Origin of the sequence: Vibrio spartinae (genome assembly GCF_024347135.1) — a bacterium.
GTDB lineage: Bacteria > Pseudomonadota > Gammaproteobacteria > Enterobacterales > Vibrionaceae > Vibrio > Vibrio spartinae.
On sequence record NZ_AP024907.1, the window covers coordinates 1323403 to 1438745 of the forward strand.

Below are 115343 nucleotides of genomic sequence, written 5' to 3' on the forward strand. Positions count from 1 at the left end.
AAGTTCGGGTTCCATTCATAGAAATCGGCACTTCGAATCGGGCCGCCGCCGACATTCTTGTTTGGATTTGGAAGATAGGTTTCAACCAACGGACTGTAGTTGGCGGTGTTGGTCACGAAACCAGCAACACTATCCCAGCTTGCATTGGTACCTTTGATCACGTTGGAAATCAGTGTAATTGCCGGATCAAAGTTACTATCCCAGCCTAGCCAACCTGAGTGAGCCGCATCAATGTATGAATACACGTTTTTGATTGGCGCGAACTGATTCAGTGCGTAAGTGATCCCTTCACGATAGCCACCAGGGCCATTTGCTTCTGCACATTTTGGAATGTCCAGATTGGTGACGAGGTTTGGCAACGAGTCAATCTCGATAACCGCAGCAATGCGGATGCTCTGATATTTCGGATCGGCAAAGATTTCTGCAATTGGGTCGATAAACTCATTTTTATAGCGAACGATGTCGCCTCTAGAAATGAGCAACTCACCATTCGATGCCAGAGCTTTACAGTCACGGTTTGGTAAGTCATAGACCACAACAGTGAACAAGTTCGCGCCTTGTTCGAGAGCTTCATCTAAGTGTGCCCGCAGACCCATTTTGCTGTCTGTTCCTTCAATCGCACCGATGCGATCTAGCCAGACACCTGTGTTTTGGTCAGCGACTGCACTACCGCCCGGTTCTGCTGCTGCTTTGGCCGACCACTCAGGGTTGACATACCAAGTTGCATCACGGAATGGGTTGTCCACTCGTTCAACGGTTGGCGGGACATCATCATCGGTAACATTGACGGTTTTGACAATTTTGCTGGTATCCATGCCGTCGCTGACAATTAACGAGACGGTATATTTACCAGGATCGGCATACGTGTGTGATGTGCTGACACCTGAACCGGTTGCGCCATCACCGAAGTCCCAGATATAGGTGAGAACATCGTTATCCGCATCGGTTGACGCAGACGCATCAAAGTTAACCAGTAACGGCGCTTGTCCGGATGCCGGTGTCACAGTCATCGCTGCCACAGGTGGGGTATTACCTGATTCGGTCGTGACATTGATCACCACATTGGCCGTATCAACACCAGTGCCATCACTGACAGTCAGTTTCGCTGTGTACTCACCGGGTTCAGTGTAGGTATGCAGGACATCTTTGCCTGTACCGGTTTCACCATCACCGAAATCCCAGACGTAGGTTAATGCATCTCCGTCAGCATCGCTTGAGCCACTGGCACTGAAGCTGACTTCGAGTGGTGCAATACCGGAGACCGGTGTCGCATCAGCAACTGCGTCAGGTAAATTATTGGGTGGTGGAGTGTCGCCGCCAGTACAGGTTGAACCCATTAATTCAACATTCGCAGCACTGGTCGCGTTGCGGCTTCCCATGAAGTTAACCGCCAGACTTTGGCCTTGTTTAATGGTTCCGTTCCACTCTTTGTTCACAATGTAATAGGGGTTATTCCCTGAAAGTTCGCCACTCCAAGATTGTGTAATCGCCACGCCGGCTGGATATTTCATCCCGATTTGCCAGCCATTAATATCGGCACTCTCGTCATTCGTGATGGTGACAGCACCTTGAAATCCGCCATCCCATTCATTGGTTAATGAATACGAACAGGATGCAGCTTGTGCACCGACTGACGACAATGCCGCCCCCAGTGCAAACACCAGCGGTAACAACCGGAGTTGTTTCTGCCTTTTTCTCATTTCTAGCCTCCTACGGTTAGTTTTATGCATATTTTCTCAATCCTCCTGATTAAGCATTTCTTTTTAGATTACTGATTAAAATGTTATTTATAAGAGTAAAAAATCAACAAATACTTATACTATTTGGTTCTAGATGGCGTTCATTCTAGCGTCAAGAAATTGCGGTAAAATAATGTGAATTATTTTATTTATTGTGAGGTTATCCGCGAAATAAAGAGTGTTGAATAAGTAAATGGTCAGTGTTTTTTAGATGTGAAATTAAAATGAAATAAAATTTTAATTATCTGGTGGTTTGTTTTATCTGTTTGATTTTTATTGATTTATTTTTTATTGTTTTCTGTTATGTTTTTTGGTTTTGTTTATTTAAGGTCTTGTATTTTAATATGATATTTATAATTGGTAAATATTATAAGACAACGTACCCTATATTGATTTTTTATTTAATTACCAGAGAATATTTAGGGTGTGTTGTAAGTAAATATTATATGTAATTGGAATGGTGATCACTGATGGTTTTAATTTTTATGATCTGTCATTGTGACATTTTTAAATAAGAGGGGAGATATGGCAAAATATCATTTTATGCAACTATGTGAATATACGAGTAAGTCAGTTCATTGTATCTTTCAGTCGGGTGGGGCTCATCAAATGTTGGTGTTTGGTCGCGCTATCAATGAAGCACAACGATTTTCTCTGGGTTGGCGCTGCGTTTCATATTACACTGCTCCTCCAGAAACACGACCCGCAATCAAAGGCCATCCAGATGAAGAAAGTGCTGTTACTTGTTGATGTACAAAACGTGTATTACACCACCCGACAAGCTTATCAACGTCACCTGAATTACAACAAGTTATGGGCGAAATCGACTGAGAACAGGCAAGTGGTCAAGGCGATTGCCTATGCGATTGACCGCGGGGATCCGAAGCAACAGGAATTTCAGAATATCCTGAGAGCGATCGGTTTCGAGGTCAAACTGAAACCCTTTATTCAACGGGCTGATGGTTCAGCGAAAGGGGACTGGGATGTCGGGATTACCATCGATGCGATGGAGTATGCCGCGGATGTCGATATTGTCGTGCTGGTTTCCGGAGATGGTGATTTTGATGTATTGGTGAAAAAATTATCCGGCGACAAAGAGAAATGGGTTGAAGTGTATGGTGTCCCGGAGCTGACCTCAGTGACGTTGATGCAAGCGGCCAGTCAATATTTTCCGATTGACGCAGATCTGTTGATGTCATAAAACTCAGCGGATGATGCTTTCATTTATCGCTTGCTATCCGTGTCATCAGCCAGTGTGACAAGATAGTGTTCGATAGCTTGCGCCAGAAATGTCTGTTCTGACAGCGCGAACGTAAAGTAATCTTTGATCTTATCCTCTCGGAGGTGCCCTTCTGACATCGCCTGGTTTTCTATATCTGACATAATCTGACGGAGTCGCGCGGCACCAATTGAGCCATAGGACCCCTTCAATTTATGACTATGGTGGAGTATCTGTGCTGAATCTTGCTGCTCGATAGCCACAGCAAGCTGTGACATTGCCTCGGAGATAGTCTCTTTGGACATACGCAGCACTTTATTGAATAACGCTTGCTTTCCCCCCATTCGGCTGAGTGCTTGTTGTTTATCCCACCGAAGCTCGTGATGCCACGTCATTTCATTCGTCTGCTGAATGTCACTATTCTGCTGAATTTTATTATCCTGCTGACGCTCAGTCTCGAATGATGTGGTATGAGATGGTGGACGCGCTGGTGTCAATGTTGTTTCAGAGTGCGCTTCGGTTGCTACTGTCTCGGTGTTTTCTGCTGGCGTCAGTGTTGTGGAGGGGACGGGCTCCTCATGATGTTCGACGGTTTGTGCCGGTGGGTTGACGGAGCCCGACGTTGGCAAATCGGATACCGACGTGGGTAAATTAGATTGCGCATGCGGTCGCGTCCATTGCGTGACTTTCTGATGTAACAGCACTTGATCGAGTGGTTTGGTGATGTAGTCACTCATGCCGCTTTCCAGACATTTTTCTTTTTCACCGGAGAAGGCATTGGCCGTCATCGCAATGATCGGTGTTTTTTCATGGCCGATGTCCGAATGTTCAAATCGAATCTGCCGGGCACAATCATAGCCATTCATGATCGGCATCTGACAATCCATCAAAATACAGTGAAATGGGCGTCCTTCCTGAGTGGCTCGGGTCAGAATCTCAATGGCTGCTTGTCCATTGTTTGCCACGTCAAACTCAAAGTGAAGATCAGACAGATAACCTTTGGCAACCTCAACATTGATTTTATTATCTTCAACAATCAGAATTCTGATGCCGGCAAAAGATAAGTCCGCATCCGGTGCGTTCGGTGTCGTTGTCTCCTCAATCTCATGAGGAACGGCGTGATGATTGGTCAGTTCATTGGCAAGTGCTTCGGTCTGGCAATCCTTGGCGGGCATATCGATCGAGAAGTAGAAGCGACTGCCAATGCCTTGTCGGGATTCAAAACCAATATCACCATTCATCAATTCGCATAGTTTTTGACAAATCGATAAACCCAGTCCTGTTCCCCCGTATTTAACCGAGGTTGTCGCGTCTTCCTGAGTAAAGGGTTGGAAAAGCTTCCCTTGATTTTCGGGAGCAATGCCAATCCCCGTGTCGATAACTTCAATGAACAAGCGGACGACTTCGGGCTGTTCCGGTAGATTATGCGAAGATGCCCGAACCATAATCTCTCCTTCGTCAGTAAACTTGGTGGCATTGGTCAAAAGATTGTTGATGATCTGTTTTAGACGGTTCGGGTCGGTGGTGATTTGATTGTGTTGCAGATGATTGAGATCAAGCACCAACTCAAGGTTTTTTTCCTTAACCCGGATGGCTGCGGATTGCACCATATCTTCAAGAAGCTGACCCACATGAAATGACTGGTGAATGATTTCCAGTTTTTCCGACTCTATTTTCGATAGATCCAAAATGTCATTAATCAGCACGGACAGGGTACTGATACTCTGCTCTGCCATGTTCAGGTAACGTTGTTGATTGGTGCTTAAAGGATCGCGCTTCACCAGTGAGAGCGTGCCGATCATCCCATTCAGTGGGGTGCGCATCTCATGACTGATCACAGAAATGAAATTACTTTTGGCCTGACTGGCTTCCATCGCTTTTTGATGGGCGATTTCCAACTGTTGTGTATATTGGGTCAACTGTTCGGTGCGTTGTTGTACTTTTTCCTCCAGCTCGGTATTACTGGACTTAAGCTGCTGCGCGGCTTCTTCTTCAGGGGTGCGATCCTGAACCTGAATGGTGTAAGCATCGACTTTATTGTTCGAATCCATAACCGGGTTGATGGTAATTTCCAGATATTTGGTGTCACCGGTTTTTTTATAGAGCCATGAATCGGTGAATGTCGCTGAAATATTAGAGGTTCTGACGGAGATAAAAGCAGCCATTAGGTCTTGGTGATTAAGGGTGATGCACTGATCTAACGACTGGTTTAATACAATATATTCGGGGATATCAAACAGCGTCGTTGCGGCATGATTCCATGTTTTGATTTGACCATACTTGTTGACACCAATAATGGCATTCGGAGAACTGCCGACAATCGACTGGTAAGTTGAGTTGACTTTATTCAGCCGCAGGCTGGTGCTGTAGGTGCGATAGAAAATGATTAAGATGATGGTGAGAGCACCAACCGTTAATCCAACCAGTATCATCTGTTCTTGATGACGAGTGGCAATTTTCTGCTGGAGCTTACTTTTTTTGAATATGCCGTACAGATAGATGTGTTCATCAAAACTGGATCCGGAATAAACCCGCTGTCTGTCAACAATCAAAGTCTCTGGGGTCCGATTTTTGCGGATAGCCGAGAGTAAGCCGCTTTGACCAATATCGGATAACTGATACTCGCTTGCGAGGGTTGCTTCGGGATGAAGCTGCTTGCTGAATTGTAAATCTGGATCCGGATGATAAATAAAATGGCCGTCTGCATCGACCAGCCACATACTGTCAATGATCCCTTGGTTTTTAGTGAAGGTGGCCAGAATACTGCTTGCATCAATATTCATGATTAAAAAACCGAACCGTTCCCGATGACTAAAAAATATCGGGGTGATAATGCGTAAAGTCGGCTGGAGTGGATAGGCAATTTTTCCGTGTTCAATATTGAGATTGATTGGCGCAACATGGATTTCATTCGGCTGAAGCCGGGAAGCGGCAGAATAGTAGTCTTCTTGAGATTTATGTTGCAGAAAAGCCTCGGGGACTCTGACAACTTTGCCCCCGTCACGATCAACACGGAGGAACTCTTTTCCTTTATCGTTCACGGAAATAATCCGGAGTTGCTTAATATCCGGCTGGTTTTCGATCAGCGCTTGAAAAATGACTGCAAGTCGATTGAGCCATTGTGTTGTTGTGGTTGAATCTTTCGGATCAAGGCCATTATTTTCAAGCGCACGGGTGAGTCCTGAAATCGGGGGCGTATTGTGGAGAAATTTAACCAGTGCAATTTTACTGGCAATTGCCGCTTCGATTTTTTTAACTTCATAAATGGTATCGTCAACGAGTGCCGCTTTGGCTTCAGCCGCAATCTGCTTGGTGGCATAGGCGTTATATTTGACGATGATGACCCCTGCGAGTATCAGTACGGTGATAAATATGATGATGTAGGATGATTTTGCGACCATGAGCCAGCCTTCTCGTATTGTCTTATGCTTTCCTGTCGGATTAACCCCGAATCGAATTCACTGCATCGGATGATGGGGCTTTCAATTCGTAGCATGTTAATTCTGGCAAATGTTCATCCTAGTGATGACACGGTTTAACTTCTGTCAGGATGAAACAGTTTCTCCCCGCCTGTTTTGCATCGTAGAGGGCGTGGTCAGCCACTTCTATCGCCTCGTCGAGGTGTTGCGGGAGCTTCGCCCAGTCGAAAGTTGTAACACCGATACTGACGGTTACATGTCCGAGTGGGGCTGATTGGTGTTCAATATGCTGTCCGGAGATCGTGTTGAGCAGCACTACGGTTATTTTTTGTGCCCCTTCGCGGTCGGTATTCGGCAGTAGTGCCGTAAACTCTTCACCGCCATAGCGAAAAACTCGATCGGAAGTGCGTTTGATCGTGCTTTTCAGAATCTTTGCGACCTGTTGCAGGCACTTATCTCCCTGAAGATGACCATAATGGTCGTTGTACTGCTTGAAATGATCGATGTCGATCATCAGCAATGAAAGGGGATGTCCATTGCGCTGACAGACACCTTTGAGCATCGGATAGGTGTTATCTAACGCGCGGCGGTTGGAGAGCTGGGTCAGGCCATCCCGGGTTGAGAGGGTGGTCAGCAGTTCGGTGGTGAGCTTATACCGCATGTGCATTTTTACGCGGTGCTCTAAAGTGACAAAATTGAAAGGTTTGGTAATAAAGTCAGCACAGCCGGCTTCCCAGCAGCGAATTTGCGTATCGTCATTATCATGTGACGTGATGAAAAGAATCGGAATATGGGCCAGTGGCGGAGAGGATTTCATCTGTTGGCAGATCTCCCAACCGCTTATGCCTTCCATCATGATATCCAGCAGGATCAGGTCCGGTATGTTGTCATTGGCTCGTTTGACTGCTTCCCGGCCATCTTGCACCAGTTCTGTCTGAAATGTTTCTGACAGACAGGTATCGAGCAACTCAAGATTCATTGGGTCATCATCAATGATCAACACTCGGGCATTGTTGTAACGTTCTTCCAATTCATCAAGCACCGAACTTTCCTTCTATTTCCTTATAACGATGACCCGGCGTTTTCCATGCGAACTTATTTTTTGAAGTGTTCTTGATTTTAAAGTCTCACCAAAGTGTGACGTGATGGATTGATTCGGGGTCGGTGATCAATCCATTGGAGCGACAGGTATCACGTCATACCGATTCAATCAGGATATGAGTCCATTTTGGTATTATCACATTAACAATAGCACCAAAATTGATATTTGGGTCGGCGGGCGGGTCGCACGACCCTGACAGTGAACCTCCGCGGGCGCAGATAGCCGCGCGGAGTACCATTAATGGTGAATGGTGAATGGTGCAGGCGAGTTTAGTTCAGATAAGCTTTTAGTCCATCGACCAAACGTCTGACGGCTTCGGTCAGTTCTTCCGGGTTGGCATTGGTAAAATTCAATCGCAATGCCGCAGGCAATGGCGCGCCATCCGGATAAAATACCGGGCTTGGGACGACGGCCACACCTTGCTCCAACATGGTTTTTGCCAGCGCAAATGTGTCGCAATCCGGTAATGAAAGCCAGATGAACATGCCGCCGGCGATTGGTTTGAGGTGACAACGCTCTGGCAGTTGTTGACGCAGCGCTGTATACAGACAGTCATAACGTGACTGATATAAGCGACGAATCTGTTGAATATGTTGATCAAAATCGGGGTGTTGCAGTAGTCCAAGCAGCAGCGCTTGCATCGGCACACTGGAATGGAGATCCGCGCCCTGTTTGACTTTAATCAATGGCTCTAGATCACCGTGCTTTCCTGTCACCACACCGATTCTCAGCCCCGGAGAGGCAATTTTTGAAAATGAACGCAATACAATGGCGTGGTTCGGACAGAAATCAGAAACCATCGGCAGTGCTTCACCGCTGAAGCGTAGCTCGCGATAGGGCGCATCTTCAATGAAAACCACGTTGTATTGAGAGCAGAGTGCCGCAACTTGCTGGCGGACTGCCAGTGTCCAGCAGACGCCGGTCGGGTTGTGGAAATCTGGTACGGCATAGAAGGCTTTTGGCTTTTGTTGCTGGAAGCTCTGTTCAAGTAACCTGATGTCCGGACCATCTTCGGTTTGCGGCACAGTGACAATATTGGCCTGAACCAGATTGAAAACCTGCATGGCACCCAAATAACTGGGGGCTTCCATCACAATGGTGTCTTGGGGATTAAAGTAAGCTCTGGCAATCAGATCCAAGCCCTGTTGTGACCCGGTACAGATCATGGCAGCGTGGGTATCGGGTAATTGATACAAGTTGTGCAGGTAGTCGAGCAACGGTTCATAACCCGCAGTTGCGCCGTATTGAAAGACTTCTGGCATGTGCGCCAGTTGCTTGAGCATCGGTTGCATCAGGGCAATCGGAAACGTCTGCTCGTCTGGCAGGCCACCGGCCAGCGAGATCACATTTTTATTGGTGGCGGCACTGAGGATTTCCCGAATATAAGATGAACGGGTCTGTTGTAATGAATGCGCAATTTCCATGTCTGTTCCTGTTTGGTGTTTATTGTGTCGGGCTGTTTTCTGATGGAGTACAGCCTCTGGAAGGAAATAGTACAGGGGATTGCTTAAATGCAAATGTCCATTTATGCTTAACAATATGTCCATTTATGCGATTTCTCTGCCGTGAACCCCCATCATATCTCCCGCATCAATGATATTCTTTTTTATATTCACAAAGATATCAGTAGAGAGCTGTCAGCCAAGGCGCTCGCCGAGGTGGCCGCTTATTCTGAGCAGCATTTCCACCGAGTGTTTAAACGAACGGTTGGTGAGTCAATTCATCAATATATCCGGCGCACACGGATGGAATATGCAGCCAATCAACTGATGTTTGATCCGACATCTTCTGTGTCCGAAATTGCTAATAACTGTGGTTTCAGTTCGGCATCCTCGTTTAGTCGGGCGTTTAAGGCAACTTTTCATCTGTATCCCGGTCAGTGGCGACAGCATGATATGGAAGTCGCAGAAAAACCGTATCTCAAAGACCCTGAAATTGCGGCCGGATACCAGCGCGTCGCCACTTGCCCGCTCCAACCGGCGAAAATCCTCGATGTGCCGGGGCGCATGGCTGCTTACGTGCGACATACGGGATACAATCGTTCGATTCGCCATGCGTGGTTAGTGCTGCAAGCGTGGGCGGACAGCGAAGGGCGGGATTTTTCCACTCAGTTTGGGTTGCATCATTCGAATCCCGCTTGGGTCGCGCTGGACAAATGCCGTTACGTCGCCTGCCTTGAAATCGACCGGCCCTTGTCGTTTCGGGGGGTGGTCAATCAAATGATGATCCCCGGTGGTTTACATGCCGTGTTTCATTTACAGGGCGTCTATGGTGACCTGTTGCCATATATCAGCCTGATTATGGAACAGTGGTTACCGACTTCTGGGTTTAAGCTGCGTTCGACACCGGCTTACGTTCACTACCAGCAAAATCATTTTCTTCATCCTGAGGAACAGTTTGAGTTGGATTTTTATCTGCCGGTGAAGTTTTTTTAGATACATTGACCTCTCCGTCATTGCGTCATCGACGCTGAGGGCATTTCCCATTGTATAGGGGTAAGATGCCCTAATCTGTCAATGCTACCTTATTCATACGGTTCTGTGAGATCAAACGAATTAATATCAATGTAAAAGCAGTAGTGTCTACCAGCATCATACAGATAATGGTGGGTTAAACGGGCTGTGAGTCCTTTGACTCAAGCAATTCGTAATTTTTAAGGAATTCAAGCATTGGACATTCCACGGATTTTCAATATTACAGAAAGTGCACACCGCATCCACAATCCATTCACGCCTGACAAGTTCGCGACTCTCGGTGCTGCGTTACGGCTTGCACCGGAGGACCGCATTCTGGATCTCGGCAGTGGCTCGGGTGAGATGCTTTGTACCTGGGCCCGTGACTACGGTATTGTCGGCACCGGTATCGACATGAGCCCGTTGTTTACGACACAGGCAAAACAGCGAGCTGAAGCACTCGGCGTTGCCCATCAAATTAAGTTTATTCACAACGATGCCGCAGGTTACGTCTCTGACGAGCAAGTCGATGTCGCTGCTTGTGTCGGTGCCACATGGATTGGTGGCGGTGTCGCCGGAACCATCGAGCTTCTGGCAAAAAGTTTGCGACCTCGCGGTATCATTCTGATTGGTGAACCTTACTGGCGACAGGTGCCGCCAACGGAAGAGATAGCCAAAAAGTGTCTTGCTAACGCAATCTCCGACTTTCTCAGTCTGCCAGAGTTGCTCGCGTCGATTGGTCACCTCGGTTACGACGTGGTTGAGATGGTTCTCGCCAATCAAGATGGTTGGGACCGATACGAAGCGGCCAAGTGGCTCACAATGCGCCGCTGGCTTGAAGAAAACCCTAACGATGAGTTGGCTGAAGAGATCCGCGCCAAACTGAGTACAGAGCCTGTACGCCATGCCGCCTACACGCGGGAGTATTTGGGGTGGGGTGTGTTTGCGTTGATGCCACGGCTGACTTGAATGAAGTGAAGCATGGTCAGATATTTTTCTGCCCAGCCTCCGGCCCCCGAATTTTGACGCACAATTTAGTTTCTCGATTTCAGTAACATCGGTACTCAGTGCGCCAGTTACTCTTGCCAAGATGCAAGCGTAACCAGAAAATCTTCTTGTTTGGCTGAGTCAGGTGTTGTCCAGAACCGTCTTTTACGGGCGTCCTGCCCGGAAAAGCCTAACCATTCTTCCTTGAATGGTTTTCTTGGTTCGGTGGTTTGTTTGAGTTGAGTGAAACATGTTAAAAGCCGACTTGGTTGCTTTCGAAGATGGAAAGTAATCGCGCACCAAACCACTGCATCACAATTTTCACTGATTGTTAAAACGCTGCAATTTTGTACAAACCTTATCGATATCAAAAAATATCATGTGTATATCAATTTTTCTGGCGGTGGTAAGTGATACAGAACAATGACAGGATGTTATACGGCAGGATGCTGCCTAATAATTGTTAGTTGCTTAATCAGCTTCAGCTACTCAATTGGGAATTTTTGCTTTTGATGAAGAACTCGCATAATACGAATATTAGAATCATCGACAAAGTACGAAACGATCATTGATACTTCAGAAATGATAAGTAATCGACCTCGAATTCCATCACGTTGAACACCCATTAATGGTTGATCGTTAAGGTTTTCAACTTTAGCTTCAATAATGTCGTCGGTTCTTTCTGCGACATCAGGGTTAAAATCATATAGAAATTCAAAGATTTTTTCGCGGTCATTTAAAGATTCTTCTTCCCAGTAAATCATTACTGACCTCGATTACGAATTTTAGCTTTGCGTGCAGCCATGCGATTTTTGGCAGACTCATGGTCAACAAACACAGCACGGCCAGAATCAAATTTGTCAAATGCGAGATTAACTTGTTCAGTAAGCCAACCATCGTGGGATAATGCTTTACGTTGTTGTTCTGCTAGCTGTTCAGTGAGTTCGCGGCAAGCGTCACTAAGAGTTCGACCTTGGCTTTCAGCCATTTGTTGGGCTAAACGTTTTGTTTCTTCATCAACACGAAACTGAATTCTGGTATCCATGAGTAACTCCTGAATTTTTTGTGTGTACAAATGTTAGCACTGGTATTGGTGAAGGGCAATTAACAAATCGAAGCAATTGACAAAAATACCTGTCATGAATTTTGGTCCCCCATTCGCAAAGGCACATAACAAACGCGTCAATTGGGACTGGTTTTCCGCTGGCGCTACAAACCAACCCATTACGCGGGCGCTGACGGATCCCTTCATGATTTTTCAAGCCCTGAATCGCGGCGACGTGCAGAATGTCGAGCGTGAAGGACGATCGAGCCTGGACAGGCTGTTTACGGGGCTTGAGGACGTTAGCAGCGAGGAGCATGAAATGCGAATTTACTGAAAGAGGATAGATTGTTATCTTTACTGGCGACAAACAAATTAGACAGGAACAAAGATATGACTATCAACGAAAACGAAACTGCCGTCACTGTGGTTCTATGGGAAGCGAAGGCGAAACCAGGCCGCGAAGCGGATATGAAGGCTTTTATAGCCAATGCAGTTACTGCATCGCGCCATGACGCCGGCAACATCGACTATGAGGCACATGAAGTTGAGGGTGAACCTGGAGTGTTTATCATCTACGAGCGCTGGATCAGTCGCGCAGCGCTTGATGCTCATCTCGGCGCTCCCCGGATGCAATCATTGGTACCTCAACTTATGGACATGATGGACGGTTCTATTGAAGACGGCATACGTATCCTTCGTTCTTTCAGACCGGCTGAATGAGTTTAGGAATCAAAAAGGTCAGATGGGTTCTTCCCAGCCTTCGGCCCCCCGAATTTTGACGGACAATTACGTTTTGCGATTTCAGAGGCATTGGCACTCTGTGCGCCAGTTCATCTTTCAGAGATGAAAGACGAACCAGAAAATCTTTTTTGTTTGACGGCGTCGCACGTTGTCCAGAACCGACTTTTACGGACGTCCTGCCCGGAAAAGCCTAACCATTCATCCGTGAATGATTTTCTTGGTTGGGTGGTTGATTTGAATTGAGTGAAATCTAAAGAAAGTCGATTTGGTCGCTGCTCTCAGGGGGAAAAATCCCGGATGGATTTTTCAGGATTGCTTGAGCAGGATGCGAATCAATCCGACCCTGATAACGCGTACTGAACCTAAAAAGATGCTTTTGGTTCCTTTTGCATCATCAAAAGGAACTGGGGCGCTGTCGGAGATGTCATTGAAATCGGCAAAAATAATCGCGCACCAAACCGCTGCACCTCAATTTTTATATTCCCCAGCCATTGGCCCCAAATTTTGACGCACAATCTCGTTTTTCGGTTTCAGAGGCATTGGCACTCTGTGCGCCAGTTCATCTTTCAGAGATGAAAGACGAACCAGAAAATCTTTTTTGTTTGACGGCGTCGCACGTTGTCCAGAACCGACTTTTACGGACGTCCTGCCCGGAAAAGCCTAACCATTCTCCCGGAATGGTTTTCTTGGTTGGGTGGTTGATTTGAATTGAGTGAAATCTAAAGAAAGTCGATTTGGTCGCTGCTCTCAGGGGGAAAAATCAGGACGAACTTTTTATTTTTGTTTATAACCAAATGATTTTATTGAAATTAATTAAAATTTTGCTTATTAAAAAACCGATTTTATACACGCATTGCTACACGCAATTGTTTTGAATAATCATAGACTTACATGAACAACAATGAAGTACCTAATTTAAGGTTTGCTTGATTTTTAAACATATTGACTATCTTTGCAAGTCCTGATTTTGCAGGAAAAGGGCTGATACAAAAAGAGCCACAACATTATGCGGCTCTGAATGGCTTCCGTTTTAAATAACAGCTTTACTTATAGTTGGGCTTTATTTAGTAATGACTGACTAATTCAATGATTTTAGGATCAACACCTACGATTTTATGAATCAATTCACGAACGGAACAGCCATCATCTTTTTCATCAGGGTTAGCACCATATTCAAGCAATATTTTCACAACCTCATAAGGAATTGGCATTCGATCAAAAGCCATTCTCAACGCACTAATACCATCAGCATCTTGATGTTCGATCATCTTATCCGCACCGTTTTCCAACAAGAGCCGGATCCCCTCAACGTTGCGTTGGCGAACGGCATATATCAGTGGCGTATAGCCATAGCTATCAATTGCGTTGACATCCAGCCCTTGGTCAATCAGATATTGGATAGATACCGGTGGAGTTTTTCTAGTTACCGATTTGAATGCGTAATGTAAATATGTCCATTTATCATTAGCCGTGATTCGATGAATGTCCTTGCCGTTTGCAATTGATCTTTTCACAGTTTCAATGTCACCACGAACTATAGCTGAGTAAGGTTGATTATCTACATTATTCATTGTGATCTCCTGTCACTTAAAAAGTCTTTCATGTCTTCCAAAATATCCTCTAATTCATCACTGCCCGGTTTCTCATTGACATGACTAAGGTTGGTCTTGGCATCCTCAATCAGAAAATAGTCAGGGTGTGAATTCACAAAATCATTCAATTCTTCCTGAGTCATACTCATCTCATCAGCCGCTCTGAGTATCCGTCGGTTTTCCAAGCCTTTTTTATGTCCATAATGCCAGTCGGTTAAGACTTTGCCTTTTTTATCCGTGAAGTTACCATTTTCATCTCTTAAAGCCTCTGCTTCAATCTGCCGTTTGGTATCAGCCCTCAACGTTGTCCGGTCAAGGTTTGGTTTCGGGTACTTGCTCGCACCAAACTGACCATTCGGTTGACGGATTTGATGACTATAGACCACATACAGTGGTGGTAATCCGGTATCGGCCGGAAAGGTCAGAATATAGTCTTGTAAATCCGCATCAGCAATTGGCGTGATGTAGGTGTTATCAAATTCTTGGCCTTGCTCAGCCTCCGGATACACCCAGATATTGTAAGTTTTCAGGTCAGGAATCGGATTAACCAGAATCGGTTTACCGCCAAAATCGCCGCTCATCGGTATCCATTCAATAGTGACATCCGGCTCTAACGCAACGACAAATTTATCACCGACCCGAGTCACTTCACGCTTGGGAATATCTGCCCCATTGACGTGATAGCCGTAAATCCGATTATCAGCATTGAACCCTAAGCGGATATTGGTTTCAACCGTGGTTTTATCCATCAGGTCATTTTCATTGTACAGCGTGCCGTCACCAAACTGGCTGGGCAGAAATGCGGCCAGAATGCCAGCCCGACCGACAATTTTCATCGTCAGGTTCGGCAGCTCTGCCAGTGCTGCACCACCAATACGCGTTAAAAAAGCGTCTTCAGTCGCTGCCGTCCCAATCCCCTGACCAATCGCCAGCGTATAGGTAGCATACTCACCCAGAGAAGAGAGTTGCTCTCTTTGTGTACCGATATCACACGTTCCTCTCGGCACAAGGGCAGATTTGGCAAAACGTGAGGGTTTGAGCGGTGACTTGTTAAACGAGTCTTGCCATGATAACGGGGGCAGTTGAATATTATCTAATTCCTGTATTCGTTCCTGACGCTGTTTTGCCAGCCGCTCGGCTAAAGTGAGTTTCACAGGTTCACGTTCAACATAAGGCTCGGTATACACCGAGGCATTCACACTGCCGGAATAAGTCGAACCAATGCCGTGATTAACCAGCTCAACCCGTGCGGTATAGGCCTTGTATGCCAGCCAGTCGAGCTGAGGCTCAACCTCGGGATTGACTCGCCAGTATCGATTGCCCCATTCATCCCGATCCCGAATCAATAAGGGGATGGATGGTGTATCAGTGAGTAAGACTTGATGGCCGCTGCGTAGCTGTTCGAGAAAATCAGAACAGCGTATTCCGGCAGGCGTCACGGATTTGATATCCGATTCGTGCAGGGATGAAAAATCCCCTTCAACCTGAGCAAATTCATACCTCATTAGGTTGTAGATTTGAATGGTTTGATAGTTCATTTGACGTTGTGTCTGTATGAATTCAGTTCATATCGATATAGGAGAAGTATTGTACAACAGCGTCATAAAAGATGATCCATTATCAATAGAATCAGATGGTTAATATGGTTTACATTCCATAAATAGGGGGATTTACTGCCTTATTGATGAATAGTAATCACGTTGATGCTACTTCTCAGCTTTTGGTCGTTCATAGATCCCGTCAAAAGAGACCAGCTGAACTTCGATTACCCCACCAAAGTATTCAATTTTGACTCGTGGGTCATCTTGCTGTTTTAGCTGAGCGCTGAAGGTTTCATAAAGGGATGCAATAAACTCTCTGACAGGTTGATCAGCATCAAGCAGAGAGTGAGATGATTTATCTTGTTTCATAAGCCTACCAACATCGTGTGTAACAAATGAGCGATGACGCAATGCAACCGCTTCTGTTTATTCTTATTTATATGAATGATTTATATTTTGCTCTCCATTTCTAAAAGGAGAAACACAATGGAAATCAATCAAATTATTCTCAATGAAAATCTATTCAGATATGCTTTATATCGGAATGAACAATCTGATGAGTATGTGATACTTCTATTAGGTTCTTTGCAAGAGTATTTACACAGACTTTAATGTCAGATCATCCTGATATCCCAAGAAATAAAGCGATAGCAAAAGCTATAAAACAGAATATATCTAAATTTTCAGATGAAAGACGAAATATTTTTTGAGATATTGATAGAATTAATTTTAAAAAAATCATCAAAAATATAATACACATGCATTAATTAAATATAGAAAATAATCAGATAGTTAAGATATCAATTTTTATAGTTGTTTTTTCTTACCAAGGAATGCATACGATTCTAGTTTTTTAGCACATATCAAGTCAACTTAAAATTATACTCTTTTATTGATAATTGGGATATTAATTGAATCACTTCATGTTTTTGATGAAGGTTGAGCCGACGGAAGGCTTCTACAATCAGAATATCTCTATAATGCTGATATCGTCTCAGTTGGTGGAAGGCATAAAACTGCTTCATCTCACTTGTAAAATCAGCATGAGAGTTTGTATTAAAACCAAGGCGAACCCTAGCACCAATTGATATGGAGAACGGGACCGTTTTACGCTCATTTTCCAAGACATCGTACTGATATTTTGATAGCCCTAAGACTCTCGCCATGATGTTAGGTGATATACCATTTTCGAGTCGAAACCTCTTCATCATAATGGCGACAGAGCGATAATAATCAATCGCAAAAGCTTGTAAATCTAATACACTGGGTGGGAACAGTTGGTCATATTCTTTTTTACTGTAAAAATTATCTTTTACATTATTTTTGAAGATTAAAAAACTCTGTTTTGAATCGTTATCAAGTAACATATAGACCACGTCAAGAATGGAATTAAATTGTTTAGACGATAACCTACCAATATATATCAATGCTTTTATAGCACTATCATCCATTCCACGGAATTGCTCTTTTACCTTTAAGCCATAGTAAAAGCTGGTTGAAGGAACCATTGTGACCCATGAATAGGCAGCAACAAAATGAATTGGTCTCATTGATAAATAACTTTGTTGCATATATTTTTTCAAAGTTTCTCCGCTAAGTCCTCTAAATCGTTTTTGCAATTCATTAAAAGTAATTCCTTGTATTCTTTTTACATAAGACATTCCCATAGCAATATCAGAGTCTATATTTTTCAATGTCTCATTTAAGTGTGCGATTTCTTGATCAGATGCAATTACAATTTTGTTGTTCTTTTGATTAGCCATATACAAACTAGCCTAATAATGAATATCCCATTAATTACATAGGCACAGAGGTTATTAATTTTTTCAGATATGTCAATCTTGTTTGTGTGTCATTTTGCTCACAATATCTATGAATAATTAATTTTACATCATCTGTTCAATATATGTTTTCACTAATCGCTATTATTAATTAACACAAAATACACTTATTCACAGAACTCCAAGTTAAAAGAAGGTGCTAAGCCGGACTCTATCTGCCACGCAAAGACACGGGTGATGAATTCACGTCCGGCAGTTATCACCCCTTTTAAAGCCCTGACCAATTCGTTATCACAATATTGGCTGGTTTTCACCGCTCCGGTGGTTTGGTTAACAGCAAGCTTATAATAGGGCTTAAATACCTGTGCTTGGCGCTCACAGAATACACCGCCCATTTGCTGAAGATATCACCGGCCTGTGGTTAGAAGCCGCCGAGAAAGAGCTAGGCTCTCCGGTGCCGTCGCAAATTGCGGATCAGCTCAGAGGACAGAAGTTCGAAAGCTTTGACAAGTTCAGGGAAAGCTTTTGGTTGACAGTGAGTGAAGACGGAAATTTGTTATCGCAGTTTGCGTCAAAGAACCAACGATTAATCAAAAAAGGACGTTCACCTTTTGCTTTACCTCAAGAACATGTTGGTAAAAGAAGTCGATATGAAATTCATCATGTAGAAGAAATTCAGCATGGTGGTAAAGTCTATGATGTTGATAATATGAGAGTTATGACGCCTAAAAGTCATATAAATATTCATAGGAAATAACAAAATGAAATTAAAAGATAGCTTACAAGATTATACAGAAAATGAGTTTCTCATTACTTTGGAATGGTTCTGGGATGGTGAAGGTTCGGAAGAAGATGAATTTGTCTATCAGTTCAATCAGATCGTACGCCATCCAGAGAAAAGCGCTCTATTAACTCATCCAAAATCACACCAAGAAGATTCTCCCGAAGGTGTTATTCAAGAGTTGAAACGATGGTATGCCGAACAAGGATTACCATGCTTTAAGGATTGATTCAGTCTTTTTAATTTCCGGTCTTTGGCTCCTCAATTTGACGCACAATCTCGTTTTTCGGTTTCAGGGGGATTGGTGCTCTGTGCGCCAGTTCATCTTTCAGAGATGAAAGACGAACTAGGAAATCTTTTTTATTTGGCTGAGTTGCGGGTTGTCCAGAACCCGCTTTTACGGGCGTCCTGCCCGGAAAAGCCTAATCATTCTTCCTTGAATGGTTTTCTTGGTTTGTAGATTTATTTGAATTCAGTGAAACATTCTAAAAGGCAATTGGATCGATGGGCTCAGGGTAAAAATTCATGGATGAATTTTAAGCTATCCCTTAACAAAAAGACTGAGCAGGAGCGAATAAAAGCGACCCGGGCCGCGACCACGAACTAAAACGTTCTTTTGGGTACTTTTGGAACGCCAAAAGTATCTGGGGCGCGTGCATCAGATGTCGCAGAAATTAATAAACTCATTGCGCCTCAAACAACAGAGCCACAATGTTCATCTCCCCAGCCTCCGGCCCCAAATTTTGACGCACCATTGCGTTACTCAATTTCAGATGCATCGGTGTTCTGTGCGCCAGTTCATCTTTCAGAGATGAAAGACGAACCAGAAAATCTTTTTTTGTTTGACGGCGTCGCATATTGTCCAGAACCAGCTTTTACGGGCGTCCTGCCCGGAAAAGCCTAACCATTCATCCGTGAATGGTTTTCTTGGTTGAGTGGTTGATTTGAAGTTGGGCGCAACATTTTTAAAAGCCAATTCCCTGATGATCAAAACGCTGCAATTTTGTACAAAAACCTACCGGCATCAAAAAATATCACATTAGTGCCAATTCTTTCTGGCGATTTTCTGCAAGATCTCCAATGCTATATACAGTGTTTTGAGGCTCACTCGCGAACAAATGGGGCTTATCCGAGATGTGTCTAAGGGTGGGAACGTTAGTCAATCATTTGTGAGTGAGTTAGACAGCGTTGTGCTGTGGTTTCTGACGTAGTGATATTTTTTACTGGAATTTTGTCTGTATTTTCATGCGATTAGGACAGAAATTTCATCGAGTGTCAGTAAGTTATACAGAAGTATTCCTATAGAGTGGTTCTATAATAAACTGTTCGCATTTCAAGAATAGGAAAATTGCTGATTTTGACTCGCCAAAATCAAATGGAGACTTCGCAATGCATCCATTAGAACAACTTCTCAGAAAAAATGAATTGTGGTTAATGCGTCGTATCCGTGATTATGCCGTGGAAAGAGATTACAGCCGTTATACTTCGACTTTAGAAGAAGCTTGGAGGATTTCAATTGTTGGGTTGACAGACTCCATCATATCGGCACTTACTATTTCGGAAGATCCTTGGGAATTGTCCCCCGAAGATACCTACATTTCCGACCCCATTGCAGCTTTCGGAGTTCTTGAGGCTCAGAAGCATAGATCCCGCGGAGTTACGCTTGAGATGTTCCTGGGTTTGATGAAGTATTACCGACAAACATACCTTGATTTGCTCCGAAAGTCCTACCCTATAGGGCAGGTATCTAAAGAGGAACCTCTAAACGAAGTCAATAATGATAGAGAGAAGTATTCCCATTTTATTGAGCGGGTTTTTGATCGGATCGAAATAGCTTTTTGTGCCGAATGGGGCAGGAGCGATACAATGAACCGGGCTATTGGAGAACTGCAGGAAACCAACCGCCGGATCACCAATGAGAAGAACAAGTTTCTTACCATTTTCGAAAGTATGCCGACGGCAGTTTTTCTACTGGATGATAAAAGACGTATCGTTCATATGAATTTTTCTGGGGCACAGATGATCGATCCCACAGCTAAATCGGGTGGACACTATTATTCACATCCTGATGACAGAATACCTTTTCCATGGTTGGAAGATGAGTTGTCTCGTTTTTATGAGACAGGCGATGAAAAAGAATACGAGTATTTAATTGAATTGCCGGACAAGGATGAATGCCAGGTGTTGGCGCGTTTTCATCCCATGGAGGATATTAGTTTTAAGTACACAGGCAAAGTTGTCATTCTCCAAGATATTACTGAAAGAAAAAAAGCTGAAAAAGAATTAAAACAAACACAGACATATATAATTCATCAGGAGAAAATGGCGTCCATCGGGCAACTGGCAGCAGGTGTGGCGCACGAAATAAACAACCCGATGGGATTTATCATAAGCAACCTTTCCAGCCTCAGGAAATATATTGAGTGTCTGACTGAATTCATTACTGTGGAGGATCAGGCGATAGCCCTTGCGGACATTCCCAACGACTTCCAGTTGGCTGAAATCAGGGAAAAACTCAAGATCGATTATATATCGGAGGATGTAAAAGAGCTCATAGTTGAGAGTCTGGACGGCGCTGAACGAGTAAAGCACATTGTTCAGGAGTTAAAGACTTTTTCCAGGATAGATCAAGCCGATTACACATTAATCGATCTGAACGAGACAATAAAGACTACAATGAATATTGCTTGGAACGAGATCAAATATGTAGCCACTCTCGAACATGAGTTCGGAAATATCCCTAAAATTAACTGTTATCCACAGCAGTTGAACCAAGTTTTTCTTAATCTTCTGGTCAATGCGGCCCAAGCAATCAAGGACCAGGGAACAATCACGGTGCGCACTTGGTGTGATGAAAAAAATATTAATGTATCTATTACCGATACCGGTGGTGGAATTTTACCAAAAGATTTGGCCCGGATATTTGAACCTTTTTATACCACAAAGGATGTTGGTAAAGGAACGGGTCTTGGACTTTCTATCAGCTATGGCATTATTCAAAACCATGGTGGTGAAATTAGAGTTGAGAGTGAAATTGGCAAAGGTAGTACTTTCACGGTAACGCTTCCAATACATAAATGAACCGACTGTCCCTTTAGGGATAAAATTGAGGAAAGTGATTGCGCACCAAACCGCTGCACCTCAATTTTTATATTCCCCAGCCATTGGCCCCAAATTTTGACGCACCATTGCGTTACTCAATTTCAGAGGCATTGGCACTCTGTGCGACAGTTCATCTTTCAGAGATGAAAGACGAACCAGAAAATCTTTTTTTGTTTGACGGCGTCGCACGTTGTCCAGAACCGGCTTTTACGGGCGTCCTGCCCGGAAAAGCTTAACCATTCTTCCTTGAATGGTTTTCTTGGTTTGTAGATTTATTTGAATTCAGTGAAACATTCTAAAAGGCAATTGGATCGATGGGCTCAGGGTAAAAATTCATGGATGAATTTTAAGCTTTTCGTGAGCAGGAGCGAATAAAAGCGACCCGGGCAGCGACCACGAACTAAAACGTTCTTTTGGGTACTTTTGGAACGCCAAAAGTATCTGGGGCGCGTGCATCAGATGTCGCAGAAATTAATAAACTCATTGCGCCTCAAACAACAGAGCCACAATGTTCATCTCCCCAGCCATTGGCACCGAATTTTGACGCACAATTGCGTTACTCAATTTCAGAGGCTTCTGAGCTCTGTGCGCCAGTTCATCTTTCAGAGATGAAAGACGAACCAGAAAATCTTTTTTGTTTGGCTGAGTTGCGTGTTGTCCAGAACCGGCTTTTACGGGCGTCCTGCCCGGAAAAAGCCTAATCATTCTCCCGGAATGGTTTTCTTGGTTGAGTGGTTGATTTGACGTTGGGCGCAACATTTTTAAAAGCCAATCTCCTGATGATTAAAACGCTGCAATTTCGTACAAACCTTATTGATGTCAAAAATGTCATGTTTATGTCAATTTTTACTGGCGATTTTCAGTAACATATTCAATGCTATGTAGGGTGTTTTGATGATTATTCGCAAACGCATGGTAATGATACGAGATGTATATATGGTGGTGGGAATGTTAGTCAATCATTTGTGAGCAAATTAGATAGCGTTGTACTGTGATTTCTGATGTAATGACATTTTTTACTGGCATTTTGTCTGTATTTTCATGCGTTTAGGACAGAAGTTTCATTGAGTGTCAGTAAGTTATACAGAAGTATCCCTATAGAGTGGCTCTGTATAATAAACTGTTATAACACTTTCCGGAGTGTCAGCATGGAGGCAATAATATGGACATAAAAAGAGTACACAATGCACAATGTCATTGTGGTGCAGTTGAATTGGAACTAACGATGCCAAATGGACTAGAAGACCCTCGTCGTTGCTCTTGTTCTATGTGTAGGAAGCGCGGAGCAATTGCTGCATCAGTCTTGCTTGAAAACCTCAAAATTGTAAAAGGTGAAGATAACTTGACCCTTTATCAATTTAATACCATGACGGCGAAGCACTACTTTTGTAAAACTTGCGGCATATACACTCATCACCAAAGGCGCTCCAATCCACATCAATTCGCAATTAATGTTGCGTGTCTTGAAGGTGTTAATCCTTATGATTTGGAGCCAGTCAAAATTTACGATGGTATTCATCACCCAAAAGACAGCATTAACTTGTAAGCGCAAATGTTGAGGCGTGTTATAACAAGGCGTTTAAGGCAGATTCGCAACGCATGGCATTTTCGGTTTGCTTTGAATTTAGTGTTTACGGCACAATGATTTAGGTTAAGTGGAGGTGTCGCTCACTACTTAACGCGGCGTTATACCCTTCCAACCAAGGAACATATTAATGAATTCAAGTGAAGATAAAATCGTAGTTCCTTCAGTTCTTAAAGAGTTTGAAGATGACCTTAAAAAGCTACAACGTGAATATATCTCAGTTGAAGCTAAAGCATTAAATACCGGCCTTTCAGCCGACCCGTTGAATCTAACTAGAAGCAAGTTTCTTGGTTTTCCTTTTTATCCAATTGATTCTGAATACCCAATGGATAAGGCTGGTAACCCAATGGTTTTGCTAGCTCAAATAAATTTTTCAGAAACTCCTAGTCTAGAAGGCTTTCCATCTTCTGGCTTGTTACAGCTTTTCTTCCCTACCGATGACTGGTGGGATATGGATTCAGGAAAAATAATCTTCCATAAAGAGAGTGATCTTGAAAAAAGTGCGGTCACTGATTTTTCATTTATTAATGAGAAACTTTATGAAGAGCTACCGATCAATAGAATTCATGAGATGATATTCAAGAAGGCTATAGATACAGGCTGTAGTGAAGATTCACAATTCTCCTTTATGTTTGGTTCTAAAGATTATTGGGACTTCGAAGAAGGCTTAAATGATGCTGGTAAAGCGGAGTTTGATAACTACTTCTCTTCAACAGGGCATAAAATTGGAGGCTACGCTGATTTTACCCAGGGCGATCCTCGAGATTACAGTAAAGAACAAAGAAATGATGTTCAGTTGCTTCAAATAGACGTCGATGATTATATTATGTTTGGCGATAGCGGAATTGGACATATTTTCATTAACCCTGAAGATCTAAAAGCAGAAAAATTTGAGAATGCTTATTTTTACTGGGACTGCTGTTAACCTAAATTTTTGGCATAACCAGAGGCTATGCCGTCAATAATGAATTTTTACCCATATTAGCGTCCCATTTGCTTCCGTCTCTGAGCATCGAATTGAGGATAACAACCATTTTTCCGATGCAGGTAATGATTGCCACTTTCTTGGGTTTTCCAACAGCTAAAAGGCGCTGATAAGTAGCCTTAAAAACTGGATGGGTTGCAACGCAGACATCATTGCCATGTACAAAACGACACGTATTTGCGAGCCCCCTCCTTGGAGCATGCTCCTGCCTTTGTTTTGGACACTTCACCACCACTCACAAAAAGATTAAAGCAAGAAATCCGTCGCATTTTTCCCCGCAACACCGATAAAACTATGATAAACGGTGTTTTTTGTTGAACGCTTCTTTTATGCTAACGCCATTCATCCACCACCAACCCTATGCCGCGATTATGAAAACAGCACTTGACCATCTGCCCGAATATAAACAGCGTGAGCTGGCGACGATTTCAACTATTCTGCGCGACACGTTAGACGATTATCTGCAAGGTAAAGCGGGGAGTAAGAGTGAGTTCCGTATTCTGAAAATCATCCTGTTTGGCAGCCATGCGAAAGGGAATTGGGTCAAGGATCCGGTTAATGGTTATATTAGTGATTACGATATTCTGGTGATTGTGAATAAAGCAGCAATGGTTGAGGAAGATGTCGTCTGGCAACGCGCCAAAGAGCAGATTGACCGGAAAGTCACCTCTGCTCCGCTGGGTTTGATTGTGCATGATTTAAACGAAGTGAATAATCGACTGCAACAGGGGCATTATTTCTTTAAAGATATTCGCGAAGAAGGGATTGAGCTGTTTGCCGCCACACCGAAACAGCTGGTAGAGCCGGGGGATTTAACCGAGGCAGAAAAACGGGAAATCGCCCGTAAGCATTATGAGCAGTGGTTTGAGAGTGCTTCGGATTTTCTGGTGACTTATCAATTTGATAAAAATCGCGGCAAGTTGAAACAAGCAGCTTTTCTCCTTCATCAATCGACAGAACGGTTTCTTGCCGGAACGTTACTCGTCTGCACCAATTACCTACCCAAATCTCACGATATTGAAAAGCTGGGTAAACTTTGTTCACAAATCGCCCCTGATTTTGCGACGATTTTCCCGCTCGACAGCAAATTGCACCGTCGCAGTTTCCGCCGCCTACAACGGGCTTATATCGAAGCGCGTTACTCTGAACATTACGAAATCACTGAAGAAGAGCTGGCTTATCTCGAAGGGAGAGTGTTGCAGTTAAAAGCGGTCGTTGAACGGGTTTGTTTCGCGCGGATTGATTCTGCCTAACCATTCTCCTGTGAATGGTTTTCTTGGTTTAGTGGCTTATTTGAATTGAGAGAAACATTTTAAGAGCCGACTTGAACGATGCACTCAGGGTAAAAATTCATGGATGAATTTTAAGCTTTTCGTGAGCAGGAGCGAATAAAAGCGACCCGGGCAGCGACCACGAACTAAAACGTTCTTTTGGGTACTTTTGGAACGCCAAAAGTATCTGGGGCGCGTGCATCAGATGTCGCAGAAATTAATAAACTCATTGCGCCTCAAACAACAGAGCCACAATGTTCATCTCCCCAGCCTTCGGCCCCAAATTTTGACGCACAATCTCGTTTTTCGGTTTCAGAGGCTTCGGTGCTCTGTGCGCCAGTTCATCTTTCAGAGATGAAAGACGAACCAGAAAATCTTTTTTGTTTGGCTGAGTTGCGTGTTGTCCAGAACCGGCTTTTACGGGCGTCCTGCCCGGAAAAGCCTAACCATTCATCCGTGAATGGTTTTCTTGGTTGGGTGGTTTGTTTGAATTGGGTGAAACATAGCAAAAGCTGGATTGGTCACGAGACTCAGGGTGAAAAATCATGGAGGATTTTTCAATTATCCCCTAACAAAAAATCTTGAGCAGGATGCGAATCAATCCGACCCTGATTGCGTGTGCTGAACTTAAACTCAAGGCATTTTTGGGGACTTTTGCTGCTGGGCAAAAGTCTCTGGGGCGCTTTCGGAGATGCTAATGAAATCGAGGAAAGTGATTGCGTCCCAAACTCAGCATCATCCTTTTACGTTTCCAGCCATCGGCGTTGCAGTTTGACGCACAATGACGTTTTTCGGTTTCAGAGGCTTCGGTGCTCTGTGCGCCAGTTCATCTTTCAGAGATGAAAGACGAACCAGAAAATCTTTTTTGTTTGACGGCGTCGCACGTTGTCCAGAACCGGCTTTACGGGCGTCCTGCCCGGAAAAGTCTAACCATTCATCCGTGAATGGTTTTCTTGGTTGGGTGGTTTGTTTGAATTGGGTGAAACATAGCAAAAGCTGGATTGGTCACGAGACTCAGGGTGAAAAATCATGGAGGATTTTTCAATTATCCCCTAACAAAAAATCTTGAGCAGGATGCGAATCAATCCGACCCTGATAACGCGTACTGAACCCAAAAAAGATGCTTTTGGTTCCTTTTGACATCCATCAAAAGGAACTGGGGCGCATTCGACAATGCTAATGAAATCAATGAATGTGATTGCGTCCCAAACACCTGCATCATCATTCAGCCGCCACAACCGCTGAAGCGGCTGAGGGCTTAAGATAACTACCGACAATAAAGGCCACCAAACCGAGGATCAAAGTCGGCACAATCGGATGAATCCCGCTGAGATCAGGCTTGAAGAGCGCCAACGAAATATAACTGGCCAAGCCGACTATCATGCTGCTCAGCGCGCCTGTTGCCGATGCTTTCGACCAATATAACCCCAGCACTAACGGCCAGAGAAAGACAGCTTGCAAACCACCTAAAGCCATCAGATTCAGCCAGATAATCATATCTGGCGGGTGGGTGGCGGCCAAAAAGACCAGCAGCGCAAAAATCGCGGTCACCCAGACGGAAAGCCGGCTGAGTTTTCGCTCTCCCTGATCTTCGTTCAGCATCTGGGGATTAATATAGTTGAGATAAAGGTCTTTCAGCAGGGTTGCAGAAGCCTGAATCAGTTGTGAGTCAATCGTGGACATGATCGCAGCCATGGGGCCGGCGAGAAAAATCCCCGCAACCATCGGTGGCAACACTGTCATCATCAGTGTTGGCATGATGAGATCAGGGCTGGCAACTTCCGGTACAATTGCTCGGCCCAGCGCACCGGCCAGATGGGTGCCGAACATCAGTAACGCCATCATAATGGTACTGATGACAATGCCTTTATGTAATGAAGCGCTGTCTTTGTAAGACATACAGCGAATTGCTGCGTGAGGCAAGCCGATCACCCCGAAACAGACTAATACCCAGAAACTGAGAATAAATGGCTGATTGAGAAAATGGTCCGGCCCGTATGGGGTGACTAACGCCGGGTCAATGTGATGTAGCCGGGTGATTAATTCACCGATACCGTTGCCGGCATGGATCACACCCCAAAGCAAGACGAATGTCCCGATCAGCATCATGATGCCCTGAACGGTATCGGTCAGGACGACAGCCCGGAAGCCACCGATGGTGGTATATAACCCGACAGTACAGGCAAACAGAAACAGACCTTGGTGATAAGACAATCCGGTGACGGTCTGGAGTAATCGCGCTCCACCGACGAACTGAACCACCATGGTGCCGAAAAAGGCGAGCAGCAGCGTGAGTGAAGCAATGATAACCACGGTGCGACTCTGAAAACGGGCAAACAAAATGTCATTGAGAGTCACCGCATTGTGGCGTCTGGCTTCCATCGCAAACTTTTTCCCCAGCACACCTAAGGTCAGCCAAGTTGCGGGCAATTGAATCATCGCCAGTAATACCCAGCCCAGCCCCATTTTATAGGCAGCACCCGGCCCACCGATAAAACTGCTGGCACTGGCATACGTTGCTGCCAGTGTCATCGCGAGGACAAACCCGCCGAGGCTACGACTGCCGATAAAATATTCACTGAGAAACTGGCCCGGCCGATGATGCCGTCGGGTTAGCATGGCGAGTGCAAAGACTGCGGCAAGATAGATGAGTAAAGGGATAATCAGTTGACTATTCATGATCTTCGTTCTGTTGTGAGGTGTTGGTCTGAGATGAATTCAGTGTGTGAGGGGCGGGTTCCAAAACGTCTTCTTCTGTGGATAGAGAGAAATTACGGTAGACATATTTCACCATCAGGGCACACAAGAGTGTAAAGAGTACCGGGCCGACAACACAAGAAAGTAGAAACCATAACGGCATTCCCCAATAAAGCTCAGGTAATGCCTGAGATTCAGGCGCTGGAGAGAAGCCGTAAGCTGTGGCGTACCACCAGATAAAATATCCCAATGCCAGAGCAATTGCCCATAAGGCTTCCCGATGCGCCTGACGATGAGGGTTGGTCTGTTGATTCATCTGATATGATTCTCCCTGTTTCATATAACTCTGAAGAGGTCACTATTCCTGAAATGATATAATCAGTATTAATACCAATGGGTTAATTTGGCTGGTGATCATACCAGATAGAATGCATTTGAGGTAATTTGGGAATATTGTCTGCATGAAAGCGGTGAACCAAGACAATCGCTTAAATTTGGTCAGCAGCGGGAAGTGAGTATTTATCTTGCTGCACATTGAGTCAGCCAGAACCTTGCGTCCCTGTATCATCCGGAAGATGATTCTGCTCAAGCGATTCAGCCGGTCCATTACGGTGAATGGCTAAAATAGTGATCCATCGGTGATGTCCCGTGATTCATCATACGACTTGAAGGTGAGCTAAAAATTATACCAAAGCCATGTTGATTTGGTGTTCTGATAAGCTCGCCTGATAGTTTGGCTCTAATTGCTGATCAGTGATGACCCGATGGATAAAATGAGCCGGTCCGATTGGATGAGGATGAATTACACCGAATTTAGTACTATCAGTTAACACAATGTTTTCAGAACATTTTTGTAAGGCCGCATTGACGATATCGGTGCGCATCATGTCTCTACCGGTAAATCCTGTTTCCGGATGATAGCCGTCAACACCAATAAACAATTTACTGAAATGAACCTGTTGTAGATTCTGCCGGGTCAGCGGCCCCACCATACTTTCACTGCGTTTCTGGTATATGCCGCCAAGCAAGATGACTTCACATTCACTGTCCCGTAGCAGGTGGGCAATATAATTGCTGACTGTTATCAGGGTCATATTACGTTTTTTTCCAAGCAGACGGGCCAACAGTGCATTGGTACTGCCGCTTTCAATAAAAACTGTTTCTCCGTCATGTACCAGTGATGCGGCATATTCAGCGAGTGCCTGCTTCTGCGAGTAATTCGTCATCAGTCGGGTTTCGGTGTCTTCGCTGTTGATTGCAACCGCGAACCCGTGAACCCGTTTGAGGAATTTCCCCTGTTCAAGAAAATTTAGGTCATGCCGGACTGTGACAACCGACACCCCAGTAATGTCTGCGAGTTCGTTCACACTGATTTTCTTTTTCTCCGCTACAAGCTGAAGAATGCTCTGCTGTCTTTGATTCATTACATGGTTCTGTTAGGTAGGGATTGTTTCTATATTACCTTAAGTTAGAAGGAAAGTAAGTTAGAAGGACATACACCTTTCAGGAATACACGAAGCTTAAAGCCATGAATTCATCTTATTTGAAGATGGACAGTTGTAAGCAGTTTAAAGCCGGTGAAATTGTTGCTTTAGATGGGCATAAAATAGGAACTGACAAGCTTCACAATGAAATGAAAGACGTTATGAGTTTGTTTTCCCCGAACCTATTCAAAAATGCAATGATTGATAAGTTTTGCACCAGTCTTTCTCAAACTGAGTGAGGGCACTATCCGTTGCCGGTGAGGCGATTAACTGCCCGGCAACATCCACTGGAACTGTAACGGCTTGGGCTCCGGCGATTAGGCAATCTATTACCTGACGGCAGTTTTTAAAGCTGGCTGCCAGTATTTTGGTTTGCGGAGCGTGTAATTGTAACAATCGGCTCAGGGTGATCACGGTCTCAGTGCCATTACCGGACAATGCATCCAGTCGATTAACATACGGCGCAATATATTGAGCACCGGCTGTGGCCGCAAGCAGTCCCTGACTGGCGCTATATACCGCTGTGCCAAGTAGCGGAACCCCTTCCTGTTTCAGTTGGTTCATGGCGGCTAGCCCTTCAACCGTCACCGGGACTTTGACGACCATATTCTCATCGATACTCCGCAGATAACGGGCTTCTTCCACCATGCCCTCTGCTTGTCTGGCAAGCACCTGAGCGAATAGCCGGGGTGATTCTCCGAGTACTTCACGTAATTGTCTGAGCAACTCATGAATTTTCTTGCCGGAGGCAGCCACGATTGTTGGATTGGTCGTCACACCAGCGAGTGGCAAGATACGTTGAAAGTGTCGGATCGCATCAATATCGGCGGTATCCAGATAAATTTCCATTGATGGCTGGCTCCTCGGAATTTTTAATACTGCCCATTATAGATTGATCTTTGTAGCTTGTTATGATCGATATCAAATAAATTTTCGTTAGAAAGTATTGTAATGACCGTACGAATATTTTCTGGTGTGTAATATGATTTTTAATATTCAGCGTTATTCAACACATGATGGTCCGGGAATCCGAACGGTCGTGTTTATGAAAGGCTGCCCGTTACGATGCCGATGGTGCCAGAACCCGGAAAGTCACCAATGTGGGCGAGAGCTTCTGTTCGACCCGAGTTTGTGTCTGGCCGGGTGTACATTGTGTTGTGATGCCGTTCCGGATGTGATCCGACAGAGCGGAGAGCAGCTGTGCATCGATCGGGCACAACTACAGGAAGAACATTTGACAGTTTTAGAACAGCTCTGCCCGGCACAGGCTTTGACTGTCTGTGGTGAAGCGCTGGACGTTGACACGATCATGCAGACTATTCGCAGAGATAGATCCTTTTATGATCGGAGTGGCGGTGGTGTGACTTTGTCCGGTGGCGAGCCGTTTATGGCGCCTGAACTGAGTGGAGAGTTGCTTGCACGGTGCCATCAGGAAGGGATTCATACCGCTGTGGAAACTTGCCTGCATGTTCCCTGGAAATATATCGAACCGTCATTGGCTGATGTTGACCTGTTTCTGGCGGATCTGAAACATGTCGAACCACAAATATTCAGACGCTGGACCCGCGGGAGCGCCAAACAGGTTATGACTAACCTGAAGAAGCTTTCCCAGCGAGGGAAAACGGTGATTATTCGGGTTCCGCTGATTCCTGATTTTAATGCGGATGAGTCATCGGTTAAAGCGATTATTGACTTTGTGACGGCGGAACTGTCGGGAAAAGAAATTCATTTTCTGCCTTACCACACGCTGGGAAAACAGAAATATCAGTTGCTAGGGCTTCCTTATCTGGCTCGTACCACAAGATTAGATGCTCCGGAACTGTTGGATTTTGCCCGGGACTATGCTCAGGCCAATGGTCTGAGAGTAACCTTGAGAGGATAAAATAATGGTGACACTGAATCTGAAGCAGGCCAGTGAGAGAATTCAGGCACATAAAAACGCACTGATTCATATTGTTCAGCCTGCAGTGTGCACAGAGCGGGCCGTTCATTACACCGAGAGCTATCAACAGCATGCAGATAAACCTGTATCGGTACGCCGGGCGTTGGCATTGGCTCATCACCTTGAACAGAGAACGATCTGGATCAAACACGATGAAATGATTATTGGTAATCAGGCCAGTCAGGTTCGCGCCGCTCCTGTTTTTCCTGAGTATACGGTGAACTGGATTCTGGCGGAAATCGATGAATTGGCTGAGCGACCCGGAGCCGGTTTTTCCGTGACTCAGGAAAATAAAGATACGATTCACCGGGTGCTTCCCTGGTGGCAGGGTCAGACCGTCCAGGATCGCTGTTATGGTATTTTTTCTCAGGAGCATAAAGATATTCTGGCAACCGGGATGATTAAAGCCGAAGGAAATATGACGTCGGGAGACGCCCATCTGGCGGTTGATTATGCGCTGTTGCTTGAGAAAGGTCTGGACTGGTTACGTGACAAGGTCACTCAGCGTCAAGCCCGAATAAATCTGACCGTGTTGGATGATCTGCATGGTAATCAGTTTCTCAGAGCCGTAGCGATAACGCTTGCCGCAGTCAGTCAGCATATCCATCGCTATGCAGAACTGGCTCGCCGGGAAGCAGCAAAGGCTGGGACAGAGCAGAGAAGGGGGGAACTGCTGGCAATTGCTGAAAACTGTGACGTCATTGCTCATCAACCTCCGCAAACATTCTGGCAGGGAGTGCAGTTGGCTTATTTTATCCAACTGTTTCTGCAAATCGAGTCAAATGGTCATTCAGTCTCTTTCGGGCGGATGGATCAGTTCTTATATCCGTTATATCACCAAGATGTTGAACAAGAGAAAACCCTGAGCCGGGAAGATGCGATTGAACTTTTACAATGTTGTTGGTTAAAGCTGCTGGAGGTCAACAAGATTCGGTCAGGGACTCATTCAAAAGCCTCGGCGGGGAGCCCTCTTTATCAGAATGTTACGATTGGCGGACAGAAGCTGATAGAAGGACAGGCGGTTGATGCGGTGAACTCGTTATCTTATGCCATCCTTGAGTCCTGCGGACGGTTACGTTCGACTCAGCCAAATCTGAGTGTTCGCTATCATGCCGGAATGAGTGATGATTTCTTAGATGCCTGTGTGCAAGTGATTCGCTGCGGTTTTGGTATGCCGGCATTTAATAATGATGAAATCGTTATTCCCGAATTTATTCGTCTGGGAGTGACGCCTGAAGATGCTTATGAGTATGCCGCTGTCGGCTGTATTGAAACGGCGGTTGCCGGGAAATGGGGCTATCGCTGCACCGGGATGAGCTTCATCAATTTTGCCAGAGTGATGTTAGCGGCACTGGAAGGGGGACAGGATGCTACATCGGGGCAGATCTTTCTGCCACAGGAACAGGCACTCTCTCAAGGCAACTTCTCTTCATTTGATGACGTGATGCTGGCCTGGGATCGGCAAATTCGTTACTACACCAGAAAATCAATTGAGATCGAATATGTGGTCGATACCATGCTGGAAGAAAATGCACATGACCTTCTGTGCTCTTCTCTGGTTGACGACTGTATTGAGCGGGCAAGAACGATTAAACAGGGCGGTGCAAAGTATGACTGGGTCTCCGGACTACAGGTCGGGATTGCGAATCTGGGGAATAGTCTGGCAGCGGTAAAGACATTGATTTTTGAACAGGGTTTGGTTCGTCAGCAGGAACTGGCTCAGGCACTATCTGACGATTTTTCCGGACTGACACATGAACAGCTTCGTCAGCGTCTGGTTAACCGGGCACCGAAGTATGGCAATGATGATGAATCTGTTGATCAGTTATTGGTTCGTGCATATCAGAGTTATATCGATGAACTCAAACAATACCATAACCCTCGCTATGGACGAGGGCCTGTCGGTGGTAATTATTACGCCGGAACTTCATCCATTTCAGCGAATGTACCGTTTGGCGCTGCAACGATGGCGACACCGGACGGACGCAAAGCCGGAATGCCATTGGCTGAAGGTGCAAGTCCTGCATCCGGTACCGATCATCTGGGACCGACGGCGGTGATGAACTCCGTCAGTGCACTGCCAACAGGCTCTATTCTGGGAGGGGTATTACTGAATCAGAAACTAAATCCATCAATGTTGGACGATGACAGTGACCGACATAAACTGATGTCTCTGTTGCGGACATTCTTCGATATCCACCGTGGCTGGCATATTCAGTATAACGTCGTTTCCCGCAATACCTTAATTGAAGCTAAAAAACATCCGGAGCAGCATCGGGATCTGGTGGTCCGAGTGGCAGGTTACTCTGCTTTTTTCACTGCGTTATCTCCGGAGACTCAGGATGATATTATCGCCCGGACAGAGCATGTGTTGTGAATCTTTCGAGGTGGACTGCAAAATAACATCAAAACTCTCGAATTCCATCGAGTCTGTCCCTGTCGGACATATTCCACCATCAGGGCACACCGGAGTGTAAAGATCTCTGGGCCGACGACACAAGAAAGCTCAGGTAATGCCTGAGCTTTCGGCGCTGGAGAGAAGCCGTCAGCCGTGGCGCACCACCCAATAAAATATCCCCCAATGCCAGAGCAATTGCCCATAAGGCTTCCCGTGGCGTCTGATGATAGGGATTGCCCTGTCTCTGAGTTCGGTTGGCGATGATCCGGCGATTTGTCAATGTTGTGGGTAACGGATTGCCAGTTGTATCAATAATATGAGTATCATTTCACGTAATTTATGATTAATTTTTGTGTTTAACACGCCTTCTGACCATATTTTTCCTATGTTTGGGGAAATATTTCGGGGGAGATTTCTCGCCAAACGTTTTGTTTCAGCCTGATGATGAGAGGATGCGCCGATGTGTATTCCATGGTTGCGCTGTTGAATCCTGACCCGAGACGTGCGTGGTATTTTCTCCCTGAAATCCGAGCCCCCTTATCAAGGAGATGAATTCCATGTGTGTTAATCCACTTTCTCTTAGCCGACGTTGGTTGAGACGATCACAAGGCTTGCTCGCGATGATTTGTCCGTTGGTCTTGCTTTTCTATGTGCCGGTCATTCAAGCCGATGGAATTGTGCACAGTGATACCGGTAGCAAAAGGATTATATTGAGTAACTCCTATGCTGGCAGTGATTTTCGTAAAGTCATGATTCAGAACTGGAAAGAAGTTGCATCTGAGGCGCGGCAAAAGCGGTTGATCAAAGAAGCACCGGTGATCAGTGCAAATAATTCAGTCGCAGAGCAGGCACAGCAAATCCAGAATATGATCATGGACGGTTATGATGCCATCGTGATTCTGGCCGGTTCAGATACGGCATTAAGAGGCTTGGTTCATGATGCCTGTCAGGCGGGGGTGGTGGTTGTCATTCTTGCCAGCAAAGTCAATGACCCATGTGTTTACGAGGTGAACTACGACTGGGATCAAATGGGACAGGCAGAGATCGAGTATGTTGCCAAGCGCCTGCAAGGAAAAGGTAATTTATTGGAAATTCGGGGCATTGCCGGAGATGCGACCGATGATGATATCAGTGCCGGGCTGCATAAAGCCGCGCAACAGTATCCGGATCTGAAAATCGTCCATACCGTTTATGGTCAATGGACCAATTCAGTGGCGAAGAAAGAAGTTGCCTTAGCTTTGCCGACATTACCGGAAATCGATGCGGTGGTGGATCAGGGCGGTGATGGTTATGGGGCCGCGATGGCTTTTAAAGAGGCTGGTCGGCCTTTGCCGATTATTGTCATGGGCAACCGCCAGAATGAATTGGCATTCTGGAAGCAAGAGCGGGATAAACATGGTTATGAGACGTTCTCTATTTCCGCAAGCCCCAGCATTTCACAAGTCGGTTTTTGGGTGGCGCAGCAAATTTTAGCCGGAAAAGACGTTCCGAAGGTGGTTCACGTCCCTTTAGTGATGATTCACAGTGACGAGTTGGATGCATGGCTTGAGAAAATGCCTGTCGGTGGCGCGGCAAACCCGCCATATTCTCAGCAAGATGTGGTCAAAATGATTGATGCACCATTGCATCAGTAAGCGTGTGGATATGTTTTTATGCTGAAAATCAGGTCATTTGAGCATTGGTCAATTACCACCAAGATTACCGTATCGGTGATTTTGTTGGTCTTCCTCAATATCGGCGTCTCGGCGGTTCACTTCTATAGTCTGACTCAGTTGAAAAAATCAGTGGAGATGATCAGTTACGCTTCAGCGGTGATGGCTTCGGTCAATGATGCAGCGGAACGGGTTGAACACTTTATTTCTTCCCATGATCCCGCCCGCCTGGATGAAGTCAAAACGATGATTGAAGAAAATGTAAAAACGCTCGCTCATCTGGATTTGAGTGAAGTGGATAGCGTTCATGCGGAAGAGGTCTCCGCACTGAAAAGACGGATGCGCTACTTCTCCAATACGGTCGATATCTTAGGGTTAGCGACTGACATGATGAATACCGAAACCAGCAATATGACTCGCCAGCAGACGCAGTTGCAAAACGTCGCCACTGCGATTGAAACTGATCTGACACAACGACGAGAGCAGCTTGAGCGACGGATGCATTTGCAGGATGAAGGCACCGATGAGATGCTCCGGGCCCACCAGATTATCCAGAGTCTGCGTGGGGGGCTGCATAAAATGTCATCGGTGTTGTTGCCGGATACGGTCGGGAACATTGAGCCGCCGCTCAAAGACATCAGGCAGGCTTTGCAAGCAATGTTTCCGGTCGTCAATATGCTCAAAGGAAACTATGCTCAAGAGCAGTGGTTCAGTGCGATCAAACAACTGGAACAGGCGCTTATTCTCACCCGAGAAGATGTTAAGGCACTGAAGGGAACCCCATCAGAGCGCCGTGGTGTTTATACGCAGATGCTGGTTCATCTTAAAACCATTGAACAACTGATCAATCAGCTTGAGAGTCGAGTGTCTGCACGAGAGGGGGAGCTGGATCAGATGATGGATCACCTTCGAACCGAGCTGGGATTACAGCAAAACGCCGTTAATGTTTCCAGACGGTTCACGGAGCGGGTGGCCTATTTGGAAGCCAAAACATTGGCTTTTCTGCTGCGCTCAACAGATGACGAGGCGGCTCTCGTCCATGAAATATTGGATCAACTGAGTCATTACTCACGTATTTTGCCCTCGGTGAATATTTCGGAGTCATCCCAGAACACTGCGGTGACTGTCAATGCTTTGATCGATGGTTACCGGGATGCGTTTATTCGGTTTCGACAGGCAAGCTATGCGTTGTCCCGGGTTCACATGAAAGTTCGTGATGAAGCAGACCGGACATCATCACTGGTCTCCCAGTTTGCCAAAGAACAGCAAGTCACAGCGGACAAGCATAATGCATGGGGTGAGTTATCAGGGACGATTGTTGGCGGGATCACAGCATTGACAGCACTGTTTATTGCCTGGTCAACCTCTCGTTTAATTGCCCGCCCGATTATTTCACTGTCCGCAGTGATGCGTCAGTTAGCAGCAGGTGAGCTTGACGTTAATATCACGGGGGTGGGGCGTCAGGATGAAGTCGGCACCATGTCTCGTGCGGTGAAAGTCTTTCAGGAAAATGCGGTGAAAGTCCGGGCAATGGAAGCGGAAGCAGAATCGGAACGACAACAGATTATGGCACAACTGGAGCAGCGGGTTGTGGAACGGACGGAAGACTTACAGCATAAAACTGAACAGTTGGAAGCCCAAGCGCGTGAACTGGATCGCGCGCGCATTCAGGCTGAAGCGGCCACTCATTCTAAATCAGTTTTTCTGGCGAATATGAGTCATGAACTGAGAACACCTTTAAATGCCATTCTCGGTTATGCGCAATTGATCTACCGGGCACCTGAATTAAACGAGCAGCAAAAAGAGGGACTGAATACCATTCTCCAGAGTGGTCATCATTTACTGACTCTGATTAATGACCTGTTGGATTTGTCGAAGATTGAAGCCGGGCGGATGGAAATGACTCCGGAGGCCATTGATTTGTCGCGGTGTTTTCAAAGTGTACTTGAGATTATTCGGATCAAAGCCGCGGAGAAAGGTTTAACGCTCAAACTTCAGGTTATGCCTCAAACACTGCCTTGGGTTTTTCTGGATGAAAAACGTCTGCGTCAGGTATTGCTGAATTTGTTAGGCAATGCGGTGAAGTATACCGATACGGGCCATATCGACCTCAATGTGCGCGCTGAATCCATTGATATGGGCGCGTCTGTCCGGGTCACTTTCTCGGTCGAAGATAGTGGGGTTGGGATTGACCCTGAGATGCAGGACGTTATTTTTCGTCCTTTTGAACGGGTCGGTGATAAAAAACGCCGGATCATCGGGACGGGGCTTGGCCTTGCGATTAGCCAGCAACTGGTTAAGCAGATGGGCGGTGAGATTCAGGTCAAAAGCCAGGCCGGGATGGGGAGCCAGTTTTTCTTTACGCTGGATTTGCCGGTGGTGACGGAGAAGCGTGAGCAGGACGTCCGTTCCGGCCAAGCACAGATTATTGGGTATGAAGGCAGCCGTAAGCAAATTCTGATTGTTGATGATGTGCTGGAGAATCGCATGTTACTGGTTGATTTATTGAGTGATATTGGATTTGAGACCTGTGAAGCCACCGAGGGGCAGGCGGGGATTGAGCAAGCGTCTGCGAAGCGGCCGGATTTGATTCTGATGGATATTGTGATGCCGGTGATGGACGGGTTGGAAGCGACGCGGCATATCCGACTCATGCCAGCGCTGGAAGCAACACCGATATTGATTGTTTCTGCCAGCGCGTCGCAAACCGAGTTCACACAGGGAAAAGAGGCCGGGGCCAGTGGTTTTGTGAGTAAACCGATTGATAGACACCAGTTACTGATTCAGATCGGTGAGCTGTTGGATCTCACATGGATCGTTGATGAACAGACATCAGAATTGGAAGCATCATCAAAGGTGTCCGATACTTCAGAATGGGTGGTGCCACCAAGAACGCAATTAGAGGAACTTCATCATTTGGCATTGATCGGCAATATGCGTCATCTCCGCGATTGGGCTGAGGATTTGCAGACTGAAGACCCTCGCTATCACGCTTTTGCTACCCATTTGATTGATATGACGAAGTCGTTCCAATCTCGGGCGATCTTGTTATTGGTCAATGAGTTGTTGGAAAGGAAACCTGCTATATGAGTATCGTAGAGAATTCGGCATTGAAACAGCAAGCTCAAGCCATCTTGATCATTGATGATACACCCGCCAACTTGGGTGTGTTAGTGGATGAACTCGATGGCCGGCATTTTCAGGTTTTGATAGCGGAAGACGGAGAAGAGGGATTACAACGGGCTGATTATGTGGTTCCGGACTTGATCTTACTGGATGTGATGATGCCGGGGATGAATGGTTTTGAAGTCTGTACTTTGTTGAAACAGAACGACAAGACGCGCCGGATCCCGGTGATTTTTATGACGGCTTTGAGTGATGTGACGGACAAAGTGACGGGGTTTGAAGTCGGCGGTGTGGATTATATTACCAAGCCTTTTCAGATCGAAGAAGTGGTGTCTCGGATTAAACTTCACTTGTCCCTGTGTGATATGCAGCAGCGGTTAACTGAAAAAAACCAGCAATTGGTGGAAGAAAGCCAAATTCGCCAACAAGCGCAAGAGGCACTGAATCAAACTCTACAAGAACAGCAACGTTTACTGGAACATTCCGGGGTCGGGATTGCGTTCTTACAGCAGCGACGGATTGTCAGATGCAATCAAAAATTTGCGACCCTGTTTGATCAAGAGCTTGATGCTTTGAGTGATCTGCCACTCGAATCGCTTTATTCGGCTGAATATCATGATGATTGCATTCATCAAGCCGCACATCAGTCACTCGTTCAGCAAGGTGAGTATGTTTTGGATATCCGCTATCAGTGTCGCGATGGCCGATGTTTCTGGGGAGAAACGATCCTGACCGCGATTGATCGGGCCGATCTCTCTAAGGGGGAAATTCTAGTCATTCATGATATTGATCAGCGTAAACGGACGGAGGCACTAAGTATCGGTCAAGGACAACTGTTTGAAATGATGGTCACCGGCTCGGCACTGGATGATATTCTCAACCGTCTGATCCAGTTGATTGAAGCGCATCAGGTGGCGACGTTAGGCGCGATATTTTTGAAAAACCACGATCGGTTAACGTTGCACACCGCGCCAGGACTACCGGAAATGTTCGCCGCGCACTATGAAACATTATTTCCCGAAGGCGAACTTATGACTGAATCATCCAGTCCGAATAGCGAATCAGTCATGCGGGAACAGGCCGTTTGGTGCGAGGCTGCACTGGCACCGCCCCCCGGATGGGAAGCCTATGGCTCGTTATTGGATCAGTTTGGGATTCAGGCCTGTTATAGCATACCGATGGTCACCTCACAGGGCGTTATTTTAGGCACACTGACACTTTATTTTCTTGAAAAATACCAGATGGGTCAGGTGGATATGACGTTTGTTGAAATGGTGACTCGGATTGCGGGTATCGCGATTGAGCGCCAATATAACGAAGAGCAGATTCAATATCTGGCACATCACGATACCTTAACAGCATTACCGAATCGCACATTATTAGATGACCGTTTAAATCAAGGGCTGTTATGGGCGCAGCGCTATGGCCGGAAGGTCTCGGTTGTTCTGATTGATTTAGACCATTTCAAAATGATTAATGACAGTTTAGGCCACAGTTGCGGTGATGCATTATTACAAATGATTGCGAAGCGCATGGCGGCCTGTATCAGGAAAACGGATACGTTGGCTCGTTTGGGGGGCGATGAATTTGCTTTGATTTTGTATGACGCCAACCCGATTGATCTGGTCTTCAATCGGATGAAAGAGGCGATTACCCAACCCATAAACATTGCCGATCACGAAATCCGCATAACTGGTAGTATCGGGTTTGCTAACTATCCTGATGATGGTGAGACTGCGGAAGCCCTGTTAAGAAATGCCGATGTTGCTATGTATCATGTGAAAGAACAGGGACGTAATAGTTTTCAGCATTATAGCCTTGATATGGGGAATGAGCTTCAGGAACGTATGGTGCTTCAGGAAAATCTCCGCCATGCATTGGATAATCAAGAATTCATTCTGCACTATCAGCCTCAGTATTGTTTTCGTACGCAGCGGATCGTTGGGGTTGAAGCGCTATTGCGCTGGCAGCATCCTGAATTCGGCATGGTTCCACCGATGCGTTTTATCCAGTTGGCTGAAACGACAGGGCTGATTGTTCCGATCGGAGATTGGGTGTTGCAGACCGCGTGTAAACAGAATAAAGCTTGGCAGGATGCCGGTATTGAGGGGCTCTGCGTGGCAGTGAATGTCTCAGCGCGTCAATTCCATGAGCAAGACTTACCGGAGCGTGTGGCTGCCGCTTTAGAAATGAGTGGGTTAGAAGCCTGTTATCTGGAACTGGAAATTACGGAAAGTGTGGTGATGCAAAACCCGCAAGAAGCCGTTGAAATCATGGGAAAAATCAACCGGATGGGGGTTCAGCTTTCGATTGACGATTTTGGGACCGGTTATTCCAGTCTCAGTGCGTTGAAAAATTTTCCGGTTCATCGCCTGAAAATTGATCGTGCTTTTGTTACGGATCTGCCGGACGATCCTGAAGGATGCAGCATTGCACAAGCGGTAATTGCGTTAGGCCATAACTTAGGGTTGAATGTCATCGCCGAGGGGGTTGAAGATGAGCGGCAACTGGCTTTCTTGCATCAGCACCAATGTGATGAGATTCAGGGGCATTACTTTTGTCGTCCTGAGCCGGTTGAGCGCTGTGAAGCTTTTTTGCTGTCTCGTCCCCGTCCACTGAATTTGTTGGATGAATAAACGGTGTATTGTCTGCACAAACTGATAGTCTGAATAAATCGATGGGCTGGACAAACCGATAGTCTGGACAAATCGATGGGCTGGACAAACCGACGAGCTGCACAAACCGACGAGCTGCACAAATCGATAAGTGTTCGGTGTAGCTCTGTTCTGTCATTCTTCAGTCAGACTGATAATTGTCTTATTTATCATTTGAATTCAAGAATGAATGAGGTAGCTCACTGTATTTTTATGTTTATCGTTACGCGATCAAATTTTCGAATGCTTCCTCTTTCTTTTTGTTACATTCTCTGGAAACTTATCAATCTTTTCTTATGATTTTGTTAAGTAATTGTATGAAATTAGCCCAAGCGGTCTTGAGGTACTGGGGTCAGAATGTTTTCAAATGGTTTTCTGAGTCGTATCGTACAGTCACTTGGGGAAATCAAAAAATCAATATAACAATAGAGTATTACCCCCTTGAGAGTTTTTTATGAATGATAACAACGTAAAGAAATTGAGTCAGTTGAGCGCGCGACAATGGAATCTCATCCTATTTATTCTGCAATTGCCTTTCTTGGCCTATTTTATTTCACAGCAACTATGGTGGTGGAGCGGCGGGCAAATCTTGTTCAGTGCCGTTGTATTTCTGACGTTACAGTCATTTCATCGTTTACTGACGATAACCCAGAGTGCTGCGATTGAGCTGTCTGAAGGTGACTTGCGGGTCAGAATTAAAACTGAGCGCGAAGGTGCGCATCCGCTTTATCGTTCTTTCAATCGAATTGGTGAAGATGTTTCAAGAACGGTTGGGGCACTAGGCGCGACCTCTGCTGCATTGCTCAATGTTGCTGAATCGGTAAAAAAAGATTCACAAGTGTCGAAAACCGGCGCTTTACAGCAAAGGAATGATATTGAACAGGCGGCAGAAATCGTCGGGCATCTGGTTGAGACGACCCGGCAAGTTGCTCACTTTACCGAGATTTCGTCCGGTTATGCCAATGAAGCAAAAATACAGGCTGATGAAGGCTGTCGCGGGATGGCACAACTGGAACATGCATTACAGACAGCCAGTGAGCAGATTGAAACATCGCATCAGCATATTAACACGCTGGAATCGGAGAGTGTCAGTATTGGTCAGGTGATCGGCACCATTAGTGAGATCGCGGAGCAGACCAACTTGCTGGCATTGAATGCAGCGATAGAAGCCGCCCGGGCTGGGGAGCAAGGACGTGGCTTTGCCGTTGTTGCCGATGAAGTTCGGACTCTCGCAACACGAACGCAAACGGCAACCCATGATATTCATGTGCGGATCGAGGCATTGCGTACCAGTATTAATACGGTGGTCGAAGCGATGGCGAGGAACAGTGAATGTATGCATGAGTCCATGGGGGTTGTCGAGCAGACCAGCCAATCTTTCTCGCAGTTGTTAGAGAAGATCGCAGATATTAAAGGGCAAAGTCGTCAAATCACGACTTCTCTGGATGAGCAGGTCAATGCGACGGTGGATTTAGAACACTGTTTGTCGGAAATCTCTGTCGTGGCAAAAGAGAACGTCAGAGCAACACAAGAAACATTGATGGCGAGTGTCACGGTGCAAAATATATCCGGTGAAATCAATTCACTCTTGCACCGCTTTGCCACTGATAGTCGCCAACTAGAAACTGAAGATAAGCAAAGAAATAAGTTAATCGAGTGGGGGCCATCGCTTGATTTAAATATTAAGGAAATTAACCGACAGCATCAGACGTTAGTCCACCTGATTAATGAGCTGAATCATTTATTGAATAATGGTTATGGACTGCCTTCGATTAAACGGGTTGTACAAAGCTTGATCGATTATACAGCGAATCACTTTCAGTATGAGGAAACGCTGTTTGAACAGTTCGGCTATGTGAATGAGCATGAGCACGTCGGGGCTCACCATCGTTTAGTCGATCAGGTGCTTGATTTCCAAAAGCGCGTCGAAAATGGCGAAAACATCGGCATGGAGCTGATGTCGTTCCTTGAAGATTGGTTAACGTTACATATTCAGAAAGAAGATAAACAATACGTTGAATGTTTTCGTGAGCATGGCGTGAATTGAAGCGAGGGGCCGCTCGGGGTCCCTGACAAAATGGCAGATGTGATAAAAATATCCCTTCAGAGACGGATCATCTGAAGGGAGGAAAAAAGAAAGCAGTTTTTAACGGTTCAGACATGATGGCTGATCAAACGATTGCTAACAGAATACTGCCAACTGTTGCCGCTGCGGAAAGATATTGCCCCGCAGAGTATGAGCCGTCGTCTTCCTCTTCTAATGTTTTAGGATGTTCCATTCCCAGAGCACCATAAGTAAACGATTCGACTTTATCACCCACACTTTTATCTTCAGCGGCTTTGTTTTCTTGGTCGATTTCTTTCAGCGCGGCAAGTAAAGCTTTCCCTTCGTCGGATAAAATGACTTTGTTCTGCTCAACTTTTGTCGCTTCATCGGTTTTATTTGGCGCACCCTGAGATGTCGGTGCAATTTGTTTTGCTTTAACCGACTGAGGTGAATACAAAGTTGTAGATCCTGTTGCTTTTACTGGGTCCATAACATTCTCCTGCCCATCTCCTTATATGTTAACGGAGGTTGAAGGAAAAACTTGAGTCATTTTTTCTCAAAATTCTTCCTGTACATAAAACAGCAAGAAATATGCCCGAATTAGTGTGGTGTTGATACTTTTCGATAAACCCGTAGCGTAAAGTCTGCTTCGCAGTGAAAGGTGTCTTGTTGTGGTAATGCTGTTTTGACTGCGTCACTGGCACGCCAGGCAAAAGGGGTCATTTGAAGTAAGTTGAATGCGTCTGTGCCACTCATCTGCATTGGGTAATGTAACTGTTCTTCATGCACCGGGACAAATCCTGCAATCGATTCTGCTTGTGGGTCATGCAGGCGAACATCTTGATAAATCAGTGCTTTTAACTGATACAGATGACGTGCCGCTGGCGTGACGGTCACCACAATGCCGTCGGCTTTCAGGCAACGTTGTAGCTCTTCTGATTTGCATGGTGCGTAGATACGCAAGATGGCATCGATACTTTGTGCGGCAAAAGGTAGTCGATGACTTGATGCAATACAAAACTGACAATTGGGGTAGCGTTTGGCAGCATAGCGAATTGCGGGCTTGGATATATCCAGACCGTAGACCTTCAAATCGGGGCTGTCCGTGTGTAGGATTTGCGCAACATGCGTGGTGTAGTAGCCTTCACCGCAGCCAATATCCAACAGTAACGCGGCGGGCTGTGACATAAACTGTGCGCAGAGCTGAGCGGCTTTATCACGCATGGCAGTATAGTAACCCTGTTCCAGAAAATGACGTCTGGCTTGCATCATCGCTTTGTTGTCACCGGGATCTTTGGAGCGTTTATGCTGAACGGGCATGAGATTAACATACCCTTCTTTGGCAATATCAAACTGATGGCGGTTCATACAACGGAATGTACCGGATTCTTGCTGAAGCGGAGCGTCACACAATGGACATTGATAAGACATAATCAGCCTTGTATTTCGTATCGATTGGAGGCGGGCAGTGTATCGGGTTCCGCCACAAATAAAAAGCGCTTGTCAGGCTGATCGTCATGTAAAGAGACAAGCGCTCACGACAGACGGGTTAATCCGTAGCGGAGAGGTGCGTTGTCAATTGATGTTGTTCGCCCGGCTGCAAAGTAATCCCGGTAGAAATACAGGGGGCATGAACGGTGGATTCAATACACAGCATGGTTTGATAGCCTTCGTCGTTCATATCTGCCATTGACTGGGCGCCCTGTGACCAGGGATTCCATAGGACTGCACAATTGTGGCCTGTGTTTTCAACCTGAATTGTCCGTTTCAGCACCGGGTCGTGCAAGTGAATCTGTGGTGCCGGCTTGGTGTAAATACGGTCAATGGTGTCAGTCAGTTGTAATTCGTCATCGCCCTGACACACCTGATTATTTTGCAGGCTATCAATATATTCGTTGCCCATTCCCGTTGTGGTGGTCTGCCGGATATCTCCGACATTCAAATAGGTATGGAGTGCCCCGGAGAAGTGCCAGGCTCTGTCGTCTTCGTTGGTTATTTCCAGTGTGACTTCAAGTGTGTCGCTAATGGCAACGTGCAACTTGAGGCTGAATTGATATGGCCAGATTGACAGTGTTTCAGAATTGGCTGTCAGGCCGAGGGTCACGATGACACCCGCTTCACTTTCGCGGTGTTCAACCAGTGTCCACTCTTGGGTGCGGGCAAAACCGTGGGACGGTGAACCAATTCGGGCAAACCAAGGCCAGCAAACAGGAATGCCACCACGCAAAGGGGTTGTACCATCAAATTTGGCGCTGTCACTCATCCAGATTAAATCGGCTTTGCCGCTTGGTTGAAAGGAAATTACATGTCCACCGTATAAAGCAATGCCAGCGGTTGCCTTCTCGTGTATGACACGCACGATTTTCGTGTTCTCTTGTTCGACGATTGAGACACAGTTAGAAAGATTGGTCAGGGTGGGTAAAGCATGTAAGTCCATTTTTTCATCCTCGCATTTTGGTGTCATCCAGAGATTGGGGTCAACATGTGATCGGTCTGAAAATATAAAAGGCGGCTGAAAGCCGCCTTTTGAACAAGTTCAGATTGAATCTGGATTACTTAGAGATATGAGCAATCAGATCAAGAACTTTGTTTGAGTAACCGATTTCGTTGTCGTACCAAGATACAACTTTAACGAATTTGTCAGTCAGTGCAATACCAGCTTTAGCATCGAATACTGAAGTACAAGTTTCACCGTTGAAGTCTTGAGATACAACTGCATCTTCAGTGTAACCCAGTATACCTTTCAGTTCGCCTTCAGACGCTTCTTTCATTGCTTTACAAATGTCTGCGTAAGAAGCACCGTTTACAAGGTTAACGGTCAGATCAACGACAGAAACGTTTGTTGTTGGTACGCGGAAAGCCATACCAGTCAGTTTGCCGTTGACTTCAGGAAGTACAACGCCAACTGCTTTTGCTGCACCAGTTGATGATGGGATGATGTTCTGAGAAGCACCACGGCCACCACGCCAGTCTTTTGAAGAAGGACCGTCAACAGTTTTCTGAGTTGCAGTTGTTGCGTGAACTGTTGTCATCAGACCTGATTCGATACCAAATTTGTCGTTCAGCACTTTAGCGACAGGTGCCAGACAGTTTGTTGTACAAGATGCGTTAGAAACGATGTCTTGGCCAGCGTAAGTGTCGAAGTTAACACCATTAACGAACATTGGTGTCGCGTCTTTAGAAGGACCAGTCAAAACAACTTTTTTCGCACCAGCAGTGATGTGCTTACGTGCTGTTTCGTCAGTCAGGAAGATGCCGGTTGCTTCAGCAACAACGTCAACACCGATTGCATCCCATTTCAGATCTTCCGGGTTACGCTCTGCTGTAACACGTACAGTCTTACCGTTAACGATCAGGTTGCCGCCTTCAACTTCTACAGTTCCGTTGAAACGACCATGAGTTGAATCGTATTTTAACATGTATGCCATGTAATCTACGTCGATCAGATCGTTAATACCAACAACTTCGATGTCGTTACGCTCTTGTGCTGCACGGAAAACAAAACGGCCGATACGGCCAAAACCGTTAATACCTACTTTGATAGTCATTGTAGTTGCTCCACAATTTAATTTCTTGATGAAAGATACTGGTAGTAAAATTACAGAAACCGATTCGTCTCTGCAACCGATAATCCTACTTTAATTGTTTAAAATCAAAAAAGTGAATCTTTCTTTCTTACGGTTACATTTATTCTACAATCTGATCTCTGTCAGTCACCAGTTGATCTAGAATACCGAAGCATCCATGGCATTCTAAAAAATCTCAACGAATGATGTTAAGGTGTTGAAGTATGTGCTACAACACCGTGAGTGTGCAAGTTTTTCATGAAAAAAACATGATAAAACCGAGCAGGTAAAAGTAAAGTTCCTAAGATGAGTTGTGAGGATATGAAACAGGTTAATAAATCAGAATCAGAGTGGCGTCAAGTGCTTACAGATGAGCAATTTCGTGTTTGTCGCCAGCAGGGTACCGAGATGCCGTTCTCGGGGAAGCTACTGCATAATAAAGAGACCGGAATTTATACTTGCACTTGTTGTCAGACCCCGTTGTTTTCCTCTGCGAGTCAGTATGATTCTGGATGTGGCTGGCCAAGTTTTGATGCCCCGATCAGTGCCAATGCAGTTCGATATTTACAGGATGATAGTCATGGGATGAGCCGGATTGAAATTCGCTGCGCTGCTTGTGATAGTCATCTCGGCCATGTTTTCAATGATGGCCCGCAAACGACCGGTGAACGTTACTGTGTCAATTCGGTGTCGTTAATTTTCAACAAAAATGATCAATAGTAAGGATTTTCTGATCATTTTTGTATGATTTGTACAAAATGGCTATTTTTTAAACTCAGGCATCATAGATGAGTGATATTCTTGCTTTTCTACAGCATCAATAATCATATCGGCGACATTATCTAACGCACTGAATTTTTCATCACTGAAGCCGTACATCAGCTGTATATTTTGGGGGGATGCAATCGGTACACCGAAGTGTTTGCCGACCATTGCCCAAATGTAAGAGACTTCTTGATGGTGAAGCAGTTGATTCAAACTGGCTAAGGATTCAAAAATGCTGGTATTGAGTGAATCCGGATCAGAGAGTTCCAGTGCATGATTGAGTAGTTTGATGGTTTTTTCTCTGTCTCTGTCGATGTAAAACGTCGCCAGCGCATATTGCAGTGCCGCTGTTTCCATCTCGGGTTTGCCTTCCAACTGTAAAAATTGCCGGCGAGCTTGTGTATCACCCGCCTGACTCCATAAAAAATAGAGTGAAGAGGGGGTATTAAATTCCATAAGCTCTTTTTCCAGGCGTTCCATATTCTTCCCGGAATTGAGTAATGCATTGAAGCGTCTTCTCTTGAGACCGGCTTGATCAATCGGTTGAATCTGAGCGGCAACGCTCAGACATTTTCTATATTGCTGCGTGAGCTGATACTCAGTAATTTTATTGAGGTCAGTGGGATTTTTGGAGACTTCGAAACGATGCCAGATGAGATCGGTTCTGGTGATACGGCATTGCCCGTCATTAATGTTCAGTTCTTCACAAAGAAGCTCGGGGTGATCCAGACAGAGTTTGTCTGTGTTTCTCGTATTTTCAAAGCAACCGTTCAACAAGAGAACAGTGATAGCAAGACTAATATACTTTATTGGTTGCTGCATATAACGATAGCCTGTGATCATATACAATTATTTCTACGACATATCTTGACGTTAGCGGCTGAAACTTCATTATGTTGAATTGTTCGTACAACTAACCATCCGGGATATGCAATGGATACTCAACAACTCATTGATGTGATTACACCTGAGGCTTACCAGCGTTTACTTTATGCTGTTGAAACGGGTAAGTGGCCTGAAGGTACGATACTTTCTGCACAACAGCGAGACTCATGTATTCAGGCTGTGATGTTGTACCAATCTAAGCATAATGCACAGCCGGAACATATGACAGTTGCCGCAGGCGGAGAAGTTTGTCTCAAATCGAAGTCTGAGTTGAAAAAACAGTTCCAGACAGCGCAGGCAGAAGAAGATATTTTGCGGGTCAATCCTAATCAAGCTGAGTGATCAATCTGCTGATGAACAGAGGTGAGTGCTGAAGTGGCACTCCCAGTGTTGGCCGGGAGTGCATCACGGATGACGATTAAGGAGACTTTCTGAATTGGATATTAAAATAGGTGGTTACCCGTAAAACCGTTTGTTTTGGCAAGTTTGTTTTGGCAAACAGTGCTGTTTTACAGGCTCATTTCTCCCCGCAGAACTTTTTGCATCTCTGATTTGACGGTTTCGTAGTCAAGCCCTTTACTCAAAAGATAATGTAGTTTTGCCAGTGCCGCTTCCGGTGTCATGTCGAACCCGCTGATAACCCCGGCTTCCGCCAATGCACTGCCGGTTGCATAACCGCCCATATTGACTTTACCGGCAAGACATTGAGTGAGGTTAACTACAATAACCCCCCGTTCTGAAGCCGCTTTGAGTTGTGCGAGCAACTCTCGATTCTGTGGTGCATTGCCGACACCGAAGGTCAGAAGAATCATAGCGTTCACGGGTTGCAGTAATGTATTGCGGATCACCTCATGGGAGATGCCCGGATACATGGTGATCACCCCGATGGGTTGTGGCGTAATATCACTGACCTGAAAGGGGCCATGGGGCTGTTTGCCGACGGTCACATGACTACTCACTGAGATATTGATACCCGCTTCCAGAAGTGGCGATAAGTTCGGTGAAGTAAATGCGTTAAAGCCGTCTGCATGTGACTTCGTGCTGCGGTTTCCTCTCATCAGTTGGTTGTTGAAAAACAGCGTGACTTCATTGATGGGATAGTTTGCAGCGATGTGCAGCGCGTTGAGCAAGTTGGCTTGTCCATCAGAACGCAGTTCGGCCAATGGAATTTGCGAGCCAGTGACAATGACCGGTTTACCCAAGTTTTCTAGCATGAACGACAGCGCTGAAGCGGTATAAGCCATTGTGTCCGTGCCATGTAGAATGACAAAGCCGTCATATTGATCGTAGTTGTTGCGAATATCACCAGCGATGAGTTGCCAGTCTTCAGGCGTCATATCTGATGAATCGATCAGCGGATCGTATTCGTGAATGGTGTATTCAGGCATTTCCGGACGATGAAACTCGGGCATCCCCGCGAGTTGCTTTTCCATAAAACCAGCCACCGGAACATAACCGTGTGATGATTTTTGCATCCCAATCGTGCCGCCCGTGTAGGCAATATAGATATGTTTTCTTGCCATGACTGAAATTTACTCTTCTATCAGGTTAGGGAGTGCGATTATAGCGGAATCATACGTAATAAAAAGGGCGACACTGTCGCCCTTGATCACGTTTAATGCTTTATTAGACCCCGTAAATGCTTTATTCGACCTCGCAATTGAGACAGAATGCATACTGTCCTTTGGGGTCGTTCAACTGGTTGAGTAGCGTTGCATCACTGAGTATTTTCTGGGTTGTGGAACGCAGGCTCTCGGGAAGGAGTGCTGTAACATCCAGCCCCAGCGATACCCGGGCTTCCGAAAATAGCCCGATCAGTAATTTCTGCATGGTTGACATCGGTTCTTCCAGCCAGTTGAGTTGATAGTCATCCACTTTGGCAAGTTTGGCCGCCAGAGCAACCGCATCATCAAAATCACCCATTTTATCGACCAAACCGAATTTGAGCGCATCCTGACCCGTCCAGACGTGGCCTTGTGCTACTTTATCGACGTCTTGCAACGACAGGTTGCGATGCTCTGCAACCAACGAAATAAAGCGCTGGTATCCGTGTTCGATGGTTAACTGCAATGCCTGTTTGGAACCGTCAGACAGCCCGGTGGTGATCCCCTGACCGGAAAATGGTGTTGTTCCCACACCATCGGTAGACACACCGATACGATCCAGACTGTGCTCAAAGGTGGTCAGCACACTGAATATGCCAATTGAACCGGTGAGCGTCGTGGGCTGCGCCACAATTTGGTCAGCACTGGTTGATAGCCAGTATCCGCCTGACGCGGCGAGGCTGGACATCGAGACCACAACCGGTTTGCCTGAGGCTTTCAGCGCATCAATTTCGCTACGGATAACTTCAGAAGCGGAGGCACTGCCTCCGGGGCTGTCAACCCGTAACACGACCGCTTTAATATGTGGGTCATTGCGAGCTTCTCTCAGCAGGACACTGATATTCTCTGAGCCAATCGCTTCACTGCGAGGTTGATTGCCATCCATGATGGTTCCTGCCGCGACAATTACAGCGATTTCGTTGTTCGCAGTCAGGCTTGGTTTCAACTGTGAGTCGAGAGAGTCGAGATAGTCGTAGTAACCAATCGAACGATAACCGTCTTGACCATCACTACCAAACGTATCGGTCAGTTCCGCACGCATTTGTGGCCGGGATACCAGTTCATCAACCAGACCAAGATCGAGTGACAGTTTGGCAATGTCACCGTGAACACGCTTCAGTTGTGTCAGAAAATCATCCATCGATAAGCGTAGCTTTTCTGGCGTGATGTTTCTGTTGGCTGCAACGTCGGTCAGATAGGCATCCCAGAGCTGTTGTAGCCAGCGCTTGTTCGATGTTTTTGCTGCATCCGACATATCATTACGCATAAACGGTTCTACCGCAGATTTGTAAGTGCCGACGCGGAAGATATGGGTGGTGACATCGAGTTTGTCCAGTAGATTTTTGTAATATAAACCGTAAGCACTATAGCCTTTCAGCATCACCAGCCCGTCGGGAGACATTAAAATTTTGTCAGCGTAACTGGCCAGATAATACTGGCTTTGGGTGTACAGATTGCCGACCGCAAACACCGGTTTGCCACTGGCTTTAAATTCATTAATCGCTTTTGCGATATAACGTAACTTCGTCAGATTCGTCTCCGACATCTCTCCGAGTGAGAGTACCAGCCCTGAAATCTGTTCATCATCTTTGGCATGACGAATGGTATCGACGATATCAAATAGAATGTTGTCTTTCGGCAGCGAGTCACCGAGGAGTGACGTCGCAACTGAATCAACGGATTGAGCATAAGTGGCTTGTTCACGAATCGGGCCGGATAAATTCAGAACCAGTGCCGAAGGCTGATGAATCTGAATGTTTGTTTCCTCTGGTGCTGATTGCGTATACAGGATGTAAATAACGGCAATCGTGAACAGAAACAACAGGTTCGTGACGAGAAGGCGGAACAGGGTGATCGTTTTCCAGATAAACCGAAAGATCATACCGATGGCTTTTAGTATTGTTTTCATAATCGCTTTAACATCGTGGCTGATTAGGCACCAGGGGTTGATAAACCCGATGGTACACGGTGTATGGTGATATGATCCTACGTGATAACCCAGAGAGGGACAACTATTCAATGATGGGACAAGTTGATGATGGTGTGCGGGAAATCAGGTGCGGGGAATCAGTGCGGTTGATTGGGTGGGGTCAGCGATCGCGCTTTCAGGTCAGACAATGTTGCTATCCAATCCCCCAACAAACACCAGTCCGTTGGGGTGAATGATTGGCTTGGCGTTTACAGAATGACGGTTTTATTGCCGTAGACAAACACTTTGTCGTTTAACACATTTGCCAGCGCTTTGCTCAAGACATTCTTTTCGACATCACGCCCTGCTTGTGCCATATCCTGAGCGCTGAATGTGTGATCGACAGGAATAACATCTTGTTTGATGATCGGCCCTTCATCGAGATCATTCGTGACGAAGTGAGCGGTCGCACCGATGATTTTGACACCCCGTTCATAGGCTTGCTGATAAGGCTTAGCACCAATGAATGCCGGCAGGAAACTGTGGTGAATATTGATAATACGGTGATGGTATTTTTCAACAAAAGATGGGGTCAGAACACGCATATATTTTGCCAGCACAATATAATCCGGCTGATACTGCTCGACGACTTCCTGCATTTTCTGTTCATGTTCCTGACGATTGAGACCTTCATGAGAAACACAGTGATAAGGGATATCAAATCGTTCCGTCAGCGTTTGTAATTTATCGTAGTTGCCGATGACTGCTGCAATATCGACATCGAGACTGCCGTCGTAGCTTTTGATCAGAATATCGCCCAGACAGTGTGCCTCTTTGGTGACCAGAATCACGATTTTCTTGCGTGAAGAACCGATCAATTGATATTTGGCCCTTTCGGGGAGGGCTTGATCTAAATCAGCCTTCAGGGTTGCGTCGTTAAAATAGCCTTCCAGCTCGGTGCGCATAAAAAAATGGCCGCTGGTATTATCGACATATTCATTGTTGTGAATGATATTGAGCTGATGCTTGTAACAGATATTGGTAACTTTGGCGATCAAGCCTGGTTTATCAGTGCAATGTGTGAGGAGCGTTTTCTTTTCCATCAATGATGACTTCCGATGATTTTTTTGAATGAAAAAACTATTTCAGAGTACCCAAAACGGTGATGAGTTCCACAATACTGCGGCTATAATTAATCTATTCTCAATAGAGTTTCAACCCAATAACAAAAGTAATTTTCCTCGGCTTACTTCGTTGGTCTTTATTTCGGACAATCATTGTGTATCACATTTTTCATGAAGGTGGTGTTTATGGATAAGGAATTACTGGCTCGTAAATTGTATGTTGAGCGTGTCCACGAGTTAATCGGAACACATGAAATCGATGAGATCGTCCTGAATGCAATGTGGGAAAGTAAAGCCTCTCCTGCGGATGCTGCCAGAGTGATGCTGGAGCAGCCGACCAACGTACTGGAAGCTGCCTCTTGGTTACAACGATATCTGAACCGTAAATAACGCCTTCATCGCGTGTTTGGCAGCGTGAATCGTCAGAGAAAGGTTCGCGCTGCTTCATCAAACCTGACATAATCGCACATCATATTTTAAAATCCTCTATGCGATGATCGAACAGACTTTTTCAGCCCATGGTGCTTTAGGGAAAGCCATCCCCGGATTTCAGCCACGTCAGGCCCAACTCGATATGGGCAGAGCGATTGAATCCGCTATCCGTAATCAGTCACAACTGGTGGTTGAAGCAGGAACGGGAACCGGGAAAACATTTGCCTATTTAGTGCCAGCGTTGATGAGCGGTAAGAAAGTGGTCATCAGCACGGGCTCGAAAAACCTGCAAGAGCAGTTATTCCATCGTGATTTACCCCTGATTGTCAAAGCACTCGAATTCTTCGGCCAGATAGCCTTACTCAAAGGGCGTGCGAATTATTTATGTCTGGAACGTCTCAACCGACAGATGATTGAGAGTCACGGCAATGAAACGGATTCGCAGCATTTTGCACAGTTGTTCCAGATCCGTCGCTGGGCGTCGGAGACTAAAACCGGCGACCTCGGTGAGTGTGAAACGTTACCGGAAGATAGCCTGATTATTCCGACTATTACATCCACCAATGACAATTGTCTGGGTAAAGACTGCCCGGATTTTCAGGATTGTTTTGTCTCGAAAGCGCGTCGAAAAGCGATGGATGCGGATATTGTGGTGGTGAATCATCACCTGTTTCTGGCTGATCTGGCGATTAAAGAGACTGGGTTTGGCGAGCTGATCCCGGAAGCCGAAGTGTTTATTTTTGATGAAGCCCATCAGCTACCGGATATCGCGAGTCAGTATTTCGGACAGTCGCTGAGCAGCCGCCAGATTCAGGAACTGGCGAAAGATATCGAAATTGGCTATCGCACCGAAGCGAAAGATATGCGTCAGTTGCAAAAAATCAGCGACAAGCTGGTTCAAACCGCGATGGATGTCAGAATGGCGTTGGGCGAGCCCGGTTATCGGGGCAACTGGCGCGAAGTCGTCCGCCAGCCCAAAATGACTCAGGCGATTGAACGTTTGACGGACAGCCTTGAATTTGCATTAGATGTCCTGAAACTCGTTCTGGGAAGAAGCCAACTGCTTGATACGGCTTTTGAGCGGACCAATACCATTCTGGCGCGTCTGAAACGTGTCTGTGATGTTTCAATTACCGGGTATTCTTACTGGTTTGATACCACCCCCCGTCATTTCGGTTTGCATATTACACCGCTTTCTGTCGCAGATAAGTTTCAGGAACAGATCAAATTGAAGCCGGGGACATGGATTTTTACCTCGGCAACCCTGGCGGTGAATCATGACTTTAGCCATTTCAGCCATCGTCTGGGGTTGATTCCTGAACAACAGTTTTCCCTGCCGAGCCCGTTTGATTATGAACAACAGGCGCGGCTGTGTGTCCCGCGTTATCTGCCCGAACCGAACTCACCGGGTATGGCCGACAAGTTGGTTACTATGCTGACGCCTGTTATCGAGCAGAATCAAGGGCGCTGTTTTTTCCTGTGTACGTCACATCAGATGATGCGGGATTTAGGCGAACGATTTCGCCAACGTCTCGAACTGCCGGTACTATTACAGGGCGAAACCAGCAAGCAGAAAACGCTCTCTGAGTTTATGTCGCTCGGGAATGCTTTGCTGGTTGCAACCGGTGCTTTCTGGGAAGGGATTGATGTTAGAGGCGATGCCCTGAGCTGTGTTATTATTGACAAATTACCGTTTACTGCACCGGATGACCCGTTGCTGAAAGCCAGAATTGAAGACTGTCGTCTGCAAGGCGGAGAACCATTTCAACAGGTTCAATTGCCCGAAGCGGTGATAACCCTAAAGCAAGGGGTGGGGCGGCTGATTCGCGATGCAAGCGATAAAGGGGCGCTGATCATTTGTGACAATCGGTTGGTGACCCGAGATTATGGCGGCGTGTTTCTTGCAAGTTTACCCCCGATCCCGCGCACCCGTGATTTAGAACAGATACGAATATTTCTCCGCGATATATCGGAGCCGTCTCACTCGGAAAGTGATGAAGTGAATACAGAGAGTTAAATGAGTCCAAGAATTCTTGCAATTGATACCTCAACAGAAAACTGTTCTGTTGCTTTGATGGTTGATAACCAATGTTTTGTCCGGCGTGACATTGCACCGCGGGACCATGCAAAAAAAATCCTGCCGATGGTTGATGACGTGTTACATGAAGCGAATATTCAACTGGCTGATTTAGATGCGTTGGCATTTGGCCGGGGCCCCGGCAGTTTTACCGGTGTCCGTATTTGTATCGGGATTGCTCAAGGACTGGCGTTTGGCGCCGGATTGCCGACGGTTCCTGTTTCGACGCTGGAAGCAATGGCGCAAGGAAGTTATCGTTTATACGGTATCAACCATGTGGCAACTGCCATTGATGCCCGGATGAGCGAAGTGTACTGGGGGCGTTTTACCCGTCAGGATAATGGCGCTTGGCAGATTGTGGATAATGAATGTGTGATCCCGCCTCAGACTCTGGCACAACAACTTGAGTCAGACTCAAATACATGGCGCTGTGCCGGAACGGGCTGGGCGGCTTATCATGAAGAACTTGCCCAATTACCGCTTCAGGTTGCATCGGGTGATGTGCTTTATCCCGATGCCGAAGATATTGTATTTTTAGCCAAGATTGCGTTTGAGAACGGTAAAACGGTACCGGCAGAAGAAGCCAGCCCGATTTACTTACGTGATCAGGTCGCCTGGAAGAAAATTCCGGGTCGTGGATAGCAGCATTTCGCGAGCCGGATCGGTCAGCATGAACCAGCGGGCGGTGATGCGTCACCACCGATACACGAAGATAGGTGAGGAACATTATGGTTTCGATTCAGGGATTACCACCTTCGCGGATACCGGGAACGGGAAAGTCATCGAAGTCAGCAAAAGCAAAGCGGCAGGGTGATACTTCAGGTGCGGCCTCTGGCACGTATGAACCGACCCCCGTTGCCAATGCTGTCACGCACTCGATGCGTGCGATGAAAGAGACTGAGCGTTTTCAGGAAAACCTGCAATATGACTTACCGGAGGGGCGGGCACGTAAAGCTCTGGAAGAGTATTTTGGCGTGATGAATCAAGCCCGGCGAGAGGAACTTGCTCAGATGCTGGGAGTCGATATTTATATTTAAGATGAGGGAAACATAATGGCTCGGTATCATTTCTATCGTCGTATCAAAGGCATGGTAATCCCCTTTGCCTGTCTGGTGCTTAGCGCCTGTGCTTCACTGCCGAATGAGTTATCTGTACCTGATGGTGCGACAGTGATTCAAGATTATCAAACATTTGCAGCATTGCATGGGACTCAGGCACCCTACGTCCGGTTGGGAGGGGTGATTGCTGATATTAAGAACCTGCCGCAACGGACTCGGCTGGAAATGGTCAACTTGCCGATCGGCTCTGATGGTAAACCCGATATTCGGCAGGAGCCTCATGGACGCTTCATTGTTTATGTTAATCGATTCCTTGATCCGGTGACTTATGCAAAAGGCCGTTTACTGACGGTGCTTGGTAGCGCAATCGCGCCAGAAAAAAGTCAGGTTGGTGAATACCGGGCTGAATTTCCGGTCTTGTCGGCATCGGCTTACCATCTATGGCGGGTGACTGAGCGTATCGTTATTCATGAACCGGACTCATTTCTACATGATTGTGATCACTGGCGCTGTCGGGAGAGTTTCGGCTCGAAGACCGGTAAAGTGATACCTGAGGTCAAATGATTTTCTATGTTCGTACAACACACTTATTCTATTTTCGAACGGAACATTGCTGCGATTGAAACTGACAATCGTCAAACTGCAACATGTTCCGTCGTTTTCCTGCATGGCTGGCTGGATAACGCTGGTAGCTTTATGTCTGTGATGGACTTTCTCATGCATCAGATTTCCCCCCAGATTCATCTCTGTGCGATTGATTTACCGGGACACGGTCTGTCAAGCCATAAGTCGGATGACAACTTTTATGCATTTCATGACTATATCGATGACATTCATCAATTTTTAATGAAATTACCAGCGAAAAAAAAGGTTTTAGTTGGCCATTCACTTGGTGGAATGATTGCGAGTTGCTATAGTGCCGCCTTTCCTGAATATGTCGATGGACTTTTTTTGATTGAGAGCCTCGGACCTTTGACCGAACGAGCAGAACTGAGTGTACGGCGGTTACGCGATGGCGTAAAAAATCGCACCCGCATGCGACACAAATTTCGCAGAGCCTATGACCATTATGATGTGGCTCTACAAGTGCGGGCAGCACATTCGGAATTACCAAAAGCGCTCATTGAGCCGATTGTGGCGCGAGGTCTCGAAGTCCTAGACGGGCAGTGGGTGTGGCGTGCGGATCCGAAATTGTCTGCTCAGTCGTTATACCGAATGTCGAATGTGCATGCTGAAGCGATTCTGGCTGCAATTCGATCTCCCATGCAAGTCGTTTTAGGGAACAAAGGTTACCCATCTTTAAAATCATATTCCCCAGATTCGTTACCAGAGCAAATTGAGATTCAGCATGTAGAGGGCGGTCATCATTGTCACTTAGAACATCCTGATCACATTGGTCAGCTAATATCACAGTTTGTAATGAAAATCGATGAAACACCACTTTCTTGAATTAGAGTCTATACTTTAAAAAAATTAGAATTTAACAAATAATTAACACATATAATAAGGCAGGGCACTGACCTGCCAGCACGAGGAGTATCCCTGTGGAGCATCCATGGCTTGCACGTTACCCAAATGATGTGCCTGAAACTATTAATCCAGATGTTTATTCATCTCTGGTTGAGATGTTTGAACAGTCGATCACGAAATACGCTGATCAGCCTGCTTTTGTCAATATGGGAACGGTGATGACCTTCCGTAAGCTGGAAGAGCGTAGTCGCGCTTTTGCCGCTTATTTACAAAACGAGCTACAACTGAAAAAAGGCGATCGCGTTGCTCTGATGATGCCGAACCTGTTGCAATATCCGGTCGCGTTATTTGGTGTGTTGCGGGCTGGTTTGGTGGCGGTCAATGTCAATCCGTTGTATACGCCCCGAGAGCTGGAACACCAGCTCAATGATGCGGGTATCACCACGATTGTGATCGTCTCGAATTTTGCCGGAACCTTGCAGAAAATTGTGCAACGGACAGCGGTGAAACATGTCATTTTGACCAGTCTGGGGCAGATGTTACCGCGGGCAAAAGGTACCGTGGTCGACTTTGTCGTGAAATATATCAAAAAAATGGTACCACATTACCATTTACCCGATGCGGTTTCGATGCGCACAGCCTTGAAACGTGGTCGTCATATGCAGTACATCAAGCCTGTGATTGAAAGCGATGATACGGCTTTTTTACAGTACACCGGTGGAACCACGGGGATAGCCAAAGGTGCGATCCTTTCTCACCGGAACATGGTTGCCAACGTCTTACAGGCTAAAGCGGCTTATGGGCCGATTTTGACGGAAGGGCGTGAGCTGGTGGTGACTGCCTTGCCTCTGTACCATGTGTTTGCGCTGAGTGTGAACTGTTTGCTATTTGTTGAACTGGGCGGGCAAAATCTGCTGATTACCAATCCGAGAGATATTCCGGGATTTGTGAAAGAGTTGCAACGCTACCCTGTCACGGCAATTACAGGGGTGAATACGCTGTTTAATGCCTTGGTTCACAATGAATCGTTCCGTCATATGGATTTTTCACAGCTACATTTGTCTGTCGGTGGCGGAACGGCTGTCCAACGGGCGGTTGCCGATGAGTGGAAAAAAGTGACGGGTATACATCTGCTTGAAGGATATGGTTTAACGGAATGTTCACCTTTGGTGGCCGGTAACCCTTATGATTTGAGTGATTACAGTGGCGCGATTGGCTTGCCGGTACCATCGACGGATGTGCGGATTGTTGATGAACATGGTCAAGTCATTGGGTTTGATCAGACCGGTGAATTACAGGTTCGCGGACCACAGGTCATGCGTGGGTACTGGCAACGGGAAGATGCAACCCGAGAAGTGCTGACCGACGATGGTTGGTTATCGACCGGTGATATTGTTCGGATGGATGACCAAGGTATGTTATATATTGTCGATCGGAAAAAAGATATGATTCTGGTCTCTGGTTTTAACGTCTATCCAAATGAAATTGAAGATATTGTTTCCATGCATGATAAAGTGCTGGAAGCCGCAGCCATCGGGCAGCCACATGATGTCAGTGGTGAAGTGGTGAAATTGTTTGTCGTGAAGAAAGATACGTCGCTGACAAAAGAGGAAATCATTGCTCACTGTCGCCAATATCTGACCGGATATAAGATCCCAAAACTGATAGAATTCCGAGAAGAGCTGCCGAAAACTAATGTCGGTAAAATATTGCGCCGTGCATTGAAAGATGAAAATCAGGTGATGTTGAGTATGGAACAAGCCTAGTCATCTATGATTGAGACGTACGGGGAAATGCCGACATTGATGTCGGCATTTTTTTCTTGTTTCCTGTCACTGATTGTCAAATGATGGTCGGGTGCCTGACAATAAATGATAAAAGTGAGTAATTTTGAACTATCAAATGATTACCAGCTCAGATGAGCTTGAAGCGGTGTGCCGCAAAGCATTGCAGTGTCCGGTGGTGATGCTGGATACGGAATTTGTCCGGACCCGGACATTTCATGCCCAACTGGGATTAATCCAGCTTTATGACGGAGAATCCGTCGCGTTGATTGACCCGACAACCATTGAAGATATGACATCCTTCGTCAATCTGCTAAAGGCACCGCAGGTACTCAAAGTGCTTCATGCCGCCGGTGAAGATTTAGAAGTGTTCTACCATCAATTTGAGTGTGCACCGGCACCGTTTGTGGATACGCAGATTCTGGCAGCATTTATCGGGTATGGTCTGTCTACAGGCTTTGCCGCGCTGGTCGCGGATTTCACGGCGGTTGAGCTCGATAAAAGTGAATCCCGGACCGATTGGATGGCAAGGCCGTTGAGTCAGAAGCAATTGGACTATGCTGCTGCGGATGTTTTTTATCTGATGCCGGTTTATCGGCAATTATTTGAAAAAATTCAACAGAAAGGCTGGTGGGATGCTGCATTGGAAGAGTCCCGGCTACAGGTTGAAAAGCGGACCCGAAATTATCAGCCAGCAGATGCTTATCTCGATATCAAAGGGGCATGGCAACTGACACCGAAACAGCTGGCGATCTTAAAATGCCTCGCGACCTGGCGCTACGAAGAAGCCGTAAAGCGGAATTTGGCACTGAATTTTGTCATCAAAGAGCAAGACCTGTTGACCATTGCCCGGTTGGAATTAGTCAATTTCAAGCGGATGGAAGCGGAAGGTATTGATCCTCGCTCGGTGAAACGGCACGGTGCAAAAATCAGCCAACTGGTGAAGGAAGGGCAGGCAGTCAGCGAGTCTGATTACCCAGCGCGCATTATTCCTGTTTCAGATTATCCCGGATACAAACAGCTCTTCAAACAACTCAAAGATCAAGTCAATGTGCAGTCTGAAAAGCTGGGTTTATCACCGGAGTTTCTTGCTTCCCGGAAGCAGTTGAATCAATTACTGGGCTGGATATGGAAGACGCAGACCGACCCGCAATATGTACCGGATCTGATGCAGGGATGGCGGAAAGAAGCGCTGGGTGAGCGTTTATATGAGATGGTGTCTGCTTTGTAACCCGATGTCATCGGGTGAGGTGGTCATGCGCTCAAGGTAAATGGAAAGCAGCGGTACTTATCCTTTGCGTGACATGCCACGTGAATTCGCTATATAACCGGCGTCAGTTCCGGTTATATAGCGGACGGCGAGAACCGCGATTACTTCTCTTCTTCCGGCAATTTGACGTTCAATTCCAGTACGGACAGATCATCGCCTTTGTGTTCGAAAGTCAGTTCAACCATATCAGGATCAATGGCAACATATTTGGCGATCACTTTCAGAATATCTTCTTTCAACTGCGGCAGATAGTTTGGCGCCGGATCGTTCTGGCTCCGGCGTTCGGCAACGATAATCTGCAACCGTTCTTTCGCAAGACTCGCGGAGGTTTGCTTCTTCGGGCGGAAAAACTCCAGTAATGACATACGTTCTTAACCTCCAAATAATCGTTGAAAAATGCCTTTCTTCTGCTCGGACAGAAAACGGAATTCCAGTTCACTGCCTGTCAGGCGCTCGACCGCGTCATGATAAGCCTGTCCGGCATCTGACTGATCATCAAAAATCACCGGCACCCCTTTATTGGAAGCATTGAGCACCGCCTGACTTTCAGGAATGACACCCAGCAATTTAATGTGCAGAATCTCTTCAACATCTTCGACACTCAGCATTTCTCCCAGAGTCACTCGGGTGGGGTTGTAGCGGGTGAGTAAGAGGTGTTGTTTGATCGGTTCAAGACCTTGTTCGGCGCGACGTGATTTCGAATCGAGAATACCAAGAATTCGGTCAGAGTCGCGCACGGAAGAGACTTCCGGGTTGGTGGTGATAATGGCTTCATCAGCGAAGTAAAGTGCCATGAGTGCGCCTTGTTCTATCCCTGCCGGAGAGTCGCAGATAATAAAATCAAAGCCCATGCTGTCTAATTCATCAAACACGCGTCTGACACCATCATGCGTCAGCGCTTCTTTATCCCGGGTTTGAGAGGCAGGCAAAATAAAGAGATTGTCGGAGCGTTTATCTTTGATCAGCGCCTGATTGAGCGTTGCTTCGCCCTGAATGACATTCACGAAGTCATACACCACCCGGCGCTCGCACCCCATAATGAGGTCTAGGTTGCGTAAGCCGATGTCGAAATCGATGACTGCGGTTTTCATACCTTTGATTGCCAAACCTGAGGCAATTGCTGCACTCGATGTCGTTTTCCCAACACCGCCTTTACCTGATGTAACAACAATAATGCGTGCCATTTGTTTCCCTTAAATTTAACTTAAGTTTCCTTTGAGTAGGATTTAAATAGTGATTGGCTCAATGTGGAGCGTGCCGTCATGATAACTGAGCATCGCTTTTGTCTGCCAGTGTTCACTCGAAATTTGATCACTGAGCCAATAATTACCCGCGATAGAAATTAATTCAGCCTGTAAATCGTGACAAAATATTTTCGCTTGCTGTTGTCCGCTGGCTCCGGCAATGGCTCTGCCGCGTAAGCTACCGTAAATATGAATTGAACCATCGGCAATCACTTCTGCACCGGCGCTCACATGATTGAGAATGACTAAGTCAGAATTTTTCGCGTAGACCTGTTGGCCCGAACGAATCGGTGTGGTGATAGTCTTCGTCGGTGCGATGGCTGCGGGTGCCTGACTTGGGGACTTGCTGGCAGTGAGAACGGCCAAACCGGCTTCAGATGCAAGATTTTGCGTGCGTTTATCCCGGGCACCGGTGACACCGACAGGCACCATGCCGGTCTCATGAATTCCGAGTTTCAACTGGTGAAAATCAAGTTCACCTTCAACTTGGGCAATGTTGAGCACAATGGGGGCAGCGGTGAAAAATGCCGGCGCCTGAGTCACTTTTTCTTTCAAAAACTCGACGGACTTTGAGATTTCACTGTCCGCAATATGTAACACGGAGAGTGTAAAACTACTACCTTTAAGATCAGGTGTGATTGACATAGGTAATTTGGGCCTCAACTCATAAAACACTGTAGAAAGGGCATTGCCTGAAAGTAGGGCTGTCATGTTATAGTCACAGCTCAAACTCAGCAAGATATCTTACTTTTAATTGACGCTTTTAACCTCAAAACTAGGTTAACTTTATGTGTTGGGATCGTAAGTCTTGACATACTGGTCGGGAAATATACAAAAGGCACACTAATGCTTTGTTCTATTTATAAAAGTCCTAAAAAAGAAGGCACCTATTTATATGTTGAGAAAAAAGACGATTTCTCGCAAGTTCCGGAAACACTGTTACAGATGTTCGGACGACCGGTTTTAGTGATGACGATGAGTCTGGCAGGCAAGACGCTGGCAAGCGTTGATATTGAAAAAGTGCAAGTCGCGCTCAAAGATGACGGTTTTTTCTTACAGTTACCACCGCCACCGGAAAATTTATTAGAAAGCTATAAAGCAAGGAAAGCCGCTCGACAGCAGCAGTAGCGAATACTTATCAGGATGAGAGGAGATAAAATGAAAAAATTATGGTCAGTTGGATTGGGATTGATTCTGAGTTGTCCCCTCTATGTCAATGCAGAAAGCATCGCCAATACACAGCGTTTCGAACAGTATGTCGATGACCTCAAACAACAAGCACAGCAGGAAGGGATTAGCCAAGCAACCATTCAAGCGGCTTTTGCAAACGTCACATACCGTCCCAGAGCGATTGTTGCCGATAACAATCAACCGGAGAAAAAGCTCACCTTAGACGAATATATTCCTCGCGCGGTGCCGGACTGGAAAGTCGCGAAGGCGAAAAAACTCTATCAGGAACACTATGATGAGCTGGTGAGAATCGGCAAACAGTATGGTGTGCAACCCCGATATATCGTTGCCCTGTGGGGCGTAGAGAGTAACTTTGGTTCACTCACCGGTGGATACAACGTTGTCGATGCTTTGGCAACATTAGCCTATGACGGGCGTCGTGAACGTTTCTTCCGCAACGAAATGATGGCCGCCCTGAAAATCCTTGAACAGCGCCATATCACACCACAGGCGATGAAAGGTTCATGGGCTGGGGCGATGGGGCAATGCCAGTTCATGCCGAGTTCTTTCCTTGCCTTTGCTGCCGATGGTAACGGTGATGGGAAAAAAGATATCTGGGGGACAAAAGCGGATGTGTTCGCATCAACGGCGAATTATCTGAGTCAGTCCGGTTGGAATGAACACATGATTTGGGGACGTCAGGTACATTTACCGCGTGGATTCGATATGCGTCTGAGTGGCCGGGGTAAAGGTCAGGGGCAAATGCTTCATCAGTGGAGCGAGCTGGGCGTGACTCGTTATGATGGTAGCCCGCTGCCGAAACTGAAACAAGATATCGAAGCTTGGCTAATCGCGCCTGATGATGAACAGGGTCGCGTCTATCTGGTGTATAACAACTATAACGTGCTGATGAAGTGGAACCGCTCTTATTATTTTGCGCTTGCGGTCAGCCACCTTGCCGATCGAATTATTATGAATGAACCGACCCGTAAATAAAAGGTTACCAGTAATGATTACCAGTAGCTAAAAGTTATCGGTCAAAGTAAAAAAAGGCGCCTTCACAGCGCCTTTTTTACATCTGTCATACGCGTAAAATCAGCATCACCTATCATGATGATACTGGCGCGTTTCATGCCTGATTAAGCATCGGTGTGGAACTGTTCACAAGCGAGCATGGTATTCTCAATCAGTGTTGCGACGGTCATCGGCCCGACACCACCCGGAACCGGCGTGATATAGTTGGCCTTCTCCTTGGCAACGTGATACTCGACATCACCCACTAATTTGCCGTCATCCATGCGATTGATACCCACATCAATCACCACGGCGCCTTTTTTGATCCACTCACCGGGAATAAAATGCGGTTTACCGACAGCGACGACCAGAATTTCTGCCTGACGCACGAATTGTTCCAGATCTTTGGTAAAGCGGTGACATGTCGTGGTTGTACAACCAGCCAGTAGTAATTCGAGGGTCATCGGGCGACCGACAATATTAGATGCACCGACGACAACCGCATGTTTGCCGCGTGGGTCAATGTTGTAGCGTTCAAGCAGGGTCATGATCCCTTTTGGTGTACATGAACGGAGTGTCGGAATTCGTTGTGCAAGACGGCCGACATTATAAGGGTGGAAACCATCGACATCTTTATCCGGCAGAATTCTTTCCAGAACCTGCGTTGCATCAAGACCGGCAGGAAGGGGAAGCTGCACCAAAATGCCATCAATACTCGGGTCTGCATTGAGCTGATCAACTAACTCAAGTAAGGCTTGTTGGGTGGTATTGGCGGGTAAATCGAACGATTTTGAAATAAAGCCGACTTCTTCACAAGCCCGACGTTTACTCCCGACATAGACATGGGAAGCTGGATCTTCCCCGACAAGAACCACGGCAAGTCCCGGTGCTCGAAGTCCGGCATCGGTTCTTGCTTTCACCCGTGCAGAAACTTCAGCACGAACGGTTTTGGAAATTAGGGTTCCATCAATATTTTGAGCAGTCATGGCTTACCTTCATGAATCGCGAAACAAAAGAATAGCAAAATTTTTGCGCGCATTGTCGCAGATATTTTGCAGAACATCTATAAGCAAACGTTTGCTTCTGGTCTGTTTTCTGAGTCTTTTCCCAAGCTGGTAATTTTTTAGCCATTTAAAACATTCAATTAGAGAAACTCATTGATTTACTCAGATGAACTCGTATAATTCCCACCCGTAACGCGCCCTTAGCTCAGTAGGATAGAGCACGTGCCTTCTAAGCATGTGGTCGCAGGTTCGAATCCTGCAGGGCGCGCCAGTTATTTGAGAAGGCCCCGATGATACTCGTATCGTCGGGGCCTTTTTCTTTGGCTGATTTTCTTTGGCCGGATCGTTGAAAACAAGTTTGCACACAGGGTAATGTAGTTCAAAGGACGTCAAGTGTTCAAACCAGTGATGCAGATGCTGTCGACGCGTATTTGCCGAATACAATGAGATCAACGGAAATGATGACAATTCGAACCGCCGAAATAACAGATTTAAATGCGTTGTTGGTTTTAAGTGAGCAAATTGGGAGGCTACACTTTGAAAATGCACCGCTCACATTTAAACAACCTTCAGCCGCGGATAAACCATTCTGGCTGAGTCTGTTAAATGATGAATCAACGCTTTTTTTGCTGGCAGAGTCAGAAAATCTGGTTGTCGGCTTTCTGACTGCGACCATCACGATCAATGACACGATTCCATTTATCGTCAGTTGTCCGATCTGTCGGGTTGGAACCATCGTCGTTGATGAGGCACATCGTGCTGCCGGTATCGGTACACAATTGATGGATGCTTGTGCACAGTGGGCAACATCACAAGGTGCCGCGCAAATCAGACTGGAGGTTATGGCCTTTAATCAATCTGCGCAGCAGTTTTATCAGCAACTCGGCTTTCAAGACCAATCGCATATCATGTGTCGTTATCTCGACTGACCCAATGCGAGAGCTCCCTCGGTTGCCGGACGTTACTCTCTAAGCGTGTTCGCTGAACACAAGGAAGACAGGAGATATATTTTGATTAGTCATATTGATCATATCGTTTTGACGGTTTCGGATATTGAACGGTCGGTCGCGTTCTATCAACGTGTGTTACACATGGAAGAAGTCACGTTTGCCAATGGGCGCAAGGCCGTTAAATTTGGTTGTCAAAAAATCAATTTTCAAATCTTAGGCCAAGAAACGAGAAACGCAGCACAGGTTGGTTCTGGTGATTTATGTTTAATCTCGGACTGGCCTCTGGGTGATGTCGTCAACCACTTAGCCAGTGAAAATATTGAAATTGTAGAGGGGCCGGTAGAAAAATCAGGGGCGAGTGGACCGATTCAATCTGTTTATTTCTTGGACCCGGATTCAAACTTGATTGAGGTGAGTGTGTATGCGTGATTCCGGCTCCAAAATATGACGTACAGTCAGTTTTTCGGTTTCAGAGGTTCAAAGATATCGGTGTTCTGTGCGCCGGTTCCTCTTGCAAAGATGCAAGAGGAACCGGAACGTCCAGCTTGGTCGCCTTGGTCATTGCCTCTGAGCGTCTGGATGCTGGGGCGAATCATGTCAGGTTTATTTAAAGCTGGAACAATTTTTATGGGTAAAACTCGTCCACGGCAGCGAGAGCTTGTGTTCCATAAATAACGGCAGGGCCACCTCCCATCAAAATAGCGACATTAATGGTCTCAACAAGCTCTTCTCTGTTGGCGCCTGCTTTTACCGCGGCTTCAACGTGGGAACCGATACAGCCATCACAGCGAACATTGATAGCAATAGCAACAGCAATCAGTTCTTTATACTTGGTTTCCATTGCACCGGGCGCAAAAGCCGCTTTGTGAAGGCTTAAGAAAGCGTTAAGCGTATCAGGGCTCTCTTTTCTAAAAGCGGAACCCAATTTGCGCTGTTGCTGATTAATATCTGTATAATTTTTATTCATAATTTTACCTCACTGATCTCTTTGAATTTTATTTACTCAGGCTTGCATATTTCGCCGGCCTTTATTGCTTTGAGTGTATGAAACGAAAGCCACAGAATTAGCAGTGTCAAACATCCTATTAGTGCCATACCAATGTAGAAGCATGTTGATGACTGAGTTAATTCTGCGTATCTGAATAGGGCGACGTTGAAGGCAGCTACCGGGAATGAAAACGCCCATGAAGAAAGATAAAACTCGCTTTTTCGAAATTGATTTATATTGAGCACGAGCAAAATAGCGGTGAATAGTGCAACAGAGATGAGTATTCTGGAAAAACCAGTCAATTCTGGTACCAGTGTACTATAGGAGGCAAACCCAATAGATGGTGGCGCTAACAATATAAACAGCATAGGTTTAAAACGTGCTGGTAACGTTTCATGGAAAATCAAACGGTTGGTAATGATGGTTAATAGAACCATCCAGAAAACAATACCAACGCCGAAAAAGAACCAGCTTATCTCAATAAAGCCCAGCTTAGCGCCTGTAATCGGAGCAATGATGTTACCGACAACCGGGATAAACCAACTCGGGTTAGCGTGCTCTAGTCGGTAGTGATCGTGGTGTATCCAGCTATGCATAACCAATAAAGTTAACGATAACTGAACGATTGCTCCAATACCCCATAAAAAACAGGAAAGTGATTCAAATCTGTGCCAAACGACGGAAAGAAGTAATAGGCTGATCGAGAAAGCGGCAAAGAAATTAATCTTGATTGGGTGTTTCGTTTCTGCAATGACCGCATTTGGAAACTGAATGAGTTTCATCAAATAAAGGCTACTTACAAGTATCATGACAATACTTGCTAAAGCACTACTCAATGTTGTCACCGCAGGAAAGGACATCCCCAGAGCCTTTTGCCATGCGATTGAAAACCCGCTTAGCCCCATCACGATAGAGAACATTGAAATAGGGAAATGTATTAATCGGCTTTCTTTCTTCGCAGAGGATGGTTGGTTTATGGATAAGTCTTTCATATCAAACCCTTTCATTTGTCAGGTTGTCGCAACATCGCACCAACTCCAAATTGTCATGAAGATCTATCCATTACACGAGTTAACACGCTTTATCGTGAGTCATTTTTTATGTGTGAGGTATGACCATTAGTTAAAGCTAATGTACTCTGATCTGAATGACGTTTTAAGTAGTCAATATGCCAAAGTGTATTCCTAATACGACAAGTGGTTTTTAAACAAAGCAAACTGTTATAGAGTAATAGTATGTGGCATATGCTAATTAATTTACAAACGAACGGGTTGCAGAAAGGAGTGAATTCCTATGGGTTGTGATACAGGGTTAACCCCCATAAAAAGTAAAAAGACTGAGCAAAATGTTTCTGAAGAATTATCTAAGGAGAAATTAAGTATGAGTTCAACAATGGTACGTCGTGAAATGCCTGAATTTACAATGGACGCCTTTGATGCGAAGACTGGACATTTCACTTCGGTTTCTAATTCTGACTACACGGGGAAATGGGTCGTAGTCTGTTTTTATCCTGCTGATTTTACTTTTGTTTGCCCAACTGAAATTGCAGCGATGAATGCTAAATATGACGAATTTCAGGCGTTGAATACGGAGATTCTGGCTGTTTCCGTCGATTCAAAATTCTCTCACAAACGTTTTGTTGAAACCGAGCCATTACTAAAAGGATTAAAACTCACCATTGGTGCAGATTCAAACCAGGATGTCAGCAGAATGTTTGGCGTTTTGGTCGAAGAAGAAGGCGTGGCATTACGCGGGCGATTCCTGTTTAACCCTGATGGCATCTGTGTTGCTCAAGAAGTACAGGCAGATTCAGTGGGACGTAATGTGAATGAATTTTTACGTCAGGTTGAAGCGTGGCAACATGCAACAAAAACGGGAGAGGTTTGCCCTGCTGGATGGCGTCCCGGTAAAAAAACATTACCGGTAAACACAGACGCAGAACAAATGGCCGGTCGTGTTGGCGACTATATTACGATTGAAGAAATTATGAGCTGATGATTTCTCAATAATACGACCTAAATGAAAGCCGACGAATATTCGTCGGCTTGAATATATCATCTCAAACAAAAAATCGGCCAGATGGATGAAGGGGAAGGTATCCACCGTTTACCGGCCTATTTTCCTATTGTTTGACAGAAAACTTAGCCAGATTCAATGCACTAACAACCGTATTCCTCAGCAATATAAGTTTCAAACCGACTAAACAAATCTTCGTCAGATACCAGGTTGTCACTGATTACTGTCTCACCATCCACGACTTTTATTCTGGCATTGAGCGGCGCGACGTCAGAGCGCTTCCGGGAAGATAAGTTGGCAATTTTCTGTTGCTCTATTTTCCATGCGTCTTCTGCTGAAAGGTTACATGCGTCGGCGAGATATTTGGCATTAAACCCTTCTCCAGTCAGGCTCTCAATGGTCTGATTATGTGAAAGATGATTGCCTTGAGACCAGTAGTGTTGCGCAAGTAAGGGACCAATTTCCGTATTATCAGTCAAGTAACCCAAGGTTCGGGTAAAATATGCTCGGGTCTGATACACCGCCATGTGTGCCAGCAAATAGCCCTGATACGAACATGCTGACTCATCAGATAAAAGATGTGGGATTGCCATTAATGGTCTGGGACTGCATGCCAATCCTAAAATGCGCTGTTCCATCTCACGCGCCAGTTTGGTCACTGCTTCAGGCGTTAGTTCGTCATCACTTAACTGATACAGTGCCCGTTCAAAGTAGGGGACAACCAGAATGCTTCGTTCTGTGTAGGCTTTAAACGGCTGACGGCTATCAATCATCTGTTTGATGATGGTATCCGGTACTGCCTCGCCAGCGGCGTTTTTCGCATACTGTTTTAACCAGTCGGCATCGGTCAGCAAACTGTCACAGAACATCGACTGAGTTTCAGCATAAGCCATGGAGGTCGGGGCAAATTCCTGAGAAAAGCAGGGCGCGTTCATTTTCACATTGGCAAAATGGGCGGCGTGGCCGCCTTCGTGGAACAGGGTATTTATGCCGTCATAACCGCTACCGACCTGATCCGGTTTGGCGTTACTGGTAAAATTCACCTTTGCCGCAATCCAGTTCCCCTGATCGACAAAGGATGGAATTGGACCGTGGCAGAAGCCATTCTGGTATTTTCCTTTACGATCGAGCAGGTCAAGGGTTAACTCCGCACCGGAATAGTCAATATTCAGGCGACCAAATGATTCCACCCAACGACGAAGTGACTGAGAAAAGGGGACATAAGGGTCCAATTGCCGCATGACATCGCCGGCAAAAGAAAACGGGAAATTATATGCCTGCAATGCCTGTTCGCCTTTCTCTTTAGCAAGGTTATCCAGACTGTTCTGGTGGCTTTGTCGGGTACGCTGTTCAAAATCATCCAGAATGGTAAACAACTGCTCGGAAGTCATCTGCTCAGTTTTTACCACAGAGTAATCAAAGAAAGAATCAAAGCCGAGAGAGCGGGCAAATTGATTTCTCAGTTTCACCAGATCCAGCAATCCGTTATGTAGTAGCCACTGTTCCAGATCCATTAGCGCCTGATGCGCAGACTGACGGACTGACTCATTGTTATTCGTACGGATCACGGAACTGAGTACAGGCAATGACCCTTCAACCTCATTGCCCTTTTCATCGTGATAAGTCATGACATGTTGCTGTTTTTTCTCAAACAGGTCTGCTTCAAAATTGATGAGTTTTTCTTTCAGTTGATTGCCTTCCGGCGTTTCGATAGCGTGCGCCTGAAACGTCGCCAGCCAGCCCTGCAACCCGATTAGTGTTGATTCTCGTTCCTGCGGGTCAGGCAGCTTTTCCGCTTCAGTAATCGCTTGTTTTATGTCAGCAATTTTCTGTGGGTTACTGAGATAATTGGTCCATTCGGTCTGTGCTTGGGCGGATTGGTCGTGGGCATCACTGGTCCCCATATAGGTTGACCAGAACAGGTCCTCTTTCTTGCGATGAATTGCGAGGTAGCTGTGGTTTAAAGTATTGAGAGTTTCGGTAGGAGTCATTGGTGCCTGCTTATCATTAAACTGTTTGATAACAAATCTATTCCCCCACACTACACTAATCTTACCAAGGGGTTAAGGAAAGATTTTCCCGAGAGTCACTGGGAAATGATTGAGATATGACCTAAATTCGATGTGCAAACCCTTTCCTATTCTGCATATGATGCTTTAACACTCGGTTTATCATCACGACATTTGCGAGAAGAAACACCCAAGGTGAATCACTTTGGGCGTTTCCATATGGTGTTCTCTGAAAGAAAATGGATGCTATAAAAAATCATGGATTTTTAAACAAAACGACACATAACAACGCCATCTTAAAAAATTGATAAATATAGATGCCTCTTATACTATCGGTAGCCTAAACCTGCGTAAAAGGAATGCTTACTGTGTGGTCTTCTTTATTAAGATTTCACCGCCTCTGGATGAGTTTATTATTGCTTTCCAGTACTCTTCAGGCCGCTGATTTTTATGTCTCTGATATCAGCGAAACCACCCAAGATGACGCACCGGCCTTAGTGATTCGTTTTACCAGTCCTGTCGATCCGCAAACTGACCTCAGCAAATCAGTTGCGGTCACACCAAACCCTACGACCGGCAATATCTGGATCCCGCAAAATAATGGCCGCCAATGGGTGCTCCCATTTGTCGAGCCCAGCACAGAGTACACCATCAAAGTCGATCATCAGCTTAAATCGGTTGGTGGCGTCACCGTCTCTGAGAAAGACAGCGAAGGTCAGGTGCATCACTTTGAGCGAACCGTCACAACCCGTAAAATTGTCCCTGGAGCCAATTTCTCAGACAAAGGGTCTTTCTTGGTCGGTAATATTCAAAATGGTATTCCTGTTACCGTCATTAATCAGCAATCGCTGGACTTAGATGTCTTTCGTGTTCGTGATGAGGCTTTAGACCGCTTTATTCACGAGACATCCTTTCAAGGCATGAATAATTATTATCGGCTCCAGCGATTAAAAAAATATGCCGATTTAGTCCACACAGCGCGCTATGAAAATGATGCAAAACCCAATCAGCGTAAGACCTACAATTTAAATTTAGACCCGGTCTTAGACAAGAATTCTCCGGGGATTTATATCGCGGTCATCCGTAAAGCCGGTGACTATGCCTATGCCTATGACACGGCAGTGTTCACGATTACTGACATCGGCCTGCATGTCAGAAAGTACCAAGATTCTTTAGTGGTTTACAGCCATTCCATTGCGACTGCAAAGCCGATAGGCAATGTTGATTTGCGTTTTTTGTGGCCAAAGACCAACAAACAAGCCGCGCACGACCAAACGGGCAAAACGGCCCTTGACGGCAGCTATCAGTTGGCGACCAATGATCTGCCCAAAGTGGTGGTTGCGCGTCATGGCGACAGTATTTCCTTTCTCAAATTAGACCAAGGTGAGTTGGATCTCTCTGCCTACCCCAATGTGCCGAGCCTGCATCGTCAGTATCAGATGTTTATGTATGGGCCTCGTGATTTGTATCGCCCCGGTGAAGCCGTCTCGATCAATCTACTCCTACGCGACTTTGACGGTCAGAAAGTCGCCGGATTGCCACTCACAGCCAAGCTTTATGATGCCCGTGGTGAGCGTAAGAAACAGTTCACCTGGCAACCGGCAAGCACCAATCTATATCAAACTGGCTTCCAGTTAGACGACAATGCTCCCACAGGGAAGTGGCGTCTTGAAGTCAGCATTAACGATGACTATGTCAATACCTATTGGTTCCAAGTCGAAGAGTTTTTACCGGAAACACTGACGCTTTCCTTTTACGATGGGGTACCGAATCAAACGCACTATGCGCCCGTCAGCGGCAGTTTTGAGGTGCCGATACAAGCTGATTATCTCTATGGTGCGCCCGCAGCAGGTAATCATGCCGATGCCGTGATTACGGTTTCGCCTGCCACGTCACCATTTCCGGCACTCAAGGATTTTTACTTTGGTCATGCCAAAGAAAAAATCAGTCATCGAACCTTGAAAACGCCGGCAATACAGTTGGATCAAGCCGGAAAGGGCGCCATCTCGGTGCCTGCGAACTGGTCCAAAATTGCAGTGCCATTACGATACCTTATCAGTGCCAGTGTTTACGAAAGTGGCGGCCGTCCGGTGACCCGCAATCAACAGGTTATCCAGTTGCCGGACTACGATAAACTGGTTGGGGTTCAACCGTTATTTAAAGGCCGGCCTGCATCCGATGACACGGTGCAATTCAAGCTGTTAAGTGTCAATCAACAGGGAAAACCCGTTTCCGACCAACTCAATGTTCGTATGTCTCGCAAGTATCGAGAGTACTTCTGGGAGTATAACGAGTCCCGCGGCTGGTACTGGAATTATAAAAGCCATATTTATGCCGTCGGCAGCGAAAAGGTTGATGTGAAGGGGGATTCGGTCACGGTCGATTTTCCTGTGCAATGGGGGACTTATATTTTAGAAGTTACCTCTGCCTCGGGGGCGAAGACGACGTTTGAGTTTGAGACCGAGTGGAGTTGGGGCAACCAAAACAGCAGCAATTTAAAACCTGATATGCTGCAAATGGCCTTAGACAAAGATCGCTATGCGCCGGGCGACAACGCAAAACTTCGTTTGACGAGCCCCATTGCCGGCGATGGCATTATCAATGTGGAATCGACCAATGGCGTGCAATACAGCCTGCATCAACCGATCCAGAAAGGCGACAATGACGTCAGTATTGATATTCAAAGAGATTGGAACCGACACGATTTGTATGTCACGGCAATGGTATTAACCCCAGCCGACCAAGTGACGGAAATTGCGCCGAAACGTGCATTGGGCATCACACATCTATCGATAGTCCGTCCGGATGCCATTGCGACCGTTGAACTGACCACAAAGGATAAAACGCAACCCAACAAAGCGGTTAATGCACATATCCATGTCACGAATTTATCCAAACTCGGGGATCAACAACTGTATGCAACTGTCGCCCTTGTTGATCAAGGCGTATTGAATATTACGCGTTATCAACCTCCTCGACCTGAGCAGTATTTCTATGCACCGCGCCGATTCGAATCAGAATATTTCGATATATACGGCAAGATCATCAATAATTTAGGGTATGACATGATCCGCCAGAAATTCGGGGGAGATGCTTTTGATGAGTCGGATGCAGCACTCAGCCGGGGCGGCAAAAAACCGAAATCCGATGTGCAAATTGTGTCGTTCTTGAGTGAGCCGGTCGCTTTGGCGAATGGCGAAGCCGATGTCAGCTTTGAATTGCCAAGTTTCAATGGCAAATTGGAATGGATGGTTGTGGTTTATGGCGACCACAGTTACGGCAGTGCCCACCAAGAGATGATTGTTGCGGATAAGCTTGTCTCTCAAATGGCCATGCCTCGCTTCCTTGCGATGGGCGATCACAGCCAAGTGAGTATTGATCTGCATAATCTTTCCGATACTGACCAAACGCTTGAGGTCAGTGTAGACGTCGCGGGTGCTGTCACGAGTGAAGGTTTGCAGCAGACGCTCGTACTTGCCGATAAAGAAAAAACGGTCCTCACGATTCCAGTCGCAGGGGCAGACATTGAAGGTCAAGGTGTCATTCAACTGAATGTCAGCAATGGTGATGACATCCATATCACACGAACATGGCGACTGGGTGTCCGGAGCCCTTATCCTTGGGCAACCCATCAATTACGGGCAACCATTGAGCCCGGTACACAGTGGCAGCCGGATGTTGATCTCAGTGAATTGCGAGACAGTAGTGTTCAAGCCATGCTGACGATTTCTAATCGTCCTGCGATCAATTTCACAAGCCAATTCGAAAACCTATTGCAATACCCCTATGGTTGTTTAGAGCAAACGATCAGCTCGACCTATCCTTGGCTATTACTCGACGAAGCGATGGTCAAAAAGCTCGATTTGAATCACAGTATTGAACAACAGTTTAATCAGCCGTTTAACGAAGCGTTTCGTCAGGAACAAATTCAGAAAGGGATTGAAAAGCTCAAGGCGAAACAGCTCAGTCAGGGTGGTTTTGGCTATTGGAATGCCAGTAGCTGGGAGTCTCGCTGGGGAACGGTTTACGCGACGGAGTTGTTAATCGATGCACGGAAACAAGGTATTGTTATCGATGATGATATGCTAAAGCGCGCGATCAAACGGTTAACCTTCTTTGTTAACAATGACCCTAACAGCGAGATGTGGAGCGAAAGCCCGGGCTACTACCAGTTCTCTTATCGCGCTTACGCCGCCTTTGTCTTAGCAAAAGCTGATGCGATTAGCTTAGGTTTCGTGCGTCGGCTCTACAGTCAGGTGATGACCAATCACGAAGGCGGAGAGGATGCCCAACCAATCAAGCTCGATCAATCGGGTCTTGCCTGGATGCACTTAGCGGGTGCATTGCAGCAATTAAATGACACCGGCAGAGCCCAAAAAGCACTTGAACTGGCCCTCAAGACTGACCGTAAACCTGATGCTTATTACCGGGATTATGGCTCGATTGTGCGCGATCAAGCGTTAAGTCTTGCCGTTGCCTTGGAACTCGGGCTAGATGACGGCTCGCTAGCGGATAAAATGATCAATGGCATGCAAAACAAGCGTTGGTTCAGTACCCAAGAGCGGATTGCTCTGTTAAAAGTCGCGCGTCAATATGCGAACCAAAACAGTCGATGGGATGCCACTATCCAGTTACCATCGAGTGAACAGTCGCTGGTGAGAACACAGGCGTTCAATGCGGTGTTTGATGCCGACAAGTTGCGTCAGCTCAAAGGGATTACCGCACCTAACCAGAAGTTATATGCCAGCCTGCAATATCAAGGGGCGCCGAGAGACATTCCGCAACCGTATAGCGAAGGGTTACGCATTCGCCGGCAGTATTATGACCTCGCAGGGCAACCCACCACACCGACCACGCTCACCAGTGGCGATCTGGTCATTGTGGCATTAAGTCTTGCGACTGTTGATGATGACTTACGCATCCCGGATGCGTTAGTGGTTGACCTTTTGCCGGCCGGTTTGGCGTTAGAAAACCCAAACCTAAGCAATGCCAGTGTCGATCTGGATAGCATTATGATTGACGAGAAACCACTGGGTCGCTATTTCCGTGAAAATAACGTGTTGTATCAGGAATATCGAGATGATCGCTTTGTGGCCTCTGTCAGCCTGAACAACCGTTCTGTGACGACGCTCTATTATCTGGCGCGCGCGGTCACGCCGGGGACTTACCAAGTCGCACCGCCATTTGTAGAAGATATGTATCGTCCTCATTATCGCGCTGTTGGTTCATCGATCAAGACGCTACAAATACAGCCTCGCTAATGGCTGTCTTGAATAAACAACCCCGGTTATGGGCTGCGTTGCCCATCGCCGGGATATTGTTATTTTTGTCTTTCTTATTATACGACTGGATCGTACCGGTCGATTTAGCATCCCGCTCTCTGAGTCAAACCGTTCTCGCTGAGGATGGTTCTGTTTTACGGAACTTTGCCGATGAAAACGGCGTCTGGCGCTTTCCTGTGACTTTAGACGACGTCTCGCCCAACTATCTCACCGCGCTGATCACCTACGAAGACCAATATTTTTACGACCATCCGGGGATCAATGTCTTTGCGCTCATGCGTGCCGCGTGGCAATGGATAAGCACAGGACACATCGTGTCCGGTGGTTCAACGTTAACTATGCAAGTGGCTCGCATCCGTTATCCTGAGCCCAGAACGGTATGGGGAAAATTCAAGGAAATCATCCGCGCGCTGCAATTAGAATGGCATTTTAGTAAAGCCGACATCCTTACTTATTATCTGAACCATGCCCCTTTTGGTGGCACTTATGAAGGCGTTCAAGCCGCCTCATTAGGTTATTTCGGTCATTCGGTGCAGCAACTGACGGACGCTCAAGCGGCCTTATTGGCGGTTCTGCCACAAGCCCCCAGTGATTACCGCCCGGACAGACATCGCGAACGCGCCCGACAAGCCCGGGACAAATTGATGCACCGTTTGGTCACGCAACACGCATGGTCGCAAGAAAGGTTAGACGATGCGTTAATCGAAGGCATTACGAACGCGACCAAAGCGGGCTATCAATCTGCGCCTTTACTTGCCCGCAGACTTGTCACACACAGCCAAGCGCCTCAGATTCAAACCTTTATTCATGCGCAGTGGCAGAGTCAGGTCAGTAACCTGCTCAGAAATTATGTTCATGGCATTGGACAGAATGTTTCCGCAGCGGCCTTGGTGGTCGAAAATGAGACGGGTCAGGTCAAAGTCTACGCCGGATCAGCCGACTTCAACGACAGCAGCCGTTTTGCTTATGTGGATATGGTCCGGGCAACTCGCTCCCCGGGCTCAACCCTCAAACCTTTTGTTTACGGCATGGCATTGGATGAAGGGCTGATACACAGTGAAAGCTTATTGATGGATGTGCCCCTCAAATTTGGAGACTATCAACCCGACAACTTCAACAGTGGCTTCAGCGGCCCGGTGTCGGTCTCAGAGGCCTTGCAGAAAAGCCTGAATGTTCCGGCCGTTCAGGTGCTAGAGCAGTTAAAGCCGATTTATTTTTTCTTAAAGATGAAAAAAGCAGGGATAGGATTAAAACTACCGACGGGGGCGCAGCCTAATCTGGCCATTGCGCTCGGCGGGGTGGGGGCCGATTTAGAAGACTTAGTTTACGCATACACCAGTTTGGGTCATCAAGGACAAGCGCAGCATCTTCGCTTTAGCACGGCAGACAAACAAGCCCAGCAACCACTTTTAAGCGACGGTGCCGCTTGGGTGATCCGAAAAATACTGTTAGATAACCCGAACGCAGTGGCAGGTTTGGCGGTGAAGACCGGTACCAGCTATGGCTTCCGGGATGCCTGGGCTATTGGTGTTAGCCAGCATTACACCATCGGGGTCTGGATTGGCCGACCCGATGGCGTTCCGATGCCCGGCCATTACGGGCAAGTCACCGCGGTACCGTTAATCAACAGTATTTATCAACGACTCAATGATCAACGCCCGGATCCTTTGATGCCTGACAGCGTCTCTCAAGTCAATATCTGCTGGCCACAGGGAGATATGGTTCAGTCAGACTGCGAGGAGCGCCATCGCGCTTATATTGTTGACGGCACCATTCCGAAGACTTGGTACAATATCGCTGAGCGGCAACAACCATTCAATCAATCCGAATTTCATTTCTGGCAAGCGAATGACTCCAAGTTACGCGTCAATATTCGCTGTCAGATTAAAGCACAGCGTCACAAGGTGACGGTTTGGCCCGCACCGCTGGACAATTGGCTCAAGCCCGAACAACGCAGAGCTGCCCGCATTCCGGGCTGGGACCCGAGATGCCAATCGACAGGCAATATTATTCGCCAATCTGCCGTGCATATCCATGGGCTGGCGAATCACGATGCGTTCCAGTTACCGAAACAACAAAGCCAAACCATCACAATCTCCGCTGAGGGTGGCGAAGCCCCTTATTACTGGCTTTTAAACGGTGTTTTATTATCGAATCAGCAAAGCAAGATCACATTGAAAGATTTAAACACCGGTCATTATCAACTCACGTTAATCGATCAGGCCGGCTCAAGAGACCAAGTTGAGTTTTCGGTGCTGCGCTATTCGTCCGAGTGAATACCAGTCTTTACTCGATGGCGCTTCACGATAACCAACCGACAACGTCTGATAATGCCAGATATTTCAGCCATAGATATTTGACGGGAATGGTGCGGGAGAAGACTCGATATTTTTTAATTGAGTATGAAAAAAATCATACTTTTGGAACGAAAAACAGTAAATTAATAGTGTATGAATCAACTCAGCGCTTCAATAAGTGAACCTCAGGAATACACCCGATATGAACCAAGAACAACCCAATAATCCGTTGCACGGTCTGACTTTAGAAAAGATCCTAGTGCGCTTACAAGCGCACTATGGTTGGGAAGGATTAGATGCAAAAATCCAAATTAACTGTTTCTACAACAACCCATCAATCAAGTCGTCATTGAAATTTTTGCGTAGAACGCAGTGGGCAAGAGAAAAGGTTGAAGCTTTGTATGTCGAGACCTTTTGCCAATAAGAAAACGTTCTGTGCGAGTGATTCAATCTTTCATCTAAATATGCAGTGAATTTTTAACAGACGGAGGCGCCAGTTAATGGAATTACATCCAATCTTACTATTCGTAGTTGCATGTCTATCCATCAATTTAATCCCGTGACCGGATGTCTTTAAGCAAGGTATCATTGTCAGTGTGCTCAATCCGAAAGTGGCGTTATTCTTCTTGTCTTTTCTGCCGCAGTTTATTGATACCTCGGCAAACTCAGTTAATATGCAATTATTCATCTTGGGATTGTGTTTTAGTGGATTGGCGACATTGTGCAATATGATTTATGCGTTCGTCGGTAGTTGGTTACTGAAAAGTGCCAAAGCCAATCGTTATTCACGGATCATTGAGGGATTTTCCGGTGCTTTGCTGATTGGCTTGGCAGGAAAAATCGTATTCAGTAAACAGTAATGTTGGGCGGGTAAGCAGCATGAAACGATGGAGTCAGAATGAATTTTAGTGCGATCAATTTTAAAGATAAATTCTCAAAATTTTCAGAACACTGGTCTCCGCGTGTTGTGGCGGAAATGAACGATTATCAATTTAAGTTAGTCAAGGTTGAAGGCGAGTTTGTTTGGCATGATCATCCGGATACCGATGAAGTCTTCATCGTGTTGGACGGTATCCTCAATATCGAATTCCGGGAGGGGGTCGTCACCTTAAATTCAGGAGAAATGTTTGTTATTCCGAAAGGTGTTGAGCATCGGCCTGTTGCCAAAAGTGAATGCAAGATCATGATTGTTGAGCCTAAAGGCGTGGTTAATACCGGCGATTCAGCGAGTGAATTGACGGCTGACAATGATGTTTGGGTGTGATTTATATGAATGAGTCAATAATTGAGTATCTCATATTGGCTAGGTTGATGTTGAAGGAGAGGTGATGACAAAGATAGGATTCTTTATCCGTTTTACGGCCGCCTATATCGTGGTTATGGCTATCGCGGGTGTGGCAGCGGGATTTCTGGGAATGGAAAACGCAAGCAGTTTGAATACACCGATATTATTCGGTATCTCATATTGGATTTTCTACACCTATACAAATAAAAATGAACGACTCATCGAAAGTCGTGAGAAGTGGCATTTAATTTTGCTGGCGCTGCTTGGCGATGTGATTACGACGATCTTATTAGGTATTCCAACCATGTTGGTCAGTCATATTCCCCTTAACTTTTTATTGATTGGTTTTCTCATCACCATACCACTGCATTTTTTGCTTTTCCTCGCAGTCAATTTCGGTGTCAAAAAGTTGATAACTAAACAGCGTCCTGAGTTGGTCAATCATGAACAAGCGTCATGATAGTTCACTGTACTGATGAACTGTATTGACGTTAGTTGAGGACATGATGGGTATCAAGATCAGGAATAGAAACGGGATGGTGGATATTCTGATGGCATTGGACAGGGTTGATGAATCATGATGATGTATCGGAGCGGTTTCGAGCGCCTGATTTGACCATCAACTGAATCGGTCGCAATAAACACAAGGAAATCTAGTGACAAAATTTGCAGTGTTATCTGATATTCATAGCAATGTTTTTGCCCTTGACGCGGTGGTTAATCATGCCAAATCACAGGGCGTGACCCAGTTTATTAATCTTGGGGATATTTTGTATGGGCCGATTGCGCCCAAAGAGACTTATCAATATTTATTCACGTTGAATGCGATAACCATATCGGGGAATCAGGATCGGCAGATCTATCAGGCCACTCCAGAAGAAATTGAATCAAATCCCACCATGGCATTCATACTCGATGAGTTGGGTCAAGCCCCGCTGGAATGGATGAAACAGTTACCATTTGATTTACAGATCACCAATGACATTTATGCGTGTCATGGGACGCCAACGAGCGATCTGGTTTATTTATTAGACAATATTGAATCAGGGAAACCTGAAGTCCGGGCGGATCAGGAAATCATAGCATTATTGGGGGGCATCTCATCCCCAATGATTCTTTGTGGTCATACCCATATGCCAAGATGTGTTGAACTATCGACCGGTCAAATGGTGATTAATCCCGGTAGCGTCGGATTGCAAGCGTATCGCGATGAAGAACCTGTGATACATGCCATGCAAAACTATTCGTCTCAAGCATCCTATGTCACCTTGTCCAAACATATTGGCGGTGAGAGACATGTTGGAGATAAATGGGATATAGCGTTTCATCGGGTCAGTTACGATGTGTCGCAAGCTATCGATGCGGCTCAGCAACGGGGCCGCACAGACTGGGTTCAATGTTTACGCACCGGACGATGCTGATCATTGGTGTTTTCAGGAGAGAATATGGATGTTTTACTGTATAGCGCGAAGGGTTCCAATTGTTCGGAAAGAGTGCAGTGGGTACTTAACTTTAAGCGGATTCCTTATCAAAGGATTGAAGTGAGTTCACAAGAGTTGGGATCGAGTTATCTCACCGTGAATCCGTTTGGTTATGTGCCGTCACTATCGGTCGATGGCTTGGTGTTTTCTGAGTCAATGGCGATTGTCGAGTATCTTGAAGAGCGGTTTACCGATATTCCTTTACTCGGTAACAATCTCAATGAAAAGACGCATATCCGTCGGGTTTGTGAATACGTGAATGGCAGTATTCATTCACCTCAAAACAAAACGGTACTTAAATTTTTTCGCCCTGATCTTGATGACAGCTCGAAACGACAATTGCGGGGAGAGTGGATTACGCATTGCCTCGATAAATTAAGTGCGTCGATTTGTCACGACTCGGGGTATGTCATTGGTCACAATTTCAGCCTTGCGGATATCTTTGTTGCGTCAATCTATAAAAAAGCACGACAACATGGCGCTGCTGGTCATGAATTTTATCATCAGCATCTCATGTTTATTCGTAACAATGAGCAGGTCGCGAGGGCTGAGCCACCAGAAGATAAGCCACACGAATGACGCTATCGGGTTGTGAGCGGTGCTGATGACAACCGATGTGGACGGGAACAGGTCGTGGGTGGAACAAATCATGGGATGGCATCAATAAAGGGAGACTCACAACGTCTCCCTTTATTATTATGGTGCATGAACCCTCAATTAAATCTTGAAGCGGGCAACCAACTGATTCAGTTGTTCCGCCAGCCGTGCAATTTCGCCACTGGACTGACGGGTTTCATCTGAGGCAACGGCATTTTCTTCCGCGATTTGACGGACATTAACGATGTTTTCGTTGATACTTTCAGCAACAGTGCTCTGTTGCTCAGAAGCGCTGGCAATTTGCATATTCATGTCATTGATGACACTGATGGCGTGAATAATTGCTTGCAACGTCTCATTGGTTTCATCGGCCTGTTTAACACAATCGGTTGCTTGTTTTTTTCCTTGATTCATGGCAGCGACGGTACTCTGCGTGCCTTGTTGGAGCTGTTCAATAATATTCTGGATCTCTTGGGTGGAATCCTGTGTTCTGGATGCCAGCGAGCGAACTTCGTCGGCAACGACCGCAAATCCCCGGCCTTGCTCTCCGGCCCGTGCCGCTTCGATTGCTGCGTTCAGGGCGAGAAGGTTGGTCTGTTCGGCAATCCCTCTGATGACGTCCAGAATGGTACTGATATTGTGGACTTCCTGCTCTACTTCGCTGAGTCTTTCCGAAGATTGGGTGACACTTTCCGAGAGTGAGTGGATTGCCGTGATGGTTCGTTGTACAACCCCGGCGCCTGATTCAGCTTCCTGATTGGCTTGATCTGCCGCACCGGCCGCCTGAGATGCACTGTTGGCAACATCATGCACGGTCACGGTCATCTCATTCATGGCCGTCGCAACCATCTCCGTTTCTGATTCTTGCCTGATGATACTCTGACTACTTTGTTCGGTGACGGTTGCCAACTCAGTCGATGCTGAGGCAAGTTCGGTACTGGCTCCGGAAATGGTGGTGATCATCTGTTTCAGATTGACAGCCGTATTTTGAATGGCAGCAAGCAGTAACCCGGTTTCGTCTTTACTGGTTTTTCCGACATTAACGGTTAGATCACCATCTGCCAGTTGGTTGGCCGCCTTCACCGCTTTCTGAACCGGTTTGGTAATGACGATGGTCAGTAAGTAGGATGCTACAATCCCTAATAAAATGGCCAGCACGGACAGCAGTATGGTGACTTCGATACTTCTGGTGGTACTGTCTTTTAACTGAGGACCAAGCGTATCCTGCTCTTGCATCACTGACTGTGTGACTTTCTCAACATCAGCCGCGATCTGAGGACCGAGTTCATCCAGTGTATGGTTAATCATCCCATTCGCTTGTGAAATCAGACTGTTAATATCACGCATATCTTTCAGATAGTCTTGATGTGCTTTCAGAAACGTGTTCAATAGTTTTTGCTGCGGTGTTCCTTGCAGATCCTGTTTCAGGACCGACAATTCATCTTGTAGCCCTGCATCCATATTGGTGATCGCGATGGTGAAATCTTCCTCTTGACTGCTCTGCAGAAATTTTACGACGAACAGGCGTCCAACGAGCATTGCTCGCTGTGCCTGGCTGGCATTGTAGGTGAGTGTTGCATTGCCTTCTTGATAGGCTGATTGGATAATTTGAGCAATGGATTCGCGCATTTCTTGACCATAGATACCAAGTTGTTTTTCAAGCGCATTGCGTTGTCTGACTAATTCAACGACTTGATTAAAGGTCGTATTGTAAGTGTTAATTGACTGGTCCACTTGCTCAATCAGGTCTTTTCTTTCTGGCGAGTGAACCGATTGTTTTGCCTCATTCAAGAAACCCTTCATTTTGGCAAGATATTTTTGATAGCTGGTGATGTCGTCAGTGTCTCTGGTAATTAGAAAATCTTTGACATTCATGCGAACCATTAGCATGTTCGTTTGTAATCGACCTGAAAGATTGGTCTCTCGGGCTAAATCTCTATACTTGCTGATCCCATCACTGACTGACTGTAATGAGTAGATGCTCGCACCCAAAACAATTGATAATAAAATCAGTACAGTAGCGAATCCCGCCCCAATTTTTAAACCCAGCCTTAAGTTCCTAAACATATTTTCACCTGTTCATCTGTTTGGATAATTATTTTTGACGTTGTTTTTGGCAATAAAATACGTGCCAGAGGAGCGACAAAACACAGAGCATATGATATCAGAGTACTGTGCAAATTATAGACTATAGATGACTCGTCAGAGTAGTGAAGTGCATTGAACTGAGGATCTTTGGGAGAGCGTTTATGAATGTCGAGGCGGGGATATTTGAGCATAAGATATAATGATAATGGATTGAAATTATGACGTTTTTCGTTGATGATGTGGGGTTCATCATATCTATGACATGATTCCAAGAATAGCCTGATGGTATGATGTTCACTATTGATTTAAATAATAATATTACTTAAAGCACAACAAGTTACGGAACGATTCATCATGACAATTCATCGAGTGAAAAAAGGAATGCGTCGGTTGTTGACCGGTTTGGTCATTGGTACAGCCGCTTTCTCTGCTACAACGACATTCGCAACCGCATCCACGATTGAGGGGATTTTAAAATCAGGTGAGCTGAAATTTTGTTTTGAAGCTGGGTATGTACCTTTTGAGATGACCAGTAAAGATGGGCGGTTCATCGGGTTTGATATTGATATTGCGAAGCATATGGCCCATTCGATCGATGTTAAATTTGTGCCGGTCAATACCGCGTGGGATGGGATTATTCCGGCATTACAGACGGGTAAGTGTGATTTTATCGGAGGGATGACGGTGACGCCGAAACGCAATCTGAAAGTGTCCTTTGCCGATGCTTATATGCAGATTGGTCAGACGGTTTTACTGTCACCGACGCTGGTAGGAAAGATTCATAGTTATCGTGATTTGAATGATGCCAAATATACCGTTACAACCCAGATGGGAACGACGGGAGCACAGGCGGCGAAGAAATATTTGTCAAAAGCAAACGTTGATCTCTACGATACCTCTGCCGATGCAGTGTTGCAGGTTGCCAATGGCCGGGCCGATGCTTTTGTCTACGATTTACCTTACAACGCTATGTATGCAGCGCAGCATCCCAAGCAGGTAGTTCATCTTGATGACGCATTCACTTTCGAACCGCTGGGCTGGGCTGTGCGTCAGGGAGACACTGAATTTGTTAATTTCCTGAATAACTATTTAAAACAGATTCATGGTGATGGGACTTATGAGCGGATTTACACCAAATGGTTTCAATCAGACAGATGGATCAAACGTGTCCAGTGATTGAATGCTGCCAGTGGATGCTACTGAAAAAAACACCGATTGCTTCGGTGTTTTTTTATGGATAAATTTTGAGACTGGCCGCAGTGCCGGGACTCCTATATTGAATCAGCAGTTGGGAATCAGCAGTTGGCTTTTTCATGTTCAAGCAGCCAGCGTTTGCGTTCCAGCCCTCCGGCATAACCGACCAGTTTGCCGTTCTTGCCGATGACCCGATGACACGGGATGATGATGGCGATGCGGTTATGCCCGTTGGCTGAAGCAACTGCCCGGACTGCGGTGGGTTTATGGATGGCTTCTGCCTGTTGTTGGTAAGATGCTGTCGAGCCATATTCTATCTGCTGTAAAGCTTGCCAGACCTCTTTTTGGAAGGGGGTTCCCGGTGAGTGAATGCTCACGTCAAACTGTTTGCGTGTCCCGGCGAAGTATTCGCCAATCTCTTGTTTGGCCTGGCGAATGTGGTCATTTTCCCCATTGATAATGGTGGCTTTCAGCAAGCGTTGTAAATCCCGGAATTCGGTTTCCAGCATTCGTCGTTCGACAAACTCCAGTAAACAGATGCCTTCATCGGTTGCACAGACGAACATCGGGCCCAATGGCGTGGTAAAGCGATTGATCAAGATAACTTGACTGTCGGTACTTTGGTTTGGTGATTTTCCCATAACTTTCTTAAACGTATATCCGAATCCACTCAAGGATTCATATCCCATATCGTAGGCTGTGTCCATGAGTTTCTTTCCTTCTTTAAGTTCGACCAGCGCATGATTGATTCGATACATTCGCTGAAAGGTGTGAAAGGTAATGCCATAGTGTTTTTTAAACCAGCGGCGTACCATTTCCGGTTGTATCTGGTGTTGTCTCAACCGACTGTCAGAGATTTTTTCTTTCGGGTGTCGGCGTACCAATTCTATAGCCTGTGCAACAGGCGAGGGCGCTTCACTGGCGTTTTCAGTCGGTTTACAAATCTTGCAGGGACGAAACCCCGCATCCAGTGCTGCTTTTAATGTGGGATAAAAATCAACGTTTTCTTGTTTCGGCTTTCGGGCCCGGCATGTGGCAATGCAGAAGATGGATGTGGTTTTGACACCGGCATAGAAAATCCCGACGTAACGCGGATCTTTTTCCACAAGCGCTTGATAATAACGATTGATCTGTTGCGGATTGGTAATTGGCTGTCCATGTTTCTGCATTGGAAACGTTCTTTTGTCGGATTGAATAGCAAAACGATACATGTAAAAAAAGTCGGGTGGCAACCAATAAATTGACAACTATGTTTTCGACTGTCTCTGGTTTTTCGACCATCCCCGACCCATGTTCGAATACCTGTCTATAAGATCTGACGAAACGTCAGACTGATCCGTTGCCCGGTAACCTTTTTGCTTTTGTTGATTCCATGTCGCCAGTAATGCTGAATCGGACCTTCCATAACCAGCAATGAACCATCGGTGGGGGTGATGGTGAATCGGTGCTCACCGTTCCGGTGTCTGAATTGCAAGGGCCTGGCTATACCAAAGGTGAGCATCGCGACGACAGGGTTTTTTCCTAATTCGGGTTCATTATCAGCATGCATCCCCATATTGTGTTGTCCGTGTTGATACCAGTTGCCCAGCACGGAGTTAAATGCATGCCCTGAAGCCTCTTCAACAATCGCCTTGAGTTGGTTGAGTAACGGTGGCCATGGGGTTGGCGCCAAGCGAACCTGAGAATACGTATAGGCTTTATCACCGTACCAACACTGAAGTCTGGGCGTTTGATAATGACGGCCAAACAAATAGACATCACCCTGATACCAGTGCAGTGAATTTTTCAATGTGTGTGACAGTGTATCGGTCTCTGTGAGAAGCCGATCAATATAGCGCAGCCTGCCATCCGGCAACTTAATGATTTCAGGATTCCGGTTGGAAGCGATCATGGCGGATAAATCCATCGATTTGTGAGGCAAGCGTTTGTGAGTACAGCATCGTCGTATGTGCATAACGAATTTCAAGATGATCGGTCATGCCGGCGATTTTGGTCTCTTCAACGGTAATCGTGCCGTCCGATGCAGCGTCATGACCGCATAGCATCGGCCGAATCCCTAAAGCCACGGTGCCGGCGATGCTGCCGAGTTTCTGGGGAAAACGCCATTCATCTTGGTGTTGCTGCAATCCATGATGGGGTGCATTACCGAGGATCATGCCGAATCCCATCGCCTGAATTTTGCTAATAATCGAGGCACCCTGAAGGGGGGAACCAATCGTTACCACGTGAGAAATTTGGGCCGTGGTCGGTTGACGGGAGGCAAGATAGTTTTTGATCATCAATCCGCCGAGGCTATGACCGACCAGAATATTGGTATGGGTCTCATCGAGCGCTGCATCAATGTTGCTAAATAGCTTCTCATCGTCGATAGCGACAGTATTGTAGCTGAGCACTTCCGTGGTATAACCCAGTTGGTTTAATCGCTGACGCAGCGGTTGCAGCGCGATGCCATGCATGTACAAGCCATGGAGAAGGATAATTTTCATAGACTCTCTCATGTCAGATTTCCTAAGGACTGAACTGCATCGTATGGAGCAATCGGATGATATGCAATAGTGATTTCAATGGTGTTGAATATCATATCCAGTCATTCTGAATTGTATCAGTTCTGTTGCATTCAATCGTCAGTATAACGTGTTATGCATCTGCCATGATGTGTTGAAGCAGGTTATTTTCGTGGAGTGCCCGCTTAATTAATGCATAACCACCAATCGTGTCCTGTTGCTGAAAGCGGGCTTGTTCAAGGCGTAAATCTCCGGCAAAACTGGGGAGTGTCTGCCGCTGAATCTGTTCCAACAGTCGGGGAAATAATATCGGGGCAGTCTGAATCATCTCTCCGGCAAACAGAATTTTTTCCGGATTGAATACGTTCACCAGCATCCCCAGCACACGGCCGAGATATTGGGCTGCTTGCTCGATAATATGTGTTGCTAAGCCATCGCCCTGAATCGCGGCATCGCAAAGGTGTTCGATGGTGAGATGGTCCGCAGTTAAGATGCTCTGATGGCCGTGTTGCAGTAGTGCTTGTGTCTGCTTGAGCAGCGCTTGATTCGACACCACGGTTTCAAGACAACCAAAGCTCCCACAGTGGCAGCGTTGTCCGAATGGGTCGATCTGAATATGCCCAATCTCGCCAATCGGGCGGTGTTTGCCCAAAAGCAGTTGCCCGTCGGTGATAATCCCGGCACCGACACCGTGATGAATACTGATCAGGATGAAGTCATCGCATTGTTTGGCTTTTCCCAGATAGTACTCAGAGAGTGCTCGGGCTCGAATGTCATTACCGATATAGATGGGTAATGCCAGATCTTCAAGCGCTGAGGATAGCTTGAGACCGGCAATTTTATGGTTGGGAGAATAATGGATCATCCCTGAGGTTGGATCAACCAGACCCGCCATGGTCACAGCAATGGCAATCAGATGATGTGCCGCATACTGGGACCGAATTTGGCAGATTTCATGGCGGAGCGTGTCAACGATACCTTGTGTATCGTGAGATTCAATCGATGTTTGCTGAACATGATGAACCTGACCGGATAAGTCCATCAGACTTGCCTGAATCATATCCCGACCCAACCGACAGGAGATAAAATAGAAATCTCGCTGATTGGTGGTCAGCGAGGTTGCCGGGCGTCCGCCGGTTGATGCTTGTTGTTCAACCTCAGTAATGAGATTGTGGGCCAGTAGCTGACGCGTGATATTGGTGACACTGGCTGGTGCAAGTGCACTCTGTTGAGCAATCCGGACGCGGGACATCGGGCCTTCTTGGTCGATCAACTGATAGACCCGTGCCGCATTGACCTGTTTGAGTTGCTCGTGATTTGTCACTTGTCTGCTACGTTTGACCATTTAGTGCATGTCCTTTGTCCACTCGCCATTGACCAGCGTATTGATGACCTGATAAGCCGGATCGAGAATGGTCAGGTTGGCAATCATGCCGGGACGAATTGCGCCAAGCTGATGATCCATCTTGATCGCCCGTGCCGGGTAGAGTGTTGCCATCCGGAAAGCTTCTTCCTGTGGAATTTCGGCTTGTTCAACCAGTAGACGAACCCCTTCATTCATCGTGAGCGCTGAGCCGCCCAGTGTACCATCCTGATCGACACACTTGCCGTCACGGATAAATACGGGAGTACCACAAAAATCAAACTCGGTCATCCCTGCCGGTGGTGTTGCAGCAGCGGTTGCGTCCGTCACCAGACAAAGCCGTTCACCCATGACTTTCTTGGCCGTGCGGATGTTCGCCCAATGGACATGGTAACCATCAGCGATAATGCCGGCATACACATCATTGCGATCAAAAACCGCACCAACTACACCGGGAGAACGGCCATTCTCCATCGAAGTCATGGCATTATACAGATGCGTTGCAAAGCTAGCGCCCTGTTCAAATGCTTGGCTGGCTTGATCATAGGTTGCTGCCGTATGACCGACACTGACGACAATTCCGGCTTTGTGCAGTTGTCTCAGATGCTCGCTGTGATTCATCTCTGGTGCGAGTGTGACTTTTTTCAGCCACGGTGCCTGTTCAGCCAGCCAGCTGATCATGTCATTGTTTGGTTGGCGTAATTGCTGGAGCGGATGAATACCTTTACGTACGGGATTGGTATAAGGCCCTTCAAGATGCATCCCCAATACCTGATGTTGATGTTGGGTCATATACTGGCGTGTGGTCTCAACCGCTTGACGAATTACATTATCACTGTCACTGATCAAGGTCGGCAGAAAGCTGGTTGTACCGGTTTGCAGATTGGTGAGATGCATGTGTTCGAGCGTTTCCACGGTCGGCGTGCTGTTGAACATGACACCCCCGCAGCCGTTCAACTGTAAGTCGATAAAACCGGGCGACAAAATATGCCCATGCAAATCGAACCGGGGGATATCTTCAGATAATTCTGAGATCGGGACTAAAGCGTGAATTTTCCCTTTGCTGATAATAACCGCAGTATCCAGTAATTTTTCATCGCCTGTCAGAATCTCACCGTGACATAGTGCGAACATTTACTCTGTTCCTCCAAATTGCTCAATCTCAGCCGCTTCAAGTTGCTGAAAATAGCGTAATGTTTTGACTTTCAGTTCCATGGCCGCAGGTTCATCACAGATCAGAATACTCCGGGGATGCATCTGCAAAGCAGAGACCGTCCACAAATGATTGACTGCGCCTTCGACGCCAGCCTGTACTGCCAATGCTTTATTCGGACCTGTGGCAAGAATCAGGACTTCTTTGGCATCCAGTAATGTGCCGACACCGACGGTTAGTGCCATTTTCGGGACCTGATTGATATCGTTTTCGAAGAAACGGGCATTATCGATAATCGTTTCTTGGGTCAGAGTCTTGATTCGGGTTCTGGACGCTAAAGACGAGGCCGGCTCATTAAATGCGATATGTCCGTCACTGCCGACACCGCCAAAGAAGAGATGAATACCACCGAACTGCTTAATCGTCGCTTCATAAGCCTGACATTCTGCCTCTAAATCAGGCGCCATGCCATTTAAAATGTGGATATTTTTCTTTTGGATATCCACATGATTGAAAAAGTTTTCAAACATAAAGTAATGATAACTTTGAGGATGTTCTGGCGAAAGGCCGACATATTCATCCATATTGAAAGTCACGACATGCTCAAAACTGACGGCACCCGCCTGATACAACTGAATCAGAGACTGATAGGTTGTGAGTGGGGTACTGCCGGTGGGCAGGCCTAACACAAAAGGCCGCTCGGCCGTTGGTTGAAACGCTTTGATTTTTTCAGCGATATAGTGTGCGGTCCAGTGACCAACTTGTTGCTTATTTTTTAAAGGTAATAAACGCATTTTCTCTCTCCATGCATCATACTGACACTCTGATTCACTGTGGTGATGGTGTGTTCATTGGCTTATTGCATCGGTCTTGACCGTGCTCTGCCTCAGGAAATCACGATCTGAGGCGATCAGAGTAAAATGAACTTAATTTATATATTGAATAAACTTTTCGATTAGTGCAAATAAAATGTCGTTTTGCTTTACAAAATTATCATTTATGTGACATATATATTAGGCCTTAGTTTACTGGATGAATTAAGATGTGTGTGTAATGTACGAATCATGTGATGGAGGGTGCAATGAACGTACTGGGGTATTTACAAAAACTTGGCAAGGCAATTATGTTGCCGATTGCTATCTTACCGGTGGCCGCGATTCTATTAAGGCTCGGACAACCGGATATGTTGAATATTGCTTTTATGGCTCAGGCAGGGGGCGCAATTTTTGGTCAATTACCTTTGCTGTTTGCGATTGGTATTGCGGTTGGATTGTCTCGCGGGGATGCCGGTGCTGCCGGTTTAGCCGGTGCCGTCGGGTATTTGGTCCTGACGGAAGCGGCTAAAACCATTAATGCTGATATCAATATGTCATTCTTTGGCGGGATTGTGGCAGGGGTTGTTGCCGGCCACGCCTATAACCGTTTTCATCAAACCAACTTGCCGGCTTATCTTGCATTTTTCGGTGGGAAGCGGTTAGTGCCGATTATGACTGGTTTGATTACACTTGTTTTGGCTGGTATCAGCGGTGTCGTCTGGCCTGCGATTCAAAATGGTATTGATACATTTGGTCATACTGTGGCGCACTCTGGTGCATGGGGCGAATTTGTCTATGGGACATTAAACCGTGCTCTGATCCCGGTCGGATTACATCATGTTTTAAACTCCATTTTCTGGTTCGGATTGGGTGAATGTACCAAAGTTACTTACGAGTTGGCGGGTGGATTGCATAACTTATGTCTTGCTCCTGAGATGGCGAAAACACTGAGTGTCGGTGGTGCGATTTCAACCATTGACGGCAGTGTCATTCAGAGTATCGCGGCTGAAACCACGCGTGGCGATCTGAATCGCTTCTTTGCTGGTGACCCATCGGCCGGGGTATTTATGGCCGGTTACTTCCCAGTCATGATGTTTGGTCTGCCCAGTGCTGCGTTTGCGATGTATATGGCTGCGCCGAAAAGTCGTCGTCCGCAAGTGGGTGGGATTTTGCTGTCGGTGGCGTTAACCGCGTTTTTGACCGGTGTGACTGAGCCGCTTGAATTCATGTTTATGTTCCTCGCACCGGTGCTGTATGTCATCCATGCGATACTCACAGGGATCTCGTTGGTTGTGACCAACTACTTGGGGATTCTCGATGGTTTCGGCTTCTCCGCAGGTCTGTTTGACTTTGTGATCAACTGGGGGCTGGCAACGAAACCCGGGCTCTTGTTGGTGGTGGGATTGTGTTTCGGTGTGATTTATTTCTGTATCTTTTATTTTGCCATCCGTTGGTTTGACATTCCGACCCCGGGCAGAGAAAAAGAAGAAGTGGCGGTACGTCAGTCCGGAGCATCTGGAGATATTCAGACACTGGCTGATGAATATCTCCAAGCCTTGGGGGGCCACGACAACCTCAAGCAAATTGATGCATGTATTACGCGTTTACGTCTTTCTGTGAACGACATGGCGCAGATTGATGAAGTCAAAATCAAAGCACTGGGTGCTAGTGGTATCGTGAAGCTGAACCAAACCGATTTGCAGGTTGTATTGGGTGCGAAGGCGGAATTGGTCGCGAATGCGATGAAAGGCGATACTGAATATGACTAAGTAATATTCTGACTCAGTGTCAATGCCTGATAGTCGGGGGTGTGAGACTGAGAGCAATCAAAGGAGTGTGCGGTATTGCACGCTCCTTTTTTTATGCCTGATGAATCGGCAGATGGCGAGTCGGAGCAGCCGATATGGTCATCTCTGCCTCAGGGGCTGACCCGCATGCGCTGAATGCATGAAATAACCTAGTAAAATAGTCGGGTAATTGGTAAGGTTGGCAGAGATAGATTGAAACGGGAACACGTTATGTCTCTTTGGCAACAATTACCGATCAGCCACCGTTATGCTGCACTGCCGCAAAGCTTTTACACTCGGGTGATGCCGACCCCCGTGGATAATCCGCGTTGGGTGACTTGGAATGCACCTTTAGCCGCCAGTTTCGGTCTCGGTGAAACGCCTGATGATATCTGGCAACAGATTTTTTCCAAAGGTGCAATGCCTGATTATTTTCAACCGTTGGCAATGAAGTATGCGGGACATCAATTTGGTGCCTATAACCCGGCACTGGGGGATGGGCGAGGATTGTTATTCGGTGCGATTGCGGATCATCAAGGGCGGTGGTTTGATGTCCATCTTAAAGGCGCGGGCCTGACGCCTTATTCCCGGATGGGGGATGGCCGGGCCGTATTACGCTCTACGATTCGTGAATATCTTGGTAGTGAAGCAATGGCTGCACTGGGGAATCAAACGACCCGGGCGCTGGGGATGATGGTCAGTGATACACCCGTGTATCGTGAACGTGTTGAGCAGGGGGCTTTGCTGATTCGTCTGGCTGAAACCCATATCCGCTTCGGCCATTTTGAACACTTTTTCTATACCGGACAGCATGATGATTTACGCTTGCTGGCAGACAAAGTCGTTGAATGGCATTTCCCGGAACTTGAATCATTATCTGCATCACCGCGAGAGCCGGTATATCTGGCGATGTTCGAGCAAATCATTAAACGGACTGCCGGGATGATCGCTTTCTGGCAAGCTTACGGCTTTGCGCATGGGGTGATGAATACCGACAACATGTCGATTCTCGGACAGACTTTCGATTACGGGCCATTTGCGTTTCTGGATGATTATGATCCCCATTTTATCTGTAATCATTCCGATTATCAGGGGCGTTATGCGTTTGATATGCAACCGGGGATAGGCTGGTGGAACCTGACTGCATTGGCGCAGGCATTGACCCCGCTGGTTGATAAAGGTGAACTGGAAACTGCGTTGCAAACCTATACCGTGCAACTCAATCAGGAATACAGTCGTTTGATACGCAGTAAACTCGGATTGCAACAGCGTCGGGACGGAGATAGTGAGCTGTGTGATGCGCTGCTCAAACTCATGGCAGACAACCGGGTGGACTATACGCTGTTTTTCCGGCGACTCTCATGTTTGGATCAACAACCGCCTGAATTGGTTACATCACTATTTGAGAACCAAGCGGCGGCACAGCCGTGGTTACGACAGTACCTTGCGCGTTGTGAACAAGAGACTGATTCGACGGGGCAGGTGCGGACTGTTGCGCAGCGCTGCCAGTTGATGCGTCAGGTCAACCCCAAATATATTCTCCGTAACTATCTTGCCCAGCAAGTGATTGAAGCTGCTGAACAGGGTGATTTTCAACCGTTAGAGCAATTGATCACGGTTTTAAGGGCCCCCTATGATGAACAGCCGCAGCATCAACATTACGCGGAGTTACCGCCCGCATGGGGGAAATGTCTCGAAATCAGTTGTTCGTCATAATACGGTTATCCCCTGCTGATGGTGGTCACTGATTCGGCCACCATTTTTATGCGCCATACGCCATACGCTATGCTCTATACGCAGTCCCGCAATTCGCAATCTGCGGGATATATCCCTGACCGACCACGCTCGATGTGTCACTTTTGACCCATTGATAGGTTTGGGATGGAGGGATTCCCACCCATTCTTGCCTGATATGACATATTGATACTGATTAATTTTTCAATGCTGTTGATCTTAAGTTGCTGTTGTTATTGATTTGTTTCATTTGTTTATGATTGTTGGCTTATTATTTGCCTTGTTGTCAATAACGTGAATACCAAGCAGGTGTTCTGTTTCTATAACAAGGAGAAAAAGATGTTCAAGCCTTTCACATTACTGACTGTATCGATACTCGCTGCGACCAGCTTCAACGCTGCTGCTTCTGAAGGCTGTGACCCGGGTGAAACCGTGATTAAATTCAGCCATGTCACCAATACAGACAAACACCCGAAAGGGATTGCCGCGGCTTTGCTTGCCAAGCGAGTCAATAAAGAGATGGACGGCAAAGTTTGTATGGAAGTTTTTCCAAACTCAACACTGTATGATGATAACAAAGTCTTGGAAGCCCTTTTAAATGGCGATGTTCAACTCGCAGCTCCTTCTCTTTCCAAGTTTGAAAAATTCACCAAAAAATACCGTATATTCGATTTGCCATTTTTGTTTGACGACGTTGCAGCGGTTGACCGTTTCCAGAATTCTGCTGCCGGAGATAAGCTGAAAAATGCGATGAAGCGCCGTGGATTGCAGGGGCTGGCATTTTGGCATAATGGCATGAAACAGTTGTCTGCCAATAAGCCACTGATTTATCCAAAAGATGCGAAAGGGCTGAAATTCCGTGTTCAGGCTTCAGATGTTTTGGTTGCTCAATTTGAACAGCTTGGTGCCAATCCACAGAAAATGTCCTTCAAAGAAGTATACGGTGGGTTACAGAGCGGAGTTATCGATGGTCAGGAAAACACGTGGTCAAACATTTACGGTAAGAAATTCTTCGAAGTGCAAGATGGGATTACTGAAACCAACCATGGCATCCTGGATTACCTCGTTGTGACATCCACGAAGTTCTGGGACAACCTGCCTGACGATGTGCGGAATCAGTTTGCACAGATTCTCAAGGAAGTCACTGCAACACGAAATGCAGAATCAACCCAAGTCAACCTGACCAACCGTCAGAACATCATCGATGCCGGTGGGGTCGTGCGGACACTGACGCCTGCTCAGCGTGAACAATGGGTTGAAGTACTGAAACCGGTCTGGAAGAAATTCGAGAAAAATATCGGTCATGATCTGATCGAAGATGCACTCGCAGCAAACAAGAAGTAACTGTCGTCATCACGCTATAAACATGTGCCCCACAACGCTGGCGTGGGGCTCCTTATGATAACAATGAGAGCGAAGATAGTTATGGAACATTCTTTTTTTTCTAAAGTCGGTCGTTTTACAGATTCGGTTGAAGAATTTCTGATCGCATTCTTTTTAGGAACGATGACATTACTGACGTTTATCAATGTCATATGTCGCTATGTATTTAATGACAACATTTTGTGGGCACTTGAACTGACCGTCTTTATGTTTGCCTGGATGATTCTGGTCGGTGCTTCTTATGGGGTAAAAAAACACTTTCACATTGGTGTGGATGTGATCATCAACATTGCACCGGCGGGGTTAAAGAAAACCTTCGCGATCCTCTCCGCATTCGCTTGTTTGAGCTTTGCCGTCCTGCTGTTGATTGGGTCGTGGAATTATTGGCATCCGTTTGTTGCCGAACGGGCTTGGTATGAGACCGATGATGTTCCGATGCCGGGGTTCCTCCAGTTTTTAGCCGATTGGCTTAATGAAGGGGAAGCTTACGAGAAATTACCACGATTTATTCCGTACATGGCACTGCCTATCGGGATGGGGCTATTGACGTTGCGGTTCGCGCAAGCCGCTTATCAGATTTTGACGGGTAAAATGGATCGTTTGATTGCTTCGCATGAAGGAGAAGATGATCTAGAAACACTCAAATCAGAATTACAACAAAGTGTTGATGCGGATGCTGAAAAATCGACGCAGTCATCGGATCGGAAGGAGTAATCGTCATGGCAGTTTTATTTCTCTTTTTAATGGTGATTGCTCTGATGCTCATCGGTGTGCCGATTGCTGTCTCATTGGGTTTATCGAGTATGGTGTTTCTGATGTTGCATTCTGATGCATCGTTGGCATCGGTTGCACAAACACTATTCAATGCTTTTGCGGGTCACTATACATTGTTGGCGATTCCGTTCTTTATTCTTGCTTCTAGCTTCATGTCAACCGGTGGTGTGGCAAAACGGATCATCCGCTTTGCGATTGCGCTCGTTGGTTGGTTCCGTGGTGGCCTTGCGATTGCGTCAGTCATGGCTTGTATGATGTTTGCTGCGCTGTCAGGTTCTTCGCCTGCAACGGTGGTTGCCATCGGGAGTATTGTCATTGCCGGGATGGTGAAAAACGGCTACTCCAAAGGGTTTGCTGCCGGGGTAATTTGTAATGCCGGTACCTTGGGTATTCTCATCCCGCCATCAATTGTTATGGTGGTCTATGCTGCGGCAACGGATGTGTCTGTTGGGCGGATGTTCCTTGGTGGGGTGATTCCCGGCTTACTTGCCGGTGTGATGCTGATGGTTGCCATTTATATTGCGGCCCGGGTCAAGAACCTCCCGAAACAATCTTTCGTCGGTTGGGGTGAACTGATGTCTGCCGGACGAGAAGCGATTTGGGGACTGTTCTTAATCGTCATTATTTTAGGCGGTATTTATGGGGGGATTTTCACCCCAACTGAAGCGGCTGCGGTTGCTGCGGTTTATGCTTTCCTGATTGCCAACTTTATCTATAAAGATATGGGGCCGTTTGCCGACAGTGACAATCAGTTACCGGGCGTGGTGAAAGTCTTTCAGACAATTGTTCATCCGGATACGAAGAGAACCTTGTGTGATGCGGGTCGGCTGACGATCATGTTGTTGTTTATCATTGCCAATGCTTTGATTCTGAAACATGTTCTCACCGAAGAACAGGTGCCGCAGATGATTGCAAACTCGATGCTTTCTGCCGGTTTGGGGCCGATCACTTTCCTGATCGTCGTCAATCTGTTATTGCTGATTGGCGGACAGTTTATGGAGCCATCGGGTCTGTTGATTATTGTCGCACCGTTGGTCTTTCCAATCGCGATCCAACTTGGTATTGACCCGATTCATCTCGGGATCATCATGGTGGTGAATATGGAGATAGGGATGATTACGCCACCTGTCGGTCTGAACCTGTTTGTGACGGCCGGGGTAGCTCGCATGTCGATGCTCAATGTTGTTAAAGCCGCGTTGCCTTGGGTTGCGATTATGTTCCTGTTCCTGTTGATTGTGACTTACGTGCCATGGGTTTCAACATGGTTGCCGACCACACTGATGGGGCCGGAAATTATCACGAAATAAATCTATCACGACATGATGTAACGTTATCCCCGCCGACCTCAATATCAGCGCGATGCTGTTGATTGAGGTCGGCGGGGAGCGCCTTGGCAATAAGATGGATCGAAATATGAGACCTGTTTCTTAGAAGGTGGGAGATATGCCTTGCTAGTTAATTGTAATTCGTTACAATGAATCTCAAGGTTAATTAGAGAAGAATGTCTATGAATTTCGTATTAAAAAATGATGAAAATGATAAGGCCAATGATGAACGGAACTCTGGTTCAATGGTAGAGGAAAAACTCATAGCGTCTCGTTCTATTTTCATTTCTGGTGAGGTTGACCAGAAGCTGGCCCAAAAAGTTTCAACTCAGTTATTGGTATTGCAGGAAATCAGCGATGAGCCGATTTATTTGTATATCAACAGCCAAGGCGGACATGTAGAAGCTGGCGATACTATCCATGACATGATTAAATTTATCAAACCGGAAGTTATCGTGATTGGAACCGGATGGGTTGCCAGTGCCGGAGTGACTATCTACATTGCCGCGAAAAAAGAAAACCGGGTTTGTTTACCGAACACCCGTTTTATGATCCACCAACCATTGGGTCAGGTGCGTGGTAAAGTTTCAGATATTCAAATTGAAGCGGATGAGATATTACGCATGCGTAGCCGGGTGAATCAGCTGATCAGTGAAGCAACTGGGCAGCCTTATGAACAGGTTGAGAAAGATACAGATTATAACTTCTGGATGAGTCCGGAAGAGGCGGTTCAGTACGGGTTAGTCGGCCGGGTCGTGAGTAATATCAGAGAACTGCAAGATTAATCTGGGAACTTGTTATTAAGTGATCCATTATTAATTGATCTGTTATTAAGAAATACTGTTATTAAGAAATATTGTTGTTGAGAAACGTTGTTACTAGAAAATGTTGTGAGCAGCTTTTCGTGATAACTTTCTTCGTGATAATGTTCAACAAGAAAATTAAAACACGGCATGAAAGTGAATCTTTCATGCCGTGTTTTTTTATGCTCTGCTGATAGGCGGCGCTGCGTACTGAGCGTTTATCTAGTTGTATCAGAAGGCACGTTTAGTTTTTGTAATTTTCTTTATCCAGCTGATATTTCTGCATTTTATCGTAAAGTGTTTTGCGCGGGAGATTCAAACTTTCCATGGTGTCTTTGATACTGCCGTCACATTCGTTCAATGCCTGTTCGATGACTGATTTTTCAAATTCAGCCACCTGATCGGCCAGACTCAGCATTGGCCCGCTCAACAGGTGTGTATCCTGACCGAGTTGAATCAGTTTGCCGAGTAATACATACCGTTCTGCGGCATTCCTTAACTCGCGGACATTGCCCGGCCAGTTATGACTCATTAACGATTGTACGTCCTGCTTTGAGAGCGAATTAGCCGCTTTCCCATAGCGGGCCGCGGCAACCAGTAAAAAGTGATGAAACAGTGCGGGAATATCTTCTTTACGTTCCCGCAGCGGGGGAATATCCAAGGTCACAATATTTAATCGATAATAGAGATCTTCCCTGAATATGCCTTGTTGAGCCGCCTGTTTTAGATCGACCTTGGTCGCGGCAATCACCCGAATATCCAACGGAATTAATTCATTGGAGCCGACGCGTTCAATCAAGCGTTCTTGCAACACCCGCAGCAGCCGAATTTGTGCTGACATGGGCATTGACTCAATTTCATCGAGAAAAAGCGTACCGCCCTGTGCGTGTTCGAACTTACCGATGCGTTGCGCTTCTGCTCCCGTAAATGCACCTTTCTCATGGCCATATAATTCACTTTCAATCAGATGTTCCGGCACTGCACCGCAATTGACAGCAACAAAGTTCCGTTTTCTCCGAGAGCTCAATTCATGCAAAGAACGGGCAATCAACTCCTTGCCGGTGCCGGTTTCGCCAAAGAGCAAAATATCCGCATTGGTATCTGCTATCTGACTAATGGTCTCTTTCAATGACTGAATACTGGTCGTTTCACCAATAATCCGCGGTCCGAGTGTCTGGCTGGCTTTCAAACTCCGCTTCAACTTTTGGTTTTCCAGTGTCAGTCGGCGTTTATCCATTGCGCGATGAACCGTCTCCATCAACCGTTCGGGGGCAAATGGTTTCTCGATAAAGTCGTAGGCACCGTCATGCATCGCCTGAACCGCCATCGAAATATCACCGTGTCCGGTAATCAGGATGACCGGTAAGTCCGGGTCCTGATGGTGAACCGAGTGCAGTAAATTCTGACCGCTGAGCCCGGGCAATTGAATGTCTGTGACAACAACCAGCGGCAGTCCGTCTTGTTTGATAGCCAGCAGTGCTTCTTCGGCACTGTCAAAAAATCTGGCTTGAATGTCTGCCAGTTCAAAGCTCTGTTCGATTGCAATCCGAATATCCGCTTCATCATCGATAAAAAATACATCGCACATAACATGTCCTTATGAGGCAGTTTCAGGTGAGGGGGCCGGTGTTGTCGGTAACTGAATGCTGAATCGGGCGCCACCCAGCGGTGATGATGAGGCATTCAGTTGGCCTCCCATACTCTGCATAATTTGCTGAGAGATCGACAAGCCCAGCCCAAGCCCATTTTTTTTGGTGGTATAAAAGGGATCAAACAACTGAGATAACGTTTTATCCCCGAAACCTTCACCGTTATCGTCAATATGAATGGTGAGTTGGCGGTGGTCTTCAGTCAAGCTGAGAATGATCTGTTTATCAGGACGATCATCAAGTGCCTGAATGGCATTGGTCAAAAGATTAATCAGTACTTGTTCCAAATGAATCGGATTGATATTTAACCAGATGGGGTGTTCCGCAGACTGGATTTCGAAATGGATGAGGTTTGATTTAATTTGTGACTGAATTAATTCTTTGGTCGATAAGAGAATGGGGTAGAGCTGGACAACAGCCCGCTCATCATGATCTGATTTGCGGGCAAAAGAACGCAATTGGGTGCTGATTTTTGCCATTCTTTCAGTTAGCCCTGAGATGCGATCCAGATTGTCATCTGCCCGGTCAATTTTACCGCTGGCAAGAAAACGTCGGCCATTATCTGCGAAGCTGCGAATTGCTGCGAGCGGGTTATTCAGTTCATGGCTGATACTGGCAGACATTTGTCCAAGCACCGCGAGTTTTGCGGCCTGAATCAACTCATCTTGTGTTTGTCGCAGTCGTTGTTCGGTTTTACTCCGTTCTTCGATCTCAAGGTGTAGCTTCGCAGTTCTTTCCATCACCAAAAACTCAAGCTTTTGCTTTGCTTCAGACTGAAGTTGCTCAATCTGGCGCAATTTATTTTTACGGTGATGAATGAGCAACATAATGAGATAAATAATAGCAAATACCATGCACGAAATGACCACAAAAGCGAAGCTCGTCCAAAAGACCTGAATCTTCGGTGACAGTACGCGGATATTAAGCGGGATGTTCTTCAAAGGCCGACTGCTGACAATGAAATCGCCTTTGATCCAGCCCTCTCTTGGGTCAATCCATTCGGTGGTCGCTTGATCCATTTTTCCGAGTAATCCCAGTGATTGTATCGTTTTATCGAGATACTGACGGGAATGAAAGATTTCAGTGCGGATCTCCGGGTCAATGAAGGTGACACTTTTGAACAACCATTCTGGCTGGCTTGACATAAAAATAATGCTGTACGGATCGGTGGCAACAAAGTAACTGTTTGTGCTTTTCCAATTCTCTTCAATCGATGAGAGGTCCATTTTTACCACCACGACACCGAGAATCGTCGCGGCATAAGTCACTGGGTAGGCATAGTAGTATCCGCGTTCACCAGACGTTGAGCCCAGCGCGTAGTATTGGCTTTCTTTGCCTTGAGCCGCCACTTGAAAGTACGGGCGCCAATTGAAATTTCTGCCAATAAATGAACGTGTCAGATTCCAGTTACTTGCAGCAATCGTATTGCCATGAATATCGAGAAGGTAGGTATCAGAGGCTTTAATCGCATTGTTAACCTGTTCAAGATAGTGATTGGTGATATCGATTTGTGCTGAGTTGCCCACCATCGTTAATGCATCAACCAGTTTTTTATCTTTGGCGAGTAGCTGGGGGATATGGGCGAACTTATCCAGTTTGGTGACCACATGACTGGCAAAACGTTCTAACTGTGCTTGATGTTCACTGAGCAAGGTCTGATAGCTATACTGCCACACAAGATGCGCGCCGTATGCTGTTGTGAGCATGAAAACAACAACAAAAATCACATTGAATCGAAACTTAGATAACATCGTTGCACTTGCTGTTGAGAAGAGGCTGTGCTTTATTTTACTGGGTTTGTCCGAAGAACGGTGATAAACGGTTTCGGGAAGAGCGAAAAAGTAAGATCAGGATCTCTTTTTCAATATTTCACAGGGAAAAAGTCGTTTTTCCCTTGAAAAGGACAATTTTATCCCCAACCTGTCAATCTACGGAGCAATTCGGATAAGATTTTTGCTAGGCAGGAGAATAAATTCTGAGCGTCAGGTATTCGTCTGCTGAGATAGACTCGACAGTTGTAGCTCTGGTCGTTAGAATGTCGCGTCTAAAAAGAATGTCCTGAGTCTGATAGGAGCATATCTGGGGTATCTCCTGTTGTGGAGCGATGACTACTCCACATCACTGCTCACTATTTTATTTCGTTATAGATGTACTCTGAAAGAGTACGGAACATGGATGCAGCCGAGATCAGTGCGATCTAGGCTCATGATGCTCAGAAGAACTGAGCCAGTTTTGAGGTTTATATAGAATGCAAGTTACTGTTGAAACGCTAGAAGGCCTACAACGCCGTCTGAATATTACTGTTCCTGCTGCTAACATCGAAGATGCTGTTACAGCAGAACTGCGCAACATCGCAAAAAACCGTCGTTTCGATGGCTTCCGTAAAGGCAAAGTGCCGATGAAAATGGTTGCTAAGATGTATGGCAAAGCAGTACGTCAGGATATCCTTGGTGAAGTGATGCAGCGTCACTTTATCGAAGCGATTATCCAAGAAAAAGTGAACCCTGCTGGCGCGCCGACATTTACTCCTGTTGAAGATGAAGAGAATAAAGACTTAGTTTTTAACGCGACGTTTGAAGTTTATCCTGAAGTTGCGTTGAAAGGCTTGGACAATATCGAAGTCGAGAAACCAAACGTCGCGGTAAAAGATGAAGATGTGGCAGAGATGCTTGAAACACTGCGTAAGCAGCAAGCAACGTGGACAGAAGTAGACGCAGCTGCTGAAGAAGGCAAGCGCGTGACACTTGATTTTGTCGGCACCATTGATGGTGAAGCTTTTGAAGGTGGAAAAGCTGAAGACTTCGCTCTGGAAATGGGCGCTGGCCGTATGATTCCTGGGTTTGAAGATGGCATCGTTGGTAAAACTGCTGGGATGGAGTTTGAAATCGACGTCACTTTCCCTGAAGACTACCATGCTGAAAACCTGAAAGGTAAAGCGGCAAAATTTGCAATTAAGATTAGCAAAGTTGAAGAGCGTGAATTACCAGAATTGAACGATGAATTCGTCGCGAAATTTGGTGTGAGCGAAGGTGGTATTGAAGCACTTCAAGCTGAAGTTCGTAAGAATATGGAACGCGAGCTCAAGCAAGCTGTGAAACAGCGTATCAAGCAACAAGCCATTGATGGTCTGGTTAAAGAAAATGACATTGACGTTCCGTCTGCCTTGATCGATCAAGAAATCGAAGTGCTTCGCCAGCAAGCTTCACAACGCTTCGGTGGCAATCCTGAAGCGGCAGCACAGCTGCCTCGCGAACTGTTTGAAGAACAAGCAAAACGTCGCGTTGTCGTTGGTTTACTTCTGGGTGAAGTCATCAAAGCAGATGAACTGGAAGCTGATAACGAAAAAGTAAAAGCGTTGATCGAAGACATGGCAACCGCTTATGAAGATCCGCAAGAAGTTATGACATATTATGAGCAAAACGAAGAGCTCATGAATAATATGCGTAACGTTGCACTTGAAGAGCAAGCTATTGATGCAATCCTTGCTAAAGCAAAAATTTCTGAGAAAGATGTAAGCTTCAACGAGCTGATGAATTCTCAGAACGCTGCTTAATTAGGCAATATGTATCATAGAAGGTTGACTAAAGGTTAACTATTCTGATAACAATGGTCCGCATGATGTCCGTCATTCGGACCATTTATTTTAGGGATATAAGAATATGAGCTACCAAGAAAAAAATGAAATGTCGTCAATCATGAACGCCTTAGTACCAATGGTGGTAGAGCAAACCTCTCGAGGTGAGCGCTCTTACGATATTTATTCCCGTCTGCTGAAAGAGCGTATTATCTTTTTGACCGGTCAGGTTGAAGATCAGATGGCAAATCTTATCGTGGCTCAGCTCCTGTTCCTGGAATCAGAAAATCCGGATAAAGATATCTTTTTGTATATCAACTCTCCAGGCGGAAGTGTTGATGCCGGATTGTCGATTTATGATACCATGGAGTTCATCAAACCTGATGTGAGTACAGTATGTATGGGTCAGGCATGTTCTATGGGGGCGTTTTTATTAGCAGGCGGAACCGCCGGAAAACGTTTCATGCTGCCAAATGCACGTGCGATGATTCATCAGCCGTTGGGCGGTTTTGGTGGTCAGGCATCTGATATTCAGATTCATACACAGGAAATTTTGAAGATTAAACAAAAATTGAATGATCTTCTTGCCAAACATACTGGGCAGCCACTGGATGTGATTGAACGTGATACAGATCGGGATAATTTTATGTCTGCGCAGCAAGCTGTAGATTATGGTCTGGTGGATGCAGTATTGACACATCGAGGCAAATAGGCTGATAGTGCTCTTCATTTGAATAGCGCAATTTGATACAAATTGATATAAACTCAGCATATGGATAAAGGCTAAGAGGTTAGCGAATGACAGATAAAAGCAAAGAGAGTGGTAAACTGTTGTACTGCTCTTTCTGTGGCAAAAGCCAACACGAAGTTCGCAAACTGATCGCAGGTCCTTCTGTTTACATTTGTGATGAATGTGTCGATCTATGTAACGACATTATACGAGAAGAAATTAAGGATGCACTTCCGAAGAAAGAGTCAACGGCATTACCGACGCCGCATGAGATTCGGGATCATCTTAATGACTATGTGATTGGTCAAGAGCACGCGAAAAAGGTGCTTGCGGTCGCTGTCTATAATCACTACAAGCGTCTGCGTAATGGTGATAAGACAAGTGAAGGCGTTGAACTAGGTAAGAGTAATATCCTGCTGATTGGGCCGACAGGTAGCGGTAAAACTTTATTGGCTGAAACACTGGCTCGCTTTTTGGATGTGCCATTTACAATGGCAGATGCGACAACACTGACCGAAGCAGGTTACGTCGGGGAAGACGTTGAGAACATTATCCAGAAGCTACTGCAGAAATGTGATTACGATGTTGCCAAGGCAGAGCGGGGGATTGTTTATATCGATGAAATCGATAAGATCTCACGGAAATCCGAAAACCCATCGATTACACGGGATGTATCCGGTGAAGGGGTGCAGCAAGCCTTGTTGAAACTCATTGAAGGGACGGTTGCATCGGTTCCGCCTCAAGGTGGCAGAAAACACCCACAACAAGAATTTTTGCAAGTTGATACATCAAAAATCTTGTTTATCTGTGGTGGTGCGTTTGCCGGACTGGATAAGGTGATCGAGCAGCGAGTCGCGACAGGAACAGGTATCGGCTTTGGTGCGGAAGTTCGTTCCAAAGATGAAATCAAGACGGTCGGCGAACTGTTTACTCAGGTCGAGCCGGAAGACTTAGTGAAATATGGGTTAATTCCCGAATTTATTGGTCGTCTGCCCGTGACAGCAACACTGACGGAACTGGATGAAGCAGCATTGATACAAATTCTTTGTGAACCAAAGAATGCGCTGACCAAACAGTACGGTGCACTTTTCGAACTTGAAGATGTTGATTTAGAGTTCAGAGAAGATGCATTACGTGCGATTGCTAAAAAAGCAATGACGCGTAAAACAGGTGCTCGTGGATTGCGTTCGATTCTTGAGGGAGTGTTGTTAGAAACGATGTATGAGTTACCATCGGTTAATGATGTGAGTAAAGTTGTCATTGACGAGGCGGTAATTAATGGTGAATCTTCACCGTTACTCATCTATTCTAACAATGAAAATCAGGCCGCCGGTGCCGAATAATTCAGCAAAGTCTCACGAAGGAGGTATGATTACCTCCTTTTTTTTATTCTACGATTGAATCCCATTGTTTAGACCCCATATACTGCCATATAGACAGAAGCGGAAGAGAGAAGAATATGAACTTGGAACGTTCCGAGCGTATAGAGATCCCCGTATTGCCACTACGAGACGTTGTGGTTTATCCACATATGGTTATTCCTTTATTTGTTGGCCGTGAAAAATCAATCCAATGTCTTGAAGCTGCGATGGACAATGATAAGCAGGTTCTTTTAGTCGCTCAAAAGAAAGCAGAAACGGATGAGCCAGCCATTGATGACTTGTTTGATGTCGGCACGGTCGCGACGATTTTACAACTCCTGAAATTACCTGATGGTACGGTTAAAGTGCTTGTTGAAGGGCAACAACGTGCACAGGTTGAATCCTTTGTTGAAGGTGATTTTTTCTCTGCGCAAGCTCGCTACTTAATCACACCTGAACTAGATGAAAAAGAGCAAGAAGTGATTGTTCGCAGTGCGATTAATCAGTTTGAAGGGTTTATTAAGCTCAATAAAAAAATCCCACCAGAAGTTTTAACTGCTTTAAATGGCATCGATGAAGCTGCCCGTCTGGCTGACACGATTGCTGCCCATATGCCTTTGAAGCTTGCTGATAAACAGCAAGTTCTTGAAATTATTGATGTGGTTGAACGTCTGGAATTTTTGATGGGCCAGATGGAATCTGAAATTGACTTGCTACAGGTTGAGAAGCGTATTCGCAACCGAGTGAAAAAACAGATGGAAAAATCCCAGCGGGAGTATTATCTGAATGAGCAGATGAAAGCGATTCAGAAAGAGCTGGGAGAAATGGATGATGCGCCTGACGAATTTGAGACACTGAAGAAGAAAATTGAAGATTCGAAGATGCCTCAAGAAGCGCGTGAAAAGACCGAGCAGGAGCTCCAGAAACTGAAGATGATGTCGCCGATGTCTGCTGAAGCAACGGTAGTTCGGAGCTATATCGATTGGATGGTGAATGTTCCTTGGTCGAAGCGTTCGAAAGTGAAAAAAGATCTGGCGAAAGCTGAAGTGGTTTTAAATGAAGATCACTATGGGTTGGAACGGGTGAAAGAGCGCATTGTCGAGTACCTTGCAGTTCAAAATCGTATTCAGAAATTAAAAGGTCCGATTCTTTGTTTAGTCGGTCCTCCGGGCGTTGGTAAAACATCTCTGGGGCGTTCGATTGCAGCCGCGACTGGGCGAAAATATACCCGGATGGCATTGGGTGGGGTTCGCGATGAAGCTGAAATCCGTGGCCATCGCCGCACCTATATTGGTTCGTTGCCCGGTAAGCTGATACAGAAAATGTCCAAAGTCGGTGTAAAAAACCCACTATTCCTCTTGGATGAGATTGATAAAATGTCATCGGATATGAGAGGGGACCCATCATCAGCATTGCTTGAGGTGCTTGACCCTGAGCAAAATAACGCATTTAACGATCACTATCTGGAAGTCGATTATGATCTGTCTGATGTGATGTTCGTAGCGACCTCAAATTCAATGAATATTCCCGGCCCACTTCTTGACCGAATGGAAGTGATTCGTCTCTCGGGATATACCGAAGATGAAAAGTTGAATATTGCCAAACGTCATCTGGTTTCTAAACAGGTTGAACGAAATGGTTTGAAACAGTCAGAAATTGAAATTGATGACTCCGCAATCATCGGTATTATCCGGTACTACACCAGAGAAGCTGGTGTCCGGAATTTAGAACGGGAAATTTCAAAAATTTGCCGGAAAGCCGTGAAGCAAATTTTGTTGGATAAAGATATCAAGCTGGTGACTGTTACGCAGGAGAACTTGAAAGAATTCTTAGGCGTACAGCGTTTTGATTACGGTAAAGCGGAAGAAAGTAACCGTATTGGCCAAGTGACAGGTCTTGCTTGGACAGAAGTCGGTGGTGATCTGTTAACCATTGAAGCACAGTCTATGGTTGGTAAAGGAAAACTGACGCAGACCGGTTCGTTGGGCGATGTCATGCAAGAGTCGATTCAAGCGGCAATGACCGTGGTTCGCTCGCGCGCAGAAAAACTGGGGATCAATAGTGATTTCCACGAAAAACGCGATATCCATGTGCACGTCCCTGAAGGTGCGACACCAAAAGATGGTCCCAGTGCTGGTACGGCAATGTGTACCGCTATCGTGTCTTGTCTTACAGGTAACCCTGTGAAAGCTGATGTTGCCATGACCGGTGAAATTACATTACGGGGTGAAGTCTTACCGATTGGTGGTTTGAAAGAAAAATTGCTTGCCGCTCATCGGGGGGGAATAAAAACCGTTTTGATCCCGAAAGATAATGAACGGGATCTGGAAGAAATTCCTGAGAATATCATCGCTGATCTGAAAGTCATTCCTGTGCAATGGATTGATGAGGTTCTCACCGTGGCTCTAGAGCGCGCTCCGTTAGGGGTTGAGTTTGAGTCTCAAAAATAGTGATATACAGCAAAAATAACTAAAAGTTTACGCTGATTAGCATAAAAAGGCTTGTCAGCGTTTTTTTTGGAGGCCATAGTTACTGACTATGGCTTAAGCCCTGATACAACAAGGCTTTAAGCCATTTTTCGGACTTAATGGAACAAAAATCACCTTTAAATATAACGATAGGTGAAGAAAGGGGAATCACAGTGAATAAAACACAATTAATCGATAAAATTGCGTCAGATGCTGAAATCTCTAAAGCGTCTGCGGGCCGTGCTCTTGATGCATTCATAGATGCAGTGGGTGGTACACTCGAGTCTGGTGAGCAAGTTGCTCTGGTTGGGTTTGGAACATTTAGTGTTCGTACTCGCGCAGCCCGTACTGGCCGTAATCCGAAAACAGGGGATGAGATTCAAATCCCTGAAGCAAAAGTACCTGCTTTCAAAGCTGGTAAAGCACTGAAAGACGCGTGTAACTAATTTAGTTGCACAGAATTTTGCTAATTGAGGCAAAATTAAGTCAAACGTTTTGAAAATATGCGCATCGTAGTGATGCGCATTTCTTTTTTCTGATATTATCGCGTCATTCGCTTTGAATTTAGTTGGTTCTGAAAACTATCAATGGTGAAAGTTTTTTGATGATGAAAATCATTGATTTCCGAAAGGTTGTTTTGAGAAACAGAGTATTTATTGAGTAAGTGGCCATTAAGCCGGAGAATGATTAAATTATGATGGATCGGTTGCGCGAGGGTGTGAATAGCATCGCGATTAAGATTATCCTTGGATTGATAATCTTATCATTTGTATTTGCGGGAGTCAGTAGCTACCTTGTCGGTGGTGGTAATGATGCAGCAGCAAAGGTTGGAGGCACAAAGATAAGCCGGGCAGAATTCGAACAAGCTTATCAAAATGAGCGGAACCGGATGCAATCACAATTAGGTGATTACTTCTCGAACCTGCTTGCTGATCCGAGTTATGTGGCATCTTTCCGCCGTTCTGTATTAGATAAAATGGTGAATGATGTTCTACTTGAACAACATGCTGAAGCATTGGGCTTAAGAATTAGTGATAAACAGGTTCGTCAGGCCATTGTAGACATGCCGCAATTCCAGTCAGACGGCAAATTTGATCAGGATATTTATCAAACTGCATTGCGTCGGGCTGGTTTTTCTCCTGATTCTTTTGCGGCATTCCTAAGAAGTGATTTAGTCCGTAACCAACTTCTGGCAGCGGTTCAATCGAGCGACTTTACTTTAGATGGTGAAGTCGATGCTCAGGCCACATTATTTGCGCAGAAGCGAGAAATCAGAACGATTACACTTGCAACGGATGATTATGCGAAGAAGATTCAACTCAGTGATGATGATTTGAATGCATATTATAAATCTCATGAAGACAATTTCATGCGACCAGAGCAATTTAAAATCTCCTACCTTGAGCTTTCAGCGGACAAATTGAAGTCATCAATCAAAGTTACTGATGATGAGGCTGAGAAATATTATCAGGATCATGCAGACCAATATTCAATCAAAGCACAGCGTAAAGTCAGTCATATTCTGGTGAATGATGAGAAACAGGCGGATGCTTTATTAAAACAACTGAAAGAAGGTACTGATTTCTCAAAACTGGCGAAAGAGGATTCTCAGGATCCGGGAAGTGCTAGTAAGGGCGGTGAGCTGGATTGGTTTGAAAAAGGTGTCATGGATCCTGCGTTTGAAAAGGCGGCATTTGCGCTGAAAAAAGTAGGTGACCTCTCTGGTGTTGTGAAATCGAATTTTGGTTATCACATCATCAAGCTGGATGCAATGAAACCAGCTCAAGTGAAACCTTTCTCAGAAGTTAAAGACGATGTGATTGCATCGATTCGGGATGAGCGGGCACTTGATCGTTTTTATCAATTACAGAATGATCTTGAAAAAGTCGCTTTTGAAAGCCCTGATTCTCTGGATGAAGCGGCTAAAACTGTTCAAGAGAAGGTTCATACCACTGATTTTGTGTCGTTGACGGATTTACCAGAGATTCTGCGTGCTGCACCCGTTCAGAAAGCGTTAGATAACCCAGAAGTCAAAAACGAAGGTTTGAACTCTTCTGTGGTTGAAGTGGCACCTGAAGATGTTGTGGTTGTTCGTATTGAAGAGCGTCGCCCAGAAACATTATTGCCTTTCGATACCGTGAAAGCGCAGGTTGTTGAGGCGCTGTCTAAAGTGAAGGCTGAACAGCAAACAGAAGCGATTGCTGAAAAAGTGCTGGCTGGTTTAAAACAGGGTGATATGACAGCACTTGAGAAAAACCAGCTCAAATTTGGTGAATTAACGATGATTGATCGGCGTTCACCGTTGGCACGGTCCGTCTTTGCAATGCAAAAACCACAAGAGGGTCAGCCTGTTTACGGACAGACGAAAGATCGTCAAGGAAGCATTGTATTAGTCGAGTTAACGAAGATTGAATCGACAACGGATAAGCAATTAACCCAGCAATTGGCTGTCCAGATGCAACGTTTGACTCGTCAACAGGATCTCACCGGTCTCTTGAAGATCTTAAGAGAGCAAACCGATATCGAGTATTATCTTGCGGCTCAGTGATAAGCCGGATGTAATTGATATGTTTGTTGAGACGGGCTACTTTTGTAGTCCGTTTTAATTTATATCGGTCAGTATCGTATTTTTAACAGGCTTCGCTAGGATGAATCTGAATTTTTTGATTTGGAGATAAATCTTATGCTTAAACTATTACTTCTTTCTGTACTTTCAGTCGTGTGTTTGCCATTACAAACGGTTTATGCAGCGACAGATGTGCCTGCCTCTACTGCTCCTTTGATGAGTCCCGTTAATAATATTGTCAATATCAATGGTGCAACCGCGGAAGAGCTTGCTACAACGCTCAGCGGTATTGGTTTGAAAAAAGCACAGGCTCTCGTCAACTATAGAAAAGAGCATGGGCCATTTACTCAGATAGAGGATGTTACAGCAGTCAAGGGGATAGGTATGTCGCTTGTCGAGAGGAACCGTAGTCGGATAGCCTTATAGTGGCGGCCATTGCTCGGATAAAACAATTCGGATAAAACAGTGCTTATTGATGATCGATTTATATGTAATATGAGCAGCTCATAACGTATCTATCGTATTGGCTTGAGGCTTTGGCGTATTGATATGATTTACCGTCTGAAGACTATCCATTTCCAACCACTTGAGTACGGTTTGTTGTAATAACTGTCTGGTGGTGGGCTTAATCAACCAACCATCCATCGTACTTTTTATCTGAGCAATTTCATCTTCACCCGACTCTCCAGAAAGAGCAATAATTGGGAGTGTCGGGTGAGTTTCTTTAATGATTGTACATGCCTTCAAGCCATCCATGACAGGCATTTGAACGTCCATGAAGACAATATCGATAGTATTATGGTGAACCATCTCAACAGCTTCCTTCCCATTTTTAGCTTCGTAAACGGTAAAGTGAAGAGATTCCAAATAGAGTTTTGCTAGCGCTCTCTGTGTTGCGTTATCATCAGTAACTAATGCGATTTGTTTCTGACTGGCCGATATGGTCTGAGCTGATTCCAATCGTTCAGGGGGTGGAATTTCTGCCACATCAATTTGTGGTTGTACAAGTTGCTCTTCTTGTTTGACGTGAGGAAAGGTTAGAGTAAACCTTGTGTATTCGCCATAAACCGATTGGCACTGAATGTCACCACCAAAGAGTTTCATTGCTCTTTTGCAGTAGCTTAAGCCTAAGCCGCTACCCCCTTTTTTCTGGTAGGTGAAGAATTCATCAAAGATTCTATGTACAATTTGTGGTTCAATGCCCGGGCCGTAGTCGGTGACGTGTAGCTGGTTATCCTTAAGGCCTGATGTTAATTCAATCTCAATCCTACTCTGAGGTGATGAATCAAAATAGTAGATTGCATTTCTGATTAAATTGAAAATGATAAAATCAAATAAGGTTTTATTCACATAGACTTTAAAATCAATATCTGAACTTATACTAACGCGTTCTTTCTTTTCTTCTGATTCGTAAGCAAAATCATGAATAGCTAGGTTTAATAGCTCTGTGATTGAAAACGGAGCCATATTTTTTTGGCTATTCAGTGTTTGGTTCACTTCTCGTAGAATGATATCAATCAGCTGATTACCATGTTGGACTGCATCAATACCTCGTTGAATTTCATTTTTTATCTCTGTAGAAAGAGACATGTTAGTAGTAAAATTCGCTAAGTTTTCTAAATGAAGTTGCACTTGAGCAAGAGGACTCCTCATTTCATGCGCTATCGATTTAGCCATCGCTTGAGAGTGGTGAATATGAGACTGATAATTAATATATATCTGAGCTTTTTTTAGTAATTTTTGCAGAGCATGTATTTCTTCATTTGAGTATAAATCACCATTATTCTTATGGGGAGAAACGAATAGCTGAGATATGGAATTATGATTATCATATAAGGGAATTATGATCGCATTTTCATATCTTGACATCTGTTCATAAATAAATTTTATGTTACTGTCATCAAAATTTTTCACATATTGTTCTATTTCATCAAAAACCAATACAGAGTTATATTTTTCTATATAGTTTTCATATATTTTTTTTGAAAACATACTAGATACTATTTTTATTTTTTTCTTCTCTATATTTAATAGTTGAGTTAAACTTTCTAATGCTTGTTGAGGTGACGACTGAAAATCATTACTTAAATCTAATATTTTGTCACTTGGTATGGTTTTTTCTCTATAAATAAATAAGCTAGAGTATTGGGAGAAAAAGTTCCATACTTTATCGATCAAAGTGCCATAGAGTAAACTCCAAATTAATATAAAGATAGAGTTGTTCATATTCAATAATAAACTTACGATAGTTATCGGTAGAAAGAATATTATAATTGATGAGAGAGTATTTATCGCTATGTAAGATAAATAACGCCAACTATAAAATCTACAAAATAATGCTGCATATCCTATGAGAAGGACCTCTGTAATTGATAAAACAGGGGGGAGCCAAGTTAATGAAAAATCTTTAAATATATAAGTGGAGAAAATATGAATACTAGCAGTTGATGTCATAAAGATAATGATCCCCAATGACATATATGTTGATTTGATAGAGTTTATTTTATTATTTGTTTTTCGACGGAAATTAAACAAATTTAAAACAGACAATGATGTAAATATAATTAAGGTAGAAAAGAAAAATGGTGTGCTAGAGCCAAAGTGTATCGTGAAGTTACTAGGTGATAAAATATCTACGTGTACAACCGTATAATTACCTATACAATTGACATATATTGCATATGGAGTCAATAGAAAGAGTAATAAAGATTGCCATAATTTTATTCTATTGTTCTTTTTCTCAGAAATCAGGCGACATGAAAAATGAAAGGCAGAGCTAAATGCCATATAAGAAAAGATATTAGCAACCTTTGCCATATATATGGCCCATTTCTCCCCATTAATCACAAGCAGTTCAGTGTGAAAATAAGCATTGCTCAAAATCCATAAAATGATAAATATCATGTAAATAAAATATGGATAGTAGAGAAATTTAAATTTTTTTATCCCTTGCTTCAATGTTGTGTATAAAAAATAAATAAGCCATAAAAAACTAATGAGTGCTGTACCTAGCAATAATAAAGCTTTCGGATAAATTATATTAATAATGAAGTTATCACCAACCAACGTTTACTCCTATCTATTGGAGAGCTCGACCTTTCTATTTTACCGTTAATTCTTCATGATTGTTAGGAAGGAGCAATTACTTGTTATATTTTTTATCAAGAACACAAAATGTTAGGTTATAAATGTTATTAATATCAATAAATGACATCTGAGAGTCATTTATGAATCAAAAATTTTCAATTAGTTCATTTTTCTTTATCCATTTTTCTAGTATCTCTTTCAGTAACTTCTGCGTTGTTGGTTTGAGTAATCGATCATCCATTGTTTGAGCGATCTGTCTGATTTCTTGTTCACCAGACTCACCCGAGAGCGCTATAACGGGAAGATTCGGGTACATGGCCTTGATCTGTCTACAAGCTTCAAAACCATTCATTATTGGCAT

96 protein-coding genes, 1 tRNA gene and 4 pseudogenes (2 of these 101 only partly in view) are annotated in these 115343 nt (G+C 45.7%); 56 read left to right on the plus strand and 45 right to left on the minus strand.

The window, feature by feature from the left end:
• On the minus strand, window positions 1-1700 hold the 5' portion of the coding sequence (locus OCU60_RS06020) for a glycoside hydrolase family 6 protein (protein WP_074373712.1). The gene continues 514 nt to the left of window position 1, outside the view; the window shows 1700 of its 2214 coding nt (coding positions 1-1700); it begins with the start codon at window positions 1698-1700; its stop codon lies off the left edge, out of view.
• A 763-nt stretch (window positions 1701-2463) separates the two neighbouring features.
• Between OCU60_RS06020 and OCU60_RS06025 the strand changes: the two genes are divergently transcribed.
• Window positions 2464-2940, plus strand: coding sequence for a LabA-like NYN domain-containing protein (locus OCU60_RS06025; RefSeq protein ID WP_074373956.1), 477 nt, complete (start codon window positions 2464-2466; stop codon window positions 2938-2940).
• A gap of 23 nt (window positions 2941-2963) precedes the next feature.
• Here OCU60_RS06025 and OCU60_RS06030 read toward each other — a convergent pair whose 3' ends face one another.
• The 3 genes from OCU60_RS06030 to OCU60_RS06040 form a co-directional block, all read right to left on the minus strand.
• Complete coding sequence (locus OCU60_RS06030; RefSeq protein ID WP_074373713.1) at window positions 2964-6359, minus strand: ATP-binding protein; 3396 nt, start codon at window positions 6357-6359, stop codon at window positions 2964-2966.
• A gap of 118 nt (window positions 6360-6477) precedes the next feature.
• Window positions 6478-7419: a diguanylate cyclase gene (locus OCU60_RS06035; protein WP_074373714.1), complete on the minus strand. Its 942-nt coding sequence runs from the start codon at window positions 7417-7419 to the stop codon at window positions 6478-6480.
• A 329-nt stretch (window positions 7420-7748) separates the two neighbouring features.
• Window positions 7749-8903 carry an aminotransferase-like domain-containing protein gene (locus tag OCU60_RS06040; protein WP_074373715.1) on the minus strand — a complete coding sequence of 385 codons (1155 nt, stop codon included), beginning with the start codon at window positions 8901-8903 and terminating at the stop codon, window positions 7749-7751.
• Window positions 8904-9044: 141 nt separating this feature from the next.
• On the opposite strand from OCU60_RS06040, the gene OCU60_RS06045 reads away from it, so the two are divergent.
• Entirely contained in the window at window positions 9045-9914 is an 870-nt protein-coding gene (locus OCU60_RS06045) for an AraC family transcriptional regulator (protein ID WP_074373716.1), read from the plus strand.
• 234 nt (window positions 9915-10148) lie between these two features.
• Window positions 10149-10901, plus strand: coding sequence for an SAM-dependent methyltransferase (locus OCU60_RS06050; RefSeq protein WP_074373717.1), 753 nt, complete (start codon window positions 10149-10151; stop codon window positions 10899-10901).
• 503 nt (window positions 10902-11404) lie between these two features.
• Here OCU60_RS06050 and OCU60_RS06055 read toward each other — a convergent pair.
• Together OCU60_RS06055 and OCU60_RS06060 are read right to left on the minus strand one after the other, a co-directional pair.
• On the minus strand, window positions 11405-11683 hold the full coding sequence (locus OCU60_RS06055) for a type II toxin-antitoxin system RelE/ParE family toxin (protein ID WP_074373718.1): 279 nt from the start codon (window positions 11681-11683) through the stop codon (window positions 11405-11407).
• Window positions 11683-11964: a type II toxin-antitoxin system RelB/DinJ family antitoxin gene (locus OCU60_RS06060; RefSeq protein ID WP_074373719.1), complete on the minus strand. Its 282-nt coding sequence runs from the start codon at window positions 11962-11964 to the stop codon at window positions 11683-11685. Before OCU60_RS06060 ends, OCU60_RS06055 begins: the two co-directional genes overlap by 1 nt.
• 390 nt (window positions 11965-12354) lie before the next feature.
• Here OCU60_RS06060 and OCU60_RS06065 point away from each other — a divergent pair, with 390 nt between their 5' ends.
• Entirely contained in the window at window positions 12355-12684 is a 330-nt protein-coding gene (locus tag OCU60_RS06065) for a putative quinol monooxygenase (protein WP_074373721.1), read from the plus strand.
• Window positions 12685-13769: 1085 nt separating this feature from the next.
• Here OCU60_RS06065 and OCU60_RS06070 read toward each other — a convergent pair.
• The 4 genes from OCU60_RS06070 to OCU60_RS06085 form a co-directional block, all read right to left on the minus strand.
• Window positions 13770-14276 carry an ankyrin repeat domain-containing protein gene (locus OCU60_RS06070; RefSeq protein ID WP_074373723.1) on the minus strand — a complete coding sequence of 169 codons (507 nt, stop codon included), beginning with the start codon at window positions 14274-14276 and terminating at the stop codon, window positions 13770-13772.
• Window positions 14273-15835: an S-type pyocin domain-containing protein gene (locus tag OCU60_RS06075; protein ID WP_074373724.1), complete on the minus strand. Its 1563-nt coding sequence runs from the start codon at window positions 15833-15835 to the stop codon at window positions 14273-14275. The genes OCU60_RS06070 and OCU60_RS06075 overlap by 4 nt, the downstream gene beginning before the upstream one ends.
• Window positions 15836-16003: 168 nt before the next feature.
• On the minus strand, window positions 16004-16207 hold the full coding sequence (locus tag OCU60_RS06080) for a hypothetical protein (protein WP_059122514.1): 204 nt from the start codon (window positions 16205-16207) through the stop codon (window positions 16004-16006).
• Window positions 16208-16701: 494 nt separating this feature from the next.
• Entirely contained in the window at window positions 16702-17601 is a 900-nt protein-coding gene (locus tag OCU60_RS06085; RefSeq protein WP_074373725.1) for a hypothetical protein, read from the minus strand.
• Between the two features lie 382 nt (window positions 17602-17983).
• Between OCU60_RS06085 and OCU60_RS06090 the strand changes: the two genes are divergently transcribed.
• Entirely contained in the window at window positions 17984-18376 is a 393-nt protein-coding gene (locus OCU60_RS06090; RefSeq protein WP_139302130.1) for an HNH endonuclease signature motif containing protein, read from the plus strand.
• A gap of 4 nt (window positions 18377-18380) precedes the next feature.
• Window positions 18381-18629, plus strand: coding sequence for a bacteriocin immunity protein (locus tag OCU60_RS06095; RefSeq protein ID WP_074373728.1), 249 nt, complete (start codon window positions 18381-18383; stop codon window positions 18627-18629).
• A 454-nt stretch (window positions 18630-19083) separates the two neighbouring features.
• On the opposite strand, the gene OCU60_RS06100 is transcribed toward OCU60_RS06095, so the two are convergent.
• Window positions 19084-19257, minus strand: coding sequence for a hypothetical protein (locus tag OCU60_RS06100; protein ID WP_159439475.1), 174 nt, complete (start codon window positions 19255-19257; stop codon window positions 19084-19086).
• Window positions 19258-19789: 532 nt separating this feature from the next.
• Between OCU60_RS06100 and OCU60_RS06105 the strand changes: the two genes are divergently transcribed.
• Both OCU60_RS06105 and OCU60_RS06110 read left to right on the plus strand, forming a co-directional pair.
• Entirely contained in the window at window positions 19790-21481 is a 1692-nt protein-coding gene (locus OCU60_RS06105) for a PAS domain-containing sensor histidine kinase (protein ID WP_074373729.1), read from the plus strand.
• 38 nt (window positions 21482-21519) lie between these two features.
• The gene (locus OCU60_RS06110) at window positions 21520-21738 is read left to right on the plus strand and encodes a hypothetical protein (protein WP_074373730.1); all 219 of its coding nucleotides are present in this window, start codon (window positions 21520-21522) and stop codon (window positions 21736-21738) included.
• 244 nt (window positions 21739-21982) lie between these two features.
• On the opposite strand, the gene OCU60_RS06115 is transcribed toward OCU60_RS06110, so the two are convergent.
• On the minus strand, window positions 21983-22207 hold the full coding sequence (locus tag OCU60_RS06115) for a hypothetical protein (protein WP_261854743.1): 225 nt from the start codon (window positions 22205-22207) through the stop codon (window positions 21983-21985).
• 457 nt (window positions 22208-22664) lie between these two features.
• Here OCU60_RS06115 and OCU60_RS06120 point away from each other — a divergent pair, with 457 nt between their 5' ends.
• Together OCU60_RS06120 and OCU60_RS06130 are read left to right on the plus strand one after the other, a co-directional pair.
• On the plus strand, window positions 22665-23048 hold the full coding sequence (locus tag OCU60_RS06120; RefSeq protein WP_074373732.1) for a GFA family protein: 384 nt from the start codon (window positions 22665-22667) through the stop codon (window positions 23046-23048).
• A gap of 169 nt (window positions 23049-23217) precedes the next feature.
• Window positions 23218-24012: a YwqG family protein gene (locus tag OCU60_RS06130; RefSeq protein ID WP_074373733.1), complete on the plus strand. Its 795-nt coding sequence runs from the start codon at window positions 23218-23220 to the stop codon at window positions 24010-24012.
• Window positions 24013-24037: 25 nt separating this feature from the next.
• On the opposite strand, the pseudogene OCU60_RS06135 reads toward OCU60_RS06130, so the two are convergent.
• Window positions 24038-24285, minus strand: a pseudogene (locus OCU60_RS06135) (IS110 family transposase); the annotation flags it as partial.
• Between the two features lie 116 nt (window positions 24286-24401).
• Here OCU60_RS06135 and OCU60_RS06140 point away from each other — a divergent pair.
• Both OCU60_RS06140 and OCU60_RS06145 read left to right on the plus strand, forming a co-directional pair.
• Window positions 24402-25325: a HEPN domain-containing protein gene (locus tag OCU60_RS06140; RefSeq protein WP_083602697.1), complete on the plus strand. Its 924-nt coding sequence runs from the start codon at window positions 24402-24404 to the stop codon at window positions 25323-25325.
• 177 nt (window positions 25326-25502) lie between these two features.
• On the plus strand, window positions 25503-25928 hold the full coding sequence (locus tag OCU60_RS06145) for a hypothetical protein (protein WP_074373734.1): 426 nt from the start codon (window positions 25503-25505) through the stop codon (window positions 25926-25928).
• Between the two features lie 150 nt (window positions 25929-26078).
• Here OCU60_RS06145 and OCU60_RS06150 read toward each other — a convergent pair whose 3' ends face one another.
• The 5 genes and pseudogenes from OCU60_RS06150 to fsa all read right to left on the minus strand — a co-directional run bounded on the left by OCU60_RS06150 (window position 26079) and on the right by fsa (window position 30373).
• Window positions 26079-26336 carry a hypothetical protein gene (locus OCU60_RS06150; protein WP_074373735.1) on the minus strand — a complete coding sequence of 86 codons (258 nt, stop codon included), beginning with the start codon at window positions 26334-26336 and terminating at the stop codon, window positions 26079-26081.
• A gap of 228 nt (window positions 26337-26564) precedes the next feature.
• Window positions 26565-28022, minus strand: coding sequence for a sodium/pantothenate symporter (gene panF, locus OCU60_RS06155; RefSeq protein WP_074373736.1), 1458 nt, complete (start codon window positions 28020-28022; stop codon window positions 26565-26567).
• Between the two features lie 67 nt (window positions 28023-28089).
• Window positions 28090-28356 (minus strand): annotated as a pseudogene (locus OCU60_RS06160) (YhdT family protein); the annotation flags it as partial.
• Window positions 28357-28723: 367 nt separating this feature from the next.
• On the minus strand, window positions 28724-29464 hold the full coding sequence (locus OCU60_RS06165) for a DeoR/GlpR family DNA-binding transcription regulator (RefSeq protein WP_074373738.1): 741 nt from the start codon (window positions 29462-29464) through the stop codon (window positions 28724-28726).
• A 246-nt stretch (window positions 29465-29710) separates the two neighbouring features.
• The gene (fsa, locus tag OCU60_RS06170; RefSeq protein ID WP_074373739.1) at window positions 29711-30373 is read right to left on the minus strand and encodes a fructose-6-phosphate aldolase; all 663 of its coding nucleotides are present in this window, start codon (window positions 30371-30373) and stop codon (window positions 29711-29713) included.
• Between the two features lie 133 nt (window positions 30374-30506).
• Between fsa and OCU60_RS06175 the strand changes: the two genes are divergently transcribed.
• The 6 genes from OCU60_RS06175 to OCU60_RS06205 all read left to right on the plus strand — a co-directional run bounded on the left by OCU60_RS06175 (window position 30507) and on the right by OCU60_RS06205 (window position 43343).
• Window positions 30507-31406 carry a glycyl-radical enzyme activating protein gene (locus OCU60_RS06175; RefSeq protein ID WP_074373740.1) on the plus strand — a complete coding sequence of 300 codons (900 nt, stop codon included), beginning with the start codon at window positions 30507-30509 and terminating at the stop codon, window positions 31404-31406.
• Window positions 31407-31419: 13 nt separating this feature from the next.
• Window positions 31420-33843 (plus strand): formate C-acetyltransferase/glycerol dehydratase family glycyl radical enzyme, encoded by a 2424-nt coding sequence (locus OCU60_RS06180; RefSeq protein ID WP_370738683.1) that lies wholly within the window; start codon window positions 31420-31422, stop codon window positions 33841-33843.
• A 578-nt stretch (window positions 33844-34421) separates the two neighbouring features.
• Window positions 34422-35498 carry an ABC transporter substrate-binding protein gene (locus tag OCU60_RS06190; protein ID WP_074373742.1) on the plus strand — a complete coding sequence of 359 codons (1077 nt, stop codon included), beginning with the start codon at window positions 34422-34424 and terminating at the stop codon, window positions 35496-35498.
• A gap of 18 nt (window positions 35499-35516) precedes the next feature.
• Window positions 35517-38606: an ATP-binding protein gene (locus OCU60_RS06195; RefSeq protein ID WP_074373743.1), complete on the plus strand. Its 3090-nt coding sequence runs from the start codon at window positions 35517-35519 to the stop codon at window positions 38604-38606.
• The gene (locus tag OCU60_RS06200; RefSeq protein ID WP_074373744.1) at window positions 38603-41278 is read left to right on the plus strand and encodes an EAL domain-containing protein; all 2676 of its coding nucleotides are present in this window, start codon (window positions 38603-38605) and stop codon (window positions 41276-41278) included. The genes OCU60_RS06195 and OCU60_RS06200 overlap by 4 nt, the downstream gene beginning before the upstream one ends.
• Before the next feature lie 472 nt (window positions 41279-41750).
• Window positions 41751-43343 (plus strand): bacteriohemerythrin, encoded by a 1593-nt coding sequence (locus tag OCU60_RS06205; protein WP_074373745.1) that lies wholly within the window; start codon window positions 41751-41753, stop codon window positions 43341-43343.
• 124 nt (window positions 43344-43467) lie between these two features.
• Here OCU60_RS06205 and OCU60_RS06210 read toward each other — a convergent pair whose 3' ends face one another.
• The 4 genes from OCU60_RS06210 to gap all read right to left on the minus strand — a co-directional run bounded on the left by OCU60_RS06210 (window position 43468) and on the right by gap (window position 46891).
• On the minus strand, window positions 43468-43833 hold the full coding sequence (locus tag OCU60_RS06210) for a hypothetical protein (RefSeq protein WP_074373746.1): 366 nt from the start codon (window positions 43831-43833) through the stop codon (window positions 43468-43470).
• Window positions 43834-43943: 110 nt separating this feature from the next.
• On the minus strand, window positions 43944-44774 hold the full coding sequence (gene rlmA / locus OCU60_RS06215) for a 23S rRNA (guanine(745)-N(1))-methyltransferase (RefSeq protein WP_074373747.1): 831 nt from the start codon (window positions 44772-44774) through the stop codon (window positions 43944-43946).
• A gap of 118 nt (window positions 44775-44892) precedes the next feature.
• The gene (locus OCU60_RS06220) at window positions 44893-45780 is read right to left on the minus strand and encodes a D-hexose-6-phosphate mutarotase (protein ID WP_074373748.1); all 888 of its coding nucleotides are present in this window, start codon (window positions 45778-45780) and stop codon (window positions 44893-44895) included.
• Window positions 45781-45895: 115 nt separating this feature from the next.
• The gene (gap, locus tag OCU60_RS06225; RefSeq protein ID WP_074373749.1) at window positions 45896-46891 is read right to left on the minus strand and encodes a type I glyceraldehyde-3-phosphate dehydrogenase; all 996 of its coding nucleotides are present in this window, start codon (window positions 46889-46891) and stop codon (window positions 45896-45898) included.
• A 339-nt stretch (window positions 46892-47230) separates the two neighbouring features.
• On the opposite strand from gap, the gene msrB reads away from it, so the two are divergent.
• Window positions 47231-47629: a peptide-methionine (R)-S-oxide reductase MsrB gene (msrB, locus tag OCU60_RS06230; RefSeq protein WP_235862197.1), complete on the plus strand. Its 399-nt coding sequence runs from the start codon at window positions 47231-47233 to the stop codon at window positions 47627-47629.
• A gap of 42 nt (window positions 47630-47671) precedes the next feature.
• Here the strand turns inward: msrB and OCU60_RS06235 are convergent, their stop codons facing one another.
• Entirely contained in the window at window positions 47672-48496 is an 825-nt protein-coding gene (locus OCU60_RS06235) for a DUF2989 domain-containing protein (RefSeq protein WP_074373958.1), read from the minus strand.
• A 111-nt stretch (window positions 48497-48607) separates the two neighbouring features.
• Between OCU60_RS06235 and OCU60_RS06240 the strand changes: the two genes are divergently transcribed.
• Window positions 48608-48901, plus strand: a complete 294-nt coding sequence (locus tag OCU60_RS06240; RefSeq protein WP_074373751.1) for a YeaC family protein — start codon at window positions 48608-48610, stop codon at window positions 48899-48901.
• 167 nt (window positions 48902-49068) lie between these two features.
• On the opposite strand, the gene ansA is transcribed toward OCU60_RS06240, so the two are convergent.
• From ansA to purU, 3 genes are all read right to left on the minus strand, one after another.
• A complete protein-coding gene (gene ansA / locus OCU60_RS06245) occupies window positions 49069-50082 on the minus strand; it encodes an asparaginase (protein WP_074373752.1) in 1014 nt (337 codons plus the stop codon).
• 121 nt (window positions 50083-50203) lie between these two features.
• Window positions 50204-52072 carry a signal peptide peptidase SppA gene (gene sppA / locus OCU60_RS06250; RefSeq protein ID WP_074373753.1) on the minus strand — a complete coding sequence of 623 codons (1869 nt, stop codon included), beginning with the start codon at window positions 52070-52072 and terminating at the stop codon, window positions 50204-50206.
• Between the two features lie 269 nt (window positions 52073-52341).
• Window positions 52342-53175: a formyltetrahydrofolate deformylase gene (gene purU / locus OCU60_RS06255; RefSeq protein WP_074373754.1), complete on the minus strand. Its 834-nt coding sequence runs from the start codon at window positions 53173-53175 to the stop codon at window positions 52342-52344.
• A 207-nt stretch (window positions 53176-53382) separates the two neighbouring features.
• On the opposite strand from purU, the gene OCU60_RS06260 reads away from it, so the two are divergent.
• The 8 genes from OCU60_RS06260 (at window position 53383) to rnd (ending at window position 61248) form a co-directional block, all read left to right on the plus strand.
• Window positions 53383-53586 (plus strand): hypothetical protein, encoded by a 204-nt coding sequence (locus OCU60_RS06260; RefSeq protein ID WP_021020027.1) that lies wholly within the window; start codon window positions 53383-53385, stop codon window positions 53584-53586.
• 103 nt (window positions 53587-53689) lie between these two features.
• The gene (locus OCU60_RS06265) at window positions 53690-55645 is read left to right on the plus strand and encodes an ATP-dependent DNA helicase (RefSeq protein ID WP_074373755.1); all 1956 of its coding nucleotides are present in this window, start codon (window positions 53690-53692) and stop codon (window positions 55643-55645) included.
• Entirely contained in the window at window positions 55646-56347 is a 702-nt protein-coding gene (gene tsaB, locus OCU60_RS06270; RefSeq protein WP_074373756.1) for a tRNA (adenosine(37)-N6)-threonylcarbamoyltransferase complex dimerization subunit type 1 TsaB, read from the plus strand.
• Window positions 56348-56433: 86 nt separating this feature from the next.
• Entirely contained in the window at window positions 56434-56742 is a 309-nt protein-coding gene (locus OCU60_RS06275) for a chromosome partitioning protein ParA (protein WP_074373757.1), read from the plus strand.
• 15 nt (window positions 56743-56757) lie between these two features.
• Window positions 56758-57327, plus strand: a complete 570-nt coding sequence (locus tag OCU60_RS06280) for a Slp family lipoprotein (protein ID WP_074373758.1) — start codon at window positions 56758-56760, stop codon at window positions 57325-57327.
• 6 nt (window positions 57328-57333) lie between these two features.
• A complete protein-coding gene (locus OCU60_RS06285; protein WP_074373759.1) occupies window positions 57334-58212 on the plus strand; it encodes an alpha/beta fold hydrolase in 879 nt (292 codons plus the stop codon).
• Window positions 58213-58307: 95 nt separating this feature from the next.
• On the plus strand, window positions 58308-59999 hold the full coding sequence (gene fadD, locus OCU60_RS06290; protein WP_074373760.1) for a long-chain-fatty-acid--CoA ligase FadD: 1692 nt from the start codon (window positions 58308-58310) through the stop codon (window positions 59997-59999).
• 124 nt (window positions 60000-60123) lie between these two features.
• Complete coding sequence (gene rnd / locus OCU60_RS06295) at window positions 60124-61248, plus strand: ribonuclease D (RefSeq protein WP_074373761.1); 1125 nt, start codon at window positions 60124-60126, stop codon at window positions 61246-61248.
• A gap of 140 nt (window positions 61249-61388) precedes the next feature.
• Here rnd and minE read toward each other — a convergent pair whose 3' ends face one another.
• Genes minE through minC form a run of 3 tightly spaced genes read right to left on the minus strand, consistent with a single transcriptional unit; the run spans window position 61389 to window position 63176 of the window.
• Window positions 61389-61652 (minus strand): cell division topological specificity factor MinE, encoded by a 264-nt coding sequence (gene minE, locus OCU60_RS06300; RefSeq protein WP_059120437.1) that lies wholly within the window; start codon window positions 61650-61652, stop codon window positions 61389-61391.
• Between the two features lie 6 nt (window positions 61653-61658).
• On the minus strand, window positions 61659-62471 hold the full coding sequence (gene minD / locus OCU60_RS06305) for a septum site-determining protein MinD (protein WP_074373762.1): 813 nt from the start codon (window positions 62469-62471) through the stop codon (window positions 61659-61661).
• 42 nt (window positions 62472-62513) lie between these two features.
• Window positions 62514-63176, minus strand: coding sequence for a septum site-determining protein MinC (gene minC / locus OCU60_RS06310; protein ID WP_074373763.1), 663 nt, complete (start codon window positions 63174-63176; stop codon window positions 62514-62516).
• A 201-nt stretch (window positions 63177-63377) separates the two neighbouring features.
• Here minC and OCU60_RS06315 point away from each other — a divergent pair, with 201 nt between their 5' ends.
• Together OCU60_RS06315 and OCU60_RS06320 are read left to right on the plus strand one after the other, a co-directional pair.
• Complete coding sequence (locus OCU60_RS06315; protein ID WP_074373764.1) at window positions 63378-63659, plus strand: YcgL domain-containing protein; 282 nt, start codon at window positions 63378-63380, stop codon at window positions 63657-63659.
• A 30-nt stretch (window positions 63660-63689) separates the two neighbouring features.
• Window positions 63690-64697 (plus strand): lytic murein transglycosylase, encoded by a 1008-nt coding sequence (locus OCU60_RS06320; RefSeq protein WP_074373765.1) that lies wholly within the window; start codon window positions 63690-63692, stop codon window positions 64695-64697.
• 143 nt (window positions 64698-64840) lie between these two features.
• On the opposite strand, the gene folD is transcribed toward OCU60_RS06320, so the two are convergent.
• The gene (folD, locus tag OCU60_RS06325; protein WP_074373766.1) at window positions 64841-65701 is read right to left on the minus strand and encodes a bifunctional methylenetetrahydrofolate dehydrogenase/methenyltetrahydrofolate cyclohydrolase FolD; all 861 of its coding nucleotides are present in this window, start codon (window positions 65699-65701) and stop codon (window positions 64841-64843) included.
• 212 nt (window positions 65702-65913) lie between these two features.
• Here folD and OCU60_RS06330 point away from each other — a divergent pair.
• The 3 genes from OCU60_RS06330 to OCU60_RS06340 all read left to right on the plus strand — a co-directional run bounded on the left by OCU60_RS06330 (window position 65914) and on the right by OCU60_RS06340 (window position 67098).
• Window positions 65914-65990: transfer RNA gene (locus OCU60_RS06330), tRNA-Arg, on the plus strand.
• 190 nt (window positions 65991-66180) lie between these two features.
• The gene (locus OCU60_RS06335) at window positions 66181-66648 is read left to right on the plus strand and encodes a GNAT family N-acetyltransferase (protein ID WP_083602712.1); all 468 of its coding nucleotides are present in this window, start codon (window positions 66181-66183) and stop codon (window positions 66646-66648) included.
• 81 nt (window positions 66649-66729) lie between these two features.
• Window positions 66730-67098 carry a VOC family protein gene (locus OCU60_RS06340; RefSeq protein ID WP_074373768.1) on the plus strand — a complete coding sequence of 123 codons (369 nt, stop codon included), beginning with the start codon at window positions 66730-66732 and terminating at the stop codon, window positions 67096-67098.
• Between the two features lie 196 nt (window positions 67099-67294).
• Here the strand turns inward: OCU60_RS06340 and OCU60_RS06345 are convergent, their stop codons facing one another.
• Together OCU60_RS06345 and OCU60_RS06350 are read right to left on the minus strand one after the other, a co-directional pair.
• Window positions 67295-67636 carry a carboxymuconolactone decarboxylase family protein gene (locus OCU60_RS06345; RefSeq protein WP_074373770.1) on the minus strand — a complete coding sequence of 114 codons (342 nt, stop codon included), beginning with the start codon at window positions 67634-67636 and terminating at the stop codon, window positions 67295-67297.
• Window positions 67637-67668: 32 nt separating this feature from the next.
• Window positions 67669-68649: an SLAC1 anion channel family protein gene (locus OCU60_RS06350; protein WP_074373959.1), complete on the minus strand. Its 981-nt coding sequence runs from the start codon at window positions 68647-68649 to the stop codon at window positions 67669-67671.
• A 301-nt stretch (window positions 68650-68950) separates the two neighbouring features.
• Here OCU60_RS06350 and OCU60_RS06355 point away from each other — a divergent pair, with 301 nt between their 5' ends.
• A complete protein-coding gene (locus tag OCU60_RS06355) occupies window positions 68951-69652 on the plus strand; it encodes a peroxiredoxin (protein ID WP_074373771.1) in 702 nt (233 codons plus the stop codon).
• Between the two features lie 164 nt (window positions 69653-69816).
• Here OCU60_RS06355 and OCU60_RS06360 read toward each other — a convergent pair whose 3' ends face one another.
• Window positions 69817-71664 (minus strand): M3 family metallopeptidase, encoded by a 1848-nt coding sequence (locus OCU60_RS06360; RefSeq protein WP_074373960.1) that lies wholly within the window; start codon window positions 71662-71664, stop codon window positions 69817-69819.
• A 386-nt stretch (window positions 71665-72050) separates the two neighbouring features.
• Here OCU60_RS06360 and OCU60_RS06365 point away from each other — a divergent pair, with 386 nt between their 5' ends.
• The 8 genes and pseudogenes from OCU60_RS06365 (at window position 72051) to OCU60_RS06400 (ending at window position 82606) form a co-directional block, all read left to right on the plus strand.
• Window positions 72051-76943 carry an alpha-2-macroglobulin family protein gene (locus tag OCU60_RS06365; protein ID WP_074373772.1) on the plus strand — a complete coding sequence of 1631 codons (4893 nt, stop codon included), beginning with the start codon at window positions 72051-72053 and terminating at the stop codon, window positions 76941-76943.
• 65 nt (window positions 76944-77008) lie between these two features.
• Window positions 77009-79240 (plus strand): penicillin-binding protein 1C, encoded by a 2232-nt coding sequence (pbpC, locus tag OCU60_RS06370; RefSeq protein WP_159439476.1) that lies wholly within the window; start codon window positions 77009-77011, stop codon window positions 79238-79240.
• A gap of 223 nt (window positions 79241-79463) precedes the next feature.
• Complete coding sequence (locus OCU60_RS06375; protein WP_021020049.1) at window positions 79464-79685, plus strand: VF530 family protein; 222 nt, start codon at window positions 79464-79466, stop codon at window positions 79683-79685.
• 142 nt (window positions 79686-79827) lie between these two features.
• Window positions 79828-80121: pseudogene (locus OCU60_RS06380) on the plus strand (LysE family translocator); the annotation flags it as partial.
• Window positions 80122-80159: 38 nt separating this feature from the next.
• Complete coding sequence (locus OCU60_RS06385) at window positions 80160-80525, plus strand: cupin domain-containing protein (protein ID WP_074373774.1); 366 nt, start codon at window positions 80160-80162, stop codon at window positions 80523-80525.
• A 64-nt stretch (window positions 80526-80589) separates the two neighbouring features.
• On the plus strand, window positions 80590-81006 hold the full coding sequence (locus OCU60_RS06390; RefSeq protein WP_074373775.1) for an ABZJ_00895 family protein: 417 nt from the start codon (window positions 80590-80592) through the stop codon (window positions 81004-81006).
• A gap of 196 nt (window positions 81007-81202) precedes the next feature.
• Window positions 81203-81967, plus strand: coding sequence for a metallophosphoesterase family protein (locus OCU60_RS06395; protein ID WP_074373776.1), 765 nt, complete (start codon window positions 81203-81205; stop codon window positions 81965-81967).
• A 24-nt stretch (window positions 81968-81991) separates the two neighbouring features.
• Window positions 81992-82606 (plus strand): glutathione S-transferase family protein, encoded by a 615-nt coding sequence (locus OCU60_RS06400; protein ID WP_074373777.1) that lies wholly within the window; start codon window positions 81992-81994, stop codon window positions 82604-82606.
• Between the two features lie 138 nt (window positions 82607-82744).
• On the opposite strand, the gene OCU60_RS06405 is transcribed toward OCU60_RS06400, so the two are convergent.
• Window positions 82745-84691, minus strand: coding sequence for a HAMP domain-containing methyl-accepting chemotaxis protein (locus tag OCU60_RS06405; protein WP_074373778.1), 1947 nt, complete (start codon window positions 84689-84691; stop codon window positions 82745-82747).
• A 402-nt stretch (window positions 84692-85093) separates the two neighbouring features.
• Here OCU60_RS06405 and OCU60_RS06410 point away from each other — a divergent pair, with 402 nt between their 5' ends.
• Window positions 85094-85888, plus strand: a complete 795-nt coding sequence (locus OCU60_RS06410; protein WP_074373961.1) for a transporter substrate-binding domain-containing protein — start codon at window positions 85094-85096, stop codon at window positions 85886-85888.
• A gap of 119 nt (window positions 85889-86007) precedes the next feature.
• Here OCU60_RS06410 and OCU60_RS23015 read toward each other — a convergent pair whose 3' ends face one another.
• The 7 genes and pseudogenes from OCU60_RS23015 to nagB form a co-directional block, all read right to left on the minus strand.
• Window positions 86008-86547, minus strand: coding sequence for a methylated-DNA--[protein]-cysteine S-methyltransferase (locus OCU60_RS23015; RefSeq protein WP_370738684.1), 540 nt, complete (start codon window positions 86545-86547; stop codon window positions 86008-86010).
• Window positions 86539-87117, minus strand: a pseudogene (locus OCU60_RS23020) (bifunctional transcriptional activator/DNA repair enzyme AdaA); the annotation flags it as partial. The gene OCU60_RS23015 and the pseudogene OCU60_RS23020, both read right to left, overlap by 9 nt.
• A gap of 95 nt (window positions 87118-87212) precedes the next feature.
• Window positions 87213-87797, minus strand: a complete 585-nt coding sequence (locus OCU60_RS06420; protein WP_159439477.1) for an alpha-ketoglutarate-dependent dioxygenase AlkB family protein — start codon at window positions 87795-87797, stop codon at window positions 87213-87215.
• Window positions 87772-88392 (minus strand): esterase/lipase family protein, encoded by a 621-nt coding sequence (locus OCU60_RS06425; protein WP_074373781.1) that lies wholly within the window; start codon window positions 88390-88392, stop codon window positions 87772-87774. Before OCU60_RS06425 ends, OCU60_RS06420 begins: the two co-directional genes overlap by 26 nt.
• 151 nt (window positions 88393-88543) lie before the next feature.
• Window positions 88544-89755 carry an ROK family protein gene (locus OCU60_RS06430; protein WP_074373782.1) on the minus strand — a complete coding sequence of 404 codons (1212 nt, stop codon included), beginning with the start codon at window positions 89753-89755 and terminating at the stop codon, window positions 88544-88546.
• Window positions 89756-90907, minus strand: coding sequence for an N-acetylglucosamine-6-phosphate deacetylase (gene nagA / locus OCU60_RS06435; protein WP_074373783.1), 1152 nt, complete (start codon window positions 90905-90907; stop codon window positions 89756-89758).
• Complete coding sequence (nagB, locus tag OCU60_RS06440) at window positions 90908-91720, minus strand: glucosamine-6-phosphate deaminase (RefSeq protein WP_074373784.1); 813 nt, start codon at window positions 91718-91720, stop codon at window positions 90908-90910.
• Window positions 91721-92007: 287 nt separating this feature from the next.
• On the opposite strand from nagB, the gene nagE reads away from it, so the two are divergent.
• The 6 genes from nagE to OCU60_RS06470 all read left to right on the plus strand — a co-directional run bounded on the left by nagE (window position 92008) and on the right by OCU60_RS06470 (window position 99529).
• Window positions 92008-93510 carry an N-acetylglucosamine-specific PTS transporter subunit IIBC gene (gene nagE, locus OCU60_RS06445; protein WP_074373785.1) on the plus strand — a complete coding sequence of 501 codons (1503 nt, stop codon included), beginning with the start codon at window positions 92008-92010 and terminating at the stop codon, window positions 93508-93510.
• A 249-nt stretch (window positions 93511-93759) separates the two neighbouring features.
• Window positions 93760-95244 carry a protein adenylyltransferase SelO gene (locus tag OCU60_RS06450; protein WP_074373786.1) on the plus strand — a complete coding sequence of 495 codons (1485 nt, stop codon included), beginning with the start codon at window positions 93760-93762 and terminating at the stop codon, window positions 95242-95244.
• Between the two features lie 357 nt (window positions 95245-95601).
• Entirely contained in the window at window positions 95602-96606 is a 1005-nt protein-coding gene (locus OCU60_RS06455) for a TRAP transporter substrate-binding protein (protein WP_074373787.1), read from the plus strand.
• Between the two features lie 81 nt (window positions 96607-96687).
• Window positions 96688-97359, plus strand: coding sequence for a TRAP transporter small permease (locus OCU60_RS06460; protein WP_074373788.1), 672 nt, complete (start codon window positions 96688-96690; stop codon window positions 97357-97359).
• Window positions 97360-97364: 5 nt separating this feature from the next.
• Window positions 97365-98726: a TRAP transporter large permease gene (locus OCU60_RS06465; protein WP_074373789.1), complete on the plus strand. Its 1362-nt coding sequence runs from the start codon at window positions 97365-97367 to the stop codon at window positions 98724-98726.
• A gap of 200 nt (window positions 98727-98926) precedes the next feature.
• Entirely contained in the window at window positions 98927-99529 is a 603-nt protein-coding gene (locus OCU60_RS06470) for an ATP-dependent Clp protease proteolytic subunit (RefSeq protein WP_074373790.1), read from the plus strand.
• A 262-nt stretch (window positions 99530-99791) separates the two neighbouring features.
• Here OCU60_RS06470 and OCU60_RS06475 read toward each other — a convergent pair whose 3' ends face one another.
• On the minus strand, window positions 99792-101135 hold the full coding sequence (locus OCU60_RS06475; protein ID WP_074373791.1) for a sigma-54-dependent transcriptional regulator: 1344 nt from the start codon (window positions 101133-101135) through the stop codon (window positions 99792-99794).
• Between the two features lie 9 nt (window positions 101136-101144).
• Complete coding sequence (locus OCU60_RS06480; RefSeq protein ID WP_074373792.1) at window positions 101145-102947, minus strand: sensor histidine kinase; 1803 nt, start codon at window positions 102945-102947, stop codon at window positions 101145-101147.
• Between the two features lie 497 nt (window positions 102948-103444).
• On the opposite strand from OCU60_RS06480, the gene tig reads away from it, so the two are divergent.
• The 7 genes from tig to OCU60_RS06515 all read left to right on the plus strand — a co-directional run bounded on the left by tig (window position 103445) and on the right by OCU60_RS06515 (window position 112321).
• Entirely contained in the window at window positions 103445-104749 is a 1305-nt protein-coding gene (tig, locus tag OCU60_RS06485; protein ID WP_074373793.1) for a trigger factor, read from the plus strand.
• A gap of 106 nt (window positions 104750-104855) precedes the next feature.
• Complete coding sequence (clpP, locus tag OCU60_RS06490) at window positions 104856-105482, plus strand: ATP-dependent Clp endopeptidase proteolytic subunit ClpP (protein ID WP_074373794.1); 627 nt, start codon at window positions 104856-104858, stop codon at window positions 105480-105482.
• Window positions 105483-105568: 86 nt separating this feature from the next.
• Window positions 105569-106843 carry an ATP-dependent protease ATP-binding subunit ClpX gene (clpX, locus tag OCU60_RS06495; RefSeq protein ID WP_074373795.1) on the plus strand — a complete coding sequence of 425 codons (1275 nt, stop codon included), beginning with the start codon at window positions 105569-105571 and terminating at the stop codon, window positions 106841-106843.
• Between the two features lie 116 nt (window positions 106844-106959).
• Entirely contained in the window at window positions 106960-109311 is a 2352-nt protein-coding gene (lon, locus tag OCU60_RS06500) for an endopeptidase La (RefSeq protein WP_074373796.1), read from the plus strand.
• A 191-nt stretch (window positions 109312-109502) separates the two neighbouring features.
• Window positions 109503-109775 carry an HU family DNA-binding protein gene (locus tag OCU60_RS06505; RefSeq protein ID WP_021020075.1) on the plus strand — a complete coding sequence of 91 codons (273 nt, stop codon included), beginning with the start codon at window positions 109503-109505 and terminating at the stop codon, window positions 109773-109775.
• Between the two features lie 248 nt (window positions 109776-110023).
• Complete coding sequence (gene ppiD / locus OCU60_RS06510) at window positions 110024-111877, plus strand: peptidylprolyl isomerase (RefSeq protein WP_074373797.1); 1854 nt, start codon at window positions 110024-110026, stop codon at window positions 111875-111877.
• Between the two features lie 234 nt (window positions 111878-112111).
• The gene (locus OCU60_RS06515) at window positions 112112-112321 is read left to right on the plus strand and encodes a ComEA family DNA-binding protein (protein ID WP_306345738.1); all 210 of its coding nucleotides are present in this window, start codon (window positions 112112-112114) and stop codon (window positions 112319-112321) included.
• A gap of 78 nt (window positions 112322-112399) precedes the next feature.
• Here OCU60_RS06515 and OCU60_RS06520 read toward each other — a convergent pair whose 3' ends face one another.
• Window positions 112400-114961 (minus strand): ATP-binding response regulator, encoded by a 2562-nt coding sequence (locus OCU60_RS06520; RefSeq protein WP_083602700.1) that lies wholly within the window; start codon window positions 114959-114961, stop codon window positions 112400-112402.
• Between the two features lie 166 nt (window positions 114962-115127).
• A protein-coding gene (locus OCU60_RS06525; protein ID WP_074373799.1) for an ATP-binding response regulator crosses the window boundary here: on the minus strand, window positions 115128-115343 show its final stretch. The gene runs 2313 nt beyond the window's last position; the window shows 216 of its 2529 coding nt (coding positions 2314-2529); the start codon falls outside the window, past its right edge — the gene reads right to left on this strand; its stop codon occupies window positions 115128-115130.

Coding starts and splice junctions, on each gene's coding strand:
- OCU60_RS06025 (WP_074373956.1), top strand. CDS start 2,464: ATGAAGAAAGTGCTGTTACTTGTTGATGTACAAAACGTGTATTACACC.
- OCU60_RS06030 (WP_074373713.1), bottom strand. CDS start 6,359: ATGGTCGCAAAATCATCCTACATCATCATATTTATCACCGTACTGATA.
- OCU60_RS06040 (WP_074373715.1), bottom strand. CDS start 8,903: ATGGAAATTGCGCATTCATTACAACAGACCCGTTCATCTTATATTCGG.
- OCU60_RS06055 (WP_074373718.1), bottom strand. CDS start 11,683: ATGATTTACTGGGAAGAAGAATCTTTAAATGACCGCGAAAAAATCTTT.
- OCU60_RS06060 (WP_074373719.1), bottom strand. CDS start 11,964: ATGGATACCAGAATTCAGTTTCGTGTTGATGAAGAAACAAAACGTTTA.
- OCU60_RS06065 (WP_074373721.1), top strand. CDS start 12,355: ATGACTATCAACGAAAACGAAACTGCCGTCACTGTGGTTCTATGGGAA.
- OCU60_RS06070 (WP_074373723.1), bottom strand. CDS start 14,276: ATGAATAATGTAGATAATCAACCTTACTCAGCTATAGTTCGTGGTGAC.
- OCU60_RS06075 (WP_074373724.1), bottom strand. CDS start 15,835: ATGAACTATCAAACCATTCAAATCTACAACCTAATGAGGTATGAATTT.
- OCU60_RS06080 (WP_059122514.1), bottom strand. CDS start 16,207: ATGAAACAAGATAAATCATCTCACTCTCTGCTTGATGCTGATCAACCT.
- OCU60_RS06085 (WP_074373725.1), bottom strand. CDS start 17,601: ATGGCTAATCAAAAGAACAACAAAATTGTAATTGCATCTGATCAAGAA.
- OCU60_RS06095 (WP_074373728.1), top strand. CDS start 18,381: ATGAAATTAAAAGATAGCTTACAAGATTATACAGAAAATGAGTTTCTC.
- OCU60_RS06100 (WP_159439475.1), bottom strand. CDS start 19,257: ATGCGACGCCGTCAAACAAAAAAAGATTTTCTGGTTCGTCTTTCATCT.
- OCU60_RS06105 (WP_074373729.1), top strand. CDS start 19,790: ATGCATCCATTAGAACAACTTCTCAGAAAAAATGAATTGTGGTTAATG.
- OCU60_RS06115 (WP_261854743.1), bottom strand. CDS start 22,207: ATGATTAGGCTTTTTCCGGGCAGGACGCCCGTAAAAGCCGGTTCTGGA.
- OCU60_RS06120 (WP_074373732.1), top strand. CDS start 22,665: ATGGACATAAAAAGAGTACACAATGCACAATGTCATTGTGGTGCAGTT.
- OCU60_RS06130 (WP_074373733.1), top strand. CDS start 23,218: ATGAATTCAAGTGAAGATAAAATCGTAGTTCCTTCAGTTCTTAAAGAG.
- OCU60_RS06140 (WP_083602697.1), top strand. CDS start 24,402: ATGCTAACGCCATTCATCCACCACCAACCCTATGCCGCGATTATGAAA.
- panF (WP_074373736.1), bottom strand. CDS start 28,022: ATGAATAGTCAACTGATTATCCCTTTACTCATCTATCTTGCCGCAGTC.
- OCU60_RS06165 (WP_074373738.1), bottom strand. CDS start 29,464: ATGAATCAAAGACAGCAGAGCATTCTTCAGCTTGTAGCGGAGAAAAAG.
- fsa (WP_074373739.1), bottom strand. CDS start 30,373: ATGGAAATTTATCTGGATACCGCCGATATTGATGCGATCCGACACTTT.
- OCU60_RS06175 (WP_074373740.1), top strand. CDS start 30,507: ATGATTTTTAATATTCAGCGTTATTCAACACATGATGGTCCGGGAATC.
- OCU60_RS06190 (WP_074373742.1), top strand. CDS start 34,422: ATGTGTGTTAATCCACTTTCTCTTAGCCGACGTTGGTTGAGACGATCA.
- OCU60_RS06195 (WP_074373743.1), top strand. CDS start 35,517: ATGCTGAAAATCAGGTCATTTGAGCATTGGTCAATTACCACCAAGATT.
- OCU60_RS06200 (WP_074373744.1), top strand. CDS start 38,603: ATGAGTATCGTAGAGAATTCGGCATTGAAACAGCAAGCTCAAGCCATC.
- OCU60_RS06205 (WP_074373745.1), top strand. CDS start 41,751: ATGAATGATAACAACGTAAAGAAATTGAGTCAGTTGAGCGCGCGACAA.
- OCU60_RS06210 (WP_074373746.1), bottom strand. CDS start 43,833: ATGGACCCAGTAAAAGCAACAGGATCTACAACTTTGTATTCACCTCAG.
- rlmA (WP_074373747.1), bottom strand. CDS start 44,774: ATGTCTTATCAATGTCCATTGTGTGACGCTCCGCTTCAGCAAGAATCC.
- OCU60_RS06220 (WP_074373748.1), bottom strand. CDS start 45,780: ATGGACTTACATGCTTTACCCACCCTGACCAATCTTTCTAACTGTGTC.
- gap (WP_074373749.1), bottom strand. CDS start 46,891: ATGACTATCAAAGTAGGTATTAACGGTTTTGGCCGTATCGGCCGTTTT.
- msrB (WP_235862197.1), top strand. CDS start 47,231: ATGAAACAGGTTAATAAATCAGAATCAGAGTGGCGTCAAGTGCTTACA.
- OCU60_RS06235 (WP_074373958.1), bottom strand. CDS start 48,496: ATGCAGCAACCAATAAAGTATATTAGTCTTGCTATCACTGTTCTCTTG.
- OCU60_RS06240 (WP_074373751.1), top strand. CDS start 48,608: ATGGATACTCAACAACTCATTGATGTGATTACACCTGAGGCTTACCAG.
- ansA (WP_074373752.1), bottom strand. CDS start 50,082: ATGGCAAGAAAACATATCTATATTGCCTACACGGGCGGCACGATTGGG.
- sppA (WP_074373753.1), bottom strand. CDS start 52,072: ATGAAAACAATACTAAAAGCCATCGGTATGATCTTTCGGTTTATCTGG.
- purU (WP_074373754.1), bottom strand. CDS start 53,175: ATGGAAAAGAAAACGCTCCTCACACATTGCACTGATAAACCAGGCTTG.
- OCU60_RS06260 (WP_021020027.1), top strand. CDS start 53,383: ATGGATAAGGAATTACTGGCTCGTAAATTGTATGTTGAGCGTGTCCAC.
- OCU60_RS06265 (WP_074373755.1), top strand. CDS start 53,690: ATGATCGAACAGACTTTTTCAGCCCATGGTGCTTTAGGGAAAGCCATC.
- tsaB (WP_074373756.1), top strand. CDS start 55,646: ATGAGTCCAAGAATTCTTGCAATTGATACCTCAACAGAAAACTGTTCT.
- OCU60_RS06275 (WP_074373757.1), top strand. CDS start 56,434: ATGGTTTCGATTCAGGGATTACCACCTTCGCGGATACCGGGAACGGGA.
- OCU60_RS06280 (WP_074373758.1), top strand. CDS start 56,758: ATGGCTCGGTATCATTTCTATCGTCGTATCAAAGGCATGGTAATCCCC.
- OCU60_RS06285 (WP_074373759.1), top strand. CDS start 57,334: ATGTTCGTACAACACACTTATTCTATTTTCGAACGGAACATTGCTGCG.
- minE (WP_059120437.1), bottom strand. CDS start 61,652: ATGTCATTACTGGAGTTTTTCCGCCCGAAGAAGCAAACCTCCGCGAGT.
- minD (WP_074373762.1), bottom strand. CDS start 62,471: ATGGCACGCATTATTGTTGTTACATCAGGTAAAGGCGGTGTTGGGAAA.
- minC (WP_074373763.1), bottom strand. CDS start 63,176: ATGTCAATCACACCTGATCTTAAAGGTAGTAGTTTTACACTCTCCGTG.
- OCU60_RS06315 (WP_074373764.1), top strand. CDS start 63,378: ATGCTTTGTTCTATTTATAAAAGTCCTAAAAAAGAAGGCACCTATTTA.
- OCU60_RS06320 (WP_074373765.1), top strand. CDS start 63,690: ATGAAAAAATTATGGTCAGTTGGATTGGGATTGATTCTGAGTTGTCCC.
- folD (WP_074373766.1), bottom strand. CDS start 65,701: ATGACTGCTCAAAATATTGATGGAACCCTAATTTCCAAAACCGTTCGT.
- OCU60_RS06335 (WP_083602712.1), top strand. CDS start 66,181: ATGACAATTCGAACCGCCGAAATAACAGATTTAAATGCGTTGTTGGTT.
- OCU60_RS06345 (WP_074373770.1), bottom strand. CDS start 67,636: ATGAATAAAAATTATACAGATATTAATCAGCAACAGCGCAAATTGGGT.
- OCU60_RS06350 (WP_074373959.1), bottom strand. CDS start 68,649: ATGAAAGACTTATCCATAAACCAACCATCCTCTGCGAAGAAAGAAAGC.
- OCU60_RS06355 (WP_074373771.1), top strand. CDS start 68,951: ATGGGTTGTGATACAGGGTTAACCCCCATAAAAAGTAAAAAGACTGAG.
- OCU60_RS06360 (WP_074373960.1), bottom strand. CDS start 71,664: ATGACTCCTACCGAAACTCTCAATACTTTAAACCACAGCTACCTCGCA.
- OCU60_RS06375 (WP_021020049.1), top strand. CDS start 79,464: ATGAACCAAGAACAACCCAATAATCCGTTGCACGGTCTGACTTTAGAA.
- OCU60_RS06385 (WP_074373774.1), top strand. CDS start 80,160: ATGAATTTTAGTGCGATCAATTTTAAAGATAAATTCTCAAAATTTTCA.
- OCU60_RS06390 (WP_074373775.1), top strand. CDS start 80,590: ATGACAAAGATAGGATTCTTTATCCGTTTTACGGCCGCCTATATCGTG.
- OCU60_RS06400 (WP_074373777.1), top strand. CDS start 81,992: ATGGATGTTTTACTGTATAGCGCGAAGGGTTCCAATTGTTCGGAAAGA.
- OCU60_RS06405 (WP_074373778.1), bottom strand. CDS start 84,691: ATGTTTAGGAACTTAAGGCTGGGTTTAAAAATTGGGGCGGGATTCGCT.
- OCU60_RS06410 (WP_074373961.1), top strand. CDS start 85,094: ATGCGTCGGTTGTTGACCGGTTTGGTCATTGGTACAGCCGCTTTCTCT.
- OCU60_RS23015 (WP_370738684.1), bottom strand. CDS start 86,547: ATGGGAAAATCACCAAACCAAAGTACCGACAGTCAAGTTATCTTGATC.
- OCU60_RS06420 (WP_159439477.1), bottom strand. CDS start 87,797: ATGATCGCTTCCAACCGGAATCCTGAAATCATTAAGTTGCCGGATGGC.
- OCU60_RS06425 (WP_074373781.1), bottom strand. CDS start 88,392: ATGAAAATTATCCTTCTCCATGGCTTGTACATGCATGGCATCGCGCTG.
- OCU60_RS06430 (WP_074373782.1), bottom strand. CDS start 89,755: ATGGTCAAACGTAGCAGACAAGTGACAAATCACGAGCAACTCAAACAG.
- nagA (WP_074373783.1), bottom strand. CDS start 90,907: ATGTTCGCACTATGTCACGGTGAGATTCTGACAGGCGATGAAAAATTA.
- nagB (WP_074373784.1), bottom strand. CDS start 91,720: ATGCGTTTATTACCTTTAAAAAATAAGCAACAAGTTGGTCACTGGACC.
- nagE (WP_074373785.1), top strand. CDS start 92,008: ATGAACGTACTGGGGTATTTACAAAAACTTGGCAAGGCAATTATGTTG.
- OCU60_RS06450 (WP_074373786.1), top strand. CDS start 93,760: ATGTCTCTTTGGCAACAATTACCGATCAGCCACCGTTATGCTGCACTG.
- OCU60_RS06455 (WP_074373787.1), top strand. CDS start 95,602: ATGTTCAAGCCTTTCACATTACTGACTGTATCGATACTCGCTGCGACC.
- OCU60_RS06460 (WP_074373788.1), top strand. CDS start 96,688: ATGGAACATTCTTTTTTTTCTAAAGTCGGTCGTTTTACAGATTCGGTT.
- OCU60_RS06465 (WP_074373789.1), top strand. CDS start 97,365: ATGGCAGTTTTATTTCTCTTTTTAATGGTGATTGCTCTGATGCTCATC.
- OCU60_RS06470 (WP_074373790.1), top strand. CDS start 98,927: ATGAATTTCGTATTAAAAAATGATGAAAATGATAAGGCCAATGATGAA.
- OCU60_RS06475 (WP_074373791.1), bottom strand. CDS start 101,135: ATGTGCGATGTATTTTTTATCGATGATGAAGCGGATATTCGGATTGCA.
- OCU60_RS06480 (WP_074373792.1), bottom strand. CDS start 102,947: ATGTTATCTAAGTTTCGATTCAATGTGATTTTTGTTGTTGTTTTCATG.
- tig (WP_074373793.1), top strand. CDS start 103,445: ATGCAAGTTACTGTTGAAACGCTAGAAGGCCTACAACGCCGTCTGAAT.
- clpP (WP_074373794.1), top strand. CDS start 104,856: ATGAGCTACCAAGAAAAAAATGAAATGTCGTCAATCATGAACGCCTTA.
- clpX (WP_074373795.1), top strand. CDS start 105,569: ATGACAGATAAAAGCAAAGAGAGTGGTAAACTGTTGTACTGCTCTTTC.
- lon (WP_074373796.1), top strand. CDS start 106,960: ATGAACTTGGAACGTTCCGAGCGTATAGAGATCCCCGTATTGCCACTA.
- ppiD (WP_074373797.1), top strand. CDS start 110,024: ATGATGGATCGGTTGCGCGAGGGTGTGAATAGCATCGCGATTAAGATT.
- OCU60_RS06515 (WP_306345738.1), top strand. CDS start 112,112: ATGAGTCCCGTTAATAATATTGTCAATATCAATGGTGCAACCGCGGAA.